This window comes from Marinococcus sp. LNHM3E3-2.2 (assembly GCF_056034385.1).
In genome coordinates, this window is record NZ_JBQLIC010000008.1 from 1 (window position 1) to 112093 (window position 112093).

Here is a 112093-nt window from a genome sequence, read left to right on the forward strand (position 1 = left end):
CCAGCCAAAAAAGAACGTGGATCGAACGATCCACGAACAAACATGACGCTTTTATTTTGTTTCTCAACAATCTGAGAAGCCGGCTGGTTTATCCAGCCGGCTTCCCTTTTATCAATCCGGAATACCTAAGGCGATTTTTGCGTAACGGGACATTTTGTCTTTACTCCAAGGTGGATTCCAAACGATGTCCACGTCCACTTCACTGATTTCTCCGTATTCCTTCAAATCATTCATGGCGAAATTAATATCGTTAACGATTGTGCCTGCAAGTGGACAGCCCATTGCGGTCAGAGTCATTTCGATATTCGCCTGTCTGTCGTCATCGACTGTTACTGTATACACAAGTCCCAGGTTTACGATATCAATACCGAGCTCCGGATCAATTACATTTTCCAGTTCCGCCCAAACTCGTTCTTCCAATTCTCTTTTTTCTTCTGTTTCTGGCATGGAAGCTTCACCTCCTACTTTCTGTATTAACCTTATCAAAAATTGCGTTCCCCTGAAACCAATATGCTTGAATTTCATAGGAAGAATTAATAGCATGAAGCTGTTATAGGCAATCATTAATAGGGTAAGTGTAAAAAGCGTAAGCAAAGTTCTTGAATCTGTTCGTAAAAAAATATAGAATATGAATCGCTATAAGAAAGGAATGAGGAGTGCGTTGATGCTTTTTTGGCTTATTATTACTATAGTTGTTATTGTTCTCGTTATGATACCGGCATTTAAACGCTGGATGCCTGTTTTACGCGTTCCTTGTTCTTCCCTTCCTCAAAGTCAGGAGACCACGGCCCACATTCTGGACGTCCGTGAATACCAGGAATCAGACCGTAACCCGATAAACGGTGCATTCGCCCTTCCGTATCCGTATTTAAAAAGACATTTACAGACCGTACCGAAAAAAGAAGTATTTCTCGTAGCTCCTGATAAGGTTTCACGAAATCTCAGCACCCGGCTGCTGTTGAAAAACGGCTTTACCGTGACCGGCTACGCTGTAGTGCGAAGAGGCGAACAGGGCTATCCGCCAGTGAAACTCCCATGCAGCGGTTCATAATATTTACATAAAGCAGGCAGCCGGATTAGCGGCTGCCTGCTTTATGCTTCAGTCTTTTAAACCTTTTTTTCTTATAATTAAAAAACAGTCCAGGCTGTAGAGCCTGGACCGTTATTTACTGATATTTATCATTCTGTCTTACGAAAAACCGTTTAACGGACCGGTTCCAACAAGCGTTACTACGTCTTCATTAGCCACACCTGCATTGTCAAGTGCTTCCACCGATACGAGGCCGTACATGCTTCCTTTATCGGTTTCGAATGTTAAATGCTTCTTTTCGTTATTTTTTAAAGCATCTGTGAAGAAACGCTGATTATCGACTCCGTAGAGCTTCACTTCCCAATCCTCTCCGTTATCATCACGAACCTCTAATTCACCGTCCGTATAATGGAGCTGTTCCTTGTCATCTGTAAAAACTTCGTCTACTTTTAATTTTTTCATTGTCTAGTCCTCCTTCATCCGATTACGTCTACCTATACGAATGCCCGAATCTTTTCTCCCTAAAACATCATATTTTAAATCTTTTATAGAAATTGATGATCTTCTTCTCCGGAATTTTTCATAATTTTTACAAAACATGTACCCAATTTATTATTTTTATAGTAAACTTTTCTAACAAACTGTTCACGTCTTTATAACATCTTATGTACAGTTACATTATGGAAAGGAGTTGTTACATATGTCAGGTTTTATGAACAGCGTTGAAGAATTACTAACCACCATCAGCGGTATTGTGTGGGGCCCGCCATTTTTAATTCTTATTTTGGGAACAGGTATCTTTTTAACAGTTCGTTTAGGATTTTTGCAATTTTCTACTCTTCCTTATGCCTTAAAGCTTGCCTTTTCCAAGCAGGACAAAAAATCAGAGGGGGATATTTCCCATTTCCAATCGCTCATGACCGCTCTGGCAGCCACGGTTGGAACCGGTAACATCGCCGGTGTTGCTACAGCAGTAGTAATTGGCGGCCCTGGCGCAGTCTTCTGGATGTGGATCAGTGCGCTCTTCGGGATGGCTACAAAATACGGAGAAGCTATTCTGGCTGTTAAGTACCGGGTTCAGGATGAACGGGGCCGCATGGCCGGAGGGCCGATGTATTACATAGAAAAAGGGCTCGGATGGAAATGGTTGGCCGTCCTGTTTGCCGTATTTGCTGCGATTGCTGCATTTGGGATCGGCAACACCGTTCAATCCAACTCCGTTGCCGATGTGCTGGACTCCAACTGGAACGTGCCTACCTGGATCACTGGTGTTGTGCTCAGTATTTTAACCGGGGTTGTTATACTTGGCGGCATCAAATCCATTGGCCGGGTAGTTTCATTTATTGTACCAATTATGGCTGTCTTCTATGTCGTCGGTGGCCTGATTGTTATTTTTGGCAACCTGGATCTCGTTCCAGCCGCGGTCGGTTCAATCGTTTCCGATGCATTTACCGGTCAGGCTGCAGCCGGCGGGGCTGTAGGGGTTGTAATTCAGTACGGGGTGGCCCGCGGGGTTTTCTCCAACGAAGCAGGCCTTGGGTCTGCACCAATTGCAGCCGCCGCAGCCCGTACCGACTATCCGGGCCGGCAGGCTCTTGTCTCCATGACCCAGGTTTTTATTGATACAATCATTATCTGTTCCATTACCGGTATTTCTCTTGTGATGGGCCAAAGCTTTGTAAGTGGTGACTTAGACGGGGCACCGCTGACTGCCGCCACATTTGAACACTTTTTAGGACCGGCTGGAAGCATTATTGTTTCTGTAGGGCTGATTTTCTTCGCCTATTCTACTATTTTGGGCTGGTCCTACTACGGAGAACGCTGTATTTATTACCTTTTCAAAACGTATAAAGCTGTTTTTGCCTACCGCGTCATTTTCGTTATCGCTGTATTCTTTGGTGCTGTAGTCCAGTTCGGAATTGTCTGGTCGCTTGCAGACACGATGAACGGCTTGATGGCAGCTCCAAACCTAATCGCTCTTCTGGGGCTTTCCGGAGTCATCACCGCGGAAACGGTTCGCTTCCGCAAACGAATGAAGGAAGAAAAAAATGGCACAGCAACCTGGAACAAGTCATAATACAACTAAAGCATCTCGCGCGCCCGTTTCAGGCTCGCGAGATGCTTTTTATTTTCCAGGCACTTCATGCGTTAACGGCAGTCCATGGAGGCCCTGTAAAATATGGTCTGCAGTCATATCCGCCATACGCCGGCGTGTTTTTTCACTGGCACTGCCGATATGTGGGAGTGCCACAACGTTGGACAGGCTGAGAAGCGGATGGTCTGCACTAATAGGTTCGTTCTCAAAGACATCCAGACCGGCGCTGAAAATTTCTCCCTCCCGAAGCGCATTCACCAGTGCCTCCTCATCCACAGTTGTCCCTCTCGAGGTGTTAATAAATACAGCTGTTTTTTTCATTTTACGAAAAGCTTCCGCGTTGATCAGCTTTTCTGTTTCGGGTGTGGCTGGAGCGAGCACGCACATAAAGTCAGCCTCTCCCAAAAGTTCATCCAGCTCAGCGTATAAAGCACCAGTTCGCTCTTCTGCTTCCCGCTTCCGCGAGCGATTATGATAAAGTATGTTCATATCAAAACCACCAGCCCGCTTAGCCACAGCTTCTCCAATACGTCCCATGCCGATAATCCCAAGGGTGGCACCGTAAATATCCTGTCCCGTAAATGCAAACGGCGCCCAGGACCCCCATTCATTTTTCCGGATAGTATCCATGGCTTCCGGCAGCCTCCGAGCTGCGGCCATCAATAAAGCAAAGGTGAGATCCGCGGTTGTTTCTGTCAGTACACCCGGAGTGTGGGCCACTTTAACTTTCTGTTCTTCTGCCGCTTCCAGATCAATGTTATTATATCCCACTGCCATCGTCGCTATTACTTTCAACCGCGGTGCCTGTTCAATAACGTTTCTTGTCACAGGCTCCGATACGGTACAGAATAAACCGTCTGCTTCCGCTGTTCTCCGGACTAATTCCTCTTCCGGCACCGATTCGTTTTTATTCCATACATCCAGCGTAGCTTCCTTTTCAAGCTTTTCCAACAGCCAGTTGGGCATTGGCCTCGTAATAAAAACATGTGGTTTTGTCATTCTGAGCCTCTCCTTTGAAATAATATAGTGTGCCATTCATTCGTCTGTTTGTACCAGGCATCCGTATAATTTTTAACCCAAAATGCTTTTTTCACCCGCTCCACTGACCAGTCCACCAGTCCGGATACTACAACCTGCTGAGGAAGAACCTCTATGGAACCAGCCCGTTCGAGCCAGTGCACCGCAATATCCGCCCCAATATTGATGATGGCTATATCGTATGCTTCGTATGGAAAGACTGGGCCAACTACGTCCTGTTCGTATACCTTAATTCGATTTTCTACTCTGTTTAACGCTGCCTGCTGTTCTATCTCCCGCGTTACCGGCTCCATATCATAGGCATCCACCTGCATGCCTTTTTTTGCAAGAGCAATCGACAGCACCCCGCTTCCCGCGCCAATGTCTGCAGCCCTCAACCCTTCCGTACAGGTGACAATACATTCGAGAGCGTCCCTTGTGGTTTCATGGATGCCTGTCCCAAACGCTCCCTGCGGATCAAGACGTAATTCCCGTTCTCCCTGCTTTTCCTGAAACGGGGGATACACAAGTTCCCATCCGTCTGCCAGTCTGACGTTTTCGTAGGAAGACTCTTTCCACTCCGGTGGCTCCCAATCGTGCAAATCATGTGTGTGTACTTCAAGCATCCGGCTTAACTCTTTTTTAGAAACATTTTCCGTGTAAACATATAATCTGCTTTTTTCCCCACTGCTGAATTCGTATGTATATCCGTCTTCATCCTTCCTTGTCTCTATGGCTTCATCAATATAAAATGTATAAATATCATGCTCATAGAGCCTCAGGCTCCATGCTTCGTTATTCCCCGACGGGACTTCCAGTGAGTACCACATACCAGCTGCCTCCTTTTCGTAAAAATTATAGCAAAACTACTGTTTATACAACATCTATTTTTCCTGTCTCGTTTCTGTTTGTCTCCCGAGACGATGAAATTGGTATTTCTCCTTTGAAAAGCCTTTCTTTTTTTAAAAATGTTCTTTAATCTAGAGGAAGAGTGCTTACTCTATTACCTTATTGATACTAGTAGGAGGTCGACCTATCGATGGACTATCGCGTAGAAAAAGATACACTTGGAGACATGCACGTACCGAAAGACAAGCATTGGGGCGCGCAGACCCAGCGCAGCCTGGAAAACTTTAAAATCGGCCAGGAAACTATGCCGATCGACGTCGTATATGCGTTCGCCATTTTAAAACGTTCTGCGGCTCTTGCAAACAAACGCCTGGACAAGCTTGAAGCGGAAAAGGCCGACGCTATCGTCGAAGCGTGCGACGAGGTTCTTTCCGGGAAACTCGACGACCATTTTCCGCTCGTAGTCTGGCAGACCGGAAGCGGTACCCAGTCCAATATGAATATGAACGAAGTAGTGGCCCGCCGCGCTTCCCAGCTGCTTGAAGACAAAGGGTCTTCTCTGAGCGTGCATCCAAACGACGATGTCAACCGTTCCCAGAGCTCAAACGATACCTTTCCTACGGCGATGCACGTAGCTGCCGTGCAAAAGGTGGAAGATCAGCTTCTTCCTGCCGTGGAAGCGCTTCGTGCGACCCTGGAGAACAAAATGAATGCATTTGAAAATGTAATTAAAATTGGCCGCACGCATCTTCAGGATGCCACTCCGCTTACGCTCGGCCAGGAGGTCAGTGGCTGGCACCGGATGCTTGAGCGTTCAGCTGAAATGATTACAGAAAGCATTGATCACGTGAAAGACCTTGCAATCGGCGGAACAGCTGTCGGTACAGGCATTAATGCCCACCCAAAATTCGGTGAATATGTAGCCGAAGAAATTAGTGCCTATACCGGCAAATCCTTCCGCTCTGCCCCAAACAAGTTTCACGCCCTTACCAGCCACGATGAAATTTCATATGCGCACGGAGCATTAAAAGCCCTCGCAGCAGACGCCATGAAAATTGCAAACGACGTCCGCTGGCTTGCAAGCGGTCCCCGCTGTGGTATTGGCGAAATTTCCATACCTGCGAATGAACCGGGAAGCTCTATTATGCCTGGAAAGGTAAACCCAACCCAGAGTGAAGCATTGACTATGGTTTCAGCACAGGTAATGGGCAACGATGCTACGATCGGTTTTGCTGCCAGCCAGGGTAATTTTGAACTCAACGTGTTTAAGCCGGTTATTGTTTATAATTTCCTGCAGTCAAGCTACCTGCTCGCTGATGCGCTCGTTTCCTTTAATGATAAATGTGCAGTCGGCATTGAAGAAAATCAGGAACGCATTGATGCGCATCTCCGTAATTCTCTGATGCTCGTCACAGCGCTGAACCCTCACATTGGGTACGAAAACGCGGCTAAAATTGCCAAGTCCGCCCATGCTAACGGACAGACACTGAAGGAAGCCGTGCTTGAAAGCGGCATGTTAAATGAAGAAGAGTTTGAATTGATCGTCGATCCAGCGAAAATGGTTTCCCCAAGTGAATAAACAATGATAAACCAATAGCCTCCCAGGCCAATCACAGCCTGGGAGGCTATTATTATTTATCCGTGCGTTTTCCTTCTTCGTAATGATACAACGGCAGCCGGTGACTGATATAGTAGGCAGTGTACACACCAAGCACGGCCATGACTAGCCATATCCACGCATGGAGGCTGAATGAGGCGATACCGCTAAAATATGCCCCAATGTTGGCACCGAACGAGATACTTGCCCCGTATCCCATCAGCCCTCCCCCAATCAGGGCGATTAAAGCAACCCGAAGAGGGATCCTCGAAAACCGGATTTGTCGGTTCATGGCCAGAGTTACTACAGTGCCCAGGATGACACCGAAATTAATAATGCTCATGGAATCCATCAGCACCGATTGATGAAGGGCAACAAACTGATCCTGTTCAAACCAGTATGTCCATTCGCTCACGTTCATTCCAAGAGCCTGCACTATCTTCGATCCCCATAAGGAAAAAGAAGCTGTCAGCTTCCAGGGCTCCCCCTGCACGAGAAAGATGAGAGCATTTAATACTGCAAGAATAACAGCACCCACCCACAGCGGCCAGGAGCCGAAAATAATCCGGCTCCAGCTTGCGGCGGAAGGCAGCGGCGGGAGTGCCGGAGGCCTAGTTCGTTTTTTGTGCACATACGAGCCAAAAGCAATCATTCCGAGAAAAACAATTTGAATCGCCCACGCCCATATGTAACCGATTCCCGTATCCACCGCCAACGAGACTGGATCAAACGAAGGAAGAGAGGTGTTCCAAAAACCAAAATGGGCTGCCCCTGCCACTGCCCCCGTCATAAAGCCGGCCAACGTGCAAATTAAAGCAGTCCTGCCGCCCTCTGCTTCGTAAAATGAAGATGGGGCAAGGCCGCTGCCTATTTCCATGCCAAAGCCAAAAATGAACGCTCCTGCTATCAATCCAACACTCACAGCGGAAAGCGCCGGTATTGGGACTGTCCCAAACAAAGCCGGACTGATAATAAAAATAGCAGCTGAAAAAGTTGATACGAGAATAAGCATCAGCATGTGAGCCCGCAGCATTTCTGTATTGCCTTTTTCGATAATCTGCCGGTAGACTGCCGAAAAACCGAAGCGGGCGTGGAAAAGGGAAAATCCAAGAAAAAAACCAATCCAGAGCAGAATGACATACTGCCAGCCTGATATCTGGTAAGACACGAGGGAAAGCGCAAGAATGACCAATAAGCATACTATCGAAACAATATTTTGTGGATTATTTAAAACAGACGTTTCTGCCGCAGTGTTCATTTTTTTCATTAATTTCTCCTGACTGGACCTGTATTAGAACCCTATTCTTCTTTTCCCTTACCTTAATGATTCACACATCTTATAGAAAAAAACTCCCCGGCAGTGGCCGGAGAGTCCATGATTTACTTATAATAGAATTTAATACAGCTCGCTTAATGCGTCTTTGGTGAACGGCACCAGGTCATCCGTTCGGCCCTCCTGCATCTTTTTGGCCCATGCCGGATCCGTTAACAGCGGACGCCCAACTGCGACCAGGTCAAATTCATCGTTTTCGAGCCGGTTGACTAATTCCTGAATATCATCGTTTTCTGCTTTATCAAAGCTTGTGAAAACACCATTCAGCCCTACAGACCCTACCGTTACAGAAGGCTTACCGGTTAAATATTTCGTCCAGCCGGCAAGATTTAATGAAGAACCGTCAAATTCCGGCTCCCAGAAGCGGCGGGTTGAGCAGTGAAAGACGTCTACGCCTGCTTTAGACAGCGGCTCCAGGAACTGGGCCAGTTCGTCTGCCGTGTCTGCAAGCTTTGCTTCAAAGTCAGACATTTTCCACTGCGAAAACCGGAAGAAGATAGGGAAATCTTCACCTACAGCCCGGCGGCATGCTTCGATTACTTCAACGGCAAACCTTGTCCGTTCGACAAAATTTCCGCCGTACTGATCCGTACGCTTATTGGTCTGCTCCCAGAAAAACTGGTCAATCAGATATCCATGGGCGCCGTGGATTTCAATGCCATCAAAGCCAATACGCTTCGCCGCTGCTGCAGCGTCTGCATAAGCCTGCACCAGCTCATCAATTTCTTCCACTGTCAGCGGCTTTGATACAGCTTCCCCGCTTAAAGCTAAACCCGAAGGTCCAATCGGCATAGTCTCAGAGTTCGGCTCTGCTCCTACCGGTCGTGTTATGCCTACGTGCCAGAGCTGGGGAATGATTTTTCCTCCTGCTTCATGCACTGCCTCTACCACCCTTTCCCATCCTTCGAGGGCTTTTTCACCGTAAAAGGCCGGTACACCCGGGTCTTCCACACTCGCAGGGTGATTAATACCGGTTCCTTCTGTCACAATCAGTCCTACATTATTTTCAGCCCGGCGCCGGTAATAGGCTACCACGTCTTCGTTTGGTACGCCTCCCGGCGAAAATCCTCTTGTCATCGGCGCCATTACTGTTCTGTTTTCAAGATGCAGATCTTTTATTTGAAAGGGTTCAAATAAAGGAGCTGCCGCTTGCTGGTTAGATATTTCCTCTGTCATTATTACGACTTCCTTTCTCCTGCCACAAATTATAAGTAGTATCCAAAAATCAGTATGCACGCATCATTTTCCCAAACGCAACTTATCCGCTCAAGGACGATACTTTTTTGGTGTTAATTTCCACGAATCCGTTTGCAGTCTCCTGAAAAGTGGTATTCTGTACTAGAATACTTACATAGGCCCAAATACCTTAAGGAGGACATATCATGTCAGATAAAGCGACAAAAATCATTCAGGAATCGCTCGATGCACTGATGCAGGATGAGAGCTTTCTGCCCGATTACGAAGGCCAGGCTCGTGAAACGGCCTTTTCCTCTCTTATTTCCATCCTTTCTACCCCCAACCATGTACACAAATCGTTTCTTCGTGTTCCTCTTCAAAACGGCGAAGTAGTACGTTTGGAGGCGTACCGTGTCCAGCACAACGACACTATGGGGCCTTACAAAGGCGGTATCCGTTTTCACGAAAGCGTCGATGAAGACGAAGTATCCTCCCTTGCTTCTCTTATGACTATTAAAAATGCCCTCCATGACGTACCATTTGGCGGTGGCAAGGGCGGCATCAGTATTAATCCAAAGGAGTTCAGCAAAAAGGAATTAAACCTCGTTTGCAAAAAATACGTGCAGTACTTCAACGATGTAATTGGGCCGGATAAAGATATCCCCGCTCCCGACGCCGGCTCAGGCGCCAGGGAGATGGACTGGATGATGGCTGAATACAAAAATATTAACCCGGGCATTCCTTACCGTGGAAGCTTCACAGGAAAAAGTGTTAAAAACAGCGGTTCCCTTGGCAGAAGAGAAGCCACCGGGAAAGGAGTTTATTTCACTTTACGATACCTGCTGCATGACTTTCTGAAAAACCGGCGCGACGAATTCCAGACTTCGGAAAATAAATTTTTCAAAACTGCGCTTGAATTTTACGGGCGGTCGCTTTCCATCGCTGTACAGGGCTTCGGAAATGTAGGCTCGGTCACCGCGATGCAGGCATATAACTGCGACTACCTTGATACGAAAGTCGTATCTGTAAGTGACCAGAACGTCACTCTTTACAATGAAGACGGACTCGACGTACCTGCTCTGCTCGATTTTTCCAACGATCATGATGGCGATCTTCCCACCACTGATGAGGAAATCCATGAACTTGGCATTAGCGCTGATGTGCGGGACCGTGACGATGTTCTTTATCTCGAAGTAGATGCTTTATTTTTCGCCGCTCTCGGTGGTGTCATTCATAAAGACAATGTGCAGGATGTTAAAGCCTCTATTCTTATAGAAGGCGCCAACTCTCCTATTACCACCGAAGCCGATGCCATTTTAGCTGAACAGGGTGTCGTCATCATCCCTGACATCCTTGCCAACGCCGGCGGTGTTATCGTATCTTATTCCGAATGGCTGCAGGGACGGGAAACGCTGTATTATTCTGAAGAACAGGTTACAAAGATTTTATACGACAAAATGAAAGAAACGATGGACCGCGTTCTGCCGGAATTTTTCGGCGACCCATTTGCTCTTCGCCAGAACTGCTATATTCATTCCATCATGTCACTCTGTACGATGCTTCATATTCGCGGAAAATTATATTAACACCAGTCTTATATAAACAAAAAGCCCCGGCCTCCAACGCAGTTGGAAAGGCCGGGGCTCTTTTTTCAGTCAGCATTAGCTGCCCAGTTTTTGCACGAATTCTTTAGCTACGGCTTCTGTCGATTGCGGATTTTGGCCGGTAATCAGGAAGCCATCGGCTTCCACGTGTTCGGTCCAGTTTGGTGCCGTAACGAATTCGGCTCCAAGCTCACGCAGACGGCTCTCAAGCAGGAACGGCATGTGAGCCGTGAGTCCTGTATCTTCTTCCTCCGCGTCTGTGAAAGCATTTACCCTTTTGCCGGAAACAAGCGGTTCTCCGTTTGAAAGAGTAACGTTAACCAGCGCCGCCGGTCCGTGGCAGACCGAAGCCACGTATTTGTCCGCTTCATAAAATTCACGGATCAGATCCTGGACTTTTTGGCTTTCCGGCAGGTCAAACATCGCTCCGTGCCCTCCAGGAATAAAAATGGCATCAAAATCCGAAGCAGAAACAGTATCCACCTTCACTGTTTCTTCAAGATATTTTTCTGCATCAAGAATTTCCTGGCGCGTTTCCTGCTGCACGCTTCCTTCATCAATTGGCGGCTTACCGCCGTCTACACTTGCGATAGTAACGTTGTAGCCTTTGTTTTGAAATTCAATATATGCTTCCGCAAATTCGGAAAGCCATATGCCTGTTTTTGCTTCATTGTTCACTTTGGAATGACTTGTTACAACCATTAAAACGTTTTTTGCCATGACGATGGTCACCCTTTCCACAATTACTTTCTGATTTAGCACAAAGGAATGTAAAGACGCTTTTCCTCTCTCATCTTTTCAAACATCCTTTAAGCTGTTGCAGAACCTATTCTAACTATATCCGGCAGCCATGCAAAGTAAACTGCTCACGCTCAACCATTCCACTGTAGCAGCTGGGTTCCTGTTAAAAAGATAACCGCGATCCCCATCCAGATGAGAAGTAAAGGAAAATTTTCCTTCAAACAAAAAAAAGCGCACTGCCGAAGCAGCACGCTTTTGGTTTATTCCGAAGGGCGTTCGCGGAGTTCTTCCCCGTTCTTTCCTTCATAGCGGCGCCCCCACCCGGTAATCGCTGCAAGCAGCATGATTAAGACGAGAAACCACCCCTGAAAGACGAAAGGAAATACTGCAGTAGGCTCGACCACCGGCAGCCAGTTGTACTGCTCCTGCATCGTCTGGATCGTAGACCAGCCAAGAAGCACCGGAGCTCCCCACGGGAAAATGTAGCCGAGTGCCGATGTTACCGCATCAAGCAGGTTCGCCCGGCGGTAACGGTGAATCCCGTACTTTTCCCCGATATCCCGGACAAACGGAGCCGCTGCAATTTCTGCAGCCGTGTTAATGGTAATGGAACTGTTCAACAGAGCTACAATTCCCCACATCGACAGCTCTGCCCGGCGTACAGAATTTTTAATCCAGCGAACCAGGCCGTTGGTAATCGCCTGCATAGTTCCGCCGAGTCTCATCAAATAAGCTGCAGCCACAATTAATAATATCAAAATAGCCATATTCACATACCCGGTGATACCATCGATTAACGCCCCTTCGACTACCGCATCTGCTTCAGGGTTAAAACGAATAATATCCGAAAATGCACCCAGACCGGAAATGACGATTAATGGAATGGCAGATACAATTCCCCATGTTAATGAAGTAATTAAATGCTGGCCGGATAATGCCAATATAAGCACGAGCAGAAACGGAAGAAGCATGATCAGACCACCCGGCGAAACGTCTTCCACTACGTTTGCAGAAGAAACGCCGGAGACTGCACCGCCGTCTCCTCCGCCGAAGACTGCAAACAATACTGCACTTGGAATGGCTGCAGCGATCGCGTACTTGAACCGGCTTCTTACTACACCCGGCACATCTGCATTCTGCGTCGTTGCGGAAACGATTGTCGTATCAGAAACCGGCGCAAGATTGTCGCCAAATACTGCACCGGCAAGTATCGCAGCAAACAGCAGTACCGGATCTGCCCCTGTAGCTACGCCGGCTGGAAACATCAGTGTACAAAACGCCACGGTCGTACCGTAGCCGGTGCCGACTGCTGTAGAAAAGACTGCAGCAAGCAGAAATGTTACTGCGGTGAACAGGCCGCCTGTTACACCTGTTGCTATCCCTGTCCAGACAAGCCCTTCTACCAAACCGCCTACCTGGAGCACCTGTGCAAACATCCCCGCATAAAACCAGGCCACCATGGCGATGACGCCAATCGGCTGCGCCAGACCGTCAAACAGGCCCTGTGCGTAGTCCGCCCACCGGCTTTTACAAAACAGCATGCCAAGGGTCAGTCCGATGACTGCCCCCAGTACCAGCCCAATCTCAGAGGAAAGCTGAAGAACACTGGTAGTAATCGCCCAGACTACGAAAAACAATAACGGCACTGCAGCTCCAAAAGCCCCAAGCCTGAAATCCAAATTTTCGATAGATTTTGCCCCTACGGCTCTCTCTAACTTTTCTTCTTGTTCTGCCATGTGGAAAACTCCTATGTATAATATTTATTCAGCACGAAAACCATTCTACCATTCCTGTGCCTGTTTGTAATGGACAAACGTACGCCTTGAAAAGAATTTTGCAAATAATAATAAAGCTGCCCGCAAAAATGGCAGCTTTTTAACAGTATTTTATTAAGGCACGTTTATTTTACGACAAGCACAGGGTGCCGGATCTGCTCCACAATTTTTCTGCTGACGCTGCCAATAACCATTTTCTGCAACGGATTCAGTCCTCTGCTTCCCACAACAACACAATCAAATTCGTATTCGTTGGCATATTCACTAATAGCCGCTGCCGGATCCCCGTGGAGCACTACTTTTTCTGCTCTTATTCCTTCTGCGATGAGTCGTTCGACCGCCGGCTGCAGAATTACTTCTTCATTCTGCTGCTGAATGTATAATTCATGCTCACTCAGCCTGCTCGATTTCGGCTGCGAAGAGGTAGTCGCGTAGACGACCTCCACATAGACTTCGGAAAGCTCCGGCGCAATGCTTTCAATTGCTTTTTCCACCGCACGGGCAGAGTGATCGGAACCGTCTACTGCAATTAACAGTCGTTTAAACATACAAGCATCCCCCTGTTACTTTGCTCTCAATTTCATGCTTTTAAATTACTGTTCCCGATTTTCAGCCAGTTTATACGGCATTTGTCCTGTAATACTGGCTAAATTTATTCACATCCATGCTTTATTTATTCTTTCACTTTAACATACCATATTTTTACGTATGAATATTGATACTGCTTTTCTCCTGCCCATATTTTCATGATATGGTAGAGAAAACACTACAGAGAGGGAGTTTCATGTGGGGTATGTAGAAAACCTAAGGCGGCTCGTTGGAAAAGAAACAGTGATTCTCGTGGGAGCTGTTGTTATTGCAGAAAACGATGAAGGCGGTATTTTACTGCAGGAAAGAACCAATCCCCCGGGCAGCTGGAGCTTTCCCGGAGGCTTAATGGAGCTCGGGGAGGCTGCCGAAGAAACAGCAGTCCGTGAGACCCTGGAAGAAACAGGTCTTCACGCCCACGGCCTCCGACTGTTTAATGTTTACTCCGGTGAGGGTACGTTTGTGATTGCACCGAACGGTGACCCTTTTTACTGTGTGATTATTGCCTACACCGCTGATCATTTGGAAGGTACTATTCAACCCGATCCCAACGAGTCAGCCTCGGTGGCTTTTTTGGATCCTGCAGCTCTCCCTGAAACAATCGTAGACGGCCAGCAAACGGTTATGAAGGAGTATCTGCGCAGCAGGCATTCAATTGATATGTAAAGAAGCACGCCTTTTCCGGCTGGAAGAGACGTGCTTTTAAATACTGTTGTACAGGGCTTCTGCAGTATTTATCCCGTTTTGAATGCAGGCGCCGATACCAACTCCGTAATACGAAGCACCAGCCACGTAAACGCCTGGAAACTTTTCTTTCAGCAGCCTCTCAAGCTCTCCGACAGCTGACTGGTGCCCGATGTGATAATTTGGCATCAGCTGTTCCCAGTCTGTTACTTCCAGCCTTACCGGCTCCTGTTCAATATGAAGGCTTTCCTTAAGGTCATTTAGCGCTGTCTGCTTTATCTGCTCTTCTCCTCCTTCCTGCATTCGTTGATACGCAGGCTTGGAGCTTTTGTAAAATAAACGCACCAGCACATTTTCGCCTTTCGAGGTATGAATCCATTTCCGGTTGCTCCATGTGCATGCATTACATTCAAGATCGCTGTTCTCAGAAACGATAAATCCCGTCCCGTCCCGCGGCAGACTGTCCGGCAGCAGGGAAAAACCAGCATACACACTTAAAAGAGACGAACTCTGGAACTCGTTAAATATTTTTGTCATCTCTTCATCCTGCAGTATACGTGCTGCAGTCCGATGCGGTGCAGCTATAACTACGGCATCTGTCTCTAGGCTTCCTCCGTTGTCGAGCTTCACCTGATACGCTTCATCTTTCTTTTTAATGTGCTCCACCTGCCGTCCAAACAACACCTCTGTTTCGGTTAATTTCGAAAGCAGCGCCTCCGGCAGCGAAGACAAACCATTCCGGAAGGAAATGAATTTTTTCCCTCCCCCCGCTCCGAACGTTTTTTTGTTTTTTGCAATCCCCCGCATAATACTTCCAAAATCGTTTTTATAATCCACGAGGTACGGAAGGGTCGATGCCATGGTAAGTGAGTAAATATCCCCCGAGTACACGCCGGACAAAACCGGTGCAATTTGATTTTTCACCAGTTCACGACCCAGGAAGGATTCGAGGAACTCCCCCACTGAGCTTTCTTTCGTGAAGTTCTTATTCTTTTTTACGTAATCTCCAAGTGCCTGAACCTTTCCTTTCCAGGAAATAAGCGGACTTTTTAAAAGCGACCCTGGTCCCGATGGAATACCAAAGACTGCATCCTTCGGGAGCGGATAAAGCTGATCTTTTACATACAGGTAAGACACCCCGGTGCTGTTATACACCATTTCTTTTTCGAGTCCCACTTCTTTGACTAACGGAAGCACTGCGCTGTGCCTTGCTACAACAGAATCAGCCCCGGTTTCCATAATAAAATCTTCATGATGGACGGTTCGTATTTTACCGCCTGCTTTTTCTTCTTTTTCCACAAGCGTCAATTCAATATTGCTGCCGCTTTCCAATTTCCATTTCTGCAGGTAATACAGAATGGTAAGCCCTGTAATTCCCCCGCCTACTACGGTAATACGTTTCATTCGTCTTCCTCTTTTCTGCATTCTAACAATTTTTTGCTATATCTAAAATTATGCCGCCGTTCTTTATTTGATGCAAATATATATAATAATTTCATGCATTCGTTTACAAATGTTTACAAAGAGACAGGAACAGGTAATGGTATCAAGCCGAGACCTGCTATTTTTGAAAGGAGAAATGACTATGGGAAAATTAAACGGAAAAACAGCTGTTATAACTGGAGCGGCAAACGGAATTGGAAAGGCTACAGCTGCGGTGTTTGCAGAAGAAGGAGCAGAAGTTATTTGCGCTGATGTGAATGAAAATGATTTGCTTGAGACTGTCTCCTCCATCAGCAATAATAACGGCAGAGCTGCTTCTGTTAAGCTTGACGTTTCAAGCGAATCAAGTGTTCAGGAGTTTGCCAAACATATGAAAAGAAGCTATGGTACTATCGATATTTTGTTCAATAATGCCGGTATGGATCAGGAGGGCGGCAAACTTCATGAGTACCCGGTCGAATTATTCGACCAGATTATGAGTGTTGACCTCCGTGGAACCTTTTTAGTAAGCAAATATTTAATCCCATTAATGCTTGAAGACGGCGGATCTATTATTAATGTCTCTTCCATGTCCGGACTTGCTGCCGACCTGGACCGTTCAGGCTATAACGCTGCCAAAGGCGGTATCACAAACATGACAAAGGCAATGGCAATTGATTACGGCCGGAATAAAATCAGGGTAAACGCCCTCGCCCCCGGGACTATTGAAACTCCGTTGATTGATGATCTTGCCGGAAGCCAGGAGGAAGAAAGCGGGCGGCAATTCCGTGAGGCACAAAAATGGGTGACGCCGATGGGACGACTTGGTGATCCCCGGGAAATGGCTACGGTAGCTCTTTTTCTTGCCTCCGATGACAGCTCTTTTGTTACCGGTGAAACTATTTTGGCTGATGGCGGGTTAATGGCTTACACCTGGCCGGGAAAAATGCTGTTTGAACAAGGGTGGAAAGAAAGCACCGAATAACTCCTCATAACTAAGAGCCGTTTTACGTCCCGGGACATAAAACGGCTCTTACCTTTTTTTATTTAATCTATTTTTTATAAAGCTGTATGTTTTAGCTTTAAGCTTCATCGTACGTATATCGCACCACATATTTATTGGAGCGCAGCTTTCTTATTTCTACGAGCGGTCCTAGTTCGTATCCGTTGTGCCAGTTTTCTTCAAGCTTTGCTTTGAGGCAGCCGGCCTGAAATTTTGAATGAAAGGTTTTTTTCCAGTATATCCAACGCGGTTTGGTTTCCTGCACTAGAATTTCTACTCCTTTATCATATATTTAAGTTTGCTTTTTCTCTACATATTGTACTCCCAATTGTTTTATTTGTTAAGTACAATGAGTTATCCACACAAAAACCCCGCAGCAAAAAACTGCGGGGTTACTTATGATTTCTTTCAGCCAATCAACTCTTCATCTTCGCGGTGTTTAATCTGCCTGCTCGTACGCTCTTCTTCCTTATCACGCATACGGTGAGCAAGACGTGCGGAAGCGCTCGATGCGATGCTTGCGACCAGGTCATCTAAAAACGTGTGCACTTTGTCTTCACTTGTGTCCAATTCGTTAATAATACCATCTTTGGCTTTATCCAAATATCCAAATGTCGTAACGGCTATACTTCCGAACCCAAATACCGAACCAAGCGCCACCGTCTCGTCAATACCAAACAAGCCTTCATCCGTATCAACCAGTGACTGCAGAGGCTCAGACAACTGGTTATTTTCAGCCAGCTTGTCGATTTCCACGCCCACTAAGATAGCATGCTGAATTTCCCTTTTATACAATACAGCATCCACGCTTTCCAGGCAGTCATCCATCGTCAGATTTGGTGCGTATTTTGCCTGCATATTATATACGATATCTGCAATGTCCTGAAGGGAAACTCCGCGCTCCTCGAGCATATCCCTTGCTGCTTTTTCTACTTTTTCACTTGATACTTTTTCTTTAGTCATATTGCTGCCTCCTTTGTCGAGTGCAATCCGGAATACATAAAAGCCCTTAAAATTATGTTACAATAGCTATTGCAACAATAAGGGACTTCACTAATACTATTTCCCTATGAAAGGATTGTGAAACGTCATGGACGGTACCCAGCAGGATGTCACATTTCACAGCGAAATATTGGATCACTCATTTGATTTACGTATCTACACCCCGGATGGATTCACTCCTATGTCTACATATCATTTAATCATCGCCCAGGACGGTAAGGATTACTTCCGGCTCGGCCATTTAGTCCGCTACGCCGAGCAGGCCATGGATGAAGGAGCCCCCGACACGGTAATCGTAGGAGTTCCTTATCCTTCTGTACGTCAGCGCAGAAACTGGTACCATCCCGATGAAGAGGGCCATAATGATTATCTTCAATTTATGGCCTCAGAACTCCTTCCGTTTATGGAAAAAGAGTATCACACTGAGCCTTCACCTGAAGCGAGGACGCTGCTTGGCGATTCCCTCGGAGGTACAGTTTCTTTAATGGCTTCTCTTCGCTATCCTAACATTTTTCAGCGGGTTGTGATGCATTCACCGCTTGTTAACGAAACGGTATTCAATGCTCTGAAAAACTCAGAGGACTGGCCTTCCTTTACGTTGTACCATACCATTGGAACTGAAGAACAGGAAGTAGACACGACAGCTGGTACGGTCGAAGATTTTCTGAAACCGAACCGTGATTTGTATGAATATCTTTCTGTTAAAGCATCCCATTATTATTACAAAGAGCTCGAAGGCGGTCATTTATGGAAGGTATGGGAGCAGGACGTGCTTCATTCGCTTGCTTACATGTTTGATATCGAACTGGATTGAGAAAGGACTGCGTTTTATGATTGAAGTATATGAAGTAAGTAACAGACAGCAGCTCGAAGATGCCTTCCGGGTCCGTTTTGACGTTTTCGTCGAGGAACAGAATGTGCCCGAGGAAGAAGAAATTGATGAATTTGAAGAAGAAGCTGTCCATTTCGTCGTATATGACGGCGAACGGGCAATTGGAGCATCCCGGCTCCGGTTTGAAGAAGACTATGCTAAAGCGGAACGTGTATGTATTTATTCTTCCTTCCGCGGGACCGGAAGCGGCCGGCTGCTGATGCAGGCCATGGAATATAAAGCACTGGAAATGGAAAAGCCTGTCATGAAGCTCAATGCACAAAAATATGCTTCCGGGTTTTATCAATCCCTCGGGTACGAAGTCACGTCCGGTGAGTTTATGGATGCTGGCATCCCTCATGTAGAAATGAAAAAGTCGCTTAGCTGGTGAGCATCCCTGCTCACCTTTTTTTCGTTTTCGATCGTCGTACTTTCACCCTTTTTTCTCCCCGCTGCTTTCGTATCCATTTAATAAACCGCCAAATTTTTTCATCAGCCCGCAGCTGTTCAATAGTGTTCAGCCTTACGGCCAGCTCTTTGTTACTGTATAAAGCATGTATCTGCCGATGACAGGCTTTACACAGCCAGGCAGTTGCCCCGTGTGTCCCTCCTTCATCCTTTGGCACCAGATGGTGCACTGTGCGTTCGACTTCCTCCCGTCCACAAAGCTCGCACGTCCCCACCGATTTTCTCTGTTTCAATCACTTCTCCTCCTAGTCCGTAATAAAAAGAGAACTGCCGGAAGGCAGCTCTCTCAGGCAAGCGTATGAATGCGCCGCCCTTTTTTATTTTCTTCTTCTAAAATACGCTCATACCTTTTTTCGAGTGACCGATAGACGTCCTGCTGCTCACTCGAATATCTTTTCGGCTCTACGGGCTGCACCCGCTGAATACGGCGTACTCCCGGCTTCACCGGCGGCTGTTGGCGGTTGGCATAATTAACAGCCGATGCATTAATATATGGAACTACCAGTGCCATGCTCAGCCCCTCCTCCACTGTTTACAATGATGGATTGAAGAAAAAATGATCACTAGTATTCTTTACCCTTTTTTCCATATATTAAGCACCGGAAACGGTTATTTAATCATAATAATACCGTCTTCCTCTGCCCGAACCATTTTCCCACTTTCTACACTGACAGTATATTCTTTATCCAGATTGGTGAACACTACGGGTGTAGTTGTAGAAGCTGCTTCCTGACGGATTTTCTCAAGGTCAGCTTTAACTAGTACATCTCCCTGCTTCACCTTATCGTTTTCTGTCACAAAGACTTCGAAGCCTTCACCTTTCATATTAACCGTATCCAGACCGATATGAATGAGAATCTCTGTACCTTCATCGGTCTGCATCCCTACAGCGTGTTTCGTCGGGAACACTGTAGTAATAGTGCCGTCGGCAGGCGCATGAAAGATGCCTTCTTCCGGCACAATTGCAAATCCGTCTCCCATCATTTTTCCGGAAAACACTTCATCCTCCACTTCATCGATACGGATCAGCCGTCCGGAGGCTGGACTTGTAATGGACATGGCCTGGATATCTTCAGCAGAAGCAGTGTTCATTGCAGTAGCAGCCGTTTCTTTTTCTGCTATTGGTTCAGGCGTTTTTCCAGCAATAACGTCCTGCATCTGGGACTTAATCGCATCTGATTTAGGACCAAAAATCGCCTGAACGTTATTGCCGACTTCCATTACGCCGGAAGCACCCAGTGCTTTAAGCTGATCTTTATTCACTTTATCTTTTTCATTGACTGTGATCCGAAGTCTTGTAATGCAGGCGTCCAGGTGCTTTAAGTTTTCCTGGCCGCCAAACGCAGCAATGATTTCTCTTGGCAGTTCATCGTCAGAAGCTGCACCAGACATTCCAGCGGCTCCTTCTGTGGCTGCTTCACGCCCCGGAGTCATCAGGTTGAATTTTTGAATAGCAAACCGGAATCCGAAGTAATAAATTAACGCAAAGCATAGGCCCACCGGAATAACGAGCCACCATTCCGTCCGGTTTGGCACGATGCCGAAGAGCATAAAGTCGATAACGCCTCCGGAGAAGGTCATGCCAATTTTGACATCAAGCAGCTGCATAATCATAAAAGAAAATCCGGCAAAAATCGCGTGAATCGCAAACAAAAGCGGTGCTACAAACAAGAAGCTGAACTCAAGCGGCTCGGTAATACCTGTCAGAAATGAAGTTAATGCCGCTGAACCCATAATACCTGCGACCATCTTTTTATTTTCCGGACGGGCGCAATGGTAAATTGCGAGAGCCGCAGCCGGTAGACCGAACATCATGAATGGGAATTTCCCTGTCATGAACGTTCCGGCAGTAAAAGGCACTCCGTCTTTCATCTGTTCAAAGAAAATCCGCTGATCTCCATTGATCGTTTCTCCTGCATCGTTCACATAGCTTCCAAATTCGAACCAGAACGGGGAATAGAAAATGTGATGCAGGCCGAATGGTACGAGTGAACGTTCCATTACGCCGAAAATAAATGCGGAAAGCGTTTGGTTTGATTCTGTCACATAGAGCGACAGGGAATTCAATCCGCTCTGAATCGGGGGCCATGCCAGGGTCAAAGCAGCACCGATAACCAGACCGCCCACAGCGGTAGCAATCGGTACAAATCTTTTCCCTGCGAAAAATCCTAAGTAGGTTGGCAGATTAATATTATAAAAGCGCTGGTACATCACTGCTCCTAATATACCGGCAATTATTCCCCCAAACACCCCTGTCTGAAGTGTGGGAATACCAAGCACTGACGCGTAGCCCGGCTCTTCAAGCATATCTGTATTAACACTTAATAGCACGCTCATCGTAACGTTTATAATCATAAACCCGATCAGTGCTGCAAGAGCTGCTACTCCGTCTCCTGCCAGACCGAGTGCTACACCGACTGCAAATAATACCGCTAAATTATCAAATACTACCCCACCGGCTTCCGACATCAGCTCGGCAATTAATTCTGCTGGAGCAGAAGTCAGAAATGGCAGCAATTCGATCATTTGCTCTTCCTGCATGGCGGTACCGATAGCAAGAAGCAGACCGGCCGCTGGAAGAAGGGCAACCGGAAGCATCAGGGCGCGCCCGATACGTTGAAGTACTCCAAATGACTGTTTCCACATATGTATCTCTCCTAATTATTTTTTGGAAGACTCATCACTGACCACAGGTCTCAGTGCATAAAAAAAGGCATGAGAGATACACTAATCGCGAGGTCACAAAGAGAAAAGAAGCTGGGTCTTCTCCCTTTGGTTCAAACGCGATCAGCATTCTCTCATGCCTGCTTTACCAGTAACACGGAACACTAGATCAATTATTTCGTTTCGATGAAAGCCTTTGCAGATGAATGGTTAAATAAACGGCTTCGCCTTCTGGTATCGTCGTCTGCAAAGCACGCTGCATCGTTCGTATGAGCTTCCAGGACAAATTATAGCAGAAGGGGTACTCTGCCTGCAACATTTTTTTTAATGGCTCAGACGCCTCTTCGAACTCACCGTTTCTTACCCTTGCGACAGCCTGCTGCAGATGACGGAACAGCCGGCGGTGATCTAAATCTTCCGGTGACAGCTGAATATCGAGAGCCCGCTCCACCATTACTGTCATATCTTTTACAAGGCGCGTATAAGCGTTCACCTGGTCAAGCGGTGTTCTCGTTACTGCCCCGTGCAGGTGCAGGGCAATAAACCCTTTTTCCTCTTCTGGAAGCCGCACCCCTGTCCATTGTTCAATTTCATCAATGATCCATCCGGCCGCACGGTATTCTTTTTCATAAGCAAGCTGGGTTTCTTTTAAAAACGGGTTGCTGATTGTGAGACCTTTTTTTGTTCTCTCAAGTGCAAAGCTGAGGTGATCCGTTAACGCCACATGAATGTGTTCTTCGAACGTTTCCGCCCACTCTGCTTCAAGCACCTGCAGAATTTCTGTAATACAGGCGATAAACGTCTCATCGATGTGCTCGATTAACTGTCGGTACTGCGTCTGTTCATTTTCATTTTTCAATATGAAAAACTTTTCCGGTGTTCCAGCATCAATGAGGTCTCCCGGGCGCTTGGAAAAACCGATGCCCCGCCCGGTAAGAATAACTTCCCCGTAGTCCTCGTGTTCTGCAATCACAACGTTATTGTTTAACCCTTTAATTACTTTCATCTTTCACCACCATGTTCCTGCAGATCTGATTTACATGCCGTATGCGTGATAGCCTCCGTCGACATGGATAACTTCCCCTGTAATTCCACTCGACATTCCGCTCATCAGAAAGGCAGTGGTGTCCCCGACCTCTTTTTGGGTAACTGTACGCCGCAGAGGGGCATGCTCCTCCATCGCCTTGATAGTGTCGTTAAAACCGGAAACACCTTTAGCTGCCAACGTACGAATCGGACCGGCCGAGATTGCATTGACTCTAATGTCGTCTGCACCCAAATCGTTTGCCAAATAACGCGTACTTGCCTCCAGAGAAGCTTTCGCTACGCCCATGACGTTATAATTTTTCACGATCCGCTCTGCCCCAAGGTAGCTCATCGTAACAAAAGAGCCTCCTTCTGTCATTAAATCAAACTCTTTTACAGCCTTTGCAACTGCAGTGAAGGAATATGCACTGATTTCCTGGGCCAGTAAAAATCCTTCACGCGTAGCATTTAGGTATTCGCCCTCGAGCTCTTCTCTTTTCGCATAAGCCAGGGAATGAACGACGCCGTGAATGGTTCCCGCTTCTTCTTTAATTTTTGCAAAGCATTCGCGGATCTGCTCATCGTTGGTGACATCACACTGAACGACGAGTGGTTCTTTCTGATCCAGCGAATCCGCCAATTTTCTGACACTTTTTTCAGTGCGCTGCTGTCCGTATGTAAATACTAAATCAGCTCCTGCCTCTGCCAGGCTTTCCGCTGCTCCCCAGGCTATGCTTCTTTTATTGGCAACACCCATCACGACAAATGTTTTTCCTTCAAGTGATAATTGCATCGTTGTCTCTCCTTTAGATATGATTGTATCAATATCAAATAATTTCTTTACCTTTATATCATTGAACCGCCGGGCTGTCCAACAGCCGTTATATTTTTTCAGAAGGGAGAGGTCTGAGTGAACAGACACTTTGACTTTATCAGCGACATTCACGGCTGTGCGTACGAAATGACCGAAATGCTTTCAGTACTCGGCTATGATCATAATCAAAATTACATGCATCCCGGCGGCCGTCAGCTTGTAATCGTTGGCGACATCACAGACCGCGGGCCAAATTCTATAGATGTCATCCGTATAACAGAGCAAATGGTTAAAAGCGGAAACGCCCTGTATCTTCCTGGAAACCATTGTGACAAACTGTACCGCTGGTTTTTGGGGCGCCCGGTCCAGGTAGGTCACGGGCTTGAAAAAACCATCCAGGAGTGGGAAGCACTTCTCCCGGGTGAGCGGCAGGAGATAAAGCAGAAGTTTATGGACTTGTTTGAGCAGGCACCGCTGTACCAGCTGTTCGACAACGGAAACGCTCTTGCTTCCCATGGCGGCATGCAGGAAAGTCTGATCGGCCGAACGGACCGCAGAACCCGGAATGTAGTTTTGTACGGCCCGACAAAGCTAAACGCCAGGCGCGAACCTGAGCGTATAGACTGGGCTCCCGCTTACCGCGGCAGGCCTTTCATCATTTACGGCCACACCCCTGTATGGAAAGCCCGGCTCGTCGGCCGGACTTTAAATATTGATACAGGCTGTTCATTTGGAAACAAGCTTACCGCCTACCGTTACCCGGAACATGAATTCGTTGAGGTCCCTTCCACTCTGCCGCTGCAGCCGGATCACTTAAATACCTTCAGCCGATGAGCAGCCAGAAAATCATTAATATCTTCAGGGTGCGGAGCCGTAACGTTGATCATTGTTTCCTGTACCGGATGAAAGAAAGTCAGACGGCAGGCGTGCAGTGCCTGCCTGTTCAAGTATTCATTTCTATTTCCATACAGCGTATCACCGGCAAGTGGAAAACCGGACGCAGAAGCATGCACCCGGATCTGATGCGTCCGGCCGGTTTCCAGCCCAAACTTTAAGACTGTGTGTTCAGGCAGTATTTCAATCACCTCTGCGGTTGTCACAGCTCTTTTTCCGTCCGGTGCTGCCACCTGTTCCACCAGACTGGTTTTACTCGGGCGGATCGGAACATCTATACGCGTGAATACCCTCGGCCATCTGCCTTCAACGATCCCGATATACTCTTTCGCTCCGGCATTCATATGTTTTTCCATGCGGGAGTGGGCATATGCATGACGGGCAAAAGGAACGATACCGCTTGTTCCGCGGTCGAGCCTTGAAACAGGATGAATGGCAGACTGTATGCCCTTGTTTCGCAGATAACCAGCCAGTCTCCCTGCCAGTGATTCCTCTCCTGCTGCTCTTCCGGGAATGGTTGGCAGGCCCGCAGGCTTGTTGATTACTATAACGTCTTTGTCTTCATAGAGCACTTCCAGCTGCTCCTGGGACTCTTTAAAATGAGGAGGAACGGTTCCTGACGGGATGCTTATCTGCAGCTCATCCCCGGCGCTTAACTGGTCATTTCCCCGGCTTGCTTTCCCATTTATATACACGGGGAGTGTATCTACTTTTTTCCATACTCGCCGTGAGACATCTTTGTACTGGCTCAAAAATCTTTTTACTTCCAGGTTTTCTGCCCCGGCAGGCACGCTCCATGTAATTGTCCTCATCCTTTTATTCTCCGATAAACGATTCTTTCACGCGCTTCCAGAAAGGAAATGGACGGAAGCGGGCGAATCGCACTTTTTCTTCTGCCACCCGGTACTGAATGGACTCAATCCCCTGGTCGACAAGAGTGATATGGTCAATAGTAATCTGCATGTCCACATCGTTCACCGGGCGCAGAAGACAGGTATGGTGCTGCGGCAGAATTAAAGGCGAGCCGATCGTCCGGTAAACCCGGTTATTAATGCTTGCCATTTCGGATATTTGAATACTTGATAAGGAAGGGTGCAGAATCGCCCCGCCCAGAGATTTGTTATACGCCGTGCTTCCGGAAGGCGTGGAAATACATAGGCCGTCTCCGCGAAACGTCTCAAAATGGTCGCCTTTAATATCTACATTGCATACGAGAGACCCTTCGAGCGTTTTTACCATACATTCATTTAAGGCTAAGTACCGTTCGAACCTCGTATGTTCATTATAGCGGACAATTACTTCAAGCAACGGGTACTCCACTACCTGGAAGGGCGTTTTTGCAAGATGAATCACCAGCTTTTCTACTTCTTCCGGCTGCCAGTCTGCATAAAAACCGAGGTGGCCGGTATGTATACCTACAAAGCATACATCTTCAAGTGATTCATAATAATGATGGAACGCCTGCAGCAGCGTGCCGTCGCCCCCCACAGTGATCACAATATCAGGATGGACTTCGTCATGGATCAGGCCGAATTCATTCAGATAGGAAAGCAGTTTGTCCCTGATTTCGTTGGAGGTGTCGTCTCCGCGGGACGTAACGTTGTATCGCATGTTTTCATCGGTGGACGGGATACTCATGTATTTGGACCCTCACTTTCCCTATTTTGCATATAGATACGCTGCGCTTCCCGTACCTCGCCTTTTATTTTAGACATTTCTTCATCGAGCTGAAATGCAGCTTCTGCAGCGCGCTGCAGCCGGTGCTTAATATCCTCCGGAATTTCACCGCTGTACTTGTAGTTTAAAGAATGTTCAATAGTCGCCCAGAAATTCATCGCCATTGTCCGCACCTGAATTTCTGTAAGCACGTCTTTGCGGCCGTCAATCGTATGCACAGGATAGGAAACGACCATGTGAAAAGATCGGTAGCCACTCTCTTTTTTTTCCTTAATGTAATCCCGCTCCTCCAAAACCTCAAAATCCTGTCTTGTCCGCATCAAATCCACAATGGTATCAATGTCACCGACAAATTGGCAGACGATACGAATACCGGCAATGTCCTGCATTTTCGTGTCGATTTCATCGAGCGGAATATCTTTGCGCTGGGCTTTATCAAGAATGCTCGTTACCGGCTTGACCCTCCCGGTAACAAACTCAATCGGAGTGTGCTGTGAAGACATCTGGTACTGTTCTCTTAATCCTTTTAATTTCACCTTTATTTCCTCTACCGCCTGCATGTATGGCGAAAGAAATGTCTGCCAGTTACTCATGGTTTACCACCACTCATTTACATTATTATGAGGTTATACGTTGAATGCTTCTTCAAATGCAGATACCATTTCAGTACCGTAATTCCCGTTTCCAGGCACATTATCCATTAAATATTCAATTTCTTCATGAAAGTTTTCTAAATGCAGGGCACTTCCGCTTTTTACATAGACATGCTTTCCATTATCGTAAGCCTTTTTCAAAAGGGGCCATACTCTTTTTGGAATACGGAGCTGCACAAATTCGTCCTCCATATCCAGTACATAAACAAGCGTGAGAGCATCGGAATCTGCGAGCATCTGTCCGCCGTCGCTTAATTTCTGCCATTCTTTTTCCGGCCACTCTTCCACCGGATACATCATTAATGAGTCATTGTCTTCTTCGTAATGATTCACAGTCAATATATGCTGCATGTCATAATTCCTCCAAAACAGGGCAAGTATGCGTTTCTTATCTGTATCTAATTTTATCATAACTTATGTAAACAGACAGAGCGCAAACCATATGATAAGATAATGCATAGCGTTTTTCCAGTAATTCGGTATTAGAAAGGATGATTCTCCGTGGCGAAAGAACAGGAAATTGAAGCGAAGAACCTTTTGACGGAGCAGGAGTTTGCCTCTCTTACAGCTGACTTCGCGATTCAGGAAAATGATTTTTCTTCGCAAAAAAATACATATTTTGATACTGAAAGCTTCGACCTTCGTTCCCGCAAATCCGCTTTGCGTATACGCGAGCGGGGCGACTCATACACCCTGACATTGAAAGAGCCGGCTCCGGAAGGGCTCACTGAATGGAATCAGACTGTCACAGCACAGGAGGCTCAGGAGGCTATCACATCCGGGACACTGCCTGCCGGTGACGTCTCCGGACGTCTTCAGGCACTGATTGGTTCCGTGCGCGTTGAAAGTATAGGCACACTGACCACCTACCGGGCCTCCCAGACCTTTCGTACAGGAGAAATCTTTTTTGACCGGAGTCATTATTTAGGGATCACAGATTATGAGCTCGAAATAGAAGGACCGAGTGAAAAAGAGGTTTATGCCTGGATGAATGAACTGGCAGACAAACATCAATTTCCTCTCCGCAGCACACCGAACAAAATTGAACGACTTTTCCAACGCAGCCGGCAGCAGGATTAAAAACAGTAACATACGCACATTGTTCTTCATTTGAAATACTGGTATATTTTTCTTATCTGAATTTTATTAGTGGGGTGAATTTTTTTGACGATTTCTTCCTCTCTTTTCCCATCTTCAACCAATGCAGCTGCCGGAAGCAGCCAGCCGTCCGTTCCTTCGCAGACAGCTTCTGCTGCCGGCCGTTTCGGTTCTTTTTTATACGATTCTTTGAAATCAACCCAGGCTATCATGGCCGAACAGAACAGCAGCGGCTTCAGTCCGGTCTCTTCTTCGTTGTTCTTAAACCCGGTGAGCGCAAGCAGCTATTTCAGTCATTTGGGTGACGAAGCATCCAGGAATCCGGCTGAGCCTGCTGCAAAAGAAGTAAAAAAGGAAACCGCTGCTGCCTCTGAAAACCCCTCTTCATCTAAACAGGCTTCAGGCTCGGGCGTTGTGCAGACGATTGAGCGTTTATCGGAAAAATACGGGGTAGACAGTAAACTTGTCCGCGCACTGGTAAAGCAGGAATCCGGCTTTAATCCAAACGCTAAAAGCCATGCGGGCGCCATGGGGCTGATGCAGCTGATGCCGGGCACTGCTTCTATGCTGAAAGTAAAAGACCCGATGGACCCTGAACAAAACCTTGACGGAGGTATTCGCTATTTAAGAGACATGCTCGATAAATACAATGGCAATAAAACGCTGGCCCTTGCCGCTTATAACGCCGGCCCGGGTAATGTTGATAAATATGATGGTATTCCACCGTTTAAAGAAACCCAAAAATACGTACCAAATGTGCTTGCCAACTATCAGGATCTTGTATAGCCTGAAAAAACAATCCCGTCTTCGGGGTTGTTTTTTTGCCCCGGCAGCCATTTGCATTCAAAATATTTGCGGTTGCCGAGTCTCATTGCTAGAATAAAAACTGAAATATAATAATTGCGTTTGGCGCTATTGCTCTGTCTTTGTAAGCATAAACGTTAAAACGTTGTTCCGGAGGTTTACAATGACAGGTTTTAAATCCAGCTTTGATAAGCTTGGCGAAGAAAAACTTTCTGAACTTATCGATACGTTTTACAAGAAGGTTGGCGATCATCCGGATCTGGCTCCTATTTTTCCGGAGGACCTTACAGAAACTGCCCGTAAACAAAAGCAGTTTATGACACAATTTTTAGGTGGTCCGCCTTTATATACAGAAGAGCATGGCCATCCACGTCTGCGGGCCCGCCATCTCCCGTTTCCAATTACGGAAACACGAGCGAAAGCCTGGCTGTTATGCATGGATGAAGCAATGGAAGAAATCAAAATGGACAACGACGTTAGACAGGAAATGTTTCAGCGGCTTGTGGTGACAGCACAGCACATGATAAATACTACCGAAGAAAATTCATAACGAAAGGAGCGTGAACTGGTCATGGGCAACGAGCATTTTTCTTTTTGTGATGACAGTTCCGGTTCCTGCAGTCTGCCGCAGTCTACCGACACACATTTATCGAAAAAGCCGCTTGAATTATATATTTTTATGGATCCATTATGCCCGGAGTGCTGGGCATTTGAACCTGTATTAAAGAAGCTGCTCATTGAATACGGCCACTATTTCACGCCAAAGCTTCTGCTCACTTCAAACATTGAATGCTGGAGTGAAGAGACACAAAAGCCAGTGAAAGAAGAAATGAAAAAAGAAATGGCCCTGTTTTATGAGGAAGTGGCCACCCGGACCGGAATGCCGGCAGATGGAAGCGTGTGGCTGAAGCACTCTGCTCCTTCTGCCTACATTCCTGCACTAGCCATGAAAGCAGCGGAAATGCAGGGAAAGCAGCTGGCTTCGGTTTTTTTTCGGAATATCAGAGAGAATTTATTTCTGCATGGCCGGGACATCTCCACGGAACAAACGCTTGTCCAGATCGCGGAAGCGACCGGACTGGACATTGAAGAATTTCAGCGCGATATACATTCTGCCTGTACCCGGAAAGCCCTGAATTGTGATATCAGGACCTCCCGTGAAATGGAGGTCGATCAGGCGCCAACATTCGTTTTCTTTAACGATCATGTTGAGGATGGAGGACTGAAGGTTTCCGGGCTGTACCCCTACCAGGTTTACGAAGAAATCCTCTCCGACATGCTAGGACATGTGCCGGAGCCTTCTCACTCATTAACGCTTGAAAAGTTTCTCTCCCGCTATCCGCGAATTACGACGAAAGAAGTTTCTGTTGTATTCGACTGGAGTGAAAAAGAGGCTGAAAAGCAGCTGAAGCAGCTTCTGCTGATGAGAAAGATGAAGCATGTCCCACTAAAGAATGGGGCCTACTGGGAGTATGTACCTTCCTTTACCTGAAAAATAAAAATCCGCGGAGATGTAAAGCATCTCCGCGGATTTTTTTATTGAAGCAGCAGTTCTTCCAGTTCATTCAAGGTATCCTCAAACGACTTCATGGCCAGTTCAATCGGCTTGGAGGTAGTCATATCGACCCCTGCTTTTTTCAGAACCTCGATCGGATAATCCGAACTGCCGGATTTCAGAAACTGCAGGTAGCGCTCCACTGCAGGCTCCCCTTCCTCTGTGATCTGTTGGGACAAAGCAGCAGCAGCGCTGTAGCCGGTGGCATACTGATATACATAAAAGTTCATATAAAAATGAGGGATTCTTGCCCATTCCAGCGCAATATCATCATCGAGTGTCATATGAGGCCCGAAATACTGTTCATTCAACTCATAATAAAGAGCATTCAGCAGATCCGGAGTCAGTGCTTCCCCTGCTTCTGCCTTTTCATGAATTAACTGCTCAAACTCAGCAAACATTGTCTGACGGAAAACCGTGCCCCGGAAGCCTTCGAGGTACTGATTCAATAAATACGCTTTTTCTGTTTTGCTTGTCGTTTTTGCCAGTAAGTGACGGGTAAGCAGTGCTTCATTGACAGTAGAAGCTACCTCCGCCACGAAGATGGTGTAATCAGCATAAGGGTACGGCTGATTTTGATGAGTCAGATAGCTGTGCATTGAATGCCCGAGTTCATGGGCCAGCGTATACACATTGTTTATACTGTCCTGCCAGTTCATCAAAATGTATGGCATTGTTCCATATGCCCCGGAGGAATAGGCTCCACTCCGTTTCCCAACGTTTTCATAAACGTCCACCCAGCCTTTTTCAAATCCGCCGGCAATCGTTTCTGTATATTCTTTTCCCAGCGGCTGCAGTGCTTCGAGAACGGTTTCTTTTGCTTCCTCGTACGTCATTTTCATATCAATATCTTTAACAAGCGGGGTATACAGGTCATAGTTATGAATCTCATCAAGTTCAAGCACCTGCTTACGCAGCTTTACGTAACGGTGGAGCAGCGGCAGGTAATCATGAACGGTCGAAACAAGCTGGTCATAAACCTTTTCCGGAATATGATTATTGCTTAGCGCAGCTTCTCTGGCTGAACGGTACTTACGAATACTTGCATTAAACGTATTCTTTTTCACCTGTCCGCCAAGAGTGCTTGAAATGGTATTTTTAAACCTGCTGTATGTGCTATAGACAGCCTTAAAAGCTTCTTCCCGCACACGACGGTTGTCGCTTTCCAAAAAGTTAAGCAGACGCCCGTGGGTCACCTGGGCATCATTTCCGTTCTCATCCTTTATGGACGGAAACTCCAGATCAGCATTATTGAGCATGCCAAAAGTGTTGCCCGGCACAGCCATCACTTCAGAAGCCTGGGCGAGCAGTGCTTCTTCTGATTCTGTCAAAACATGCGGGCGTTCTTTGTTGATGGCGTCGAGTGCGTGTTCGTATAACCGGAGCTCCGGCTCTTCCTCATAAAATGCTTTAATTGTTTTTTCAGGAATGGTCAGGATTTCAGGAACGAGAAAAGCCGTTGCCTGTCCGAGCTGGCTGGCCAGTCTTCTTGCACGGTCCTCCATTCCCTGATACAGCGATTCGTTTGTATTCTGATCATAACGCATATGCGCATAAACAAATAAACGGCTGAACCGCTCTGTAATTTTATCCTGCTGCTGCAGGGCTTCATACAGCATATGCCCCGAATCTCCGAGGCGTCCTTTATATGACTCGATTGCCGGAATCATGCTTTGGATGTGTTTGAATTCTTCTTCCCATTCTTCATTGCTAGAAAAAATATCCTCTAAATTCCATTTATACTGTTCACTGATTTCTTCGCGTTTTGGTAGTTGTTCTACAGCAGATGAACTCAATGGAACGCACCTCCCTTTATCTTTCTCTCCTATTGTATCGAACTATTTCCAGTTGTTCCAATGAATCGTTTTTCTGCTTCAAGCTTTTTTGATATAAGCCGTAAATATTCCAGCGATGCTTTGATCCTGCGACCATCCCGTTTCCGCCGACGCTTCAGGCAGCAGATCTTTCTTCAAATACCAGTGCCCGTGATGAAAATAAACCGTCTTCAGGACCTTCAGCCACTGCAAAAAATGCCAGACTGCCTGACGCAGGTAAACCTCTGCACGCAGACCAGAACGTATTAACGGAGCAATCAGTGGATCTTTTTGCACTAAAATTAAAATATTGTTTAATGTATCACTTTTTTGGCGAATAATCCGGTAAAACAGCAGGGTCTGCCACAAGAGCGGCGGTCCGCGGAAAACGTAACAATACGGCGTCGGCCAGCCCAGGTCCGCAGGATGCCTACTAATATGAGAGAGGTGCCGGGTATATATCTCCAGGCTGTCCCAATACTTTTCGCACCCGGAAAATTGATAAGACGAAAAGCGCCAACTATTTTTATGCGCCAGTATTTTATCAATAAAACTGAATGACAGCTGTGCAGGGGCGAAAAAATAATCCAGCTTTATGTCGGCTACCGGCAATCTTAAGGCATGGGCTACGATACGCTTGGGCGAAGCTTCAAATAATGGCTGCAAGATTAAAAGCTCCCGGGAGGATGGCATCAGCACAGGTACTGCATTAAAATATCCGGAGAATATGGAAGACCACACCGCTTCATTCCAAAACCAGCGCCCGGCATTTTTTCGTTGCACTAATTTCGGAGCAAAAAACCAAAGTGGAAGGATTCCTTTTTCTGTATATGTTCGGCTTCTCGTCAAAAGCTGCGGGGAATCAATCGCACTCCTCTGTATCTCTAGAGCTACGTTTCGCCCTCTCCACTGAACGAATACGTCTGCCCTTCTTCCTTCCTCAGGTAACTGCTTCTCAATAACGGGAGAAAGATTCTGTTTTTTAAGCCAACTGGCGAGCAGAGCTTTCCCTTCAGTATGCTCTTCGGATTCTCCACCAAGCAGGCGGCAGTCTGCACGCCGGGAGTGAACAAAATGAGGACGGGTATTTGATTTGTTACGCAGATGCACTTCGTACCCGCAGTCCGGGCAATAGTAAGGGGGATAAATAGTGGGATCCAGGCTTGAAACCGCCCGGCCGTTCGCAATGAGGGCATTAAACATGAGTATCAGCCTTTCCAGGAGGGGGTGTAATACGGGGATTTTTTATAAAATAAAAAGGCTAGCGTCACACGCCAGCCTTTTAGAGATACACACACTTATGAGAAGTTTTCATTGAAGGTTTGAAGACCATATTCAGATGCAATTGTCGTACCGTACTCACGTATACGGAAAATGGACAGGTCAGATTCATTTCCGTACTCCAGCACATGACTTACCATGTTGTCCTGTTCATCCTCTGTATAACGCTGATCAAATACTAAATAAAGATAATACCGATTTTCAAAGAAGTATACTTCGTTGTGGACATCCGATACATGGAAGGCCTTACTCAAACTGATTAAGTCTTCCATATCCTGGAAGGAAATAACAATTTCCAGGTCTTCCGACTCAAGTGAGCCATTTCTGTCTGATTTGGACGAACGGTATTGTTCATCAAGCATATCCACAATGTTATCGTCCACCGGAGGTTCCTCTTTGTTTTCTGATACCGGAATTTCCAGTTTCACATTTCCATCGGTAACCTGTCCTCTGGTAACTACGATTTCCATGCCCTGATCGAGTGCCTGTACCTGAATCCATAAAGGTCCTTCTATTTCAAAGTTTTCTAAGTCGTGAGCTTCGTTGATCATATCAAAGAATAATTCTTCTCCACGTTCACGGTTATACCAAATCTCATCCCGGTCGAAACCACGGTCTTCGATATCCGTGTACGTAATGTAAAACTTCACTGTCGACTCGTTGATTCTTTCGATTTCCACTATTTTTCTCCCTCCTCAAGCTAGGGTCGGTCTTCTACTTACTATGAAATACTATACCCTAACAATAACATATAGTAATCCTTTTAATCATAGCACCGTACAGGACCCTTTGTGAGTTGTGCTCATCCCAGGATGCAACGTTCGTTGAGGGAGCGGAGCATCAATAATTTAACACTGGTTTGGTTTTATATTTTCAGATAAAATCACACTCATGTCAAGGAAAGAAACTCATTTTAGCAAAACAAAGCATAATTATAAAAAGAAGAAAAATCCCGACCGGCGCCGAAATTTTTCTTTCTTTTTAGTTTACCATTTTTTGCGCTTCCATCAAGTTAAAAGTACGAACTTTTCTTGGGAGAAAACGACGAATTTCAGCTTCATTATAGCCTACCTGTAAACGTTTATCATCATAAATGATCGGCCGTCTTAATAGACCGGGATGTTCGCTGATTAATTGGAACAGACGCTGCAGTGGAAGGTTCTCCATTTCCACGTCTAATTCCTGAAACACCTTCGAACGACGGGAAACGATTTCATCAGTGCCGTCCTCCGTCAGACGGACGATTTCTTTTACTTCATCCACTGTTAATGGTTCCGCAAAAATATTTCTTTCATTATAAGCAATCTCATGTTCGTCCAACCATGCTTTCGCTTTCCGACAGGATGTACAACTTGGAGATGTAAGCAATGTCACCATGTTAACAAATCTCTCCTTCCCCGACTATGGGAGTAAAATGGGCGAAAACAACGTATAATATTCTCTACTTTTAGTCACAAGATTATTATACAATAATTATTCTAATTTGAAAAGAGGTTTTAACTGGTTTGTGAATGGTTATACTTTTAAACTTTAATTCAACAATACTTTATTTATTCCTCTTCATCATGGTTTTGAAACTTTCTGAGCGCACAATTTGTTAACGTTTTGTGACAATTCATTTAAACTGTTCACTTTTTACATTAAATGAACGATTCTCAATTACCTGCTTTGTTTTTCAACAACTCATATAATTGTTTCCGCCCTTATTATGTATACGTTAGAAAATGGCTGGAGGTTCACCCTCCAGCCAAATTTCTTTAATTTTTTTCGTTATTGTACTGCATATAAACAACGTGAGTGGCTAAAAAGTCTTCCACTCCGTGCTTGCCATCGGCGCCGCCAAGTCCGGATTTCCGGAAACCGGCGTGATAGCCCTGCACAGCTTCGAAATTCTCCCGATTAACGTACGTTTCGCCAAAGCGCAGTTCGTTTACCACTCTCATAATTTCGTTCATATCTTCACTGTAAACGGAGGAAGAAAGACCGAATACGGTATCGTTGCCTTTCTCTATTGCTTCATCAAGCGTTTGGAACGTATCGATAGGAATAACCGGACCAAATATTTCTTCCTGCATAATTTCCATCTCATGCCGGGCGTTGCTGATTACTGTTGGTTTGTAAAAATAACCATTATTCTGATCGCCTGGTTCACCGCCAGCTACTACCTTCGCTCCGTCTTTTTTAGCATTTTCCACCATCGCATGCACTTCATCGAGGCGGTCTTTGCTTACAAGAGGGCCAACGTCAGCATTTTTGGATGCGCGCGGATCGCCCATTGTTTTTTGTTCAAATGCTTCCTGCAGTCGTTTGGTGAATTCTTCAGCAATACTTTCATGCACATACACCCGCTCTGCGTTCGTACAGGCCTGGCCATTATTGGCAAGTCTGGAGGTTGTAATATGCTTCACCGCAGTATCAATATCTGCGTTCGCTGTTACAATAGCCGGTGCTTTTCCGCCGAGTTCGAGATTAACTTTTGTAATGTTCTGCGCCGCAGCTTCCATAACTTTTGTTCCCGCAGTTACGCTGCCAGTCATTGTTACCATATCTACATCTTCATGCGAAGCCAGAGCGTTTCCTATTTCTGAACCTGTACCTGTAATCAGGTTATAAACCCCTTTTGGTACTTCATCCATTTCATCGATGAGCTTTGTGAATTCAACAGCTGTATTTGGTGTCTGCTGGCTTGGCTTCAGCACAATCGTACAGCCGGTGACAAGAGCTGTTGCTACTTTTCTGGCCAGGATAAACACGGGAAAATTCCATGGCACAATACCGCCTACAACGCCAATAGGTTTTTTGTAAATGAAAATATTCTCATTTTCCCGGTCACTTGGCAGAATTTCTCCTTCTATTCTTCTTGCCCATTCGGACATGTAGCGGAAATAGTCAATGGCAAGATCCACTTCACCGCTCGCCAATCCGTAATCTTTTCCCTGCTCTTCCTGAAGAAGGTCAATAAACCGGTCTTTGTTTTCTTCAATTTTATCTCCGAGGGCACGGACGATTTTTCCGCGTTCGATATTTGGTGTCAGCTCCCACCCTTTTTGAGCAGCAGAGGCGGCAGCAACAGCTTTATCCACGTCCTCTTTTGTCGCTTTTACCGTTCGTGAAATAGTTTCTTCCGTTGCCGGATTTTCAATTTCAATATATTCATCACTAGAAGCGTTTACGTATTCTCCGTTAATGTACAATTGATGTGTCTGCATCAGGAACCCTCCAATTTTTCTTCACAGGTTAGAGTGTTCCACCTTAATTTAACTTTTAAACCTTCCAGCATAAAAAAGCGCAGCCCGTCTGAACTGCGCATGGAATGTATTAAGCGGAGTGTCTTGAAGGAGTCGGAACGCCCTTTTCGGGCGATTTTTCTTTATTCAGGCCCTTGAGGTTCTTTTTAAGCATGTCCCGGAGTACTTCTCTTTTCATTTTCCTGCGTTTTTTTGCAACTGCGTTTTTCATAACCTCTTCGCCCTCCTTTCTAAGCGTTCTTCAATTCGTCTTTGTCATCATACGTAAGAACTTCCGTAACGTCCTGATAGGCTTTTCCGTAGATCTCTTCATCTTTATACGTATGAATGTTTTTGTACGTATGCTTCATTTTTTCATAGATAACTTCTTCCGACGCATCGTCCGGCGACCAATATAAAATTTCGAGCGTATTCACTTCATTGGTTGCCAGAGAGATTCTGCTGTAGCCAATGGATTTCGCCTGACGAAAGCCGGCTCTTTCATAAAAACGGAACCGTTTTGTCGTATCACTCTCTTCATAATCGAGAGGCTCCACTTCCAGAATAATCGGTTTATTCTTACTTTTCAGGCTATCAAGTAATTTCTGACCGAGTCCTTCCCCTCTTGCTTCTTTCGATACCAACAAATAATCGATAAAAACAAATTCCTCTGTCTCCACATACATCATAACATGAAGAGGTCCTTCATCTTTATGGTAAATATCACCTTTTTCATCCAGCAGCACTTCCATGTGTTTTTTCGATTTCATTTCTTCAACTGGAAAGTATTGGTTCAATTTTTCGTACCAGTTTAGTTTAGACATAATGACCCCCAAATTTGTGTTACATATATTATAACGCGAAATTCTGTATATAGTAAGTGCCTTCAGTACTTATTTAAGACGCTTAAGCGCGCTCTTTACGGGATATTGACTTCCCGGAGGGTTGTGGTTGCATTTGCTCTTTCTAAGCTTTGCATACAGCAAAAAGGAGCGGTTTTTGACTCCCGCTCCTTTGGTTTTGTTTTTTTACGGCGTATAATCTGTACCTTTGGAATAAGAGTTCTGGGCGTCCCACAGCAGATACTCTTCAATACCATTATCCTGCAGCGCCTGAATCTGCGCCTCCACTTCGGTGCTTCCGTACTGCAGATAATTACCGCTTCCTAAATAGCTTGCTGTAAAGTCCTGAATCCAGGGCCGGGTTATCGGTTGTTCATCAAGATCCGATAAAATCTTCGTCTCTGCCTTCGCATAAGCATCGATAACCTCGTACGGCTTTGTATCCGGCTTATCGATATTAAAATAACCGCTTCCCCAATGGCTTGGGTAAATCATGGAGCTGATGACATCTACATTTTCAGAGATTAACCGAAAGTCCTGTCCGATGCCCGGGGCCCGTTCCTGAGTCGCAGAATAGCCGAAGATATCCGCCGATACATTTACATTGTATTTTGTTTGAAGCGTCTCTTCAGAATAGGCGACAAAATCCGTAACAGCATCTACTCTTTCCTGCACGTTGTCGTCACCGCTGTCATAGTCCCCTGTGGAATAAGTGAGCTGGTCATCTCTCGTTTCAAATCCTTCAGGGAACCGGATATAATCGAACTGGATGTCCTGGAAGCCGAGCCTGGCTGCTTCTTCCGCTATTTGAAGATTGTAATCCCATACTTCTTTCATAAACGGGTTTGTAAACATATGGCCGCTTCCATTCGACCATGTATCCCCGTTACTTGTCTGGTAGGAGTATTCCGGATGCTTTTTGGCAAGTACATTATCTTTAAAAGCTGTAATGCGTGCGATTGGGTATATATCGTGTTCTTCCAATTTTTTCATTAGCGCTTCGGGATCCTTGATCATATTTTTTCCTATATCAGGCAGATTTGATCCTTCCGGTACATTGAATGTTAAGTTGCCGTGATCATCTTTAATATCTATTACCATAGCGTTCAATTCCGTCGAATCAATGAGGTCAATTAATTTATCCATTCTGTCGCCTCCGGCCGAGTGACCAGTAACATATATCCCTTTGACTCCTTCCTCTGGATAGCTGAAATTAAGACCGGAATCATATGTAAATCGCGGCATGCTGCCTTCAAGCGTTAATGTATGTCCACCAGTCGTCATTGATGCCAGATCGTTCCCGTTTCCTTCTTCCGCGTTCGCCTCCGCTGCAGTTAATCCCGATGTAGCAGTCAATGCAGCAGTTAAGGCCCAAATACCCAACTTTTTTTTCATATTGTCCCTGCCTTCATTGTTTTTTGTAAAAAATACACTCTAATAGTCACTATTTAATGGAATATTTTTCTTAGTTTAATTATACGTTTAAATACACATATTACCAACCATATTTTTTATTTTCCGCTATTTTTTTATTAATTAATATTTATATTCAAAATGATAATTGAATGTTAGTTAATCTTTCATTTCCCTTGCATTCCAGTCGCATAGTTATTATAATGTTAAAAATATCTTTAAAAATTGCGAGACTTTCACAGGGTCCTCAGCCTTTATTGGCCGGGGCCCCTTTTGCAAAATAATCTATAAAGGAGGAGCACCAATGAGCAGAGTGACGATGATTGATATTTACAAACACCCTATTACTCAAAAATATGTCCGCCGTTCCGGACTTGCCCATGCCATCCGCGTGGCTGATATAGCATTAGAGCTTGCCAGAGAACGAAATGTGGATGTTGATTTAGCAGTAAAAGCCGGTTTTCTGCACGATATGGGCCATTATCTTTTTTACAAAAACGGAAAATGGGACTTCGAAGAATATCAGACGAACGATATTCACGCTATCAAAGGAGCAGAACGGGCGCACAAGCTCTTAATCCGGCTCGGCGAAGAACCTTCGCGGGCAAAGGAAGTCAGTATGGCTGTTTTACTTCATACTGATTCGTATCTCCCGGCTGCCAATATTCAGCGAACGCCGCTGCAGCAGGTAGTTGCCGATGCAGATGAACTCGATGAAGAGCCATCCGGAGGCCATCACTACCGGACTATTACTGATGAAGATGCATTCACCCGACTGCATTCCCTCGACGAACGCGTTGAGCAGGCCGTTGCTGAAACTATGCATTCGTAAAACGTAAAGAACCCGCCTTCATGAAGGAAGGCAGGTTCCGTGTCTACATATTTTTTATTTTTTATTGTTTTTCACGTAGTAAAAAAGGCTGCTCATGTCTTTTTCTCCAAACCCTTCGCGATCCGCCTCTTCGAATAAGGATAAAACTTCCTTTCCTGCCTTTGGAATTACTCCTACACGATTACTCATTTCATTAGCCAGGCCAAGATCCTTTAAAAGCAGTTCCAGAGCAAATCCGGGTTCCTCTTTGTTTTCCTGAATGAATTCCGTATAGTGCCGGTCGTAGATTTTGCTCTGCCCCATACTATTTGTGATAACGGAATGAAGCATTTCCAGATCAACTCCTGCTTTTTCCGCCATCGTTAATCCTTCGCTTACCGCTGCAGTATGCATGCCCACCATATACTGATTAATCAACTTCACCTTCGTACCTTTGCCAATACTGCCGGCATACGTAATATTTTTTCCTACCGCTTCAAAAATCGGTCTGGCTTTTTCAAAGGCCTCTTTGCTTCCGCCAACCATCACAGCAAGTGTTCCAGCTTCTGCTCCTGTCGTTCCCCCGCTAACCGGAGCATCCAGATAGTCTACACCCTTTTGCGCTGCCTCTGCTTCAATCTTTTCATGAAGCTCTGCAGACACGGTACTGAAATCAATTACAAGAAGTCCTGGTGAGGCATTTGTAATAACGCCGTTTTCACCGAGCATCATTTCTTCTACATGCTCTGGCTTCGGCAGGCAGGTCATAACGATATCCATCTGTCCAGCTGCCTCTCCCGGTGTAATACCGACAGTACCTCCTGCTTCCTGAAAGCGGTCTTCCTTTTCATTTCCTTTATTAATCCCGTAGACGTCAAATCCTTTATTCAAAATATTCACAGCCATTGGCATGCCCATGTTTCCAAGTCCGATGAAAGCAGCTTTTTTCATAAGTATTATTCTCCCTTCGTCCAGACATGTGATTTCATATCCCACTCATGCATATGATAATCCCGGGCACCAAGCTGTATGTAAGGATCCTGTTCTACAATTTCCCGGACAGCTTCCTCTTCTTCTCCGCGGTACATGATTAAGCCGCCGGCACCATCGACAAACCGTCCATAAGCAATCACATTTCCGTTCAGTTCTTCATCCTCGAGAAATTTCAAGTGCTGCGAGCGGAACTTTTGTGATTTTTCTTCATCCTTCATTGTAAGAAATACGGCAAATATCTTCATTATAGCCCTCCTTTGAATTCTTTCTACTTTATTATAGTCGTTGTTATCCAATATTTACATAGATAAAGGGGTTTTCACACGGCTTCCTTTTGACCTTCGGGGTAAGTTACGATACACTAACCCTGTTCTAAAGCGTTTTATGCTGAAATTATCGTTTGTGAGAGGGGACACCATCGTTGGTCTTTTTATTCTTTCTTTTGGCAGCTGTCGTTACAGTTATCGCAGCCACCAAGCTGTCTTTATACTCTGACATCATTAGTGAAAAATCTTCGCTTGGCGGTATGATGGTCGGCACCCTTTTGTTGGCCGGGGCCACTTCCCTGCCCGAAGTTACCACCAGCTTAACGGCTGTGTTTTTGGATAACCCGGACATTGCAGTGGGCAACGTGCTTGGGAGTAATTTATTTAACATTCTTATCATTGCTGTATTCGATATTTTTTATCGACGCAAGCAGCTGTTCAACCGCGTCTCCCCTGGTCATACATATACTGCCGGGCTGGGAGCCGTGCTTGCTTTTGTCACGGGGGCGGCTTTTCTCCTCCAGCTTTCCTGGAGCGTTTTTGGCGTCGGTGTTGATGCGCTTATCCTTCTGGTATTCTATGCGGTAGGAATTGTCTGGGCAAACCGCCAGAACGAAGGCGTGATTCCTGACGAAGAAGAACAGGACGTGCCAAAGCCCGATCTCTCACTGCGCCAGGCCGGTACGGGATTTATAATCGCTGCTTTATTTACGCTCGCTGCCGGTACTGTTCTAACTACCACCGGTGACAGGATCGCTGTTATCACCGGACTCGGCTCGAGCTTTATCGGAAGTTTTTTAATCGCTGCTTCGACGTCCCTCCCCGAAGCCGTTTCTGTTTTTGTAGCAATGAAGCTGAGAAACTATAATCTGGCCCTGGGGTCCATTTTGGGCAGCAACCTCTTCAATTTGACTCTGCTTGCCCTGAGCGATATTTTCTATAGAGGCGAACCGATCATTTCCGCAGCAAGCCGGACGAATCTGGTGACTTCTCTCGGCATTACGCTGCTCGCAGCCATAGTATTTTACGCTGTTCTCCGGGGCAGTAAACGAAAAACACCGGCCATTTATCTTTGGCCCTCCATCACTCTTGTCGTCGTTTATTTTATTGCTTCCTATTTAACTTTTATTGGTCTCGGGTCAGAGTGGTGATGAAGCTATGACAGATCAGATACGTTTTTGGATGGCCGTTACAGCTTTCTTGTGGGCAGCAGCACTTGTCCTTCAGGTGAGATTGTCAGACTTCCCCTCCTGGCCGGGACTTCTGCTTTTTATCTTACTCGTGCTTGAATGGGCCGCCGTGCTTGTCCTTAAGTATAAAAGCCGGCAGAAATAAGTTTTTGACAACGAAAGGATGTATACTTATGAAAACCGTTTTTTCCGGTGTTCAGCCGAGCGGCACGCCCACCATCGGTAACTATTTAGGGGCGATAAAACACTTTGTGGATTTACAGAAAGACTACCGAAGCTTTTTTTGTATCGTGAACCAGCACGCTATTACAGTGCCTCAAAATAAGCAGGAGCTTCAGCACAACACCCGGAGTCTCGCGGCTTTATACATCGCTGCCGGACTTAATCCGGAAAAAGCAACTATTTTTGTTCAATCGGAGGTTCCTGCTCACGCCCAGCTTGGCTGGATGCTGCAATGCATTGCCTATATTGGGGAGCTTGAGCGCATGACCCAGTTTAAAGACAAGGCAGAGGGCCGCTCCGGTGTTCCCGGTGCTCTTTTGACTTACCCGCCGCTGATGGCTGCGGACATCCTTTTATATGGCACAGATATTGTTCCTGTCGGAGAAGACCAGAAGCAGCACCTTGAACTGACGCGGACGCTCGCGGAGCGGTTTAATCAACAGTACAACGATATATTCAACGTCCCGGAAACAAAAATAGCGGGCAGCGGAGCACGGATTATGTCTCTTCAAAATCCAGAGAAAAAAATGAGCAAATCCGACTCCAATCAAAAGGCTTTTATTTCCATGCTTGATGATGAAAAGACGATCATGAAGAAGATGAAGAGCGCTGTGACTGATTCCGGACGCGAGATCCGCTACGATCCTGAAAGCAAACCTGGAGTAAGCAACCTCCTCACAATTTACGCCATTTCTAAAAACATCAGTATCGAAGAGGCAGAACAAAAGCTCAGCCAAGAAAGCTACGGCTCTCTTAAAGAAGAAACCGGTGCCGCCGTTGCTGATATTCTCGTACCACTTCAGGAGCGCCATTCGGAGCTGATGAACTCTTCAGAACTCGATGACATCCTGGACAAAGGCGCAGAAACAGCCCGTCAGGCTTCCTCAAAAATGCTCGCAAAAGCAGAGCGTGCCATGGGGCTTGAACGAAAAAAACGGTAGGAGCTCCCAAGTCGGGAGCTTTTATTTTTTTCTTCCCGGGTATTAGTATAGGGAAAACACATCCAGCACATGGAGGGTCGCAAGTGACTGTACGAGAAGAAAAGCAAAAACAGCTGCGTGAACTGCTGAAGGAGTCTGAACAGCTGCAGCATTCAATCAATCAGCTTGCCCGGGAGCTTGCGAACGAAACCCGGGTTCTGCAGGTGCACTTATACAAAGAACAGAAAGACCAGCTTGAAGATATCACCCGGTATTTTGATGAAGTGAACATGGAGGCCGATCAGACGCGCCCCGAAGCCATTCTCACTATGGCCCTCAATCACTTCCACAACCATTTAATGCATGTGAAAAATAATGACTAAGGAGGCAGCTGCCATGGATGTAATTTTAACGCACCGCCATATGGACTTTGACGCCCTCGCTTCTGCTGTAGCTGCTTCCAGACTTTATCCTGAGGCCCGCCTCGTTTTGCAGGACGACCAGTCCGAGGAAGTCAACGAGTACCTCGCTCTTTTCAAGGATGAATTTCCGTTTGTTTCTTCCCGGCATATCGATTGGGATAATTTGCATACGGTGATTTTAACCGACGTCTCCGAGCCGGATCGGGCCAGGGACGGCCTTACCTTTTCCGCGGCTCCGTACTGGATCATTTATGATCACCATACAAATAAGGTAGCGCCTGATTCCACAGAAGCGGCCATTGATGCCCGAATTGAACCAACAGGCGCCGCTGTCACTATCCTCATTGAAGAATTGATGCAGCGCCAGCTTTCCCTTACTCCGGTCGAAGCTACCCTTTTTGCTCTCGGGCTTTACACTGATACCGGGTCGCTCGTTTATCCGAGTACAACGCTTCGGGATCTGCAGGCTGCTGTATTTTTAATGGAGCAGGGCATGAATTTAGATACCGTCGGCCAATACATGGAGGAGTCGCTTTCTCCGGATCAGCAGTATGCTCTGCGAGCCTACCTTGGGGCAGCAGAGGTCATTGAGCGCGAAGGGCTTCAGCTGTTGATTACAAAATTTGATTCCGGCGACAAGCATATCGGTGGCTTGAACACCGTTACCTCCAATTTAATAGAAACGACCGGTGCGAGCGCTGTCATTACTTTAACCAGAGCACAGGGCAAAATATTTGTTATCGGGCGCTCGGCCACCGACCGCATTCACCTCCCGGACATTTTAGCCCCGTTCGGCGGAGGCGGGCATTCCCGGGCCGGGTCGGCCACTATCAAGGATCAACTGCTCGACGACGTTTACGACCAGATCAAATCACAGCTTCAATCTGCAGTCGGCCGCTCCATTACGGCTGAAGAGCTGATGAGCCGGCCGGTAAAAACACTGAAGCCGGAAACGACAATCAGGGAAGCGGAAGATATGGTTCTCCGTTACGGCCACAGCGGCTTTCCGGTAGTAAACGACCAGTATGAATTAGTCGGCATTATTTCCCGGCGCGACATTGATAAAGCCATGCACCATCAGCTCGGGCACGCCCCTGTCAAAGGCTACATGAGCTCCAACCTTCATACCGCCTCCCCCTATCACCGGTTTGAAGAACTGCAGCAGCAGATGGTCCACCATAACGTTGGCCGGCTTCCCATTATTGATCACCGCGGTGCATTAATCGGTCTCGTCTCGCGCAGCGATATCATTGCCCGGCTTCGTGAAGATTCCACTGCATCAGAAACCGTCAATATGGAAGAAAGCATGCGCACGACTTTGCCGGATTCCATCCAGCAGTGGCTTCGGGCTGTCGGAGAAGAAGGCGCCCGCCAGCATTTGCGCACATATCTGATTGGTGGAGTCGTTCGCGATATTATTTTGCAAAAGGAAAATGAGGATATCGACATTGCCGTTGAAGGTGACGGCATAGCCTTTGCTTCAGACATTGCCTCCAAATGGAACGGAGAACTCCACAAGCACGAAGCATTTGGCACTGCTACGATCATCTGGCCGGACGGATTAAAAATGGATATCGCAAGCTCCCGGACCGAATTTTATGAAAAACCCGGATCCCTGCCAGACGTGGAGAGCTCTACATTGAAAGAAGACCTGTTCCGAAGGGATTTTACGATCAATGCCATGGCCCTTGCCCTTCATCCCGAAGAGTTTGGGGATCTCATCGACCACTTTTCAGGACTTGAGGATTTAAAACGGGGAGCCATCCGGGTGCTGCACAATTTGAGCTTTGTGGAGGACCCGACCCGCATTCTCCGTGCCGTCCGCTTTGAATACCGTTTTGGATTTGCGATGGATCATGAAACAGAAGCGTTTATTGCGCAGGCGGTTAACGCGATTCATGCCCTGTCTACAGATAGAATACTCGCTGAATTTCAGCGTCTGACTGCAGAAATGCCTCCTGCCCAGTTGTTTTATCGTCTCCAGAAGCTTGACGTTTTATCGGCATTTCTCCCTGGTGCTGTATGGGACGATACAGCCGAGCGACTGCTGCCTTATATTACCGGGCTCCAATCATCTTTGTTTATGACCCTGCTGCCATTATTTCTGCAGGAAAGCGGCCGGGTGCTTTCTGCCGAGCGGGTCGCCGTGCGGAAGCAGGATAAACAGCTCGTGCGGCACGTGCACCACCTGCTCGATGAAAGCTGGGACGTCTCTATCGAAAGACCCGGTGATTTTCACCGCACTGCTGCCCATGTGTCTCCTCTTTCTGTTGAAATTGCTGCTTACTGCCTTGAGTACAGCGCCGGGCAGCCGGGAAAAGCGGCTTTGCTCAGACAATACCAGGACAAATGGCAGGACCTGCCACCGTGGGTTTCCGGCGCTGAACTTCAACGTCTCGGCCTCCGCCCCGGGCCGCTCTATAAATTCATTATAAGCGAAACCGAAAAAGGCATTATTAACGAAGAAATCACTTCATCCCGAGAAGCACTGGATTATGCTGAATCCCTTATTCACAGCTATCAGTCCTAAATGCAAAAAAGTCTGGGCGCGTTGGCCCAGACTTTTTTTATGACTGCCATTTTTTAAATGCCAGGGTAGCGTTATGTCCGCCAAATCCAAAGGTATTGCTTAAAACGGCCTGAATATCACCTTTCCGGGCTTCGTTTGGAACATAATCGAGATCACATTCCGGATCCGGCTCGTGCAGGTTAATAGTCGGCGGCACTACATTATCCTTTAAAGAAAGAATACTGAATATAGCTTCAATACCTCCGGTTGCCCCGAGCAGGTGACCAGTCATCGATTTTGTTGAACTCATCCATACACTGTCCGCATGATCCTGAAATACCTTTCGTACAGCTGTCGTTTCAAATTTATCATTGTATTGCGTGCTGGTACCGTGAGCGTTAATGTACTGAATGTCTTCTGCTGTAAGCCCTGCGTCGTCCATAGCCATCTGCATGGAGCGCTGAGCGCCTTCGCCGTCCGGTGCCGGAGCTGTCAGATGATACGCATCTCCGGTAGAACCGTATCCGACGATTTCAGCATAAATTTCCGCGCCCCTCGCTTCGGCGGACTCCAGGCTTTCAAGCATCAGTATGCCCGCTCCCTCGCCCATTACAAATCCGTCCCGGTTTTTATCAAACGGACGGGACGCCGTATTTGGGTCTTCATTCATCGTAATTGCCTTGGCCGAGCTAAAGCCTGCAATCGCCATTTTTGTAATCGGAGCTTCTGTGCCGCCTGTAATCATGGCATCGGCATCGCCGCGCTGAATCACTTTATATGCGTCTCCAATCGAGTTAGAGCCTGTGGCACAGGCCGTAACCGTACAGGAATTCACTCCTTTGGCCCCTGTATAAATGGACACCTGGCCGGAAGCCATGTCCGGGATCATCATCGGTACAAAGAACGGGCTCACACGTTTATAGCCGCGCTCCATGAAGTTTTGAAACTGGTTTTCATACGTTTCCATACCGCCAATGCCAGAGCCTATCCAAACGCCGGTCCGTGCTGCATTTTCCTCTGTAATTGTATACCCTGCGTCCTCAAGCGCCTGCATGGAAGCTACAATAGCAAACTGGGTGAAACGGTCCATTTTCCGCAGTTCTTTTTTTTCCAAATAGGCCGACGGATCGAAATCCGTTACTTCTCCCCCGATTTTCATCGGAAGCTCGGAGACATCCACCCTTTCGATAGCACTAATGCCGGAGACGCCGTCCACAGCATTTTTCCACGAGGATTCCACTGTCTGGCCCAGCGGGTTGACTGTCCCCATTCCTGTTACAACCACTCGCCTGTTTTCATTCATGCTACTCTCTCCTTTGTTATCTTCCGCATTCTCATGTATATACTCCCTGCCTATGTACAAACCAGGCTGGACGTTTTCATTAGTCTGGGAATAATTTTATACGAGTCACGCACGGTTGTCTACTTTCTGCACGCTGTTTTATTCATATAATCTTTATTCCTCTACGAACGAACGGTGGTATGTCCATTCGGCGATCAGCGCTCCCGTGATAGCTGTAAGAATGGCCGTCGTTTGGCTTCCCTGAAAAAAATAAACGATACCTAAATACACAGCGATCAATACGCAAATAAAAATAATCACCCCTGCTGCAGCACGTTTCACTGTCATGTCATCCCTCCCGCTGCTTACCGGCTTCCCGGCAATTATACAAGCAGAAACACGCTAATCCAAGTGATTATCCTCCTTTCTTCACATAAAAGAAACCGTCCCTGTATTATTAGGAACGGTTTCACAGTCTAGCTGATGACCGAAGCAAGTATAGCCTTTTGTACGTGCAGTCTGTTTTCCGCTTCATCATAAACAGCTGAATGGGGACCATCAATGACTGAAGCCGCTACCTCTTCTTCCCGGTGGGCCGGGAGGCAGTGCAAAAAGATGTAGTCTTTCGCAGCTTTCGCCGTAAGCTCTTCAGAAATCATAAAGCCTTTAAAAGCCGCGAGGCGTTTCGCCTGCTCCTCTTCATAGCCCATGCTCGTCCACACGTCCGTATAAATAACGTCCGCCCCTTTTGCCGCTTCTTCAGGGTCTGTCGTGCGGGTAACGGATGCTCCAGACTCCTCCGCTGCCTGCTCAATCTGCTTCCAGACGCCCGGCTCCGGACCGTACCCTTCCGGCGCTGCGAGCACCGCGTCCATTCCCATTTTGATGCTTGCTATGATCCAGGAATGGGCGACATTGTTTCCGTCTCCGATAAAAACACTTTTCAGGCCCTCGAAGCTCCCTTTCCGCTCCTGCACAGTCAGCAAATCAGCAAGTGCCTGGCACGGGTGATACAGATCCGTAAGGGCATTAATTACCGGCACATCTGCATGCTCTGCGAGTGCTTCGACTTTCCCGTGATCGTTTGTGCGGATCATCAACGCATCAACGTACCTCGAAAGCACTTTGGCTGTGTCTTTGATCGGCTCCCCGCGGCCGATCTGCATATCGCGGGGGCTCAGAAACAAAGAATGGCCTCCCATCTGAGTCATAGCTACCTCAAAGGACACTCGGGTTCTCGTCGATGCATTTTCAAAAATCATCCCGAGGGAGCGATGCGCCAGATGATTATAATACGCAGCAGGATTTTTCTTCATGTCTGCTGCCAGCTCCAGCAGTTGTTTGATTTCCTCCGCGGAAAAATCAAGCAGCGTTAAAACGCTCTGCTGATTCAGAGTTGAGGCGGAATTATTCAGATTTGTTGCCATTTGCTACACTCCTTTTTCGGACAAAGCGTAATTTTGCAGCCACGACTCAATTGGTGCAGGCAGCTCCGGCGCCCCTTGAATGGCCTGAACCATCACACTCAGCGTGCGTGCATTCGTTACGATCGTTTTACGTTCAATTAATGCTTTCTGACGACTCTCTTTTCCTGTTTTATGCCCGATCTCCGGAATACTGATTAATGCTGAAGCATCCTCTGAGTAAATCCATTCATCAAACGGCGTCTGCTGTGGAAACACTAATGTGTAACCCAGGCCTTCAAGCTTGTCCAGGGATGGTTTTGCTTTTTCATATTCCCCGTCAGCAATTTCGCAGTAGACACTTCCGGTTTTTTTGAATAGAAGAGGTATTTGCGTTTCCGACCAGGCAAATGCTTTCTGAAAGGCTCCGGAAAGATCTTTTGATATGCCAATCAGCTCCCCGGTGGATTTCATCTCTGCTTCGAGCACCGGGTCAAGTCCGCTTAATTTATCGTTGGAAAAGACCGGGGCCTTCACTGTGTAATAGCCCGGCTCTTCGTGGAGCCCTTTCTCATTTGTCCATGTTTTAAGTGAATGGCCGAGCAGCAGGTGCACCGCTCCTTCAATCACTTTTTCGCCGGTGATTTTGGCAAAGACCGGTACCGTGCGCGATGCTCTTGGATTTATTTCAATCACATACAATTCGCCGGCGTCGTAGACGAATTGGATATTAAAGATACCGTGAAAATCCATGCCTTCCGCAATTTTCTGCGTATAGTCCACCAGAAGCTGTTTAATCTCTGCACTGATACTGAATGGTGGAGTTACAGCCATGGAGTCGCCTGAATGAACACCTGCTTCCTCTACGTGTTCAAATATACCGGGTATCCATATGTCTTTGCCGTCTGTTAATACATCCACCTCAAGCTCTGTGCCCGGCTTATAGGAGTCGATTAATATTGGATATTCAATATCATTGGCTGGATCTTCGATATATTCCACCAGCTCTTCTTCTTTGGTCGCAATCGCCATCCCGCGGCCGCCGATGACGTAGGAAGGTCTGAGAAGCACCGGATAGCCGATTTCTTCCGCCTGCTTCAGCGTTTCCTCTCTGCTGTGGCCGGAGACGCCCGGAATATGAGGAACGTTCACATGCTGCATAAACTGGTAGAAGCGGTCCCGGTCCTCGAGCTGATCAATAATATCGGACGTTGTGCCGAGCACTTCCATTCCTGCTTGTTCAAGTGATTCAGTCAGCGCGATCCCCGTCTGGCCGCCAAGCTGTACGATTACTTTCGTTACGTGCTCTTCTCTGGCTACGTGAAGCACATCCTCAGGTGTGAGCGGCTCAAAGTACAAATGATCCGCCATTTCAAAGTCAGTGCTCACCGTTTCAGGATTGTTATTTACAATTACCGCTTCGTAGCCGGCTTCTTTCAACGCGCGCGCTCCGTGCACCGAGCAGTAATCAAATTCAATGCCCTGTCCGATCCGGATCGGGCCGGAACCGACGACCAGCACTTTATTTTCGACCGGTTCGACCTCGCGGTCGCTTTCCTTGTACCAGCTGGAATAGTAGTACGGTGTTTCTGCGGTAAATTCCGCTGCGCACGTATCCACCATATGATATGAAGGGAACATATTTAACTGCTCACGCAGCTCAAGTATTTCTCCGATTTTTATTCCGGACAGGGCGTGCAGCTGTTCATCCGTAAAACCAGCCTTTTTCCATATCAGCAGCTGCTCTTCGCTCCACTCTTCCCAGGAAAGCTCTGCAATATCTTTTTCTTTTTGAATAAGGGCAGAAAAGGTCCGAAGGAAAAAATACTGAATACCGGTTTTTTCATGAATTGTTTCCATATCCCCGCCGCGGCGAAGCCATTCCATAATGTAAAAGAATCGCTTATCGTTCTGCTGCAGGATTTCGTCTAAAATATCTTCATCAGCCGTTTCTTTGCATTCCGGCAAAGCAAGCCCGTCAAGTTTGATTTCAAGCGACCTTACCGCTTTCTGCAGAGCCGCCTCCAGATTTCTTTCAATGGCCATGACTTCCCCTGTCGCCTTCATCTGCGTGCCAAGGGTGCGGTCTGCGTAGGAAAACTTGTCAAACGGCCAGCGTGGAAACTTCACTACAACATAGTCAAGTGCCGGTTCAAAGCTTGCATACGTATGCCCGGTAACCGGATTCAACAGTTCATGCAGGTGATACCCGATGCTGATTTTGGCTGCCATGCGGGCAATCGGATATCCGGTTGCTTTAGAAGCAAGCGCGGAAGAACGGCTCACTCTCGGGTTTACTTCGATCAAATAGTACTGCTTGCTGACCGGGTCGAGCGCAAACTGGATATTGCATCCGCCCACAATCCCAAGTGCCCGGATAACCTTTAACGAGGAGCTCCGAAGCATCTGGTACTCTACGTCCGTCAGGGTCTGGGATGGGGCCACCACGATGGAGTCTCCGGTATGAACGCCTACAGGGTCGATGTTTTCCATGTTGCACACGGTGATGCACGTGTCATTGGCATCCCGCATCACTTCGTACTCAATTTCTTTAAACCCGGCTATGCTCTTTTCTACCAGGCACTGATGAATCGGGCTTGCCTCCAGCCCGCCTTCGATAATATAACGAAGCTCTTTTTCATTCTGGGCAATGCCGCCCCCGCCTCCACCGAGTGTGTACGCCGGGCGAACGATAATCGGATATCCGGTTTTCTCCGCAAACGCGAGTGCTTCTTCTTTTTTTTCAACTACCTCACTTTCAGGCACCGGTTCGTTTAGTTCGTGCATGAGCGCACGGAATGCTTCTCTGTCTTCTCCCTGCCGGATGGATTCGATCGGCGTACCGAGAAGCTTCACCCCATGCTTTTCGAGCGTCTGCTGTTCGGAAAATGCAAGCGCGAGGTTTAAGCCAGTCTGTCCGCCAAGGGTGGCAAGCACTCCGTCCGGATGCTCCTGTTCAATGATCCGCTCCACTGTTTCTACGGTAAGCGGCTCAAAATATACTTTATCGGCACAGGTATTATCTGTCATTACAGTTGCCGGGTTGTTATTCAGCAGGATTACTTCAATATTTTCTTCTCTAAGCGCCAGGCATGCCTGGGTGCCTGAATAATCAAATTCCGCAGCCTGCCCAATGATGATAGGGCCGGAGCCGATCACCAATACTTTATTTATTTCTTTATCTCTAGGCATAGGTGGCTTCTCTCCCTTTATTCTCTATCGTTTCGAGAAATTCATCAAAAATTTCTTCGCTGTCTGCCGGACCCGGATGGGCTTCCGGGTGAAACTGAGCTGTCATGATTGGAAACTTCGTATGCATCATGCCCTCTACCGAACCGTCATTGACATTTTTGTACTTTATCCGGAACGACTCTTTTGAAAGAGACGCATCCGTGACAACATAGCTGTGGTTTTGAGAGCTCATAAATACTTTGTTCGTTTCCAGGTCCTGTACCGGCTGATTGGCACCGCGGTGACCGAAACGAAGTTTTTCTGTGTTTCCGCCAAACGCAAGCGCGAGGAGCTGGTGCCCCAGGCAGATGCCCAAAGTCGGGTAGGTTTCGGCAAGCTCCTTATAAGTGCTCAAGTACTGTTCAAGCTGCTTCGGGTTGCCGGGACCGTTGGAAAACAGCAGGCCATCAGGCGCCAGAGCTTTAATGGCTTCCTGCGTCGTATCGTAAGGCACAATCGTAACCTTGCATCCTTTTTTGTTCAGCTGATCCACCATCGACTGTTTGTAACCAAAGTCCATTAATACTACGTGCCGGTCTCCGCTGCCGATCGTTATCTGTTTATCCACCGTTACAGTATCAATCACATCGCGCTCTCCGAGCGGCTCGTATTCTCCGACATTCACAGACTCTGGATCCCCGGTCATTACTGCTCCCATATCGCCTTTTTCCCGGATATTTTTGACCAGTGCCCGCGTGTCCACGTTTTCCATAACGGGAATTCCGGCTGCAAGCGCTGCCTCTGCCAGCGTCTGGTCTCCTTCATAGTGACCCGATGTAGCGCAGGTTTCGCTGACAATGATACCTGCCGGCTGCGGCTGTGTACTTTCATTATCTGTTGGATTCACACCGTAATTTCCGATTAGCGGATAAGTAAAAACAACTATCTGTCCGTGAAAGGAAGGGTCTGTCATCACTTCCTGGTAGCCGGTCATTCCTGTGAAAAATACAATTTCTCCATACGTATCCGGAAAGGCTTGCTGCCAGCTGCCTTCAAATATTTCGCCTGTTTCCAATTTTATATAACTTTTCATCTACAAACCCTCCTGGTACGTTTTTTATTTTTCAAGCACTTCTGTTAGTGCTGCTGCGGCTTTTTCCAAGTCATTGTGCGAAATTGTCAGCGGCGGCAGAAGTCTCAGCGTGTTAGGTCCTGCAGCAATCAGCAGAAATCCTTTTTTCTGCATGGCGAGCACGTAAGGTGCCGCGCTGTCGGTAAGCTCTATGCCGATCATAAGTCCTGGGCCGCGTATTTCTTTCACCACGGGCAGGGAGAAGATTTTTTCTTCAAGAAGCTTCGTGAAAAAGTTTCCCTTTTCTGCTGCCATCTTCGGGGCGTTGATACTCATAAGCTTCTGGAGCGTCCCTTCTACAGCAGCCATAGCCAGCGGATTTCCGCCAAATGTGGAGCCGTGCGAACCGGGTCCGAAGGCTTCCTGTAAATATCCTTTGCCGATCATCGCTCCTACCGGAAATCCGTTACCAAGAGCCTTTGCCGTTGTTACAATATCAGGATCCACGCCTGCCTGCTCATAGGCAAACATCGTGCCGGTTCGTCCCAGGCCAGTCTGTACTTCGTCTACTATCAGCAGCGCTCCGTGCTGCCTGGCAACCTCCGCGGCTTTTTGAATAAATGCCGGGTCTCCCGGAATGACACCGCCCTCTCCCTGCACCGGCTCAAGCATAATTGCCGCGGTGTTTTCATCCACAGCCTTCTCCAGTGCATTCACATCGTTATACGGTAAATATTCAAAGTCTTCGAGCATGCGGCCGAAGCCTTGATGAATGGCATCCTGGCCGGTTGCTGCCATGCTTCCGTATGTCCGCCCGTGAAAAGACTGGACAAAGCTTTGGATTTTCGTACGCCCGGTATATTTTCTCGCGCACTTTATAGCTGCTTCATTTGCCTCCGTCCCGCTGTTTGCAAAAAATACAAGATCTAAGCCTGTAAGCTTCGTCAAAAGCTCTGCAGCACGCTCCTGCTGTTCATATTGAAAAAAATTGGAACCGTGCCATCCAGCGTGCAGCTGTTTCTCTACATGCTTTATCACATCGGGATCACCGTGGCCAAGGTTGACAACGCTAATGCCAGCCATTAAGTCCGTGTATTCTTCACCCTCCTTATCCGTTACGGTACAGCCTTCCGCATGCGAAAAAGTGAGTTCCCATCTTTTATACGTTTCGAATAGATGTGATTTCTGTTCTGTCTGCTGCATGGTTCTCCTCCTTTCAAGTCAGGGACGGAGCCTGGACCTGTTCTCTTATGATTGCTGTTCCCTTCAGCTTTCCTTCTGCTTCGTCTGTATGTCCGTCCGCACCAGCAATAACGACCTTTTCTAAATCCCCGGTCAGGCTTGCTGCTGCCGCCTGGACTTTCGGTATCATTCCGCCGTAAATTTCTCCATCGTGAATGTGCTGCTCGAGCTTTTCTACATGAATATAGTCAGCTTTGCTTCCGTCAATAAGCACACCTTCAACATCTGTAATAAACAGAAGCTCTTTTGCGCCTACTGCCTGTGCGACAGCCGAGGCAGCCGCATCAGCATTCACATTTAATTTTTTTCCGTTTTTATCCGCTGCAATAGGAGCGATCACCGGAACGAATCCGCTTTCCAGCATAGAGTGTATGCAGGAGGTATTAACGTTTACGACGTTGCCGACGAGCCCGAGATTCTGATCCTCCACCTGTTCTGCTTCCAGAAGCCCTCCGTCAATACCGGACATGCCAAAAGCCGGAGCACCGGCGGACTGAAGGGAGGAAACGAGGCATTTATTCACTTTTCCGGAGAGAATCATTTCTGCTACTTCAAGCACCTCGGGCGTTGTTTTTCGCAGCCCGTTTACGAACTCACACTCAATCTGCATCTGTTCAAGCATACGGTTGATTTCAGGGCCTCCCCCATGCACAAGCACCGGATTCATGCCTTTTTCTTTCATCGCAGCTATACTTTTGAAAAACTCAGCTGTTAGTTTGTTCACCGTGGAACCGCCGCATTTGACTACAGTGATGCTGTTCATGCTCTTCTCCTCCTTCTTTCCCTACGTCCGGTATCCGGCGTTAATTCTTACATAATCATACGTCAGGTCGCATCCCCATGCTTTGCCGCTTCCATTGCCCACGTGGAGGTTCACCGTTATCTCCACCGTGTCATTTTCCAGATACGCTTTTGCATCCTCTTCGGAAAAATGCACTGGAGTGCTTGCTTTCAAGGTATCTACCGGCCCTACGGATATATCCACCGTATCCGGATCAAGCTCTACTTCACTGTAACCGAGAGCGACAATCACCCGTCCCCAGTTGGCGTCTGTGCCGTATACAGCGGTTTTCACCAGGTCTGATCCGACAATCTGCTTGGCTGCCTGGCCGGCTTCTTCATCTGTAGCAGCACCTTCGACCTTCACTTCGATCAGCTTGGTGGCCCCTTCCCCGTCTCTCGCGATCTTTTTCGAAAGGGATTCACATGTCTCCTTCAATCCCGTAACGAACGCGTTCCAATCAGGATGACCGGGGTGCAGCGGGCTGTTTTCCGCCTTGCCGCTCGCCATGACGACTACCATGTCATTCGTTGAGGTATCGCCGTCAATCGTAATCCGGTTAAACGTTTTGTTCGTTATTTCTGAAAGCGCCGTCTGCAGATGAGCGGGCTCAATGGCAGCGTCCGTCGTTACAAATCCTAGCATTGTAGCCATTTTTGGATGTATCATTCCGGAGCCTTTCGCTACGCCTCCGATAAACACTGCTTTATTGTCCACCCATGTCTGAAAGCATGCGTGCTTTCCAGCAACATCTGTCGTCATGATTGCTTCATTAAAATCCTGCGCCCGTTCGAATCCGGTTTCCGGCTCGAGGTGGGCAATGCCTTCATTTATTTTCTCCATCGGCATCGCTTCGCCGATCACACCGGTAGAAGTGACCGCTACCTGATGTTCCGGCAGACCGAATTTTTCGGCACTGTTTTTTCTCATGGTATAGGCATCCTCGAGCCCCTGTCTTCCTGTACATGAATTGGCGTTCCCGCTATTGACGACGATTGCCCGAAGCTTTCCCTCTTTGGCAATGCTTTCTTTCGTCACCTGCAGCGGTGCTGCCTGGATTTTATTCAACGTATATACAGCGGCACTCGACGCTGGCACGTCACAAATAATAGCTCCGAGATCTTTTCTTTTTCTTTTGACCTTTGTATGAATACCCGCTGCGGAGAAACCGGCAGGACTTAAAATGCTTCCTCCCGATACTTCTATTACCTGCTCTGCTGTCGATGCCTCTACCATGATTTTTCTTCCTTTCTTATGGATAAACCGGAAGCTGAGAAATTCCTTCCTTCTCATCTGCTCCCAGCATCACATTCATATTTTGTATCGCCTGCCCCGAGGCGCCTTTAACTAAGTTATCAATTACTGAAACCACCGTCAGCCGGTTGGTACGCTCGTCCACTGTCCAGCCGATATCGCAAAAATTACTTCCATATACTTCTTTAGTTGCTGGAAATGCTTTTTCTCCCCGTATTCTAACGAAAGGCTCCTTGTCATATGCCTGATGAAGCAGTTCTTCAATATGACCGCTTTTCGTCCCTTCGGTAAGCGGCAGATACATAGTAGCTAAAATCCCCCTCGTCATCGGCACCAGGTGAGGGCTGAACGTAACGGGGTGATTTCCACCTGTATGCATGTCCAGTGCCTGTTCGATCTCTGGTGTGTGCTTATGCTCATTCACTTTATAAATTTTAAAATTTCCATCCATTTCACTGAAATGAGTGACCGCTGATGGCGTCCGACCCGCTCCTGTAGTGCCTGTTTTTGCATCAATGATGATATTCGAAGGATCAATCACGTCCTTATCCACCAACGGCAGAAGGCCAAGAAGCACTGCTGTCGGATAGCATCCCGGATTTGACAATAGAGAAGCTTCTGCCACTTCATTTCTGTTCCATTCCGTCAAACCATAGACGGCTTCCTGAAGCAGGGATTCCGGTGCGCTTTGACGCTGGTACCACTGTTCGTAAGTTCCTGCGTTCTTCAGCCGGAGATCCCCGGACAAATCAATCACCCTCGTGTGTGCTGCAATAGCTTCGCTCCATTCCGCTGATATACCGGGCGGCGTGGAAAGAAATACAACATCATATGCTGACCAGTCAGCTGCCTCAAGCGGCTTCAGAATTTCATTATATAAATCTTTCATATGCGGATACATATCAGAAAGCTTCGTATTTTGCTTCGAGGAGGAGTAAACATCTATTTGTTCAACGCCGCGATGCTGGGCCAGCATGCGTATTAACTCCACTCCTCCGTAGCCAGTTGCTCCAATAATAGCTGTATTCATAAAGTTGCACCTCTATTTATCTTTATACAATATGTTCTGGTGATTATTATAAGTCTGAATATATATTAATGCAACTGTATTTTTATTTTTTCTTCATATTTTTTTCATTTCCGTCATAAGCTGAGTTTATTAAGCTTTTTCTAATTGTTCAGCCTTTTTCCGGGGAATATAGTTTATGTATGAAAATGTACAATTGATGTATAAATGAGTAGAATGCTTTCATCTTTTTTATCACGTGGCAGGTATTCCTTTTCTTTTCTTTTTGCTTTTGTTCCAGTAAAATAAAGAGCGGATCGTGAAAGACGCTGTTTCTATACAGTCGTACAGACGCATTTATATTTCCACCAGGAAAGAAGAGGTTTTTATGAAAAAACATTTGATAGCTCTTGATCTAGACGGGACGCTTTTAAAAGATGATAAAACAATTTCCACAAAGACCTGGAAAGTAATACAGCAGGCTAAACAAGCCGGGCATACAATAGCTATCGCTACCGGCAGACCATACCGCGCCAGTAAAATGTACTACCAGCAGCTCGGCCTTTGCACGCCTATCGTTAATTTCAACGGAGCCTATGTTCATCATCCGGCCGATCGCTCTTTCCGCTCCTTCCATGAACCGCTTGACCTGGATCTTGCCAGGACAGTGATTGAGACCTGCCGCAAGCTAAATGTCCAAAACATGCTTGCTGAAGTTCTCGATGATGTGTACATGGATGAGCATGATGAATCCTTTATTGATCTTCTGGCTTTCCAGGGACCGGTAACCGGAGCCGGAAGACTTGAAAGAGTGCTTCCGAACCCTCCTACTTCCCTGCTCGTGTATCCACAGGAAGGGACAGCAGAACGCCTGCAGGATCTGCTCTCATCCAGTGAAGCCAAGGGCATGCATCAGCGCTCGTGGGGAGAGCCTCACCATATGATTGAAATAATAAAAAAGGGAAATCACAAAGCAAACGGCCTCGAAAAAGTTGCTGCCTATGCGGGGCTCTCAATGGAGGATGTAATTGCTTTCGGTGATGAGGATAATGATCTGGAAATGCTTGAAGCCGCCGGGACCGGGCTTGCCATGGGAAATGCGAGTACAGCCACAAAATCAGCGGCCAATGAAGTCATTGGTTCAAATGAAGAAGACGGCATCGCCCATTATTTAGAAGAGCGGTTAAAGCTTTCCGCGGACGACACAGTGCTTTTTAAAAATTAAACGCGTGATTTTAAATAAGGATGTGTTCAACGATGCAGGTGTATAAAGTACCTACAGATACCGAACAGTATGTGAGAAATCAAATAGCAGATCTGCTTATGGGGCAGATGGATTCCATCGGCATGAAGGATGCTTACCGGTTTCTGCAGCGGGCTATCGATCTTTCTCTTGATTCCGACTCCACCGCCCATATTTTTGTAGCTGAAACGGAGGAACAGATTGTCGGAGCTGCTTTTTTAAATATTGGCATCAGTCTTGAAAAGGGAGGGTATTATGTCTGGCTGAATGATCTCTACGTGGATCAGCAGTACCGGAACCGGGGTATTGCCAAGAAGCTTCTGTTAAAAATTATTTACTGGGCAGAGCATAATGACATCAAAGGCATTGAATTGGAAACCGGAGTGAACAACGCAGCCACAAAAGCATTGTATAATTCCCTCGGCTTTTACGACGTTATTTCCAAGCGTTACGGCTTCCGTTTTTAAGTTCTGTCTTCCCTTTAAGGGGGAAGGCTTTTTTTATTGCCGGTAAGCGGTATAAAAAAGCATAAGAACGCCTTTGACTTTTTCCGAAGCGGTATTAATATAGGCGTGAGAGTGATCCGCCCGGAAACGCAGCGCGTCCCCCGGTTTCATTAATTGTTTACTTTCCTCTTTCGTCTGTACCTCCATCTGCCCTTCGTGCACAAAAATGTATTCCTCTACTCCGAATGGGTGGGCAGAAGAATAATGGCTTCCCCCAGGAGCCAGCACAAATTCATACCATTCGACTGGAGCCTGTTCGTGTTTGGAAAAAATATTCCGGACTGCATAGCCGTTCTCCCCTTCGAGCCAGGCAGCTTTATCAGCGGAAACAAATTCAATGTCCGGCCGCTGCTGCTTCAGAAATGCGGAAAACCCTACACCCATCCCTTCTGCAATCTTCCACATCGTCGTAATCGTCGGATTCGATGCCCCGCGCTCAATCTGTCCAAGCATCGGTTTGCTTACTCCTGTTGCTTCAGACAGTCTATCCAGACTCCACCCACGCTCATGGCGAAGCTGCCGTAATGTTTTGCCGATTTCTTTCCCGATTGATTCTTTCATTTTTTCACCTCTGTTGTATAATATAACATACAAATGTAAAATATGATTAAATAGAGAGGAGGTCCTTATGAGTAATACAGCTGCATTAGAACACTCCTGGGCCAACGGCCTTACGCAGGGTCTTCCTATCGCCGCCGGTTATGTACCTGCTGCTTTGGGGTTTGGTCTGCTTGGTGCCAACAGCGGTCTGTCCATATTTGAAACAGCACTTATGAGTATTATCATTTTTTCCGGTGCCGCCCAGTATATGGCTATTGGGCTGATTACTGCCGGGGCTGGTTTATACAGTATTTGGATTTCCACGTTTCTCATAAATATCCGGCATTTATTAATGAGCGCTTCTGCCAAACAATCTCTTTTCTCAGACTCTAAATGGAAACAGGCGGTTTTAGCATTTGGATTAACAGACGAAGTCTTTGCGTTGATCTCTTCCAGAAGGAATAAAACGACCGTATTTTTCGGGATTGGGGTCTTTTTGGCAGCATATATCAGCTGGGTTGCTTTTTCATGTGCCGGATATTATTTTGGCGCCTTCTTTCCCGGTTATCTGCAGATCAGCATGGATTTTGCTTTATATGCCCTGTTTGCCGCACTATTGTTTCCCGCAATTTTAAAATACCGGATGGCCCTTTACACCGCTGGCTTAAGCGCAGCTATCAACACGTTTCTTGGGATCTGGCTTTCTTCAGGATGGGCTATTCCAGCTGCAATGACAGCCTCAGTCATTATTGTCGTATATGTCAGTTCCTTTGAGCAGAAAAAGAGGGATCGGCCATGAACATGCTTCTTTTAATCATTGGAATGGGCGTTATTACATATGTAACGAGAGTGGTCCCTTTCTTTTCATTAAATATTAACCGGCTGCCCGTTTCCGTGCAGCAGGCACTCCAGCTCATTCCGTATGCAGCGCTCGGAGCTCTTCTGCTTCCGGGAGCCCTGCGTTCCCCTCCTGATGCTTGGTTCGGCATGCTCGGTCTCTGCATTGCCTTTTTGATCGCTTTTATAGGCGGAAGGTTCACTGCTATCATTTGCGGTACTATCGGTCTGCTTTCTCTTGCTGCTTTTTTTATTTATTGATACTAAAAAGCAGGAGCTTTGCCAGCTCCTGCTCTTACGGGGTGTCGGACGTTTCCAGAGCCGGGGTATCCAGATTTTCAGCAAGGATCCGGAATTCTGCCTGATACGACTTTTCAGGATCGAGAAGGTCTGCATCAAGCTCTCCGTCCCACCTTCGTATGTTTCCGGCATTGATCTCCACAGATTTCTCCGCCTGCGTGAACACCTTTCCCTCCGAATAAATATAAACTGGTTCGGATACGCCCTCTTCTTTAATAATAACTTCTATTTCCTGGCCATCCGGGAAATCCAGCTTCATTTCTCCGCTGCCCGTATTTTCAAATTCCAAATGCCAGGCGTTGCTTTCAGTGTCCAGAGTGCCGGCAAGCTCCCAATCATTTTTTGTCATTGAAGCTTCCTGACTTCCGGCGGAAGGCTCTTGAGCAGTCTGTTCGCTGCCGCACGCAGCGGCAGGGAGCATACAGAAACATACCAGTACTGCAGCTAACCACTTTTTTACGGCCATCTCTCTCACTTCCCGACTTTTATTTTGATTAGTCGTCTTTACGGAACAGCCCGAACACCGTTGTCGTATTAATAATGTTTGTGAATGCCTCTGGATCTGCTTCCTGCACCACCTGCTGAAGCGTGTACATTTCGTACCGTGTAATCACTGTCATTAATATTTCTTTTTCGCTTGCATCAAATCCTCCCCGGGCAGGAATCCGTGTGATCCCCCTTGTCAGATTTTGATGAATGGCATCCCGCATCTCGTCTGGGTTTTTCGTTACGATTAAAGCTGTAAGCTTTACGTGTCGTGTGTGAATAGTATCTATGACCCTTGATCCGACATACAGTGTTACCAGAGTGTATAAAGAGCTTTCCCAGTTGTACAGAAAGCCGGCTGCTATAACGATGACCCCGTTCAGCAGCATGAAATACGTACCGACCGGACGATCTCCCATACGTGCCAGCACCAGGGCCACAATATCCAGGCCGCCCGCAGAAGCCCCCCACTTCAAGGCTACGGCAGCTCCTGCAGCTGTAATTGCCCCGCCAAAGACACTGTTTAATAAAATGTCTCCCGAAAGTTCCGTAATAGGTATAAGATCAAGAAAAAACGTTGTCAGCGCTACGTGCAAAAAGCTGTAGAACGTAAACAGCCGTCCTACTTTAAACCAGCCGAGCATAGCAATCGGTATATTGATCAGAAACAAAAGTACGCCGGTGGAAAGCGGAAGAAAGCCTGCAATAATCTGCGCAATCCCCGTAGCTCCACTCGCAAATACATTTGCCGGCTCCAAAAACAAGTTCAGGCCGACTGCCATAATCAAAGCCCCGAATACGATAACCAGGACACGTATGACTTCCGATACGATAGATGAATGGCTTGTAAGCATAGTTGTCCTCCTTTCTACTGCACGTTTACTTTAAATACGGGAGGCGGCCCATTCTGAGGCTGCGATCATCCCTTCTCTCGTTACTTTATGACCCGCTTCCTGCTGCAGATAATAGGCCTGCCCCGCTGAAGTTCTATCCGGAAGACGTTCATAAAAGCGATACGATAATTCATAAGGGACAACGTCATCTTCTTTTCCATGCCAAAAAAAGATAGGTTTTGCTTCCACTTTAGCGGGATCAAGGGAAAGATCATACGTGGCCAGTTTGTCTAACAAATCCTGCTCCTCACGTGCCGAGAGCTCCCAGTCAGACGTTTTCTTTAATGAACGTATCTGTTCTTCAGCCATTGCTTTCCAGGATGGCGACCCCATCATGATCATGCCTCCCTGAATCCACTCGAAGGACTTGAGCGCTCCGCATGAAATGATTCCTCCCATAGAAGTACCGGAAACATACACCCGGCCGCTGTCAATCCATTCATATGTAGTCATTTCATTCAGCAGAGCTTCAGTTTCCTCCACCGCCTGCATGACAATATCCCAAAAGGCATAGGTTCTACTGCCGGCGTCCATATCGCCTTCACGTTCTCCGTGATGAAGAGCATCCGGAAGCACTACCCGCAGCCCTCTTTCTGCCAAATAATAGGCGAAGGAAAGATTCTGCTCTTTACTGCTGCCAAGGCCATGCCAGAATAAAACCGTCGGCTGCGGATGATGTTTATCTGCCTGTTTAGAAATATGCAGGCTGGGAATATCTGCGATCGTTTGCTTTTCGATAGTAATCATGCCAGTCCATCCTTTACAGCCGTTATAGTAGTACACTCTGAATATTGTACCCCAGTAAAGCAATTATTGAAAAGACCGAAGCCTTCCATTTCCTTCAATCATCTTTAGTAACATAAAAAGACAGCTGCGTGCATTAAGCACTTCGACAGCTGTCTTTCCGTTGCCTATTTTTCATCTTTTTCCTTTGCTGTCCGGAGGGGTTCTTCCTCTTTTTCCTCTGCTTCTTCGTAATGAAGGACAGAGTATTGAGCACCTTCAGAAACCATTTTGTTGTCTTCAAAATCCTGAGGGTTCGGGTTACCTACAGTTTCATTCAATTCTTTATCTTCTTCTTCTTTCGTTTTGCCGCCTACTTTAGCCGCTGTTCGTTTTGATACATCTTTCACCTGCGCTCTTGTTTCTCCGTCTTTAAGGAAATAAACGGCTGCGCCAACAATCAGTGTTGTCAATACGGTCCATAAAATACTATTTTTCTGCATACATACGCCTCCTGTCTCAATCAACTGTATTCAATACTCTTTTTTGCTATTTCCCAAATCAATTAATACTAAACCCTTCATCTTTATAGAAAAGAAGACGCATTCAGCTTTTTCAGTGAGAATTATGATAGCTGTTATATTAAAAAAGCTGCAGAAATTACTCTGCAGCTTTCTTCGCGATTATTTTTTATATAAATCGTTTACGTCCTTTAACGGATTTTCCATGCCGGAATTCGTTTCTTCATCCCAGGCGAGCATCCCACCGGCAAAATTATAAACATTTTCAATGCCATTGTCCTGAAAATACTGGGCCGTATGCTGGCTTCTTGAACCGCTTCGGCAGATAAACACGTATGATTCATCTTTTTTAAACTGATCGATCACTTCAGGGACCTGATTCATCGGAAGAAGAGGCACACCCGGTATATGACGTTCTTCATATTCGCCCGGCTCTCTTATATCAATCATGATCGGTGTTTTTTTACCGTTATTATATTGTTCTTTCAGTTCGTCTACATCCAACTGGCGGATTCCTTCTAAATCGTAAGCCAATGTCGTTCATCCTTTCTATTTTAGCTTTCTGGTTCATTCTATCACCCTGGCGCCAATTCGTTAAAAGTCTTATACCTTAGAATAATGCGTGTCTGATACAATAATGTAAGAATAGGAGGCGGTCAGCTTGCAAAATGATATTATTTCGCTATTTCCAGAAGCAGTGCCCCAGGAGCAATGGAAGGAAATCATCCAGCCGGAACAACACCTTTATTACAGGCTTCCGGATGGTGCACAATTGGCTATTCCCATTCATTCACTCTCGATCCGGGAAAAGCAGCTGCTCGAAACTGTGCTCACGCCCGTATCCCCCGGGAGCCGGGAAGACTCTCCCTGGGCGGCCTATCTTCAGGCAAAAAGTGATACGCTTCCTGAGCATATCCCCAGTCCGTTTCGTTTTTTATTTCTTGAAGGCTCCAGCCTTTACCGCTGGAAAAATGATATCTACGATACTCTTCTTGAATATTACCAGCGCTCTGTCATTCTTACCGTCCTCGGGGATGAAAAGCTTCTTGCTGTTATCCCGGATGATGACTCAGACGAGGAGGAAGTATTCGAGGCTCAGGAATTATCAACCCTGCTGATGGGAGACACGATGGTTGATGCTTCTGTTTATTGCGGAAGAAAGGTCTACCGCAGTGAAAATATTCGTTTAATTTATCAGCAGGAACAGGAGATGTTTTCATTTCTTCAGGAGCAGCAGCCTTCCAGACGCTCTTTTGCCCCATTTGAAGCGCTGCCCTGCATTCATATGGTTGAAAGTACCCGGTTCTCTAAAAAAGAACTTTTCCATTATGCTCTAAGCGGTCTCGAACAGGATGAAGAATTAATGCACACTCTTTATACTTTCTTCCTCGAAAACTTAAACAGCAGCGCCACCGCCAAAAGGCTCCACCTGCACAGGAATACGCTGAAATACCGCCTCGACAAAGTGACAGACCGGCTTGGCATCGACGTCAAACAGTTTCTGCACGCTGCCCCGCTCTTTTTACTTCTTCAGGCGCAGTATGGTTCGGGTATTGCATAGGCTATAATTTTTTTACTTTATTGGAGAGCGTACCAATCGCCTTCACATGAACGTCTACAGCATCCCCGTCCTTTAAATACTTAGGAGGATTGAACCCCGAGCCGACACCAGCCGGTGTACCCGTGGCAATAACATCACCCGGGCGGAGCGTCATACCCCTGGATAACTGTTCGATCAGCTCTTCAATATTAAAGATAAGATCCGACATACTGCCCGACTGTCTTTTTTCTCCATTTACGTAAGTTTCGAGCTTCCAGTCTGACGGCTGTCCGGAGGGGCCGACGGTAACATACGGGCCGATTGGACCATACGTGTCCCCGCTTTTTCCAAGGAAGAACTGCTGGTGCCGCTTTTGTACGTCCCGGGCAGTGATATCGTTGAACAAGGTGTACCCAAATACATAATCCATTGCATTTTCTTTTGAAATCTGCCGTCCCGCTTTTCCAATGACGACAGCTATTTCCCCTTCATAATCCAGAGCTTCTGTGAAAGATTCGTCCAACTCTATCATTTCGCCGTGTGCGATTAATGACGAAGAAGATTTTGTAAACACCAGCGGTGCCTCCGGAGCATTTTGTGCCCCCATTTCAGCAGCGTGATCAGCGTAATTTTTTCCGATGCAGATAATGTTCTGCCCTTCCCGGTTAACCGGCGGGAGCACGTTTACACTTTCGGCAGCATGTGTCTTGAATTGGTGACGGCTTTCTGTATAGTCCTTCCACCGCTCTACAAGCAGTGCTTTTCCGTTAACGGTTTCTTCGAGCCATTTTCTCAAATCCCCGTCTTCGCCAATTTCTAAATCAACATACACATCAAATTCTTCATCGTACCCGGCAAGAAAAGAATGGCCGTTTTGTTCTACTGCTGCGATCCGCATGATTATTTTCCTCCTTGAACACTATTCTGTATGCTCAGCTTCAATCGTTACTCCGTCAAGCTCAAGGCTCTCCCCGTTCAGCAGACGGCTTTCGGCCTCCTGGGCGGGTGCCCGCCATTCCTGCTCGTATGCTTCTTCAAACTCTACGCGGGAATGGTTAAAAAACAGGCCATTTCCAGCTATATAAGGCTCGTACGATTCCAGAAATGCCTCTTCATCAGTTACCTGGACACGGACGAGAACATCACTGCCCTCCCACTGGTCGTTTTTATAATATCCAAAAGCATACACGTTATCGAGTACCGCGTAAGAACCCAGGGGAATAATTGCTTTTGTTTCCTGAGCTTCTTCAAGGCTGTCTGAGGTTATTAATTGTTCCCCCGGCTGCAGGCGGTCGGCAAAGCTGAAGCTCAAATAAAAAAATAATCCCACCATAAAAACAGCCAGTAACGGGGAGAGCAGCCGCTCTATCCGCTTTGACCGGTTAGCGCCAGCCCGGTGCAGCGCATACGCTGTCACTCCTCCTATTACTAGTGTAACAATGGCGCAGATGACATAAAAAACCCAGGGAGTTATTGTCCAAATCATTGTCTAATCCTTTCTTTGTACCTTCGTTAAAAATTCCTTTCCTATCGTACCATATCCTCCCTTCCCATCAGAAACAGAAGCTTTTCCCTTCAATCATATATACGGGTTTAGTTCTATATGAAAGCGGTAATACAAACTTAAATACCTCAGGGGGGATCGTTGATGAATAAACTGCATACCTCACTGGCTGTCTGGGCGCTCTTTTTGTTTGTTATGGCTTTTGTCCTCCCCTTTACGACAAACGGCGGCAGTACTCTGGCTGATTTAATGCACAGCTATACGATCTATGGCTTTTTTTCCCTCGTACCAATTATTGTTTACGGCACTATTCTTTCGATCTGTTCAGACTGGATCACCAACCTTTTCTTCAGGCGCATCCCCGAAGTCTCCCTCGTTCTGCACATGATTGGCGGAGCTTTTGTTTATGTTTTTTCCCAGCACTGGAACATCGCACTCATGGGCATTTTCGCTGCTGTTCTGTTTTTTACGCTCGACCAGCTGTTCGTCCTCTGGCACCAACGGTTTTCCTTTATGGCAAACGTTCCTTTTGTTCTCAGCTTCAGCAGTGTCCTTCTGATGTTTATCGGTGCTTCTTTTTCCTGAACAGATACAAATATGCTCCGGGGCTTCTCAGTCCCGGAGCATATTATTTATGAAGGGTTCACCCGGAAAAGAGGCTGCCCGTATTCTACTAACTCTCCGTCTTCTACTAAGATCTCTGCTATTTCTCCAGTGACCTCTGCTTCAAGCTCGTTCATTAACTTCATTGCCTCTACGATGCAGACGATGGTGTTCGGCTTAATCGCCGCTCCTTTTTCCACATAAGCTCCTGCTTCCGGTGAAGGTGAGCGGTAAAACGTGCCTACCATCGGTGATGTAATTTCATAATAATTGGACTCCGCTTCCTTTTCCCTGTTGTCTTCCGGCGTTTCTTCCTTTTTCATTTCAGACTGCTGCGGCGCGGGCTGGGCTGCTGGCTGCGGCGCCGGCTGGACGCTCTGCTGTGCCACAGGACGCATCGCTGCTTCTTTACGTATAGTAACCTTTTCTTTCATATCGTTGCGGATCTCGAGCTCTCCAACGGAGGACTCGTCCACTGCCTGAATGAGCTCTTTGATTTCTTCAATGGAATACATTAGGGTTCTCTCCTCTCAAAAATAAACACTTACACATGCGTTGAATTCAAGAAAAAACGCTGGTACTTTTGCTGTTTTCTGGCTTCTTCGGTAAGGACCGCATTCATCACGAGATCGCCAAATATGTTCGCGATATCCTGAAGTGAGTACAGGCCGCTTGATTTGTACCACTTGTATGTCCAGTTCATCATTCCAAATATCGCCATCGACGTAATTGGTACTGGGAGCTCCTTTCGGAACTCTCCTTCTTCAATACCGTTTTCGACCAATTGAAACATCGTGTTCTTGTATTCATCCCGTTTGGCTTCGAGCCGCTTGAAATAATCTGAAGACAAGTGCTTTCCTTCCTGATAAAACACTGTTACATGCGGACGGTACACTTCAAACATACGGACAAACGAGCGTATTACCTCATATAACCGCTCGGCCGGTGTGTCATATCTGGACTGCACTTCGTCTGCCTTTGTAAGCACATAGGTAATGAATGATTCATGAATAGTGTACAAAAGTTCTTCTTTGGACGTGAAATTGTGATAAAAACCGCCTTTGGATGTATGGCTTTGTTTCACAATGCGATCGACGGTGACCGCATGGAAGCCAAATTCTTCAAACAGCTCCAACGCTGCATCCGTAATCCGCTTTTTTGTCGATCTGGTCGCCATCGATCCTTCCGCCTTCCTATATGCTAGACACTGCTTTCTTCTTCCATAATAGAATGGGTGTCCAAAAAGTTTGTAGTAAAGTTTCCGGAAATAAAATCTTCATGGTTTAAAAGCTTCAAGTGAAACGGGATCGTCGTATCCACTCCGTCTACGACGAATTCAAGCAGCGCCCGCTTCATCCGGGCGATCACTTCTTCCCTGTTTTTCCCGCGGACGATCAGCTTGGCTACCATTGAATCGTAGTAGGGAGAAATTTTGAACCCTGTATACATCGCACTGTCCACCCGTACACCCAATCCGCCTGGAGGCAGATAAAGTTCAAGTTTCCCAGGAGAAGGCCTGAAATTTTTTGCCGGACTTTCTGCATTGATTCTGCATTCCATCGCCCATCCCTCAATTTCAATTTCATCCTGCTTCACCTGCAGTTCATGGCCGGCTGCTGCATAAATTTGTTCTTTGATTAAATCAACACCGGTCACTTCCTCTGTCACGGGGTGCTCCACTTGAATTCTCGTATTCATCTCCATAAAATAAAACTTTTTATGGGCATCCAAAAGGAATTCCACTGTGCCCGCTCCGCAGTAATCAACTGCTTTTGCAGCCTGAACGGCGGCTTCCCCCATTGCTTTTCTCGTTTCTTCATCGAGAGCAGGTGAAGGCGCTTCTTCTACAAGCTTTTGGTGGCGTCTTTGGATCGAACAGTCTCTTTCTCCTAAATGGATAACGTTTCCATGACTGTCTGCCATAACCTGAATTTCAATATGCCTTGGCTCCACAACCAGCTTCTCCATGTAAACTCCGGCGTCACCAAAGGAGCTCTCTGCTTCCTGACGAGCCATCTGGATGCATTTGTCCAGGTCTTCAGCGGCATGAGCTGCCCGCATTCCTTTTCCGCCGCCGCCGGCAGTAGCCTTGATCATCACTGGATAACCGATCTCTTCTGCAAGTGCATGAACATCCGTATTTTCATCGAGCAATCCATTGCTTCCTGGTACAACCGGTACTCCTGCATCCCTCATTGTTTCTCTTGCCACGTCCTTCGTTCCCATCCGGCGGATAGCTTCCGGAGAAGGGCCGATAAACGTAATATCGTGGTCTGCACAGATTTCGGCAAATTCAGCGTTCTCTGCTAAAAAACCGTATCCCGGGTGGATCGCTTCAGCTCCTGTTTTTAAAGCAGTGGAAATTAAATTAGTCATTTTTAAGTAGCTTTCTGAGGAAGCATACGGTCCCACACAGTAAGCTTCGTCTGCCATGTGGACATGGAGGGCATCCTTATCCGCTTCAGAATATACGGCTACAGTTTCAATCCCAAGCTCCCGGCAGGCTCTTATAATGCGAACTGCGATCTCGCCGCGGTTGGCTATTAATATTCGTTTAAACATACTTCGTGCCTCTCTTTCTGTAAACAACCAGCGGCTGATTTCCGGCCCCGCTGACGATCTATCTCGAAAACCCTTGATATGTAAGGATTTTTCATAATTATACTACCCTTCATTTTATTCCTTTTGTCAATTCTTCTCAACAATTTTTTTAAAACTTTTCTTTTCTTTCCTTTAAGCATACATAATTCCCGTCGTTTTGTCTGGTATAATGTATGCTTAAAGAGAAAAGGAGCGGGTTCTTTTGACCAACACTATTACTGCGTATGTTGAAGATGAATATTCTGTTTTAGCCGATGTTATCATGTGCGAGCCCAGGCATATGGCTATTAAAGAAGTAATAAATGAAATGCAGAAGCAGCACGCTTCCGCCAATATCGATATAGAAAAAGCAGTGTTTCAGCATAAACAGCTTACAGCTGTCATTCAGGAATTCGGCGCTTCTGTACATTTTCTGCCTGCCTCCGCTTCTCTCCCCGAACAGGTCTTCACCCGGGACATTGGGTTTGTGATTGATGATCAATTGTTTTTATCAAATATGGGTACTTCTATTCGTTCGGCAGAAACCACGGCTTTAGCGGACTGGTATGAACAGCGTTACGGCCCGTGTACACATTTAAAAAGCGGCACCATCGAAGGCGGGGACGTTATGCTTTCAGAGAAGCTTCTTTTTGTCGGGCAAAGCTCCCGGACATCTAAAGAAGGCCTGGACGAACTTCAGAAAGCGTGTCCTGATAAGCAGATTATACCGGTACATTTCGATAACCGCCATCTGCATCTGGACTGTATATTTAATATTTTGGACAGTGCTACTGCTATTGCCTATGAAGCAGCCTTTGACACGGAGAGTCTGGAAGCAGTCAAGCAGTATTTTAATATTATTTCTGTACCTGAGGAGGAACAGAGCCGGCTGGGGACTAATGTATTCTCTCTCGGGCGCCGCCATGTCATCTCACTGCCGGAAAATATGCATGTTAACAAACAATTACGGGAATACGGTTTTATAGTTCATGAAGTGTCCTACGATGAAATTATAAAATCCGGGGGCTCTTTCAGGTGTACTACTCTCCCTTTGAGGCGGGAGAGAAAAAATCATCAATAAGGAAAGGAACGTGGAACAATGATCATGTCTGCAGAAGAAATTCAAAACGAGCTTAGCAATCTGCCAAAATGGAATAATGACGGGGACAAGGCCATTGTACGGGAGTATAAATTCTCTAATTATCTGGATGGTATTGAGTTTGTTAAAGAGGTGGCAGCGCATGCAGAAAATGTGCAGCACCATCCCAAAATTACCATTGATCATACCCAGATTACTATTTCTTTTACCACTGTAGACCAGGGCGGCGTCACCGAAAAAGATTTCAACGCTGCGAAGGAAGTAGAACGACTAGCCGAAGACGTCCAGTAACTCGCGGATTTTCTTTTCAATAATTTGTATATAGACAGCTGCCGGGTGAAATTCCGGCAGCTGTCTTTTTGTAAGACTAAAGTCACAAATAATACATATCTTTATACAGCCTTTTGTGTCATTATATATGTAACAGAGATACTTATATAATAATGAGCAGTCAATCAGCTGCGGAGGAGTTGATAAGAAATGAGAATAGGATCTTACGGCAAGGCTCATGCTCTTATCAGCATCGCCGTTTTTCTCGCAGTCATGGCTTTTATTTTTTACCCGATGCTGATGGCGGACGCCGATAGCTTTGACCGGCACAACGCCCTTGAGGATGTTGGACAGGTCCAGGCAGCTGTTGAACAGGATATTACTTCCATGCACGCTTTAAATGAAGACTGGGCCACCTGGGACGATTCTTTTCAGTTTATGACAGACCAGCATGAAGAGTACATACATACAAATCTGCAGAATGATACATTTATTAACAACGGCGTAAACATCATTCTGTTCGTTAATAAAGAGCTTGAAGCCGTCTACGAAAAAAAAGTGGATCTGCACAGCCAGGAAGAAGGAGATATAAGCCGTTCGCTCCTCTCTGGAGTACAGAAAGAATTGCAGAAGTCCGGGGAAGAGCGGACTTTTCTGACTGGAAGCGGCTCTGGCGCCCATTATTTTTCTATTCAGCATATTCTGCCGAGCGACGGGACTGGAGACTTTAATGGTTATTTAGTTATGGGAAAAACAGTTGACGACAGATATATAGATACTGTGGGTGACTTGTTCTCCTTCCCGATCACTCTGCGGCCAGGAAATGGACCGTCCGGTACGGCCATTACTTCTGAAGATGCGGACACTATCGAAGGCACCTGGACAGCTGAAAACGCAGATGGCCGTTCTGCTTTCCAGCTGGGGGTAATGAAAGACCGGATATACTCCTCCGAACTTTCCGATACCGTGAATACAATGGTTTTTTTCATGCTTGCTCTGCTGCTCGCCTATTTCGCACTGACATACTCGCAGTTTAAATTCCTTGTAGAAAGACCGATTACTTCTTTATCAGAGCAGTTGAAGCATATTCGTCTCCATCATCTGCTTTCCCACAGGGTTTCTTTAAAACACCGGCCGGCCAGGGAATTAAAAGAGCTGGAGGAATCTATGAACAATATGCTTGAGCGTTCGGAATACGCTCACCTTGAAGTTACACATATGGCATATACAGACCACCTCACCTCTCTGCATAACCGTCATTATGTGCAGGAAGCTTTTCCAGGGTTTCTTGAAAACCATAAAAATAACACATTCGTTCTATTTTTTGACCTTGATGGGTTTAAACGAGTTAACGACAGCTGGGGGCACAGGGCAGGTGATGAATTAATCCGACAGGCTGCCGCCAGGTTAAACAGCATGTTTACCGGTCCTGATTCAATCACCGCCCGCCTCGGGGGAGACGAATTTGTTGTAGTTACAGCAGCCGAAAGCAGAGAACACCTCGCTGGCTTACTCGAAGAGGCCGTGACTTTTCTTAATAAACAATACTATTTTGACGATAAAGCTACGTTTATTTCAGCCAGTGCCGGGGTGAGCTCTTTTCCTGACGATGGGGAAAACTTTGACATTCTTTTAAAGCATGCCGACACCGCTATGTACGAGGCTAAAAAGAATAAAGACAGCAGAATTGTCTTTTATGATGAGTTGTCTCTTAATGATGATTATCAATTTTCTCTGGCAATAAGAAACGACATTATGTTTGCTCTCGAAAAAGAAGAATTCTATCTGGAATTCCAACCGATTATGGAGCCGGAATGCGAGAATGTGGACGGGGCTGAAGCTCTTCTTCGCTGGAAACATCCGGTTTACGGAAGCATTTCCCCCGCCACGTTCATACCGCTTTTAGAAGAAACAGGAGATATTCACAAAGTCGGCTCGTGGGTGATTCATTCTTCGCTTAAGGAAGCCCAAAAGTGGAGAGACTCCGGCTTCCCTTCCATCAAATTGTCTTTTAATGTGTCTAAAATACAGATTCAATCGCTTGATTATCTTATGGACTCCCTTGATAGCGCGCTGGCAGAAACAGGCTTTCCGCCTCATCTTCTGCGGGCGGAAATTACAGAGGACAATATCGATTATGATCCTCAAATGACTATTGATTTTATTACACAGCTGCAGCAGCGCGGAGTGAAAGTTGCGCTCGATGATTTTGGGGTGGGAAGCTCTTCACTGCATTCCCTCCGCGACCTTCCTATCAATCTGGTAAAGCTCGACCGCAGCTTTGTACGCCATATTCCTTCCACGACCTTTGATACAACGCTTTTAACTGGCATTTACCGCCTCATTGAAGAGCTTGATCTCGATGTCGTTACGGAAGGAGTGGAAAATGCCGCGCAGTTGGAATTTGTGCAGCAGTACAGCACCTCTTACGTCCAGGGATATTATTTCAGCCGGCCGGTGCCTTCAGTAGAGCTGATTGCTTTCATGAAAGAAAAAAATAAAAAGGATCCCTCCTTTATACATTGAAAAGAGCAGCTGCCTAATATACAGCTGCTCCCTCTTTTATTTAATAGGAATGCCTTTTTTCTACTGTCCCATCTTTTTTGTAAATAATGGCTTCTGTTCCTTTCTTTTCTGCCACTTCTTTTGCACGTTCGATAGCTTCTGATTTGCTGTCATAGACAATATCCGGTTTTTTCGCACTTTTTGCCCGCACAGCCCATCCGTCTTCATGTGCTTCTACCAGCTCTGCTTTTTCCATCAGTTCCGGATCCGAACCACTTTCTTTATCATCACGGGACTTAGGATCTTCCTCCTCCATGAATTCCGTCACTTCTTCTTTAGAAGCATTGCTGTACCATTCTTTTGCCTGTTCGGTTGCAATTGGAATTGCACGGCCTTCATCGTATCCATCGTCGAGCATCGAATTGGCTATATCAATTGCTTTTTTCTTTACCGGCTTGTGCAGGTTTTTTAGGGATGAAGGGTAGTCATTCATCGTCCATGGCATGTTTTTTCCTCCTCATCATTTTTGTTACGTTTCTTTTCCCATATTATGTGCATACAAAAACAGGATTTTCTCCAGAAGTCCTCTCTTTAATTTCTCCAAACCCCGGTTTCTTTCCGGAAATTTATAATAGAATCTGTTTAGGGCTCTGAAAAGCAGGGTACGAGAGAGTTAGACACTATTATATGGTCCGCACGCCCTGGTGCTCTGCCATGAATCATGGTACCATTTATTAGGCTGTAGGATTAATCGCATTTATTGTAAGGAGGAATGGTGAATCATGGGTATGATTGGCGGCATAGCTCTACTAATCATCGCGGTAGCTTTTGCAGTATTAGTTATTTTCTTAGCACGTGTCTTAAGCAACCTCACTAAAACATTAAATGGGGTGAACGAAACAGTAGACAAACTGCCTGAGCAACTCGACCAGGTAATGAATCAATCGGAGCTGATTTTACATAACAGCAACGAGACGATTCTGGATGTAAATGAAAAGCTCCACTCGTTGAGTCCGCTGTTTTACATTGTTGGCGACGCCGGGGAAGCTTCCAGAAAGCTCACTTCAAGCCTTGTTGATATGACAGCAGGCATGAAAAAGAGTTCCACCGAAGGCAAAGGCAAAGTGAATGAGCAGGCTCTTGGCGGTCTTTACGGCAGCCTTGCTTTAGGATACTATATGTACCAGAAGCGCCAGGCCATTAAGGACTGGAAAGAGGAGAATACAGGAAATGCATAAAAAAAGCCTCTGGTCGGGAGTTGCTGCTGGCTATGCTGTGTCAGTGCTTACCAGTCTGCTCACCGCTCCGAAAAGCGGGAAAGAATACCGCCGCAAAGTATCTTCCGGAGCAGGAGCTGTCCAGCAGACGCCTGCACGGGTGAAAGGGAAAGCAAAAGCCCGGTCCGACAAGCTGTATGAATCCGGAAAAATCCGGTATGAACTGCTTCACGGCAAACTCGATAATATCCGTCTGGAAGCCCGGATCAAAGGTGCATCAAGTATGCAGTATCAATCAATGCAAAAACCAGCTGATGAATAAAATCAGCTGGTTTTTCTTTTATTTTTTTATTCGTTTCCATCCTTTTTTCAAAGGCGGCAGCGAAATTTCTCCACGCTCAAAAACATTTTTAATAATAAATTCGCTGTAATGTACCGCCTGCTGGTAAGAAATCCGGCCGGGAAGAGGCGGCTGCATATCCACGACGCAGTCAATAACTACGGGTCTGGTGGCAAGCACTGCTTTTTGCAGCGCCTCATGCAGTTCGGTTTTTGTTCTGACCCTGTATCCTTCACCGCCGCAAGCTTTCGCGAATCCCGCAAAATCAATACCGCTGATGTCTGTTTCCGTATCCAGATGGCCCATCTGCTGCTGCTCGTATTCAATCATTCCAATTTTTTCGTTATTAAATACGACACAAATCATTGGAAGCTGATACTTTACGGCAGTGGCAAAATCCTGCATCCCCATGGCAAAACCACCATCCCCGGCAAGCATGACTGTCTGCTTTTCAGGCCAGGCCGCTTTGGCGGCAATCGCACCGGGAAGGGCGCACCCCATCGTAGCCATCCACCCTGATATTACAAACTCCTGTCTTTTCAGCTTTAAATAACGAGCAGCCCATACGGTGACATTTCCAACATCGACAGAGACTACAGCGTCTTCCTCCAAAAACTGCTGTACTTCATGAATCACCTGCGGCGGCTGCAGCCTGTCTGTTTCTTCTGTCATATCTTTTTCGAGCTCGTTCCACCACTCTTTTCTTTTTTCTTTATATTTCTGCATAAAGGCAGAAGGCTCCCGGCGTTCGAGATTTTCCGTATACCACTGAAGCACAGGTCCGAGTTCAGAGACTAAACCTACAGTTACAGGATAGTATTTTCCGATCACTCTTGGATCGATATCGATTTGTATTGCTTTAGTGTTTTTCGGCATAAAATCACGATAAGGAAAGGAAGTGCCGGCCAGTATTAACAAATCGGCCTCCTGCACCGCTTCGTATGACGGCGTTGTGCCAATCTGGCCATTCTGTCCAAGACTGTGCTCATGCTCATCCGGAACAACGCTCTTTGCAAGAAGCGTAGATGCTACTGGTGCCTGAATATGTTCAGCAAACGCCAGCAGCTCATCAGTGCTGTGCCTGGCCCCTTTCCCCGCCAGAATCACTGGCTTCTGCGCCCCGTGCAGCAGCCTCGCGGCCTCCACCATATCTTCCTTCTCCGGGCGGATCTTCGGCCTCGCAAACACGCCGGAAGATATCGGGGCTTCACGTTTTATTTCTTCAGCCGAAACATCATCCGGGATCACGAGCACAGCTACTCCTTTTTCTGTGTAGGCAGCACGTATCGCCTGATGCAGCATGTCCGGGAGCTGCGCGGCACTCTGGACACTTTCATTAAATACACTGACATCAGCAAACATCTGGTTCAGCTGGATTTCCTGAAAATTGTCTGTGCCGATGATGGACGTATCAACCTGTCCGACCAAAGCAAGTACTGGCACTTTATCTCTTTTCGCATCATACAGGCCGTTTAATAAGTGAACTCCTCCAGGTCCGGCAATCGAAGAACAAACGCCCAGCCTCCCCGTCAGCTTCGCATAGGCGGCAGCAGCAAGGGCTCCCGTCTCTTCATGACGAATCTGGATATACTTCAGACCGTCTTCATCCTTCCGTAATTCTTCCATCAATTCATTGATGGAATCTCCCGGCATGCCATACAGATGGCTAACGCCCCATTCCTTAAGTATTTCCACCACTTTATTTCCCGCTGTTTGATTACCCATCGTCCCTGCTCCTCCTGTTTTCACAAATTTTCACAATTACTTATTTCTCTACCCCTCTTCTTATTTACTTCAAACCTTTACCGCTCTTGTCCTTTTCCCTATAGAAAAAGCCTCTCCCATGTCGGGAAAGGCTTAGCGGTTGTCTACCGGCTCAGGATACAAATCATGCTGAAACAGCCGGTTTTCTGCAAGCTGCTCGTATTTAGTTCCGGCTCTGCCGTAGTTTACAAATGGATCAATCGAAATACCGCCGCGCGGAGTAAATTTACCCCATATCTCCAGATAACGGGGGTCCATCAGCTCTACCAGGTCGTTTACGATTGTATTAATCGAATCTTCATGAAAGCCACCGTGATTTCGGAAGCTGAACAAATACAATTTCAGCGATTTGCTTTCCACCATTTTTTCGTCCGGAATGTAGCTGATATACAGCGTGCCAAAATCCGGCTGCCCCGTTTTCGGGCAGAGGGTGGTAAATTCCGGACAATTAAATTTCACAAAATAATCCCGGTACGGGTGGGTGTTTTCAAATGCTTCAAGCAGAGAAGGGTCATATTCAAATGTATACGCCGTTTTTTCACTTCCCAGCTGATCTAACTGCTCAATATCGTCTCTTTCCGGCATGTTCTTTTCCTCCTTATACTCCCTGTTTGTTTCCCCAAAGAAGCGTATGCAGCTGCGGCAGCACCCGCACTCCGTTCAAACGCTCCTCCTGTAGAACTTTTTCTGTAAGCCATTCGTATTTAGCAAGCAGATGATCTCTCAGTTTCTCTACCTCCGGCGTTACAGTATCGTCATTTCCCACCTGCAGATACATTGTTACAGCGGGATAACGCTCATGTACTTCCATCGCGTAATTCAGATCGCTTTCATCAAAAACAACTACCTTCAGACTGACTTCTTTTTCTCTGCGCGAACACAGTTCTTTCATATAATAATCCAGCCTGGTCCAATCCGTTTTCATCAGCGAACTCGGCGGCTTCGGGGAAACTGTTACCTCATCGATTTCCTTCACCCAGTCATTCCAGATCGAGCCCTGTGTTTCAATCGCTGTCTCGATACCGTGTTCCTGCAAAAGCGCTACAAGTTCCCCGAGACCGGGGTGCATAGCCGGATTGCCTCCGGAAATAGTGACATGGTTAAAGCTTCTGCCGCCGGCTTCTTTTAATTTTTCATAAATGGCTTCCGCACTCATCGCTACAGCCTTTTGTGATCCATCCCATGTAAAGGCGGAATCACACCAGGAGCACCGGTAGTCACAGCCGCCGGTGCGTACAAACATCGTTTTTCGCCCGATAACCATGCCTTCGCCCTGGATCGTCGGACCGAATATTTCCAGTACAGGTGTTGGTTTCATTTAGGCAAAGTCCTCCTCTTTGGGCCGGAACACCGCATAGCTTGTCGGAGTCTCCCTAACGAGCACCTGCAGGCATTTAGGTTTATTCGACGTTTCATCGAGCTTCTGCTGTACTGTTTTCCAGATCACCTGCGCGACTACTTCCGTTGTCGGATAAGCAGCCTCGGTTTCTTCACTGGCAAACTCCGGGTGATCATTCAACAGAGTATGGTCATATCGTTTATGGATCCATTTTTTTAAAACGGTAAAATCAATTAAAAACCCGTTCCGGTTCAATTCATCACCGGCAACTGTCACGTTAATTGTATAGGTGTGTCCATGCACCCGGCGGCACTTTCCCGCTTCTTCAGAAGGAATATAGTGTGCCGCACTTAAATGCATATCCTTGTTTAATTCGTACCGGTAGTTGTGCGGCCACTGTGGATAATACGAATAAATCATAATTCTTTCCTTTCTTTTTGTTCCATATATTGCTCGTAGCCTGCACGGCGCAGTTGACAGGCCGGGCATTCCCCGCAGCCGTCCCCCGGTATGCCATGATAGCAGGTGAGCGTTTCATTCTTTACGTATTCAAGCCTCCCGAGCTGGTCGGCAAGCCCCCAGGTTTCTTTTTTATCGAGCCACATCAAAGGTGTATGCAGCACAAACTCTTTTCCAATAGCCAGATTTAGCGACACATTCAATGATTTCACAAATACATCCCGGCAGTCCGGGTATCCGCTGTAATCTGTCTCACATACGCCTGTCACAATGTGTTTTGCCTTTTTCTGCGAAGCAAGAATCGTCGCAAAAGAAAAGAACAACAGATTCCTGCCCTCTACAAACGTAGAAGGAAGCTCCCCGTCTTCTCCCGCCTCTACTTCAATATCGTCGCGAGTCAGCGCGTTCGGTGCCAGCTGACTTAAAAGCCCCATATCCAGTACATGGTGCTCAACATTTATATCCTCAGCAATTCGCTTTGCTACTTCTATTTCCTGATCGTGCCGTTGTCCGTAAGAAAAAGTTACGGCAATGACCTCTTCAAATTGTTCCAGTGCCCAGAACAAACAAGTAGTACTGTCCTGTCCCCCACTAAAAACAACGACCGCTTTGTCATTTTGAAAACCCAATTGTTATTCCTTCTTTCCACCAAAACATTTCACAGCGCTCCCATTATAACATCTTTTTTCGCCTGTGCCTCTGCTTACGCTTACCTCGAAAAAACCCGTGAACAGTAAAGGTCACGAGTCTTTTAAATCATTATTTCTCATTTCAGCTATGTATTAGCCCCGCGCAGTTTTATTCGTTTTCCTGATCCAAAAAGGCGTGACTTCCCATCGCATTCCGCTGTCCCTGGTATTTGCCCGCATAAGGAGAACCGGCTTTTTGATCCATCTCAGCGAAAACGAGCTGTGCGAGCCGCCTGCCGGACGTTAAACGAATAGGCAGACGATTGGCGTTATAAAGCTCAAGCGTGATTTCCCCTTCAAACCCCGGGTCCACCCAGCCTGCATTTTGAATAAAGAGTCCCATCCGTCCGATAGAGCTTCTTCCTTCCACAAAGGCTGTAATATGCTGGGGAAGCCTGATGTATTCTTTTGTGGTCGCAAGCAGAAACGAATGCGGGGGAATAATTACCTGATCACTTTCAAATTCCACATATTTAGCGGGCCGGTCCAGTTGAATGGACTCGATAGCGTTCTCGTCGATTTTCAGAAAGTGAGTACCCAGACGAATGTCCACCGATGCCGGCTGGATCTGATGGTCCTCTAATGGATCAATACTAAGATCGCCCTGTTCCATCATTGAACGGATTGTTTGGTCGGAAAGTATCACCAGCTCTGCCTCCTTCGCTTTTCTTTTCTTTCCCAGTATAAAGAACAATACAAAAAAACGCCAACACCGTAAAGACCGGCAGTGACTTTTTCTGATTTGTTATGACATGAAAAAAACACCCTTCAGGGAAGCCCAAAGGGTGCTGATATAAATCTTCATTCAAATTCAAGCTCTAATTTATAGCCTTGTTCGAATAATACTTTGCCATCTTTATATTCGCTCATCAATTCTTTATAAGCCTCTGTCCATTCCTGAAAAGCTTTTTCGTCATGCATATCCAGGGAGTCATCAATTTTTTGCAGAAGCCGCTCTCTGTTAAATTCAAACACAGCATACTCCATCATCATTTGAGCATATAGAGACTGAAGAATCTGCCTTGAAGGTCTTCTACCATTTTGAATTGGTTTCACTTTTTTCATAAAATGCTGCTCATGAGTTGGATGTAACATATTCGCCGAACCCCCTGTTCTTATTGCAGCACCCGCCGGGCGCTGATCTTTTTTAAAGCGGGCGACGCGCGCATGGCCTCCCAATGCCTATCTATTGATTGCCAATAAATTTTGTGTGTACTGCACTATACCCACCTTTGACGCCAGTAAAACTAATTGTCCGACAACTCCAAGAAGAATAAAAGCTTAATGTATCCGCTTACATAACTTCATTATAGACCATTTCCTGCAAAAATTCGAGCTATACAATTCAAAAAATTCGGAGCAAATGAAAAATCTTATTGAAAAACGGGAACATGTATTCGTATAATGAATTTAATCATGCAACGCAAGGGGGAGAACAGAATGGTTATAACAGAAAAAGAACATATCGTTATCCATTATGCTGTCCTCCTTCCGATTGTAAAAAAAGTACTGACGCTCGATACACAGGCGCTTAAATCTTCTGACGTCCGCCTGCAGGAACCCTACGAACGGTTGTTTCAACAGGCTTTCGATACTCTTGGGCACGACCTCGATCAGCTGCGTCTCTACATGAAAAAAAAGAATATAAGGGTCGTTTTTGAAGAAAATGACGGTGTTTTCACACACTACGTGTACTATCTTAACAGCGGCTCAGGCCGGACCTCTCATTTAAACGCTAATTTAAAAAAACAGACAGAGCGCTGCCTTCATCTTTATTTCTCCGGCCGTTCCGCTTTATCAGACGATCAAGTCCTTCATCCGGCTCCCGTTTGACAAATCACGACTGCGGCGGTACATTAACGATACAATTACAGGAAAACGACCCCAAGCTTCAGACAAAGGAGAACGCCGTGTGAAAAAACAATTTGCCATTATCGGTCTCGGGCGATTCGGTGTCAGCGTCAGTACAGAATTGTACAAGCTCGGTCATGACGTGCTGGCCATTGACAATAATGAAGAAAAACTCGACGACATTACCAATCATTCTACGTACAGCGCCGTCGCCGACGGCACAGATGAAAAAGAACTAAGGAACCTGGGGATTACAAATTTTGATCACGTGATTGTCGCTATTGGTGATGATCTTCAGGCAAGCATTTTATGCACTCTCTTATTAAAGGAGATGGACATCCCTTCGGTCTGGGTAAAAGCGCAAAACTTTCACCACCACAAGGTTCTCGATAAAATCGGGGCAGATAAGATTATCCACCCGGAGCATGACATGGGCAACCGTATCGCCCAGCACCTCGTTTCTGACCGTGTCATTGACTATATTGAACTCTCCGCAGAGTATTCCATTATAGAGATTACTGCACCAGCATCCATGCATAAAAAGACCCTCGCCCAGCTCGATATCCGGGCCAAATTCGGCGTTACCGTTCTCGGCATCCGCCGCGGCAAAGAGGTTAATATATCACCCACAGCCCAGGACCGCCTTTTCAAAGAAGACGTGCTTATTGCTATCGGTCACAATAATGACCTGCGGCGCTTTGAAGAGACAAACTAACCTTCAGAGTATGAAAAGAAGCAGCAGTCCCGTTTCAACAGGGCTGCTGCTTTATTATGTATAATTGGTTTCCTGGATGATTAACGAATGTCACCGTGACCGGGGCAAGCACGATGATATCTTTTCTTAAGAAAAAGAAATCGGCGGCTGATTTTTTGCCGTTGAAGCTGCAAACAGAGCATGAAGCATTTCCTTGTTTACTGTGATGTCTTTGACCGTATACTTATCGAGCACCGACAAATACGCTTTCAAAGCCTCTCCCAAAACACCCTGGAGCCGGCATCTGCCTGCTAAAATACACTGGTTCGATTCTGGATCAAAGCATTCCACCAGCGTCAGATTATCTTCTGTCTGCCTTACAAGCCAGCCAATATTAATTTCTTCCGGTTCTTTGGCCAAACGAATTCCTCCGTTCCGGCCTTTCACCGTGTGAATGACGCCAAGCTTCGACAGCTCATGCCCAACCTTAGTCAGATGGTTGTACGAAATGGAGTATGCAGTCGATATTTGTTTAATACTATGCAGGGACTCGTCTTCATCATGAGCGGCCAGGTACATTACCATCCGTAATGCATAATCCGTATAGGTTGTTAACTGCAAAGCCCTCGCTCCTTTTCATCCAGGATAGTGATAGTTTATCACACCGCGCAATTGTTAATCTAATTAACTGCCCACAAAAAAAGAAGAGACAGCGTCTCCCCTTTTTTCATTATTCTTTTTAAGAAAATCTGTTCTTAAATGCTCTGGATGAGCGACGAAGCTACTGTGAAATAAATCAGCAGGCTGATAATATCAGTGAGCGTTGTGATGAACGGTCCTGAAGCAATGGCAGGGTCGAGCTTCAGCTTGTTGATTAAAAGCGGCACCAGCGTGCCGATAACACTAGCCACTCCAAGTGAAATCATGATGGAAAAACCAACAATTACTCCTATCAGGGGTTCCCCGTAAAAAAGATACAATAAGATCGTAATCACAATTCCTGAGGCCACCCCAATCATAATTCCCGTGGAAAATTCCCGGCTGATCGTACGCCACAGCCCTTTTCGTTCAATGTTTCCCGTTGCAAGCGCACGCACAGACACAGCAAGCGACTGCGTGCCCGTGTTTCCGGCTGACCCCATAATCATCGGAATAAACGCGGCAAGCAGAACGACACTTTCGAGGGTGCTTTCAAACCAGCCGATTACCTGGGCTGTAAACAGGCCTAAAAACATCAGCAGGATAATCCAGGGAGCACGGAGTCTGGCTGCTTTAAATGCATTAACACTCACATCTGTGGAACCACGGGACCCGGAGATTTCTCCAATGTCTTCCGAAGCTTCTTCTGCGAGCACATCGAGTGCATCATCCACGGTTACAATTCCCGCAAGCCTCCCTTCACTGTCTATAACAGGAGTTGCCAGAAAATCATACTTCTGTATCAGCTGGGCGACCTCTTCCTGGTCATCATCTACGTGGACAGACACGACACGACTGCTCATTACCTCAGAAACCGTGCGGTCTGAGTCCGCTACAATCAAGTCACGGATCGAAGCGACACCTGCCAGCTTCTCCTCTTCATCCACTACATACAGATAATAGATCGTTTCTGCATCCGGACCCTCCCGCCGCAGATGGTCAATCACTTCATCAATTGTATCCGTTGCTTTGATGGACACAAATTCTTTTGTCATGATGGCACCGGCCGTTTTATCTTCGTAGGCGAGCAGCTCCCGGACGTCATTGGCGTCCTCCTGATCCATCGCCTGCAGAATATGTGTCATCTGCCTCGGCTCAAGCTCCCCCAGAAAGTCGGCAACATCATCTGCATACATATTATTGTATACTTCGGCAGCATACTGATCGTTCAGCTGCAGAGCTACTTCCTTTTGCACTTCGGGTTCAAAGCTGTCGAATACTTCAGCGAATTCTTCCGGGGACAAAAACTTATACACTACTGCCCGTTCTTCATCAAGCTCAAGAAAAACTTCTGCCTGGTCCGCAGGGTGCAAATCCAAAAATAATTCACGAAACGCTTCTATGCGCTCCTGCTGCAAAGACTCCGCTATTAATTCCACGAATTCCTCCCGTGCCTGTTCGTTTAATTTCTCCATCCTTTTTCCTCCTCTCTAGGCCAGACACGCAGCTGTACTTCTTCCGTCTGACACTTATTTCAAACAAAAAACGCCTTCCACCGTTGGGAAGACGTGCATAATCAGCCAGTCATCGTATATGCCCGTTCTGTTCCCCTTCGTCGAGCTTTAGCACTGCATAGCGTAGGAATATATTATCCAGCTTCATTAGAAAACACCTTAATTCGATGGATTCTGTTGACCCATTGGCGTCTTTAGACATTTTTGGGCATAAGCTTGTATCTACACAGGAGCCTCACCTAACGAGATTATAAATAGCAGTAACGTTGAATATAACGTTACGCTCTTTTTTTGTCAACGCAGGGAGCACCCTTGCCTACTGGATATATTCCCTTTTCTGCCGATATAAAAATAGAGATTTTGACTTTTACAGACAGGACGTCCAACTATGCGAAACGTATACTTGTTTTTTATGATTACTTTCCTGCTTACATGCTTCCTATCTCTCGGCGGACTCTTTTACTATTATTACACTATAACTGCTGGACAAAAAGAGAAAATCACCACGGAAACAGCGCCGGAGGATTCTTCTACTGTTTCAGGACCCCAGATTATTCTAATAGCGGGGACAGATAAAGAAGAGACAGTTTCCCGCGCTGATGTGATTATGATTATCTCTATCCATTCCGGGAACGAATCCACGCTGCTTTTTAATATTCCAAGAGACACTAAGGTTTCTATTCCAGGAAGAGACAGTATGGATAAAATAAATCATGCCTACAGCTATGGAGGCATGCCCTTACTGAAGAAAACAGCGGAAGAATTTCTGGACACCTCCATCGATTTTACCGTCGAAGCTGATATGGAGGGGTTCCGGGAGGTGGTTGATGCTTACGGCGGAGTTACAGTGCAAAACGATTTGGAATTCGTCAAGGACGAAGGAGAGCCTTTCACCTACACCAAGGGAAACCTCCATTTAAATGGCGAACAGGCCTTATATTACGTCCGCATGCGCAAGCAGGACCCACGGGGCGATCTGGGTCGGAACCTCCGCCAGCAGCAGGTGCTCGAAGCACTTCTTGAAAAAGCAAAAAGTCCGGCTACTCTCCGTAAAGCGGAAGAACTGCTTTATGCCCTCGGTGACCACATACAGACCGATATGACGTTTCAGGATATCCGCAGCTTTTCTTACCACTATACTCCTGCCCTCACCCAGATCCAGACGACTGAAATTCATGGAGCTTCTGCTGAAGAGAACGGGGTAAGCTATTATCTCGTTTCTTCGGAAGAGCAGGAGAAAGCACAGCTCCGCCTGGAGCGTCACCAGACTGGCAAAAGCTACTGACATTTCCGCCCCGCCGGTTCAGAGTGATTATTCCTGAAGTGCTTCACTTCGTTTCCAAATCAGAAAGGAGACCGCATTGTATCCGGCATGAGCAGCCGCAGCCCCCCACAGCGTTCCCTGCCATAAAAGCAGGCCGCCGAGCAGAAGGCCCAGGACAAAAATCCATGCATGAATCAGCTGCTGACCGGCGTATTGAGGCACATGCACCAGCATGAAAATAAATGAAGCAACGCATAAAGCAAAGAGGTCCGGCAGTACAAGCACCAGTGTTCCAAGCACTGCTGCCCGAAACAATATTTCCTCTGATACTGCCGCTCCAGCCGTTACAGCCCAAAAGCTCCCCCGCCGGCGGATCAGTTCTTTTAAGAGATCGGTATATGTGTTGTCCGGCACGGCAAACCACTGCTTTTTATACGCCCCCCAGGCGAAAAATCCTGCCGCTATCCCCGTGCAGGCTCCGGTAAGACTATCGGCAGCAGCTGTATTAAAGGAAAATAAGCTGTTTATGTATGTTAAAGTTTCCCCCTGAAACACAGCAGCAATGATAACAATACCAACTGCAAACAGCAGGAAAAAGTTTAACCATAGGGCACGCCCGGAAATCCGGGGGCCTGAACTGTTCGTCATGGCGCTTTTGCCTCCCATGCGGTTATTATGTAAAAACAGCCGGCTGCGTTCGGCCCCGGCTGTTTGCTTTCCTTCCTATAATTCGTTGAGCGCTGCAATAATTTCCTGGTCGCCGCTGATCAGATCAAACTTTTTGCGGATAGTACCAGGTGTATCCAAAGATGCGGCGATCACTTTAGCCACATCAGCACGTGGAATTTCGCCTTTTTCATTCAGTTTTTGTTTTAACTGTACAGTGCCGCTCGGATCATCGTTTGTGAGCACTCCCGGCCGTACAATGGTATAATCAAGGCCGCTTTCTTCAAGGTAATCATCGGCTACGCGCTTAGCAATAAAGTAATGGCGCATTTTTTCCGGGCCGTTTTCCGGTTCATCCGTATTCATCGAACTTACCTGAATGAAGCGTTTTACCCCGTGGGCTTTGGAGGCTTCCACTGATTTTCTCGACCCCCACAAGTCAATAATGGTGGTTTTATCCGGTCCTGTATGGCCGCCTGACCCAGCAGCAAAGACCGCTGCGTCTTTACCGGCAAACGCATCGGAAATGTCTCCTTCCAAATCACGGACTACCGTTTCGTCCGCCCCAAGGCTCTTCAATTCTTCTGACTGTTCTTCTTTTCTAATTAACGCCGTTACGTGGTGATCCGTGTCCTTCAATTCTTCCACCAGGTGACGTGCAATTTTTCCGTTCGCTCCAATTACCAGTACGTTCATTGTAAATCCTCCTTCGTTTAACATTCCATGGTGATATTCCCATAACCTTCGTAAAATAAACACAGCTCCCTCCCCCCTTTTGCTTCGGCACATCAATATATACGGTGAAAGGAGGTGAGACACAATGGCTCAATTAACAAAAACTGATCTTTCTTTTGAATTTTATTTAGGACCTGGCGAAGACGGCAGCGGCGACTACAAACGAAAAACATTCCGCAGCATAAACCCTGAAATTTCAGACGATGACCTGCAGGAAATTGCGGATGGCCTTGCCGCACTTCAGCCGTACGTTGTACAAAGCGTGCAGCGCAACAACGAGTACACCATGCAGGCTCCGGCCCCGTTGTAAAACGGCAGTAGCTTTAAATACAGGAGGTGAAGATGATGAGCAAGCAACTACAGCTGCGTTTTGAAAGTGATTTCGGCAAAGCTACTACTCTTTCTATCGAAAACCCGGCAGAACCGGTGGATGAAACAGCAGTAGAGACATTAATGGACACCATTATTGCTAAGGAAGCCTTTTTCACAAGCGATGGCATTGTTACTAAAAAAGTGTATGCAAGAGTCGTAGAACGAAACGTAGACACTATCTGGGAAACCAATTAATCCGATTCCCTCAGCCCCCTCGGCTGGGGGATTCTTTATAAAGGAGGATTTTTCATGGAGGAATGGATACAGCTGGCCGGAGACCAGGGAGCGGCTGTTGCACTTGCCTTTTTTCTTGTTTACCGGATGGAGCGTAAACTCGATACGCTCATCTCGGCCGTGCAAAGGCAGAGTGAACAGCTTTTCTCATCTTCGGGAAGAGCCAGAGCACCAAAGAATTCCATGCATATCAAAAAACCATAAACAAAAGCCAGCCGGATTTCGGCTGGCTTTACTGATTTTTGTGGTGGGCAAAGAAGTAATTTTTTGAATGATAGCGTACACTCATTACGATACCTAAAATAAACATGGTGCCGACAAGCGAGCTTCCTCCGTAGCTGAGCAGTGGAAGCGTAAAGCCGGTGACCGGCAGAAGGCCAAGGCTTTGTCCGATATTTTGAAATATCTGGAAAGCAAACAATCCAATAACACCTGCACAGATGTATTTGCCGTAAGCGTTATGCGACCGCATGCTGATCAGAAGAATTTGATACAGGAGCACAAAATAAAGGGTGATGACCATCGCACCGCCCAGAAAGCCGTGAACAGAGCTGATCACAGCAAAAATGAAATCCGTGTGGGCTTCCGGGATATACACCTGGTCCCCGTCGTTGCCAAACAGCCTCCCGGAGCCGATGGCAGTCAATGCTCTTGCTGTCTGAAAACCTGCGTCCTGATTTTCAAACGGATTCAGCCATCCCTGGATTCTGCTTACCTGATAAGGGTCCATATTGGAAAATACAAATCGCTCCATCAAATTAGGAAACTGAAAAAAAGAAATGACAAATCCAAGTATCGCTAAAAGTGGAGCGCCGATAGCTACTGTCAATATTTTGTAGGAGATCCCCGAAACCACCAGAAGAGAAACAAAAATAGCTCCCACGAGCATCACACTCCCCATGTCCGGCTGTGTTGCCAGAAGAAGAATGACCGGGAGGGTGGGCAGAAACATTTTCCCTATAAGTATAAAATCAGAGCGCATGTTTTTGCTCCCGCTGTACTCTGTATGGTGATTATAAATGATAGCACTCAGCGTCAAGATCAGAAAAATTCTCATAAATTCTGCCGGCTGAAACTGGCCGAGACCGGGGACTACATACCATGACTGTGCCCCGTTAATCACTGGGGCAATGCTTGACGGGGCAACTAGCAGCCCTGCTAAAAGAGCCAGCCCAAAAGCATATAAAAACCAGTGCAGTATCAGATAATACTCAAAATCAAAATGTATAACTACCATCATAATAGCGAATGCCAGCACGAAAAAGATAATCTGCTGGATCATAAAATTGCCTTCGTATTGTTCGAGCTGCTGAGCCTGAAAAATATAGAAACAGCTGACTACTGCGAACAAAAACAATACAAACATCATATTGATATCATACTGCTTTTCTTCGGTTGATTGATGTAAACTCATGGAAGCATGTCCCCATTATATAAAATTTCGAACGCACGCTGCCTGGCGCCGCTGTTAACATCATACCTTGTTCTATCTGCGGCGTACAGTCCTGTGAAAATATTTCCACTATCCGCCCTATTCCCTAATTTATTTTTCACACATATGAAAAAGGGCTCCTTCTCCTATATTAAAGGAGAACAGCCCTGGGAATCAAACAGACGCCGTTTCCAAGGATTCGGCTACTGCATGCACATTTAAAAGAGTAAATACGCGGCTTTCTTTTTTGATTACGTTTTTTAAATACATTTGTTCTTCTTTCGACACTGCTTGAGGAGGCGCGTCAATTTCACTTTCAAACACGTCCATCACATCGTTTGCCGCATCAACGATCAAGCCGATATGATTGCCTTCAAGAGCTAAAATTAAAATCCGTGTTTCTTCTGTATACGGGACTTCTTCATAGGAAAGTCTTTTTCGAAGATCAATAATTGGAATAATGACACCCCGCAAATTAATGACGCCGCGTATACTTTTTTCAGCATTTGGTATACGGGTGAAATTCTGCATTCGTTCAATCGACTGGACATGATTTACTTCAACGCCGTATTCTTCGGCCTCCAATCGAAATATAATGACTTTTTTTACAACATTTTCTTCCGTCATAATACTTCCTCCTTACAATAGAGCGTTTGTGTCTACAATTAATGCTACATTACCGTCTCCGAGAATCGTGGCTCCTGATATGGCGCGTACGTCCCGAAGGTAATGGCCGAGTGATTTCAATACAACATCCTGCTGGCCGATAAAACTGTCGACAACCAGAGCGGCCATCTTTTCTCCTTTATGCACGACTACGACCGAATAATTTTCACGGTCCCACTCCCGTTCCACCGGAATTTCAAATACATCCTCCAAAAACATTACCGGAATAATATTTCCGCGAAAATCGATCATTTTCCGTTTGTGCACATAAAAAATGCTACTGCTCTTAATACTTGCTGTCTCTACGATAGAAGTAAGCGGCAGTCCGTAATGCTCTTCACCCACATCAACAAGCATCACATCAATAATCGACAGTGTCAGGGGAAGCTGAATACTGAATTTGGTTCCTCGTCCTTTTTCAGAATGCACACTGATGACGCCGCCGAGTGATTCAAACGTATTTTTTACTACGTCCAAACCGACCCCGCGCCCTGACAGGTCAGTCACTTCATCAACAGTGCTGAATCCTGCTGAAAAAATGAATTGATGCACGTCGTAATCCGTCAGCGTATCGGCATCCTCGGCAGCTATTACGTCATTTTCCACGGCCTTTTTGAGTACACGTTCACGGTCAATTCCGCCCCCGTCATCCTCAATTTCAATATACACATGATTGCCGCTGTGATAAGCACGAAGCTCGACATGACCCTCTTCCGGCTTGCCGTTCTGCTTTCTCTTTTCGGGCATTTCAATTCCATGATCGATTGAATTTCTTATAAGATGAACAAGCGGGTCCCCAATTTCATCAATAATCGAACGATCCAGTTCCGTCTCTGCACCAATGACTTCGAGCTCTATCTTTTTGCCAAGGTCTCTTGACAGGCTGCGCACCATCTTCGGGAAACGACTGAACACCTGATCCACCGGTACCATCCGCATATGTAAAATAATTTCCTGCAGGCTCCCGGTCGTCCGTGACATTCTTTCGACTGTTTCTGTCAGTTCGCTGCTTCGTATTTCCTCCGATATACGCTCAAGGCGCCCCCGATCAATAACCAGCTCTTCAAAAAGGTTCATTAATTTATCCAGCCGGTCAATATTAACCCGGATGGTTTTGTTCGTCTCTGTACGTTTACGTTCCAGTGAACTGGTTTCTTTTACTTCCGGAGCCGGTTTTTCGACCAAACCTTCCTGATAGTCTGTGCTGCCCGTTATTTCAATTTCCTCTGCCACCACTGTTTCAATTTCCGAAATTGAGGCCACCTGGTTGATCAGGTCTTCCTTTGCAGCGGTCGTTACTACTGCTGTGGTAAATGCGTTATCGAATCGCTCCGCTTCAATATCTGAAGCCTCCGGCACTGATTTAATAACGTGACCGTCTGCTTCAAGAGCTTCAAATACCATGTAGGCACGTGCTGCTTTTAGCATGGCATTCTCCTCAAGGGTCACATGCACTGTATATGCCTGCATACCACTTTCCACGGACTGGGCGATCACTGCCCGGTCGTATTCATTCCAATCCATGTCAATGCCATTCTTTTCTTTTGTCCCCTGCTCTGCCCCGGGCCGGGTGCTTTGACCAAGCAGCTTTTCCGTAATAGCCTGTATATCCTTTTTCCCCTCACCGCCGGAAGCGATATCCTCTACGATTTCTTCAGCAACATCTGCTGCTTCAAGAAGTACATCCATCGTTTCTGCATCTGCAAGCCTCGTTTTTTCACGCATTTGGTCGAGAACATTTTCCAGAGCATGTGTAACATTCGTCAAATCCTCATATCCCATCGTGCCGGCCATGCCTTTCATCGTATGGGCCGAACGAAAAATTTCCCCTATGATCGTTTCATCCTGCGGCTGCTTTTCCAGCTCCAGCAGGTGAACGTTAATCGCCTGAATGTGCTCCTGGCTTTCTTCAATAAACATATCCAAATATTCTGTATGGCTCATGCCCGTACCTCCGCCTTTTGAACTCAATACTAGTTGATAGTGTGCTGCAGCTTCTTCTCTTTTTATATCGACAGACTGGAGCAGGTATTTGAGATAACAGCCGGTTAAAATTTTTTCTTTCAGCCCCTTCTCTGCCTTCAAGTTTGCAAAAGAGCTCCATACAGTACAAAAAAAGCCTCCGCTATCAGGCGGAGACTGCATTGTATGCATTTCTAGTTTAAATCAAAATGGTGCCCGTTCACTTCATAAACGACCCATTCTGCCAAGTTCGTCGTATGATCTGCAAAACGCTCAATATAACGCCCGATAAAAGACAGCTGAGTAATGTCTTCCAGCAGCACTTCATCCGCACTTTGCCGAAGCTGCTTCTGTATAAACAATTTATACTTACTGTCCACGTGATCATCCAAAGAAGCGACTCGCTGGGCATGCATCAGTTCCTGATTGTCATATGCCTCCATCGCCTGGTCAAACATCTGCCTGGAAATTTCCGCCATATCAATTAACTGGTCAATATCCTCCCGGCTTCTATTTTCGCTCAGCCTGGCTGAAGCTTTTGCAATATCCACCGCGATATCGGCCATGCGCTCGAGATCGCTGGCCATTTTTAAAGCAACAATACACCTGCGCAGATCTGTAGCCACCGGCTGCTGCTTGGCAATTGTTAATGTCGCCGCATCCATGATTTTCAATTCCATGGAATTGATATTTTTATCATCTGTAACAATTTCCCGGACAAGTGACTGATTATCATTGGTTTTCAACGCGAGCAGCGACTGCTCGAAAGCATACTTCACATATTTGCCCATGTCTAGTATTTCCTGCTTTAAATACGTTAAGTCCTGCTCATACGCCTTTCGAACGCCCATTATTCAACCTCTTTCTTCCGGATCAGCCGAATCTGCCGGAAATATAATCTTCTGTCTCTTTTTTCGCCGGCGATGAAAAGATTTTATCTGTTTGATCATGCTCTACAATAACGCCGTTTAAGAAGAAAGCAGTATTGTCTGAAATGCGGGCTGCCTGCTGCATATTGTGGGTAACAATGACAATCGTATAGTCTTTTTTCAGCTCCTGGACCAGCTCTTCAATCTTCAGCGTAGAAATTGGATCCAATGCAGAAGTAGGCTCGTCCATTAAAATGATGTCAGGTTCAATTGCCAGACAGCGCGCAATGCAAAGACGCTGCTGCTGACCACCGGAGAGCCCGAAAGCATTTTCTTTCAGCCGGTCCTTCGTTTCATCCCAGATAGCCGCTTTTTTCAAGCTTTTTTCCACGATCTCATCAAGCGTTTTTTTATCCTTGATGCCATGAATTTTCGGACCGTATATTACATTTTCATAAATCGATTTGGGAAACGGGTTCGGGTTTTGAAACACCATTCCTACTTTAGTACGAAGATACTCGACACTGAAATTCTTTGAAAAAATCTCATTTTCCCGGTACTTAATGGAGCCGTTCGTTTTTACAATCGGATTCATTTCAGTCATCCGGTTTAAGGTTTTAATAAATGTCGATTTCCCGCAGCCCGAAGGTCCGATAATGGCTGTCACGGACTTTTCCGGAATCTCCATCGAAATATTCTGCAGCGCGTGGTTGTCAGCGTACCAGAGATTCAGCTGGTCTACGTTGTATGCAAGCGGCGCTTTTTCCTCTGTATTGAAATTGTCGTTTCCCTCTACTGAACGGTTTTCATGCTTAGTCTGCATAGTGCTTCCCCTTTCTTTGATCCTTATATTAAAAGCGTTTTTGGAATTTAGTCCGGATAAATACAGCAATGGAGTTCATGAAAAAGAGCATGAGCAGTATGATAATAATGCCTGCCGCTGCAATGTTTTGAAATTCCTCCTGCGGACGTCCGGTCCAGTCATAAATCTGAACTGGCATGGCAGTAAAGTTGGAGAACAGATCTGATGGCGTGGAAGCAACATATGTCAGTGCACCAATTACCAGAATTGGGGCTGTCTCCCCGATTGCCCGCGAGAGTGCCAGAATAGTTCCTGTCAGTATTCCTGGAAGAGATGTAGGAATAACAATCCGGAAGATTGTCTGCCATTTAGTTGCCCCCATAGCATAGGAGGCCTGCTTGACGTCTGTCGGAACCGCGTTAATAGCCTCCCTGGAGGCAACAACGATAATAGGAAGAACAAGCAGAGACAGGGTCAGGCCCCCTGCAAGAACACTTGCTCCAAGCCCCAGAAGACGATTGAATATCGTAAGTCCCAATAGCCCGAAGACCACAGAAGGAACGCCCGCAAGATTGGAAATATTCGTTTGAAGAAGATTGGTGAATCTGTTTACCGGAGCGTATTCCTCCATATAAACAGCTGTGCCGACTCCTAAAACAAAAGAAAGCGGTGCTGCTACCATCATCAACCAAATCGTCCCTGCCAGCGCAGCAAGCATTCCTGCATCCTCTGCGTTTCTTGAAGCAAAGTTTACGACAAGGCCCCAGTCTAAAAAACCAATTCCTTGAGTGAGTATTCGTATCAGCAATACGAGAAGCATCGCTATGCTAAAAGCCATAGCGGCAAAACAAAGCCCTTTAAACGCCTTATTCCAAATATGCCTTTTGCCCAGCCGCTGAGTATTTTCTTCGTATGCTTCCTTAGGTGCTGTTGTATCTGCAAATTTCATTTAGTAATCCTCCCGGAATCGTCGAGAAATGTAATGAGCCAACAGGTTCATCGCCAGGGTGAACACAAATAATGTCATACCTACAGCATAAATACTGTAATAAATCGGTGTTCCAAAACCAGCGTCTCCTTTGACCACCTGTACAATGTACGCTGTCATTGTCTGCACCGCTCCTGTCGGGTCAATTCCCATACTCGGGCTTGCACCGCCTGCCACTGACACAATCATTGTTTCACCGACAGCACGTGAAACGCCGAGGACGAAGGAGGCAATGATTCCCGATAAGGCGGCCGGCATAACTACCTTCACCGTGACCTCCATGCGTGTGGCCCCTAAAGCGAAAGCCCCTTCCCGGATCGAATTCGGCACCGAGCTCATTGCATCCTCTGAAAGGCTTGCAATCATTGGAATAATCATAACGCCTACTATAATCCCTGGACTTAATGCGTTAAAGACATCCACGCCGGGGATAACGGCCCTTAGAATCGGCGTCACAAAAGTAAGAGCAAAAAAACCATAAACAATAGTTGGAATACCAGCCAATACTTCTAAAACTGGTTTAACTGTTTTACGGACTTTTTCTGAGGCATACTCACTCAAATAAATGGCAGCTCCCAGCCCAAAAGGAATAGATACCATCATGGCAATACCTGCAATCATTAACGTACCGTTCACTAATGGCCAAATGCCGTACTGCGGCTCTGAAAAGAATGGATACCATTCAGTGGAAGCAAAAAAATCAGCAAATGGCACCCCCCGGAAAAAGGTTACTGTTTCAAACAGTAGAGTGAACACGATACCTACAGTAGTTAATATCGAAATAATTGCACACGATAAAAAGATAGCCGGCATCAATTTTTCCATAAAGCTTGAAGAGCCGGAGCCTTTTGTTTTCTGTTCGATTCTTTCGCTGATCGAGAGCTTTGAACGATCTTCCATTTTGCTGTCCATCCCCTTACAGATGATTTCTTTCAGGCAAGTACAAAAGCAAGGAAGTCAAAGCTTCCTCGCTTTTTGCCCTTTACTGCCTTTTATTTACTCTCCGGCTACTTCATCAATTTTTTCTTCGTTTTCTTCATAAGCACTGTCAGGAGCTGCTGCATAGCCTACTTCCTCTGCCAGATCACCGGCGTTTTCATTGGCAAAGCGCACATATGCTTCTACATCTTCATCATCTTCCACAGAAGAGTTTTTGAAGTAAGTAAACAGTGGACGTGCCAGTGGATAAGATTCATCAGTGATCGTTTCAGGCGAAGGCTCTACAGCTTCTTCATCGTCATCTGTAACTGGTACAGCTTTTAAATCATCTTCGTTTTCACTGTAGTAGGAATATCCAAAGAACCCAATAGCTCCCTGGCTGCCTGATACCCCGTTAACAAGAACGTTGTCGTCTTCGGACGTTGAAGCGTTACGGGAAAGATCATCGCCGCCAAGCACGTTCTCTACGAAGTAATCATGAGTGCCGGAATCCGTACCCGGAGCATAAAGGTCCAACTCTTCGTCCGGCCATTCTTCGTTAATATCGGACCACGTTTCTGCATCGCTGTCGTCGGAGTAGATCTGGTCGAGCTGATCATAGGTCAATTCATCCACAAAATCATTTTCCGGATTTACAGCAACAGTGATACCATCGTAAGCCATCGTAAGTTCAGTGTATTCAATTCCTTCATCCTCAAGGGCCTGCTGCTCCTCTTCAGAAATTTCACGGGAGGCGTTGTTAAGGTCCGTTTCACCAGCAATGAAACGCTCAAAACCGCCACCGGAGCCAGAAACACCCACCGGTGCGTCTATATCTTCATTTTCTTTACCGAATTCCTCCGATACGGCTTCCATAATTGGAAAAACCGTGGAGGAACCATCAATAGCAATATCTCCGGAACCGCCGCCTTCCTGGCCTGCGCTTTCTTCTCCGCTTCCTTCACTGCCGGAGCTTTCTTCCGAGCCGCCGGGTTCTTCTCCCCCACCGCCACATGCGGATGCAAATACTGCCATTGAGGCTAATGTTGGAACCATCCATACTGTTTTGAGTTTCAAAGCAACTTCCTCCTCTTTGTTTATGTACTAATGGCAAAGCAACTCTTTTTGCTCCCAATGCTTAGTATAGGATTTAATTGTTAAGAGAAAATAGTTTGATTGTTAAGAATATGTAAAGGTGCATGCGGTACCGCTTTCATTTAAACGCAAAAAAATCATTTCCCGGAAGAAATGATTAACTGCCTCAGCTGATATTTATTTTAAGTCCGCCTGCTGCGAGCTCCACCGGTCCTGTGAAAATCCTTTCCGCTTCTCTTTTCAGCTGTGTATGGTCTCCGAAATGAGGCAGGTGGGTTAATATTAATTTACCTGCTTGAGCCCTTTTGGCGAGCTCCGCTGCTTCCTCTGAATTCATATGGCCGGCGAATGACCCGTCCTGCCCGGCATAAAAGCTGGATTCGGCGATAAGTACATCCACCTGCGCAGCTGCCTGCTCGAGCTCTGGTATATATGAAGTATCTGCAGTGAAAAATAGGCTGCCGGCTGCGCTTTCAATCCGAAACCCAAAGCAGGGGACGGCGTGTTTTACAGCTGTAGGAGTAATGGTGAACGGCCCGGCGGTAAAAGGCTCCTCTGCCCGGTATTCTGTCGGCTGTACGGCTTCTTTATAAAACAGGCGCTGAAAGCCTTCTTCATCCTCCCGGTGCGCGTAAACCGCGGTCTCATGCTGCTTTTCCGGCCAGAGGACGGGTTCGAGCAGACGATAGTACTGGAAAGCTCCGAAATCACCCACATGATCCTGATGATAATGGGACAGCAGCACAGCGTCGATGCCGCTAAGCTCAGTGTAATGCTGAAGCTGGGAAATCACTCCGCTTCCACAGTCGAGCAGCAGCTGAAAACCATCTTCTTCAATCAGATAACCGGAAGCCGCTTCCCCGGCTTCCGGAAACGCATGCCAAAAGCCAATAATTGTTACCTGCATCTTTCGCTCCCCTTTCAATAAAAAAATCCGTTCAAACAGAAAATATCTGTTTGAACGGATGCGAGTCTTATGCTTCTTTTGCATAAACGCTCACGCGTTTACGTTTTTTTCCGACACGCTCAAATTTCACAACACCGTCGATTTTGGAGAAAAGAGTATCGTCTCCACCTTTACCGACATTGTTGCCGGGGAAAATTTTCGAACCGCGCTGGCGGACGAGGATAGAACCACCGGTTACGTGCTGGCCATCAGCGCGCTTGGTACCCAAACGCTTGGAAATGGAGTCACGACCGTTTTTTGTACTACCTACCCCTTTTTTCTGAGCAAAGAACTGCAGGTCTAATTTCAACATCAACATTCACCTCCTATGCTCTTCAATTGATATAAATTCACCGTACTGATCAGCAATGGTCTCCAAAGAGATAATCATTCCCTCTGCCAAAAGCTGCATTTGACGCTTATCCTCTTCAGTGCTTTCTTCCGGAAGCACGCACTGAAAATAACCGCCTTCTTGGCCTAAATCCACTACGGGATCAGTATGGCAGAGAGATGCCATCGCGTTTACAGCCCCAAAAGATACTGCCGAAGCGCCGGCACATACCAAATCGTAGCCGTACGGCCCTGACTCAGCATGGCCGGTCATGGTAACAGAACGAATACGCTCTGCCCCGTCACGGCTAACAGTGACCCGTATCATAACTACGCGTCAATGCTGTTGATTGTAACTTTTGTGTAAGGCTGACGATGGCCCTGCTTACGGCGGTAGTTTTTACGTTTCTTGAATTTGAAAACGATGATTTTTTTGTTACGGCCCTGTCTTTCTACTTTGCCTGTAACTTTAGCTCCCTCAACAAAAGGAGAACCAACTTTTACATCGTCGCCTCCGACAAATACTACATTGCCGAACGTCACGTTCTCTCCAGCTTCTGCGTCTAATTTTTCAACGAAGATAGTCTGGCCTTCTTCTACTTTTAACTGTTTTCCACCAGTTTCAATAATTGCGTACATCTCTGCACCTCCTAATCACTTAGACTCGCCAATACAGGTGCCTTTCCAGGGCTTAAACCTGTTCTTGTGCGGTTGTAGTTTGGGTGCTTCCAAACAACTAACGTTACAAATAATAGCATATATTAAAAACGAAAGTCAATTCCCCGCTGCTTCATTTGAGCCTTCAATGCCTGATTTCTTTGTTCCGCCACTTCAAGGCTTCCCGCGTAGCGGACAACGACCTCCTGCTCCTTTGGTTCAGAAACGATAAACAAGCGGCCCGGGGCTATTTGCTGAAGATCATCATACAGTGCCCTTCCTTCCCTGAGGAGCAGTCGGTCCGGGACTTCCAGTACGATCGCATCCACGTCTTCTTCCATCCACGCACCAAGCATTCGTTTTGATCTTTCCAACAGTTCTTTTTCCGACAGCCTCCACCCTTTGCCGTACTCTGTGCCGTAAGGTTCGAGCAGGTGTTCTTCGAGACTCTGACGGGAACGCTGGCGGGTCACCTCCACAACGCCAAGACGGGAGAAGCCGGCAATCCGGATTTTTTGTGGGTCTTCAGCAGCTTTTTCTTCCAATACCTGCATTAAATGATGCCGGTCTTTTTCTTCATTCATCCGTATAAAGTCAATCATTATCATCCCGGAGAGATTTCTGACACGCAATTGATGCATCACTTCTGTGGCAGCTTCGAGGTTTGTTTTTACAATTGTGTGCCCGAGATCATGTTTTCCGGTAAACCTTCCCGTATTCACATCAATGGTAATACACATTTCTGTTTTTTCGATCTGTAAAAATCCTCCGCTTTTCAGCCACGCTATAGGCTTTAAGGCGCGCTCGAGATCAACTTCCACATTTTCTTTCGAAAAAATATTTTCCTGGTTCTCAAAAAGCACAAATTCTGGACGCTTTTCGGGCTCCCATCCGCTGAATTGTGTTTTTGCCGTCTCAATCGCTTCTCTTGTGTCCACAGCGACTCTTTTCACATATTCCAGAGGAGCATATGTCAGACATTTTTTTAAAAAGTGCTCCTCCTGCGATACCTTTCCCGGAGAGGACATCTCTTCCCCCCGAAGCACCATCTCCTGCCAAAGGCTCTGCAGCTGGGAGACTTCCTTCTTTATTACATCCAGAGACTGGTCCGTGCCCTCCGTACGCACAATCAGGCCGTCTCCGTTCAACGGCAGCGCTTTTTCCTGTTCGAGCCATTCTTCCTTTACTGCCCCTTCCACTTTTTGTGAAATAAACAGTCCCGGCTCATCCGGAAGATACACGCAGTATTTTCCCGGCAGTGACAAATTTTCCTTAAGCTTGGCTCCCTTGCTGGCCGTTTCTTCCTTCACGACCTGAACAAATAAATATTCGTCCTTTTTGATAAAATCTTTGATGCCCCGCTGCTTTTTTTCAGCAAGCGGCTCTTTCAGCAGCCGGTACGCCATAATATTGTCCCGGTGCAGGTATCCTTTTTTCCCTTTGCCGATATCTATGAATGCAGCATCCATGCCCGGCAGCACGTCCACTACTCTTCCTTTATAGATATCTCCGGCCGCCGTGTCATCCATTGCCGACTCAAAAAAGAACTCTTTCACTCTTCCATTATGTTTCAGGGCCGCTCTTGCTTCCCCGGCTTTCATATTTGTAATTAATTCCATTGAACGTTCCTCCAGTGGCGCATTTCTTTCCAAAAGGAAAAAGACTGCCACATGATGGTGGCAGTCATTCAGTTAGACTTGTTTTCTTCTCTGACCTTCGCTTTTTCATGAAGCAGGGCGATCTGCGTTGTAAGCCGCTTCAATTCCTGTTCGGAAGCCGCTTCCTGCATTTGTTTATTTAAAAGTGCCAGTTTTTGGCGTTCTTCATCGGAAAGATAAGGGTGCTTTTCTATAACAGTCATCAGTGATTCCTCCTCCGCGCATTCGGATAGATAATCGAAGCCTTTCATTCTGTAAAAACCTTTATAAGAAAGACAGGCGATTCGGGAATCAACTCCAAAACAGCATGCCCTTTCGTTATTATTATACCACGCAGCTCTTAAAGAAAACAAAATTGACTCCTCTGCACAAACAAAAAGGACAGGAAGCATACTCCCCGTCCTTAACCTTTTATGATTTTATTCCGAATAAACTTTTCACTTTGGAGAAAAAGCTTTTCTTTTCTTCCACTGCCATAAGCGGTACCGATTCCCCGAGCAGCCGGCGGGCAATATTACGATACCCAAGCGAAGCCCTGCTGTTTGGATTCATCGCAATCGGCTCCCCTTTATGTGCTGCTTTTAATACATGCTCTTCGTCTACAATCATGCCGAGCAGATCCACTGCGAGTGTAGCTACGACGTCTTCCACATCCAGTACGTTGCCTTCCCTTGAAAGATCACTCCGCACCCGGTTCACTACCAGCTTTGGCGGTTCAATATCTTCGTTTTCAAGCAAACCGATGATCCGGTCAGCATCTCTCACGGCTGCCGTATCCGGAGTGGTAACAACGATCGCTTTGTCCGCGCCGGACACAGCGTTTTTAAATCCCTGCTCAATACCGGCCGGGCAATCGATAAGAATAAAATCGTATTCCGGGCGGAGCGTTTCCACGATTTCCTCCATTTGTTCGGGATTCACCGCAGATTTATCCTTTGTCTGTGCTGCCGGCAGCAAATGCAGGCAGTCGAACCTTTTATCCCGGATCAATGCCTGCTGCACCTTGCAGCGTCCTTCCGCAGCATCCACCAGATCGTAAATGATCCGGTTTTCCAGACCCATAACGACATCCAAATTCCGAAGTCCGATATCTGTATCAATCAAACATACTTTTTGTCCCTGCAGTGCAAGTGCTGTACCGATGTTGGCAGAAGTCGTGGTTTTCCCGACTCCGCCTTTTCCGGATGTAATTACTATTGCCTCTCCCACCAACGGTTCCTCCTTTCAGACCTTACATGCTTCTCATTCCGGCTAACGGTGTCCGGAAGTTGTTTTTCGGCCTGACATGCTTATGTATATGAGACCGAGCGTAAATAATGCCCGAGCATTTTTGTTTCCTCAAATGCAATTGCCTTATATTCTTCTCCGGTAACATACGCATACCCCGGGCCTTCAATCGCAGGCTTCTGCTCCTGCTTTTCATGCTTTTCCGGCGCGTAGAAATACGTATCCGAGATAGAAATTTGTTTAGGAATCATCACAGAGGCACACACCACAGCATGACTTTCTCCCTCTGTGCCGGCTCTCGCTATTCCTTTTAATGCACCGATAACATAGATATTACCCGTTGCTTCAACCACTCCGCCGGGATTAACATCGCCAATAATAAGGATGTCGCCTGTTTTGCGGAGTACCTGCCCCGAACGGACAATCTGTGTGACAGACGTTACTGTTGCTTTTTCAATTACCTCTTGTGCTTCATCCTTTGTTATCACGTTCGAATGAACCTCATGCACCCGCACTGAACCCGTTTTGTTCAGAACTTCCGTAATTTCTTCTTCGTGACTTTTACTCAAATAACGGTTCCCGGCGTCCACACGGACTTCTACTTGCGGCCCGTTTTCAAACAAACGCTGCTCCCGTTCAATCTTCTTCTTCAATTCCTCAAGAAGTTCATGATAAGAGCACTGATCATTTAATACAATGGTTAGTCCTTCTTTAGTACCTTTGATCGTTACATAATTTCCATTGTTATTCGTCATATTTTCACCCCTGAACCCTTAAGCGCTCTCCATTCTTAGTAAATGTCGTTCTTTCCATTATACGGTTTCATTTCACAGGAATAAACAGCAAACCACTTCTTTTTTAAAAAATTATCGCTGCCTGATTTTTTCTTCGTCTTCAATCCATTCAAAAATACGGCGGAAAGGAACGAGCAGCAGTAAAGCAGCAGCCCCGTTAATAAGCCACGAAGCAATCATCCGCTTCACTAAAAACTCTCCGAAGGAAAGTTCGGCAATGCCCAGCAAAAAATAAATAAAGTAAATCAGCAGTTCAAATACAAAAAGCGCACAGAATATGATAAGCCACTGCCATCCATAGCTGTTCCGGACCACCGGCAGAGAGTAGGAGCTCATGTACGCAATGAAGCCGAAGCAGAACGTATAAACACCGAGAATCTGCGTGTACGTGAAATCATAGAGAAAGCCAACGAAAACACCTGCCCATACTCCTGCAACCGGGCCGCGGTATATGCTGGTCAAAATCACTCCAATAAGCGCAAATCTCGGCATCCACACCCATCCACTTTCATTTTCCTGTGGAAAGAGGATTTCAAACCATGTTCCTTCAATAAGAAATAAACAAAAGATCGCTACGGGGATAAGAAAGCGTGTCATGAGCCCCCGCCGCCTTCTTCACCGACTGGGTCCACGGCTTCTTCCTCTTCGTCCTCCTGCTCCTGGTCTTCTTCGAGCGAAGGAAATTCTTCACTCAGATCTTCAATATTCCGGTCCAGAACATTTACATACGTCAAATCACTGAAGTCTGCCGCTGGTTCAATAAGGGCGTTATACGTTAAACCGTATTCATCGGGCTCCACGCTCTCTACTTCCCCGATTGGAATACCGCTTGGAAACGCTCCGCCCATTCCTGAAGTAACTACCTGCTGGCCTTCTTCGATTTCTGCATCACTGCGGATTTTCCGGAGCATGAGGCCGTCCCGGTCTTCATCCCATCCTTCAATGAAAGCATTAACCGTTTCATCACCGGCGGTCACACTGGCGCTGATACGGTTTGTCCGTTCCCCGTCCGATAGTAATTGGACAGTGGAGGAAAATTCAGAAGCCTCAGCCACACGTCCGATAAGGCCTTCATTTGTAACTACGGCCATATCCTGTTCAATACCGTTCTGGGTGCCCTGATTAATACCGATGGTCTGTGTCCAGCGGTCTGGGTTCCGGTAGACGACAAGCGCCTGGCGGCTTTCATAGTCGCTCAGCATTTCCTGTGTATCTGCCGATTCACGGAGCGTTTCATTTTCCTGCCGGGTGTTTTCAAGCTCTGCCGAAGTGGCAGCATACTTTTCCAGCTGTTGTTTCAGGGTTTTATTTTCCTCGTATGTATCCAGTAAATTTTCCACAGCTTCAAAGCGATTAGCTGCAAAATGAGCCGGGCGGCTGATGGTCGATTGAAAAACGCCTACAGAGTCTCTCACGAACTCTTCCGGCCACGGCACCGATTCCCGTTCCCTCATGGAAAACCCTACGAGTATAACAAGAAGAATAATGCTTACCATCAAGATGATCAATCGCTTGTTGTTAAAAAAGTGCGGCATGGTTCCCCACCTACTCTAAAGATAGATTAAGCATTCCGGCCTGAGCGGGATGTAATTCCTGCTTTCGAGCGGAACAAATGAATATTTTCCAAAGCGCGTCCTGTACCAAGTGCCACACAATCCAGCGGCTCCTCCGATACTAACACCGGCATGTTCGTTTCTTCGCTGAGAACCCGGTCAATTTGCTGCAGAAGAGCCCCTCCTCCTGTTAACAGGATACCACGGTCCATAATATCCGCTGCTAATTCCGGCGGCGTCTGTTCAAGTGTACTCTTCACCGTATCAATTATAGTCGAAACCGTGTCTTTCAGACATCCTGCGATCTCTTCAGAGGTAATTGTAACTGTTTTTGGAAGTCCGGTCACTACATCTCTTCCGCGGATTTCCATTGTATCATTGTCTTCATTTTCTGCGGAAGGTGCAGCAGCACCAACTTCAAGCTTAATGGCTTCCGCGGTACGCTCTCCCACCATGACGTTGTACGTTTTTCGGATATAATGGATGATCGCTTCATCCATTTCATCTCCGGCAATGCGGATCGATTGACTCGTGACAATTCCCCCAAGGGAAATAATAGCCACCTCTGTCGTTCCACCCCCGATATCAACGACCATGCTTCCTGTAGGCTCCCACACAGGCAGATCGGCTCCAATCGCTGCTGCAAACGGTTCTTCGATCGTGTAAGCCTCTCTTGCCCCTGCCTGTTTCGTGGCATCCTCCACGGCTCTCTTTTCAACTGCCGTAATACCTGACGGCACACATACCATTACGTTTGGCTTTCTGGAGAATATTGAACGTTTTTTGACCGACTGCCCAATAAAATATTCCATCATGGTTGCCGTTGTATCAAAATCAGCAATGACGCCGTCTTTCATTGGGCGTATTGCCGTAATGTTTCCCGGCGTGCGCCCAATCATATTTTTCGCACTGCGGCCTACAGCTTCAATATTCCCCGTATATGTCCGCATAGCCACTACCGAGGGCTCACGAAGAATGACTCCTTCTCCTTTGGCGTAAACGAGCGTATTTGCCGTACCTAAATCGATCCCCAGGTCTCTCGTTCCAAACATCTATGTATATCTCCTCTCGTCTTGCAAAATACACGGTCATTCTTTTCAGCAGGTATTGTTCATTAGGTCATCTAACGATTTATTATGTTGGATTATGCCTTTTCCGGCATGTCCTGTATTTCCATATGTAGCGGGCACGTTCAGCGGTCCCTGGATGAATGATCTCATCTCCGGGGTTTCCATCCCTCTGACGCTCTCCCGTTATTATGCATTAAAGCACAGCTGCTCCTGCATGCACTATTTTTTATTATACTGAAAAATATTTGAAAAACATAGGGTCAATGCACCTGTTTTTTTAGGATAGGCTTATTTTCACAACTTCCAGTTTTACATAAACCCCTGTTCTTTCATACTCTTGAAGCACTGATCGCCGACAATTACATGATCGAGCAGTTCGATGCCGAGCAGCCTTCCGCATTCTGCCACCCGTTTAGTCACCTGGATATCCTCACTGCTTGGTGCCGGATCGCCGGAGGGGTGATTATGAAGGCAGATAATTGACGCTGCCGATCGCCGCAGCGCTTCTTTGAACAGCTCTCTCGGGTGGACGATACTTGAATTCAGGCTGCCGATAAATAATGTCTGCTTATGGATAATTTGATTTTTAGTATTCAGGCACAGTACGACAAAATGCTCCTGCTGTAAAAACCTCAAGTCTTCCATCATATATTCCGCTGCGTCTTCAGGTGAACGCACAACGTATCTGTCGGGATATGAATAGCGAAAGATACGTTTTCCCAATTCCAGTGCTGCCTGCAGCTCCAGGGCTTTTGCTTTTCCAATCCCCGGAATTTCCATCAGTTCCTCCCTGGTGGCTTCTTTCAGTAACGGCAGAGCATCGAAACGCTCCATTACCTCAGCAGCCAGTTCCAGAACCGGTGCCTGCTTTGTACCTGTGCGCAGGAGCACCGCCAGCAATTCCTGTTCCGTCAGTGCCTCTGCTCCTTTTTGTTCCATTTTCTCACGGGGTCTGAACAGTTCTGTCCCATCGGGGATTGCAGTCGTTTTCATCAGTGATCGTCTCCTTTATATGTGGGGGGTTAAAACGGGGGTTATAAAAAAGCCAGGTACCATTTCAGGCATGCTTCTCCGGCAAATAAAGTAAATAAACTGCCGGCTGCAATGGCAGGCGCAAACGGGAATGGCGTTCCTTTTTTGAAAATGCTCAATGGATATAAAAGAAAAATAACGATAGAAGCGATGAACACAGCAGCTATAAAATTAACAGCAAGAAGGTAAGGGCCAAAGAAAAACCCGAGAACAGTAAATATTTTCAGGTCACCTCCACCCATTCCTCCCCTCGTAGACAGGATAATGACTGATAAAAGAAATAAGCCGGTGAATGCACCTATGAAGCTCCCGCTCCAGGCAGGCTCCTCCAGCCAGAAAAATTTTAACAGCACCGCTCCGAGAAAAAACAAAAACGATACCCGGTCCGGAATGATCATAGCTGTAATATCACTGATGGTAATAATAAAAAGGTAGGAAATAAGAAGTAAAGCTGCAGCGAATTCTGCAGTTAGTCCGAAGCGGACATAAGCGAGGAAAAACAAGACGCCGCCGGCGCCTTCCATAAGAGGATAAATTGCGGAAATACGGTTTTTGCAGAAGCGGCATTTACCGCCCAGATACAAATACGAACAGCAGGGGACTAAATCTCTTTTTTTAATCGGCTGGATACATACCGGGCAGCGCGATGGGGGCGACCACACGGATCCGCCGACAGCCAGGCGCATGCCTGCGGCGTTACAGAAAGAACTCACTACCATCCCTGCCGCTGTAAAATATACAGCGAGCAATACGTTCATCACAACACCTCTTCCATTTTTTTCTTATTATAGCATGGTTTCCCTTTAATTAGCTCAAAAATATAATAAAAAGCAGAAGCCGCATGCTTCTGCCTTCGCTTTCTTATTGACTCCACTCCTGCGTCAGCTGGGAGATGAAATACAGGGAGCCGGCAAACACAATTACGTCCTCCTGGTCCCGGGCTGTATTTGCTTTTTCCCATGCTTCCTGCCAGCTTGATGCTTTTTGAACATCTGCTGTATTCGCTTCCGCAATATCCTCCGGTGCTGCTGCCTGCGGAAAATCAAACGGAACTGCCGTGATGGATTCTATCTCCAGGCCGCCCAGCTGATCGAGCACCGGCGCTTGTAATTTGTCCGTTTTCATTCCGACAATAAAATGAAACCGGCTGTTTGGATAATGCTTAGCCAACGCTTCTTTAAGACTTTTCATTCCTTCTTCATTATGAGCACCATCGAAAAGAACATGCTCTTCGCCAGGCGCTTTTTCAAGTCTCCCCGGCCAGGCAGCTTTTTTCAGGCCGGCACGAATGTGCTCATCCTCTGCGGGCAGCGCGTAATACATTTTCAGGTAACGCGTTGTAATTACTGCTGCTGCCGCATTCTCCACCTGGTGCTCCCCGAGCATGGAGACTTCGAGGTCTTCCATATCTCCAAGAAGGGAGTAAAAGGAAAACCGGGTTCCTGACTCTAACGGTTCGAGGCGGCGGACGTGAAACTGACGGCCAAGCTGATAAAATTTCGAACGCTGGTAATCGGCAGCTTCCTCAAAAATGCCGGCAAGCTCTTCATTCTGCTCACACGTCACTACAGGCACTCCGCCTTTAATAATGCCGGCTTTTTCCCGGGCTACTTCTTCGAGCGTATCTCCGAGTATTCCCTGATGGTCGTGTCCAATATTTGTGATAACGCTCACCATCGGGTGGATGGCGTTTGTGGCGTCCAGGCGACCGCCAAGTCCAACCTCCCATATGACTACGTCCGGAAACGTTTTTCTGGCAAAATACATTGCCGCAATGACGGTAATCACTTCAAACTCCGTCGGTGATCCAAATGGCGTTCGGGCAATGCTTTCCACTACCGGACGAAGAACGGCAGCCAGCTCCAGAAAATCCTCCTCGCTGATCGGTTCTCCATCTGTCGCAATACGCTCACGAAAATGATGGATATACGGTGATGTGAACGACCCGCAGACAATGCCTGCTTCTGTCATAATATTTCTCGTAAATGCTGCGGTGGATCCTTTTCCATTCGTTCCGCCGATATGAATGCCTTTTAGCCGGCGTTCCGGGTTACCGACGGCTTCAAGCATCATATTCATACGGTCAAGCCCCGGGCGGATGCCGAACGTTTCGAGTGAGTGCACCCATGCTTCTGCTTCCTTGTATGTGTGCAAAGTAGACCTCCCTTTAAACAGCCATGCTGCACGCCCCCAGTCCGGGGGCGTCTGCTGCTTAGCTTTTTTGCAGTTCTTCCATTCTGGCTGTTACTTTTTCTCTTTTTTGTTCGTAATCCTTCTGCTTTTCTTTTTCTTCCTCGACGACGTGCGCGGGAGCTTTGCTGACAAATCCTTCGTTGTTCAGCTTTTTCGTGACCCGCTCCACTTCTTTATCGAGCTTGTCTTTTTCCCGCTGCAGCCGCTCTATTTCTTCATCTACATTAATCAAACCTTCGAGCGGCAGAAAGATTTCCGCTCCGCTCAATACGTGGGAGATGGATTTTTCCGGAGCTTCCAGCGCTGCATCGATAGTCAGCGTTTCCGGGTTTCCAAACCGTACAATATAGTCACGACCACGTTCGAGTCGTTCCGAAGCCTGGCTGTTGGACGGCTTCAGGCTCATCGGTACTGCTTTGGACGGCGGAACGTTCATTTCCGCCCGCGTATTCCGGACCGAACGAATAACCTCCTGAATTAATTCCATATCACGTACCGCTTCCTCGTCAAACAACTGCGAATCCGCTACCGGCCAGGAAGCACTCATAATCGACGTTCCTTCGTGAGGAAGATGCTGCCAGATTTCCTCCGTGATAAACGGCATCATCGGATGAAGCATGCGCATCGTCTGGTCAAACACATGAACAAGCACAGACTGAGCCATACGTTTTGGCTGTTCGTCTTCGCCGTACAGCGGAAGCTTGGCCATTTCAATGTACCAGTCGCAGAGGTCATCCCAAATAAAGTTATAGAGCGTCCTTCCGGCTTCCCCAAACTCGTATTTCTCCATCAGTTCGGTGGCGTTCTGCTTTGTTTCCTGCAGACGGTGTAAAATCCAACGGTCCGCAATCGTTTTTGTGCCTTCGAGCTCGATGTCTTCCGCCGTTACACCTTCCACATTCATCAACGTAAAACGGGCGGCGTTCCATATTTTATTGCCAAAATTCCAGTTGGCCTCTACTTTTTCCCACTGGAAACGAATATCGTTACCCGGGGTTGTACCCGTAGCGAGCAGAAAGCGCAGAGCATCCGCCCCGTACTGATCGATAACATCCATCGGATCTACTCCGTTGCCGAGGGATTTACTCATTTTCCGTCCCTCACTGTCACGTACCAGCCCGTGAATAAGCACATCCTCAAACGGGCGTTCGCCGGTAAACTCCAGCCCCTGAAAAATCATTCGCGACACCCAGAAGAAAATGATGTCGTAGCCGGTCACAAGAGCACTGGTCGGGTAGTAGCGCGCATAGTCCGAGCTTTCTTCCGGCCATCCCATCGTGGAAAATGGCCATAAAGCCGAGCTGAACCACGTATCAAGCACGTCCTCATCCTGTTTCCATTCATCCGAATTTTCCGGTGCCGTGCGTCCGACATAAATTTCGCCTGTTTCTTTATGGTACCAGGCGGGGATGCGGTGTCCCCACCAGAGCTGGCGGGAAATACACCAGTCCCGGATGTTTTCCATCCACTGCAGATACGTCTTTTCAAAGCGTTCCGGCACAAAGGTTACTTTTTCTTCCTTCTGCTGAAGTTCTACTGCCTGTTCCGCAAGCGGACCCATGTTTACAAACCACTGTGTGGAAAGGTATGGCTCAACCACTGCACCGCTCCGTTCAGAATGACCAACAGAGTGCATGTGCTCTTCGATGTCAAACAGAATATCCTCGGCCTGCAGATCCTTCGTCAGCTGCCGGCGGCAGTCAAAGCGGTCCATGCCTTCGTAGATGCCGGCATTCTCATTCATGCTGCCGTCTTCATTCATCACAAGTACACGCAAAAGATCATGACGATTGCCCATTTCAAAGTCATTTGGATCATGCGCTGGCGTGATTTTCACTGCCCCCGAACCAAAATCCATGTCCACATAGTCGTCTGCGATGATCGGAATTTCTCTTCCGATGATCGGCAGTACAGCCGTTTTCCCGATGAGATGCTTATAGCGATCGTCCTCCGGATGTACCGCGACTGCCGTGTCCCCGAGCATCGTTTCCGGACGGGTCGTTGCTACTTCGATCGAGGTATTTTCACCTTTAACCGGGTAGCGCATATGGTAAAAGTGACCCTGCACTTCTTTGTATTCCACCTCGATATCTGAAAGCGCCGTCTGCGTTTCTGGATCCCAGTTGATAATGTATTCGCCCCGGTAGATAAGCTCTCTTTCGTACAACGAAACAAAGACTTCACGTACCGCTTCCGACAGGCCTTCATCAAGCGTGAAACGCTCCCTCGAATAATCGAGTGAAAGCCCGAGCTTGGCCCACTGGCTGCGGATGAAATCTGCATATTCCTCTTTCCATCCCCACGTTTTTTCCAGGAATGCTTCCCGTCCAAGCTCGTAGCGGCTCGTGCCTTCTTCCTTCAGCTGAGCCTCGACCTTGGACTGGGTGGCAATGCCGGCATGGTCCATGCCTGGCAGCCATAAGGCGTCATAGCCCTGCATGCGTTTCATGCGGATTAAAATATCCTGAAGCGTCGTGTCCCAGGCATGCCCCAGGTGAAGCCGGCCGGTCACATTCGGCGGCGGGATAACAATGGTATACGGCGTACCGTCTGTCTGTCCTGCTTCAAACTGTCCTGTTTCTTTCCAGAAGTCGTACCAGCGGTTCTCTGTTTCTTTCGGATCGTACTTTTTCGCCATTTCTGTTTCTTGTTTTCCCATATAAATCCCCTTTCTTCTCATAAAAAAACTCTTCATCCCGAGTAAGGACGAAGAGTTTTCGCGGTACCACCTTAATACCTGCGGCAGCGCAGGCACTTTCCCATAACGGCGGTTACCGTCTTTTCTTACTGTATTCGTTCAGAAAAGAAGCTCGAGGGCGACTTTCCGCACGGGTCGTTAAAGAATCTCTCAGCCCAGGATTCTTTTTTCTGTACAACGAACCTGCGTGCGTACTCCTCCCTGTTTCTGCATTTATTATTAATATTGATTTAGTGCCTTTATTTTACGAAACCAGGACGCATGCGTCAACTATCTTCCCCGTGTTCTTTATTCGCAGCAAGGCTTGCAAAGACGCGGTCAGCCGCCTCAATGGTCTTATCGATATCCTCTTCACTGTGTTCTGTTGATAAAAACAATCCTTCGAACTGCGAAGGCGGAAGTGAAATGCCTTCTGCCATCATTCCGCGGAAATAACGCGCGAACATTCCCAGATCAGATTTCTTCGCAGAAGCAAAATCCACTACAGGTTCATCGGTAAAGAACAGGCCGATCATCGCTCCAGCACGGTTGATCTGATGAGGGATTCCATGCTTGGAGGCTGCGCGGTTCAGTCCTCCTTCAAGCTGGGCTGCCCGGGCGCGGAACGTTTCATAGCTGCTTTCATCCACCTGCCTGAGTGTTTCAAGTCCGGCTGTCATCGCCAGTGGATTGCCGGAAAGAGTGCCTGCCTGATAGATAGGCCCGTCCGGGGCAATATGCTGCATGATATCGGCACGGCCTCCGTAGGCGCCTACTGGAAGCCCACCGCCGATGACCTTTCCAAGACATGTGAGGTCGGGAGTCACACCGTAGTGGCCCTGGGCACTGTTATAGTCCACCCGGAAGCCGCTCATAACTTCATCAAAAATCAGTAGACTGCCGTACTGCTCCGTTATATCACGAACGCCTTCGAGAAATCCTTCACCCGGGGTGACAACACCCATATTCCCGGTAACAGGCTCGAGGATGACACCGGCGATTTCATCACCGTATTCATCAAATGCCTTCTGCAGACTGTCGAGATCGTTGTACGGAACGGTAAGCGTGTTCTGGGCGATCGAGCCGGGAACACCTGGACTGTCCGGCAGACCGAGAGTCGCCACTCCCGAGCCGGCACGAATGAGTAGAGAGTCTCCGTGGCCGTGATAGCAGCCTTCCATTTTCACGATTTTGTCCCTGCCCGTAAATCCTCGGGCCAGACGAAGCGCACTCATTGTCGCTTCCGTACCGGAATTCACCATCCGGACGACCTCAATGGAAGGTACACGGTCCACGACAAGCTCTGCAAGCCCCGCTTCTGTTACGTGCGAAGCGCCAAAGCTCGTGCCTTTTTCAGCCACAATTTTTAAACTGTCCACAACGTGCTCATTTGCGTGGCCGAGAAGAAGCGGCCCCCAGGACATTACGTAATCAATGTATTCATTGCCGTCGATATCTTTAATGCGGGATCCTTTGCCTTCGTCCATATAAACGGCCGGATGACCGACAGATTCATATGTCCGCACGGGGCTGCTGACTCCGCCCGGCATTACTTTTTTTGCGCGTTCATGTGCATGTATTGAATTATGATACGATTTCATGTCATACCTCCTGGATACTTAAAAGTTATCTTTTTTGCTATTCCCGTACTTAGTATAACGAAAACAAGCCCTGGACTGAATACCTTCCAGAGCTTGTTTCTATTATTTATTGTCTTCCTGCATATAGCGGACAGC

The 112093-nt window shown here is 46.8% G+C and carries 123 protein-coding genes, 1 riboswitch and 2 other annotated features (1 of these 126 cut by a window edge); of the genes, 36 read left to right on the forward strand and 87 right to left on the reverse strand.

All coding sequences use genetic code 11. From position 1 onward, the window contains the following. Positions 1-111 precede the first annotated feature (111 nt). Positions 112-447, reverse strand: a complete 336-nt coding sequence (locus ACTRXF_RS11295; RefSeq protein ID WP_022794038.1) for a metal-sulfur cluster assembly factor — start codon at positions 445-447, stop codon at positions 112-114. Between the two features lie 217 nt (positions 448-664). Between ACTRXF_RS11295 and ACTRXF_RS11300 the strand changes: the two genes are divergently transcribed. Continuing rightward, positions 665-1051 (forward strand): sulfurtransferase, encoded by a 387-nt coding sequence (locus tag ACTRXF_RS11300; protein WP_474262071.1) that lies wholly within the window; start codon positions 665-667, stop codon positions 1049-1051. Between the two features lie 138 nt (positions 1052-1189). Here ACTRXF_RS11300 and ACTRXF_RS11305 read toward each other — a convergent pair whose 3' ends face one another. Next, positions 1190-1492 (reverse strand): hypothetical protein, encoded by a 303-nt coding sequence (locus ACTRXF_RS11305; RefSeq protein WP_322527282.1) that lies wholly within the window; start codon positions 1490-1492, stop codon positions 1190-1192. A gap of 250 nt (positions 1493-1742) precedes the next feature. Here ACTRXF_RS11305 and ACTRXF_RS11310 point away from each other — a divergent pair, with 250 nt between their 5' ends. Next, complete coding sequence (locus ACTRXF_RS11310) at positions 1743-3107, forward strand: alanine/glycine:cation symporter family protein (protein ID WP_474262077.1); 1365 nt, start codon at positions 1743-1745, stop codon at positions 3105-3107. A 48-nt stretch (positions 3108-3155) separates the two neighbouring features. Here ACTRXF_RS11310 and ACTRXF_RS11315 read toward each other — a convergent pair whose 3' ends face one another. Together ACTRXF_RS11315 and ACTRXF_RS11320 are read right to left on the reverse strand one after the other, a co-directional pair. Then, positions 3156-4124 (reverse strand): 2-hydroxyacid dehydrogenase, encoded by a 969-nt coding sequence (locus ACTRXF_RS11315; RefSeq protein ID WP_474262070.1) that lies wholly within the window; start codon positions 4122-4124, stop codon positions 3156-3158. Continuing rightward, positions 4121-4972, reverse strand: coding sequence for a 50S ribosomal protein L11 methyltransferase (locus tag ACTRXF_RS11320; protein WP_474262069.1), 852 nt, complete (start codon positions 4970-4972; stop codon positions 4121-4123). The genes ACTRXF_RS11315 and ACTRXF_RS11320 overlap by 4 nt, the downstream gene beginning before the upstream one ends. Positions 4973-5181: 209 nt before the next feature. Between ACTRXF_RS11320 and fumC the strand changes: the two genes are divergently transcribed. Further along, complete coding sequence (gene fumC, locus ACTRXF_RS11325; protein ID WP_474262068.1) at positions 5182-6570, forward strand: class II fumarate hydratase; 1389 nt, start codon at positions 5182-5184, stop codon at positions 6568-6570. Positions 6571-6622: 52 nt separating this feature from the next. On the opposite strand, the gene ACTRXF_RS11330 is transcribed toward fumC, so the two are convergent. Then, positions 6623-7855, reverse strand: a complete 1233-nt coding sequence (locus ACTRXF_RS11330) for a YeeE/YedE family protein (protein ID WP_474262067.1) — start codon at positions 7853-7855, stop codon at positions 6623-6625. A gap of 129 nt (positions 7856-7984) precedes the next feature. Further along, on the reverse strand, positions 7985-9097 hold the full coding sequence (locus ACTRXF_RS11335) for an NADH:flavin oxidoreductase (RefSeq protein ID WP_474279146.1): 1113 nt from the start codon (positions 9095-9097) through the stop codon (positions 7985-7987). Between the two features lie 206 nt (positions 9098-9303). Here ACTRXF_RS11335 and ACTRXF_RS11340 point away from each other — a divergent pair, with 206 nt between their 5' ends. Continuing rightward, positions 9304-10683 (forward strand): Glu/Leu/Phe/Val family dehydrogenase, encoded by a 1380-nt coding sequence (locus ACTRXF_RS11340; protein WP_474279149.1) that lies wholly within the window; start codon positions 9304-9306, stop codon positions 10681-10683. 75 nt (positions 10684-10758) lie between these two features. Here ACTRXF_RS11340 and ACTRXF_RS11345 read toward each other — a convergent pair whose 3' ends face one another. The 3 genes from ACTRXF_RS11345 to ACTRXF_RS11355 form a co-directional block, all read right to left on the reverse strand. After that, positions 10759-11421 carry a type 1 glutamine amidotransferase domain-containing protein gene (locus ACTRXF_RS11345; RefSeq protein ID WP_474279151.1) on the reverse strand — a complete coding sequence of 221 codons (663 nt, stop codon included), beginning with the start codon at positions 11419-11421 and terminating at the stop codon, positions 10759-10761. A gap of 281 nt (positions 11422-11702) precedes the next feature. Beyond that, positions 11703-13178 carry a Na+/H+ antiporter NhaC family protein gene (locus ACTRXF_RS11350; protein ID WP_474279153.1) on the reverse strand — a complete coding sequence of 492 codons (1476 nt, stop codon included), beginning with the start codon at positions 13176-13178 and terminating at the stop codon, positions 11703-11705. A gap of 164 nt (positions 13179-13342) precedes the next feature. Beyond that, a complete protein-coding gene (locus ACTRXF_RS11355) occupies positions 13343-13765 on the reverse strand; it encodes a universal stress protein (RefSeq protein WP_474279155.1) in 423 nt (140 codons plus the stop codon). A 238-nt stretch (positions 13766-14003) separates the two neighbouring features. Here ACTRXF_RS11355 and ACTRXF_RS11360 point away from each other — a divergent pair, with 238 nt between their 5' ends. Continuing rightward, entirely contained in the window at positions 14004-14471 is a 468-nt protein-coding gene (locus tag ACTRXF_RS11360; protein WP_474279157.1) for an NUDIX hydrolase, read from the forward strand. Positions 14472-14507: 36 nt separating this feature from the next. On the opposite strand, the gene hemG is transcribed toward ACTRXF_RS11360, so the two are convergent. Next, entirely contained in the window at positions 14508-15893 is a 1386-nt protein-coding gene (gene hemG / locus ACTRXF_RS11365) for a protoporphyrinogen oxidase (protein ID WP_474279159.1), read from the reverse strand. A 181-nt stretch (positions 15894-16074) separates the two neighbouring features. Between hemG and ACTRXF_RS11370 the strand changes: the two genes are divergently transcribed. Next, positions 16075-16896, forward strand: a complete 822-nt coding sequence (locus ACTRXF_RS11370; RefSeq protein WP_474279161.1) for an SDR family oxidoreductase — start codon at positions 16075-16077, stop codon at positions 16894-16896. Between the two features lie 97 nt (positions 16897-16993). On the opposite strand, the gene ACTRXF_RS11375 is transcribed toward ACTRXF_RS11370, so the two are convergent. Then, positions 16994-17179, reverse strand: a complete 186-nt coding sequence (locus ACTRXF_RS11375) for a hypothetical protein (protein ID WP_022795241.1) — start codon at positions 17177-17179, stop codon at positions 16994-16996. A gap of 143 nt (positions 17180-17322) precedes the next feature. Further along, entirely contained in the window at positions 17323-17877 is a 555-nt protein-coding gene (locus tag ACTRXF_RS11380) for a phosphatidylglycerophosphatase A family protein (protein ID WP_022795240.1), read from the reverse strand. 127 nt (positions 17878-18004) lie between these two features. On the opposite strand from ACTRXF_RS11380, the gene ACTRXF_RS11385 reads away from it, so the two are divergent. Continuing rightward, positions 18005-18730, forward strand: coding sequence for an alpha/beta hydrolase (locus tag ACTRXF_RS11385; protein ID WP_474279163.1), 726 nt, complete (start codon positions 18005-18007; stop codon positions 18728-18730). 19 nt (positions 18731-18749) lie between these two features. Continuing rightward, on the forward strand, positions 18750-19178 hold the full coding sequence (locus ACTRXF_RS11390) for a GNAT family N-acetyltransferase (protein ID WP_474262076.1): 429 nt from the start codon (positions 18750-18752) through the stop codon (positions 19176-19178). 10 nt (positions 19179-19188) lie between these two features. Here the strand turns inward: ACTRXF_RS11390 and ACTRXF_RS11395 are convergent, their stop codons facing one another. From ACTRXF_RS11395 to fabI, 5 genes are all read right to left on the reverse strand, one after another. After that, the gene (locus tag ACTRXF_RS11395) at positions 19189-19488 is read right to left on the reverse strand and encodes an HNH endonuclease (RefSeq protein WP_474262058.1); all 300 of its coding nucleotides are present in this window, start codon (positions 19486-19488) and stop codon (positions 19189-19191) included. A 53-nt stretch (positions 19489-19541) separates the two neighbouring features. Further along, positions 19542-19766, reverse strand: coding sequence for a hypothetical protein (locus tag ACTRXF_RS11400; protein ID WP_474262057.1), 225 nt, complete (start codon positions 19764-19766; stop codon positions 19542-19544). 98 nt (positions 19767-19864) lie between these two features. After that, entirely contained in the window at positions 19865-21901 is a 2037-nt protein-coding gene (gene ptsG, locus ACTRXF_RS11405; RefSeq protein WP_474279165.1) for a glucose-specific PTS transporter subunit IIBC, read from the reverse strand. A gap of 187 nt (positions 21902-22088) precedes the next feature. Continuing rightward, positions 22089-22925: a glucose PTS transporter transcription antiterminator GlcT gene (gene glcT / locus ACTRXF_RS11410; RefSeq protein WP_474279167.1), complete on the reverse strand. Its 837-nt coding sequence runs from the start codon at positions 22923-22925 to the stop codon at positions 22089-22091. Positions 22926-22955: 30 nt separating this feature from the next. Then, a complete protein-coding gene (gene fabI, locus ACTRXF_RS11415; RefSeq protein ID WP_474279169.1) occupies positions 22956-23738 on the reverse strand; it encodes an enoyl-ACP reductase FabI in 783 nt (260 codons plus the stop codon). A 117-nt stretch (positions 23739-23855) separates the two neighbouring features. Here fabI and prpE point away from each other — a divergent pair, with 117 nt between their 5' ends. After that, entirely contained in the window at positions 23856-24593 is a 738-nt protein-coding gene (gene prpE, locus ACTRXF_RS11420) for a bis(5'-nucleosyl)-tetraphosphatase PrpE (RefSeq protein ID WP_474262052.1), read from the forward strand. Here prpE and ACTRXF_RS11425 read toward each other — a convergent pair. The 4 genes from ACTRXF_RS11425 to ACTRXF_RS11440 are packed head-to-tail and all read right to left on the reverse strand — an operon-like array spanning position 24569 to position 27334. Continuing rightward, positions 24569-25465 carry an RluA family pseudouridine synthase gene (locus tag ACTRXF_RS11425; protein ID WP_474279171.1) on the reverse strand — a complete coding sequence of 299 codons (897 nt, stop codon included), beginning with the start codon at positions 25463-25465 and terminating at the stop codon, positions 24569-24571. The two genes, prpE and ACTRXF_RS11425, sit on opposite strands and share 25 nt — an antisense overlap. Positions 25466-25469: 4 nt before the next feature. Then, positions 25470-26264, reverse strand: coding sequence for an NAD kinase (locus ACTRXF_RS11430; protein ID WP_474279246.1), 795 nt, complete (start codon positions 26262-26264; stop codon positions 25470-25472). Positions 26265-26287: 23 nt separating this feature from the next. After that, positions 26288-26923: a GTP diphosphokinase gene (yjbM, locus tag ACTRXF_RS11435; RefSeq protein WP_474262050.1), complete on the reverse strand. Its 636-nt coding sequence runs from the start codon at positions 26921-26923 to the stop codon at positions 26288-26290. A 33-nt stretch (positions 26924-26956) separates the two neighbouring features. After that, positions 26957-27334: a UPF0738 family protein gene (locus ACTRXF_RS11440; RefSeq protein WP_474262049.1), complete on the reverse strand. Its 378-nt coding sequence runs from the start codon at positions 27332-27334 to the stop codon at positions 26957-26959. A gap of 150 nt (positions 27335-27484) precedes the next feature. On the opposite strand from ACTRXF_RS11440, the gene ACTRXF_RS11445 reads away from it, so the two are divergent. The 4 genes from ACTRXF_RS11445 (at position 27485) to ACTRXF_RS11460 (ending at position 30377) form a co-directional block, all read left to right on the forward strand. Continuing rightward, positions 27485-28063: a CYTH domain-containing protein gene (locus tag ACTRXF_RS11445; RefSeq protein WP_474279173.1), complete on the forward strand. Its 579-nt coding sequence runs from the start codon at positions 27485-27487 to the stop codon at positions 28061-28063. 84 nt (positions 28064-28147) lie between these two features. Next, entirely contained in the window at positions 28148-28867 is a 720-nt protein-coding gene (locus tag ACTRXF_RS11450) for a lytic transglycosylase domain-containing protein (RefSeq protein ID WP_474279175.1), read from the forward strand. Positions 28868-29048: 181 nt separating this feature from the next. Further along, a complete protein-coding gene (locus tag ACTRXF_RS11455) occupies positions 29049-29435 on the forward strand; it encodes a globin domain-containing protein (protein WP_474279177.1) in 387 nt (128 codons plus the stop codon). Positions 29436-29456: 21 nt separating this feature from the next. After that, a complete protein-coding gene (locus tag ACTRXF_RS11460) occupies positions 29457-30377 on the forward strand; it encodes a ClpXP adapter SpxH family protein (protein ID WP_474262045.1) in 921 nt (306 codons plus the stop codon). A gap of 44 nt (positions 30378-30421) precedes the next feature. Here the strand turns inward: ACTRXF_RS11460 and pepF are convergent, their stop codons facing one another. The 7 genes from pepF to ACTRXF_RS11495 form a co-directional block, all read right to left on the reverse strand. After that, positions 30422-32236: an oligoendopeptidase F gene (pepF, locus tag ACTRXF_RS11465; protein ID WP_474279179.1), complete on the reverse strand. Its 1815-nt coding sequence runs from the start codon at positions 32234-32236 to the stop codon at positions 30422-30424. A 78-nt stretch (positions 32237-32314) separates the two neighbouring features. Next, complete coding sequence (locus ACTRXF_RS11470) at positions 32315-33457, reverse strand: competence protein CoiA (protein ID WP_474279181.1); 1143 nt, start codon at positions 33455-33457, stop codon at positions 32315-32317. A 95-nt stretch (positions 33458-33552) separates the two neighbouring features. Further along, positions 33553-34215: an adaptor protein MecA gene (gene mecA / locus ACTRXF_RS11475; RefSeq protein WP_322526415.1), complete on the reverse strand. Its 663-nt coding sequence runs from the start codon at positions 34213-34215 to the stop codon at positions 33553-33555. 301 nt (positions 34216-34516) lie between these two features. Next, positions 34517-34912, reverse strand: a complete 396-nt coding sequence (gene spxA / locus ACTRXF_RS11480; protein ID WP_022795164.1) for a transcriptional regulator SpxA — start codon at positions 34910-34912, stop codon at positions 34517-34519. Positions 34913-35292: 380 nt separating this feature from the next. After that, positions 35293-36744 carry an aldehyde dehydrogenase gene (aldA, locus tag ACTRXF_RS11485; RefSeq protein ID WP_474279183.1) on the reverse strand — a complete coding sequence of 484 codons (1452 nt, stop codon included), beginning with the start codon at positions 36742-36744 and terminating at the stop codon, positions 35293-35295. 269 nt (positions 36745-37013) lie between these two features. Then, positions 37014-37586: a GNAT family N-acetyltransferase gene (locus ACTRXF_RS11490; RefSeq protein ID WP_091614512.1), complete on the reverse strand. Its 573-nt coding sequence runs from the start codon at positions 37584-37586 to the stop codon at positions 37014-37016. 204 nt (positions 37587-37790) lie between these two features. Next, positions 37791-38999 (reverse strand): putative glycoside hydrolase, encoded by a 1209-nt coding sequence (locus ACTRXF_RS11495; RefSeq protein ID WP_474279184.1) that lies wholly within the window; start codon positions 38997-38999, stop codon positions 37791-37793. 322 nt (positions 39000-39321) lie between these two features. Between ACTRXF_RS11495 and ACTRXF_RS11500 the strand changes: the two genes are divergently transcribed. Further along, the gene (locus ACTRXF_RS11500) at positions 39322-39849 is read left to right on the forward strand and encodes an HD domain-containing protein (protein WP_474279186.1); all 528 of its coding nucleotides are present in this window, start codon (positions 39322-39324) and stop codon (positions 39847-39849) included. A gap of 54 nt (positions 39850-39903) precedes the next feature. On the opposite strand, the gene ACTRXF_RS11505 is transcribed toward ACTRXF_RS11500, so the two are convergent. Next, the gene (locus ACTRXF_RS11505) at positions 39904-40779 is read right to left on the reverse strand and encodes an NAD(P)-dependent oxidoreductase (protein WP_474279188.1); all 876 of its coding nucleotides are present in this window, start codon (positions 40777-40779) and stop codon (positions 39904-39906) included. Positions 40780-40784: 5 nt separating this feature from the next. Next, positions 40785-41066: a YciI family protein gene (locus ACTRXF_RS11510; protein WP_462865425.1), complete on the reverse strand. Its 282-nt coding sequence runs from the start codon at positions 41064-41066 to the stop codon at positions 40785-40787. A gap of 176 nt (positions 41067-41242) precedes the next feature. Here ACTRXF_RS11510 and ACTRXF_RS11515 point away from each other — a divergent pair, with 176 nt between their 5' ends. From ACTRXF_RS11515 to ACTRXF_RS11535, 5 genes are all read left to right on the forward strand, one after another. Continuing rightward, entirely contained in the window at positions 41243-42238 is a 996-nt protein-coding gene (locus ACTRXF_RS11515; RefSeq protein ID WP_474279190.1) for a sodium:calcium antiporter, read from the forward strand. A 7-nt stretch (positions 42239-42245) separates the two neighbouring features. Beyond that, positions 42246-42422, forward strand: coding sequence for a hypothetical protein (locus ACTRXF_RS11520; protein ID WP_474262036.1), 177 nt, complete (start codon positions 42246-42248; stop codon positions 42420-42422). A 28-nt stretch (positions 42423-42450) separates the two neighbouring features. Beyond that, positions 42451-43440: a tryptophan--tRNA ligase gene (gene trpS / locus ACTRXF_RS11525; protein WP_474279192.1), complete on the forward strand. Its 990-nt coding sequence runs from the start codon at positions 42451-42453 to the stop codon at positions 43438-43440. An 83-nt stretch (positions 43441-43523) separates the two neighbouring features. Further along, on the forward strand, positions 43524-43802 hold the full coding sequence (locus tag ACTRXF_RS11530) for a hypothetical protein (protein WP_474262034.1): 279 nt from the start codon (positions 43524-43526) through the stop codon (positions 43800-43802). 13 nt (positions 43803-43815) lie between these two features. Further along, on the forward strand, positions 43816-46371 hold the full coding sequence (locus ACTRXF_RS11535; RefSeq protein WP_474279194.1) for a CBS domain-containing protein: 2556 nt from the start codon (positions 43816-43818) through the stop codon (positions 46369-46371). Between the two features lie 37 nt (positions 46372-46408). Here the strand turns inward: ACTRXF_RS11535 and fabF are convergent, their stop codons facing one another. From fabF to argC, 9 genes are all read right to left on the reverse strand, one after another. Continuing rightward, positions 46409-47653 (reverse strand): beta-ketoacyl-ACP synthase II, encoded by a 1245-nt coding sequence (fabF, locus tag ACTRXF_RS11540; protein WP_474262032.1) that lies wholly within the window; start codon positions 47651-47653, stop codon positions 46409-46411. A gap of 153 nt (positions 47654-47806) precedes the next feature. After that, complete coding sequence (locus tag ACTRXF_RS11545) at positions 47807-47980, reverse strand: hypothetical protein (protein WP_474262031.1); 174 nt, start codon at positions 47978-47980, stop codon at positions 47807-47809. Positions 47981-48108: 128 nt separating this feature from the next. Continuing rightward, on the reverse strand, positions 48109-49059 hold the full coding sequence (gene argF, locus ACTRXF_RS11550) for an ornithine carbamoyltransferase (RefSeq protein ID WP_474262030.1): 951 nt from the start codon (positions 49057-49059) through the stop codon (positions 48109-48111). Between the two features lie 3 nt (positions 49060-49062). After that, positions 49063-52227, reverse strand: a complete 3165-nt coding sequence (locus ACTRXF_RS11555; protein WP_474279196.1) for a carbamoyl phosphate synthase large subunit — start codon at positions 52225-52227, stop codon at positions 49063-49065. Further along, entirely contained in the window at positions 52220-53299 is a 1080-nt protein-coding gene (locus ACTRXF_RS11560; protein ID WP_474279198.1) for a carbamoyl phosphate synthase small subunit, read from the reverse strand. Before ACTRXF_RS11560 ends, ACTRXF_RS11555 begins: the two co-directional genes overlap by 8 nt. Before the next feature lie 24 nt (positions 53300-53323). Beyond that, entirely contained in the window at positions 53324-54481 is a 1158-nt protein-coding gene (locus ACTRXF_RS11565) for an acetylornithine transaminase (RefSeq protein ID WP_474279200.1), read from the reverse strand. A gap of 13 nt (positions 54482-54494) precedes the next feature. After that, complete coding sequence (gene argB / locus ACTRXF_RS11570) at positions 54495-55283, reverse strand: acetylglutamate kinase (RefSeq protein WP_474262026.1); 789 nt, start codon at positions 55281-55283, stop codon at positions 54495-54497. 21 nt (positions 55284-55304) lie between these two features. Beyond that, the gene (gene argJ, locus ACTRXF_RS11575; protein ID WP_474279202.1) at positions 55305-56537 is read right to left on the reverse strand and encodes a bifunctional glutamate N-acetyltransferase/amino-acid acetyltransferase ArgJ; all 1233 of its coding nucleotides are present in this window, start codon (positions 56535-56537) and stop codon (positions 55305-55307) included. Between the two features lie 16 nt (positions 56538-56553). Next, positions 56554-57585, reverse strand: a complete 1032-nt coding sequence (argC, locus tag ACTRXF_RS11580; RefSeq protein WP_474279204.1) for an N-acetyl-gamma-glutamyl-phosphate reductase — start codon at positions 57583-57585, stop codon at positions 56554-56556. 364 nt (positions 57586-57949) lie between these two features. Between argC and ACTRXF_RS11585 the strand changes: the two genes are divergently transcribed. Together ACTRXF_RS11585 and ACTRXF_RS11590 are read left to right on the forward strand one after the other, a co-directional pair. Further along, positions 57950-58786, forward strand: a complete 837-nt coding sequence (locus tag ACTRXF_RS11585) for a Cof-type HAD-IIB family hydrolase (protein ID WP_474279206.1) — start codon at positions 57950-57952, stop codon at positions 58784-58786. A gap of 32 nt (positions 58787-58818) precedes the next feature. After that, positions 58819-59271 carry a GNAT family N-acetyltransferase gene (locus tag ACTRXF_RS11590; protein ID WP_022793227.1) on the forward strand — a complete coding sequence of 151 codons (453 nt, stop codon included), beginning with the start codon at positions 58819-58821 and terminating at the stop codon, positions 59269-59271. A 33-nt stretch (positions 59272-59304) separates the two neighbouring features. On the opposite strand, the gene ACTRXF_RS11595 is transcribed toward ACTRXF_RS11590, so the two are convergent. Then, the gene (locus tag ACTRXF_RS11595; protein ID WP_474279208.1) at positions 59305-59871 is read right to left on the reverse strand and encodes a helix-turn-helix domain-containing protein; all 567 of its coding nucleotides are present in this window, start codon (positions 59869-59871) and stop codon (positions 59305-59307) included. Between the two features lie 67 nt (positions 59872-59938). Between ACTRXF_RS11595 and ACTRXF_RS11600 the strand changes: the two genes are divergently transcribed. Together ACTRXF_RS11600 and ACTRXF_RS11605 are read left to right on the forward strand one after the other, a co-directional pair. Further along, entirely contained in the window at positions 59939-60649 is a 711-nt protein-coding gene (locus ACTRXF_RS11600; protein WP_474279210.1) for an AzlC family ABC transporter permease, read from the forward strand. Further along, complete coding sequence (locus tag ACTRXF_RS11605) at positions 60646-60948, forward strand: AzlD domain-containing protein (protein ID WP_462865454.1); 303 nt, start codon at positions 60646-60648, stop codon at positions 60946-60948. The genes ACTRXF_RS11600 and ACTRXF_RS11605 overlap by 4 nt, the downstream gene beginning before the upstream one ends. Positions 60949-60982: 34 nt before the next feature. Here ACTRXF_RS11605 and ACTRXF_RS11610 read toward each other — a convergent pair whose 3' ends face one another. The 5 genes from ACTRXF_RS11610 to ACTRXF_RS11630 form a co-directional block, all read right to left on the reverse strand. Continuing rightward, positions 60983-61453 (reverse strand): BsuPI-related putative proteinase inhibitor, encoded by a 471-nt coding sequence (locus ACTRXF_RS11610; protein ID WP_474279212.1) that lies wholly within the window; start codon positions 61451-61453, stop codon positions 60983-60985. Positions 61454-61481: 28 nt separating this feature from the next. After that, positions 61482-62327 carry a YitT family protein gene (locus ACTRXF_RS11615; RefSeq protein WP_322526440.1) on the reverse strand — a complete coding sequence of 282 codons (846 nt, stop codon included), beginning with the start codon at positions 62325-62327 and terminating at the stop codon, positions 61482-61484. Positions 62328-62357: 30 nt separating this feature from the next. Continuing rightward, the gene (locus tag ACTRXF_RS11620) at positions 62358-63113 is read right to left on the reverse strand and encodes an alpha/beta fold hydrolase (RefSeq protein WP_474279214.1); all 756 of its coding nucleotides are present in this window, start codon (positions 63111-63113) and stop codon (positions 62358-62360) included. Between the two features lie 164 nt (positions 63114-63277). Beyond that, positions 63278-63592 carry a hypothetical protein gene (locus ACTRXF_RS11625; protein WP_474279216.1) on the reverse strand — a complete coding sequence of 105 codons (315 nt, stop codon included), beginning with the start codon at positions 63590-63592 and terminating at the stop codon, positions 63278-63280. 180 nt (positions 63593-63772) lie between these two features. Next, positions 63773-64144 carry a rhodanese-like domain-containing protein gene (locus ACTRXF_RS11630; protein ID WP_474262017.1) on the reverse strand — a complete coding sequence of 124 codons (372 nt, stop codon included), beginning with the start codon at positions 64142-64144 and terminating at the stop codon, positions 63773-63775. 127 nt (positions 64145-64271) lie between these two features. Between ACTRXF_RS11630 and ACTRXF_RS11635 the strand changes: the two genes are divergently transcribed. After that, a complete protein-coding gene (locus ACTRXF_RS11635) occupies positions 64272-65171 on the forward strand; it encodes a PucR family transcriptional regulator (protein ID WP_474262016.1) in 900 nt (299 codons plus the stop codon). A gap of 1 nt (position 65172) precedes the next feature. Here the strand turns inward: ACTRXF_RS11635 and ACTRXF_RS11640 are convergent, their stop codons facing one another. Both ACTRXF_RS11640 and ACTRXF_RS11645 read right to left on the reverse strand, forming a co-directional pair. Beyond that, positions 65173-66048, reverse strand: coding sequence for a fumarylacetoacetate hydrolase family protein (locus tag ACTRXF_RS11640; RefSeq protein WP_474279218.1), 876 nt, complete (start codon positions 66046-66048; stop codon positions 65173-65175). 21 nt (positions 66049-66069) lie between these two features. After that, positions 66070-66636, reverse strand: a complete 567-nt coding sequence (locus ACTRXF_RS11645; RefSeq protein ID WP_474262014.1) for a hypothetical protein — start codon at positions 66634-66636, stop codon at positions 66070-66072. A 162-nt stretch (positions 66637-66798) separates the two neighbouring features. Between ACTRXF_RS11645 and ACTRXF_RS11650 the strand changes: the two genes are divergently transcribed. After that, positions 66799-67239, forward strand: a complete 441-nt coding sequence (locus ACTRXF_RS11650; protein WP_474262013.1) for a hypothetical protein — start codon at positions 66799-66801, stop codon at positions 67237-67239. A gap of 47 nt (positions 67240-67286) precedes the next feature. Here ACTRXF_RS11650 and accB read toward each other — a convergent pair whose 3' ends face one another. From accB to accC, 3 genes are read right to left on the reverse strand one after another with little or no spacing between them, the layout of a single operon-like run. Further along, on the reverse strand, positions 67287-67772 hold the full coding sequence (gene accB, locus ACTRXF_RS11655) for an acetyl-CoA carboxylase biotin carboxyl carrier protein (RefSeq protein WP_474262012.1): 486 nt from the start codon (positions 67770-67772) through the stop codon (positions 67287-67289). A 29-nt stretch (positions 67773-67801) separates the two neighbouring features. Next, entirely contained in the window at positions 67802-68434 is a 633-nt protein-coding gene (locus ACTRXF_RS11660; protein ID WP_474262011.1) for a TetR/AcrR family transcriptional regulator, read from the reverse strand. A 23-nt stretch (positions 68435-68457) separates the two neighbouring features. Beyond that, positions 68458-69819, reverse strand: a complete 1362-nt coding sequence (gene accC, locus ACTRXF_RS11665; protein ID WP_474262010.1) for an acetyl-CoA carboxylase biotin carboxylase subunit — start codon at positions 69817-69819, stop codon at positions 68458-68460. A 241-nt stretch (positions 69820-70060) separates the two neighbouring features. Between accC and ACTRXF_RS11670 the strand changes: the two genes are divergently transcribed. From ACTRXF_RS11670 to ACTRXF_RS11680, 3 genes are all read left to right on the forward strand, one after another. After that, complete coding sequence (locus ACTRXF_RS11670) at positions 70061-70918, forward strand: dimethylarginine dimethylaminohydrolase family protein (protein ID WP_474279220.1); 858 nt, start codon at positions 70061-70063, stop codon at positions 70916-70918. 18 nt (positions 70919-70936) lie between these two features. Beyond that, positions 70937-71227, forward strand: a complete 291-nt coding sequence (locus tag ACTRXF_RS11675; RefSeq protein WP_474262008.1) for a 4a-hydroxytetrahydrobiopterin dehydratase — start codon at positions 70937-70939, stop codon at positions 71225-71227. Positions 71228-71416: 189 nt separating this feature from the next. Continuing rightward, positions 71417-73732, forward strand: a complete 2316-nt coding sequence (locus ACTRXF_RS11680; protein ID WP_474279222.1) for a bifunctional diguanylate cyclase/phosphodiesterase — start codon at positions 71417-71419, stop codon at positions 73730-73732. 40 nt (positions 73733-73772) lie between these two features. Here the strand turns inward: ACTRXF_RS11680 and ACTRXF_RS11685 are convergent, their stop codons facing one another. Continuing rightward, positions 73773-74216, reverse strand: a complete 444-nt coding sequence (locus ACTRXF_RS11685) for a DUF2188 domain-containing protein (protein ID WP_474279224.1) — start codon at positions 74214-74216, stop codon at positions 73773-73775. Between the two features lie 277 nt (positions 74217-74493). Here ACTRXF_RS11685 and ACTRXF_RS11690 point away from each other — a divergent pair, with 277 nt between their 5' ends. After that, positions 74494-74949: a DUF948 domain-containing protein gene (locus tag ACTRXF_RS11690; RefSeq protein ID WP_474262005.1), complete on the forward strand. Its 456-nt coding sequence runs from the start codon at positions 74494-74496 to the stop codon at positions 74947-74949. After that, entirely contained in the window at positions 74942-75250 is a 309-nt protein-coding gene (locus ACTRXF_RS11695; RefSeq protein WP_322526456.1) for a YtxH domain-containing protein, read from the forward strand. The genes ACTRXF_RS11690 and ACTRXF_RS11695 overlap by 8 nt, the downstream gene beginning before the upstream one ends. 18 nt (positions 75251-75268) lie before the next feature. Here ACTRXF_RS11695 and ACTRXF_RS11700 read toward each other — a convergent pair whose 3' ends face one another. The 7 genes from ACTRXF_RS11700 to ACTRXF_RS11730 form a co-directional block, all read right to left on the reverse strand. Next, a complete protein-coding gene (locus tag ACTRXF_RS11700) occupies positions 75269-76993 on the reverse strand; it encodes a pyruvate oxidase (RefSeq protein ID WP_474279226.1) in 1725 nt (574 codons plus the stop codon). Between the two features lie 132 nt (positions 76994-77125). Continuing rightward, a complete protein-coding gene (gene queF, locus ACTRXF_RS11705; protein WP_474279228.1) occupies positions 77126-77617 on the reverse strand; it encodes a preQ(1) synthase in 492 nt (163 codons plus the stop codon). Positions 77618-77630: 13 nt separating this feature from the next. Continuing rightward, positions 77631-78350 carry a 7-carboxy-7-deazaguanine synthase QueE gene (gene queE, locus ACTRXF_RS11710; RefSeq protein ID WP_474279230.1) on the reverse strand — a complete coding sequence of 240 codons (720 nt, stop codon included), beginning with the start codon at positions 78348-78350 and terminating at the stop codon, positions 77631-77633. Next, positions 78351-78791 carry a 6-carboxytetrahydropterin synthase QueD gene (queD, locus tag ACTRXF_RS11715; RefSeq protein WP_462865486.1) on the reverse strand — a complete coding sequence of 147 codons (441 nt, stop codon included), beginning with the start codon at positions 78789-78791 and terminating at the stop codon, positions 78351-78353. Next, a complete protein-coding gene (queC, locus tag ACTRXF_RS11720; RefSeq protein WP_474262001.1) occupies positions 78788-79459 on the reverse strand; it encodes a 7-cyano-7-deazaguanine synthase QueC in 672 nt (223 codons plus the stop codon). Before queC ends, queD begins: the two co-directional genes overlap by 4 nt. 169 nt (positions 79460-79628) lie before the next feature. After that, positions 79629-80165, reverse strand: coding sequence for a dCTP deaminase (gene dcd / locus ACTRXF_RS11725; RefSeq protein ID WP_474261999.1), 537 nt, complete (start codon positions 80163-80165; stop codon positions 79629-79631). Between the two features lie 155 nt (positions 80166-80320). Then, positions 80321-80698 (reverse strand): IDEAL domain-containing protein, encoded by a 378-nt coding sequence (locus ACTRXF_RS11730; RefSeq protein ID WP_474279232.1) that lies wholly within the window; start codon positions 80696-80698, stop codon positions 80321-80323. 261 nt (positions 80699-80959) lie between these two features. Between ACTRXF_RS11730 and ACTRXF_RS11735 the strand changes: the two genes are divergently transcribed. Further along, positions 80960-81352 carry a YhjD family protein gene (locus tag ACTRXF_RS11735; RefSeq protein ID WP_474261998.1) on the forward strand — a complete coding sequence of 131 codons (393 nt, stop codon included), beginning with the start codon at positions 80960-80962 and terminating at the stop codon, positions 81350-81352. Between the two features lie 79 nt (positions 81353-81431). Further along, entirely contained in the window at positions 81432-82085 is a 654-nt protein-coding gene (locus ACTRXF_RS11740; RefSeq protein ID WP_322526465.1) for a potassium channel family protein, read from the forward strand. A gap of 126 nt (positions 82086-82211) precedes the next feature. On the opposite strand, the gene ACTRXF_RS11745 is transcribed toward ACTRXF_RS11740, so the two are convergent. Together ACTRXF_RS11745 and mgtE are read right to left on the reverse strand one after the other, a co-directional pair. After that, positions 82212-82685 (reverse strand): RrF2 family transcriptional regulator, encoded by a 474-nt coding sequence (locus ACTRXF_RS11745; RefSeq protein WP_474279234.1) that lies wholly within the window; start codon positions 82683-82685, stop codon positions 82212-82214. A gap of 134 nt (positions 82686-82819) precedes the next feature. Then, a complete protein-coding gene (mgtE, locus tag ACTRXF_RS11750; RefSeq protein ID WP_474279236.1) occupies positions 82820-84178 on the reverse strand; it encodes a magnesium transporter in 1359 nt (452 codons plus the stop codon). A 125-nt stretch (positions 84179-84303) separates the two neighbouring features. Continuing rightward, positions 84304-84471, reverse strand: a riboswitch (M-box (ykoK) riboswitch). 134 nt (positions 84472-84605) lie between these two features. Here mgtE and ACTRXF_RS11755 point away from each other — a divergent pair. Then, on the forward strand, positions 84606-85502 hold the full coding sequence (locus ACTRXF_RS11755) for an LCP family protein (RefSeq protein WP_474279238.1): 897 nt from the start codon (positions 84606-84608) through the stop codon (positions 85500-85502). 27 nt (positions 85503-85529) lie between these two features. Here the strand turns inward: ACTRXF_RS11755 and ACTRXF_RS11760 are convergent, their stop codons facing one another. Continuing rightward, complete coding sequence (locus tag ACTRXF_RS11760) at positions 85530-86129, reverse strand: CPBP family glutamic-type intramembrane protease (protein WP_474279240.1); 600 nt, start codon at positions 86127-86129, stop codon at positions 85530-85532. A 75-nt stretch (positions 86130-86204) separates the two neighbouring features. Further along, positions 86205-86843 (reverse strand): SDR family oxidoreductase, encoded by a 639-nt coding sequence (locus tag ACTRXF_RS11765; RefSeq protein ID WP_474279242.1) that lies wholly within the window; start codon positions 86841-86843, stop codon positions 86205-86207. Positions 86844-86967: 124 nt separating this feature from the next. On the opposite strand from ACTRXF_RS11765, the gene ACTRXF_RS11770 reads away from it, so the two are divergent. From ACTRXF_RS11770 to ACTRXF_RS11780, 3 genes are read left to right on the forward strand one after another with little or no spacing between them, the layout of a single operon-like run. Continuing rightward, positions 86968-87192 carry a DUF1659 domain-containing protein gene (locus tag ACTRXF_RS11770; protein ID WP_474261989.1) on the forward strand — a complete coding sequence of 75 codons (225 nt, stop codon included), beginning with the start codon at positions 86968-86970 and terminating at the stop codon, positions 87190-87192. Between the two features lie 35 nt (positions 87193-87227). Then, the gene (locus tag ACTRXF_RS11775; protein ID WP_474261987.1) at positions 87228-87449 is read left to right on the forward strand and encodes a DUF2922 domain-containing protein; all 222 of its coding nucleotides are present in this window, start codon (positions 87228-87230) and stop codon (positions 87447-87449) included. Between the two features lie 54 nt (positions 87450-87503). Next, a complete protein-coding gene (locus ACTRXF_RS11780) occupies positions 87504-87692 on the forward strand; it encodes a hypothetical protein (protein ID WP_474261984.1) in 189 nt (62 codons plus the stop codon). 28 nt (positions 87693-87720) lie between these two features. Here the strand turns inward: ACTRXF_RS11780 and ACTRXF_RS11785 are convergent, their stop codons facing one another. From ACTRXF_RS11785 to hemB, 25 genes are all read right to left on the reverse strand, one after another. Next, positions 87721-88902: an FtsW/RodA/SpoVE family cell cycle protein gene (locus ACTRXF_RS11785; RefSeq protein WP_474261982.1), complete on the reverse strand. Its 1182-nt coding sequence runs from the start codon at positions 88900-88902 to the stop codon at positions 87721-87723. Between the two features lie 192 nt (positions 88903-89094). Then, positions 89095-89547 (reverse strand): chemotaxis protein CheW, encoded by a 453-nt coding sequence (locus tag ACTRXF_RS11790; RefSeq protein WP_474261980.1) that lies wholly within the window; start codon positions 89545-89547, stop codon positions 89095-89097. A 12-nt stretch (positions 89548-89559) separates the two neighbouring features. Then, entirely contained in the window at positions 89560-91530 is a 1971-nt protein-coding gene (locus tag ACTRXF_RS11795; protein ID WP_474261978.1) for a chemotaxis protein CheW, read from the reverse strand. 212 nt (positions 91531-91742) lie between these two features. Then, complete coding sequence (gene phoU, locus ACTRXF_RS11800) at positions 91743-92399, reverse strand: phosphate signaling complex protein PhoU (RefSeq protein WP_474261976.1); 657 nt, start codon at positions 92397-92399, stop codon at positions 91743-91745. A gap of 22 nt (positions 92400-92421) precedes the next feature. Beyond that, positions 92422-93267, reverse strand: a complete 846-nt coding sequence (gene pstB, locus ACTRXF_RS11805) for a phosphate ABC transporter ATP-binding protein PstB (RefSeq protein ID WP_474262074.1) — start codon at positions 93265-93267, stop codon at positions 92422-92424. A gap of 1 nt (position 93268) precedes the next feature. Further along, complete coding sequence (gene pstA / locus ACTRXF_RS11810; RefSeq protein ID WP_474261974.1) at positions 93269-94168, reverse strand: phosphate ABC transporter permease PstA; 900 nt, start codon at positions 94166-94168, stop codon at positions 93269-93271. Further along, a complete protein-coding gene (gene pstC / locus ACTRXF_RS11815; RefSeq protein WP_462865526.1) occupies positions 94169-95119 on the reverse strand; it encodes a phosphate ABC transporter permease subunit PstC in 951 nt (316 codons plus the stop codon). 84 nt (positions 95120-95203) lie between these two features. Next, entirely contained in the window at positions 95204-96202 is a 999-nt protein-coding gene (locus ACTRXF_RS11820; protein WP_474261972.1) for a PstS family phosphate ABC transporter substrate-binding protein, read from the reverse strand. Positions 96203-96386: 184 nt separating this feature from the next. Further along, on the reverse strand, positions 96387-97127 hold the full coding sequence (locus ACTRXF_RS11825) for an MBL fold metallo-hydrolase (protein ID WP_474261971.1): 741 nt from the start codon (positions 97125-97127) through the stop codon (positions 96387-96389). A 67-nt stretch (positions 97128-97194) separates the two neighbouring features. Then, positions 97195-97479: a 50S ribosomal protein L27 gene (gene rpmA, locus ACTRXF_RS11830; protein WP_022793178.1), complete on the reverse strand. Its 285-nt coding sequence runs from the start codon at positions 97477-97479 to the stop codon at positions 97195-97197. A gap of 6 nt (positions 97480-97485) precedes the next feature. Continuing rightward, complete coding sequence (locus ACTRXF_RS11835; protein WP_474261969.1) at positions 97486-97824, reverse strand: ribosomal-processing cysteine protease Prp; 339 nt, start codon at positions 97822-97824, stop codon at positions 97486-97488. Between the two features lie 2 nt (positions 97825-97826). Continuing rightward, positions 97827-98135 carry a 50S ribosomal protein L21 gene (gene rplU, locus ACTRXF_RS11840; protein WP_322526483.1) on the reverse strand — a complete coding sequence of 103 codons (309 nt, stop codon included), beginning with the start codon at positions 98133-98135 and terminating at the stop codon, positions 97827-97829. 11 nt (positions 98136-98146) lie between these two features. Continuing rightward, positions 98147-98219, reverse strand: a sequence feature (ribosomal protein L21 leader region). A 38-nt stretch (positions 98220-98257) separates the two neighbouring features. Continuing rightward, positions 98258-99772, reverse strand: a complete 1515-nt coding sequence (locus ACTRXF_RS11845; RefSeq protein WP_474261967.1) for an Rne/Rng family ribonuclease — start codon at positions 99770-99772, stop codon at positions 98258-98260. Between the two features lie 68 nt (positions 99773-99840). After that, on the reverse strand, positions 99841-100014 hold the full coding sequence (locus tag ACTRXF_RS11850) for a hypothetical protein (protein ID WP_022793174.1): 174 nt from the start codon (positions 100012-100014) through the stop codon (positions 99841-99843). A 208-nt stretch (positions 100015-100222) separates the two neighbouring features. Further along, positions 100223-101020, reverse strand: a complete 798-nt coding sequence (minD, locus tag ACTRXF_RS11855; protein WP_319631120.1) for a septum site-determining protein MinD — start codon at positions 101018-101020, stop codon at positions 100223-100225. A gap of 80 nt (positions 101021-101100) precedes the next feature. Continuing rightward, on the reverse strand, positions 101101-101793 hold the full coding sequence (gene minC / locus ACTRXF_RS11860) for a septum site-determining protein MinC (RefSeq protein ID WP_474261965.1): 693 nt from the start codon (positions 101791-101793) through the stop codon (positions 101101-101103). Positions 101794-101904: 111 nt separating this feature from the next. Then, positions 101905-102429, reverse strand: a complete 525-nt coding sequence (gene mreD / locus ACTRXF_RS11865; RefSeq protein WP_474261964.1) for a rod shape-determining protein MreD — start codon at positions 102427-102429, stop codon at positions 101905-101907. Then, entirely contained in the window at positions 102426-103367 is a 942-nt protein-coding gene (mreC, locus tag ACTRXF_RS11870) for a rod shape-determining protein MreC (protein WP_322526487.1), read from the reverse strand. Before mreC ends, mreD begins: the two co-directional genes overlap by 4 nt. A gap of 26 nt (positions 103368-103393) precedes the next feature. Continuing rightward, a complete protein-coding gene (locus ACTRXF_RS11875; protein WP_474279244.1) occupies positions 103394-104437 on the reverse strand; it encodes a rod shape-determining protein in 1044 nt (347 codons plus the stop codon). A gap of 327 nt (positions 104438-104764) precedes the next feature. Then, entirely contained in the window at positions 104765-105448 is a 684-nt protein-coding gene (gene radC / locus ACTRXF_RS11880) for a RadC family protein (protein ID WP_474261959.1), read from the reverse strand. Positions 105449-105489: 41 nt separating this feature from the next. Beyond that, on the reverse strand, positions 105490-106245 hold the full coding sequence (locus tag ACTRXF_RS11885) for a prepilin peptidase (RefSeq protein WP_474261957.1): 756 nt from the start codon (positions 106243-106245) through the stop codon (positions 105490-105492). A gap of 103 nt (positions 106246-106348) precedes the next feature. Further along, positions 106349-107641 carry a bifunctional folylpolyglutamate synthase/dihydrofolate synthase gene (locus ACTRXF_RS11890; RefSeq protein ID WP_474261955.1) on the reverse strand — a complete coding sequence of 431 codons (1293 nt, stop codon included), beginning with the start codon at positions 107639-107641 and terminating at the stop codon, positions 106349-106351. 58 nt (positions 107642-107699) lie between these two features. Next, positions 107700-110339: a valine--tRNA ligase gene (locus ACTRXF_RS11895; RefSeq protein WP_474261953.1), complete on the reverse strand. Its 2640-nt coding sequence runs from the start codon at positions 110337-110339 to the stop codon at positions 107700-107702. A 40-nt stretch (positions 110340-110379) separates the two neighbouring features. Next, positions 110380-110595 (reverse strand) — a binding site (T-box leader). Between the two features lie 49 nt (positions 110596-110644). Further along, positions 110645-111958 (reverse strand): glutamate-1-semialdehyde 2,1-aminomutase, encoded by a 1314-nt coding sequence (hemL, locus tag ACTRXF_RS11900; RefSeq protein WP_474261951.1) that lies wholly within the window; start codon positions 111956-111958, stop codon positions 110645-110647. A 102-nt stretch (positions 111959-112060) separates the two neighbouring features. Further along, a protein-coding gene (hemB, locus tag ACTRXF_RS11905; RefSeq protein ID WP_474261949.1) for a porphobilinogen synthase crosses the window boundary here: on the reverse strand, positions 112061-112093 show its final stretch. 960 nt of this gene lie beyond the right edge of the window; only the last 33 of its 993 coding nucleotides appear in the window; the start codon falls outside the window, past its right edge; the stop codon is at positions 112061-112063.

What these genes read in the sequence shown, in the direction of transcription:
- mreD (WP_474261964.1), bottom strand. Translation starts at nt 102,429, where the DNA reads ATGACACGCTTTCTTATCCCCGTAGCGATCTTTTGTTTATTTCTTATT.
- hemG (WP_474279159.1), bottom strand. Translation starts at nt 15,893, where the DNA reads ATGAAACGTATTACCGTAGTAGGCGGGGGAATTACAGGGCTTACCATT.
- argF (WP_474262030.1), bottom strand. Translation starts at nt 49,059, where the DNA reads ATGGCAACAAATCTGAATAATTCCGCCTCAACTCTGAATCAGCAGAGC.
- ACTRXF_RS11885 (WP_474261957.1), bottom strand. Translation starts at nt 106,245, where the DNA reads ATGAACGTATTGCTCGCTGTATATTTTACAGCGGCAGGGATGGTAGTG.
- radC (WP_474261959.1), bottom strand. Translation starts at nt 105,448, where the DNA reads ATGAAAACGACTGCAATCCCCGATGGGACAGAACTGTTCAGACCCCGT.
- argJ (WP_474279202.1), bottom strand. Translation starts at nt 56,537, where the DNA reads ATGGTAGAGGCATCGACAGCAGAGCAGGTAATAGAAGTATCGGGAGGA.
- ACTRXF_RS11320 (WP_474262069.1), bottom strand. Translation starts at nt 4,972, where the DNA reads ATGTGGTACTCACTGGAAGTCCCGTCGGGGAATAACGAAGCATGGAGC.
- ACTRXF_RS11605 (WP_462865454.1), top strand. Translation starts at nt 60,646, where the DNA reads ATGAACATGCTTCTTTTAATCATTGGAATGGGCGTTATTACATATGTA.
- ACTRXF_RS11560 (WP_474279198.1), bottom strand. Translation starts at nt 53,299, where the DNA reads ATGAAAAGTTATATAAAATTGGAAACAGGCGAAATATTTGAAGGCAGC.
- ACTRXF_RS11790 (WP_474261980.1), bottom strand. Translation starts at nt 89,547, where the DNA reads ATGACGGAAGAAAATGTTGTAAAAAAAGTCATTATATTTCGATTGGAG.
- ACTRXF_RS11650 (WP_474262013.1), top strand. Translation starts at nt 66,799, where the DNA reads ATGAATAAACTGCATACCTCACTGGCTGTCTGGGCGCTCTTTTTGTTT.
- ACTRXF_RS11780 (WP_474261984.1), top strand. Translation starts at nt 87,504, where the DNA reads ATGGAGGAATGGATACAGCTGGCCGGAGACCAGGGAGCGGCTGTTGCA.
- rplU (WP_322526483.1), bottom strand. Translation starts at nt 98,135, where the DNA reads ATGTACGCAATTATTGAAACTGGTGGAAAACAGTTAAAAGTAGAAGAA.
- ACTRXF_RS11765 (WP_474279242.1), bottom strand. Translation starts at nt 86,843, where the DNA reads ATGAACGTACTGGTAATTGGAGCGAACGGAAAAATTGCACGTCACCTG.
- argC (WP_474279204.1), bottom strand. Translation starts at nt 57,585, where the DNA reads ATGAATACAGCTATTATTGGAGCAACTGGCTACGGAGGAGTGGAGTTA.
- ACTRXF_RS11620 (WP_474279214.1), bottom strand. Translation starts at nt 63,113, where the DNA reads ATGATTACTATCGAAAAGCAAACGATCGCAGATATTCCCAGCCTGCAT.
- ACTRXF_RS11340 (WP_474279149.1), top strand. Translation starts at nt 9,304, where the DNA reads ATGTCAGATAAAGCGACAAAAATCATTCAGGAATCGCTCGATGCACTG.
- ACTRXF_RS11565 (WP_474279200.1), bottom strand. Translation starts at nt 54,481, where the DNA reads ATGCAGCAGACAGAACAGAAATCACATCTATTCGAAACGTATAAAAGA.
- ACTRXF_RS11535 (WP_474279194.1), top strand. Translation starts at nt 43,816, where the DNA reads ATGGATGTAATTTTAACGCACCGCCATATGGACTTTGACGCCCTCGCT.
- ACTRXF_RS11585 (WP_474279206.1), top strand. Translation starts at nt 57,950, where the DNA reads ATGAAAAAACATTTGATAGCTCTTGATCTAGACGGGACGCTTTTAAAA.
- ACTRXF_RS11380 (WP_022795240.1), bottom strand. Translation starts at nt 17,877, where the DNA reads ATGACTAAAGAAAAAGTATCAAGTGAAAAAGTAGAAAAAGCAGCAAGG.
- ACTRXF_RS11645 (WP_474262014.1), bottom strand. Translation starts at nt 66,636, where the DNA reads ATGATTTGGACAATAACTCCCTGGGTTTTTTATGTCATCTGCGCCATT.
- phoU (WP_474261976.1), bottom strand. Translation starts at nt 92,399, where the DNA reads ATGGGCGTTCGAAAGGCGTATGAGCAGGACTTAACGTATTTAAAGCAG.
- ACTRXF_RS11600 (WP_474279210.1), top strand. Translation starts at nt 59,939, where the DNA reads ATGAGTAATACAGCTGCATTAGAACACTCCTGGGCCAACGGCCTTACG.
- ACTRXF_RS11685 (WP_474279224.1), bottom strand. Translation starts at nt 74,216, where the DNA reads ATGCCATGGACGATGAATGACTACCCTTCATCCCTAAAAAACCTGCAC.
- ACTRXF_RS11595 (WP_474279208.1), bottom strand. Translation starts at nt 59,871, where the DNA reads ATGAAAGAATCAATCGGGAAAGAAATCGGCAAAACATTACGGCAGCTT.
- ACTRXF_RS11310 (WP_474262077.1), top strand. Translation starts at nt 1,743, where the DNA reads ATGAACAGCGTTGAAGAATTACTAACCACCATCAGCGGTATTGTGTGG.
- ACTRXF_RS11640 (WP_474279218.1), bottom strand. Translation starts at nt 66,048, where the DNA reads ATGCGGATCGCAGCAGTAGAACAAAACGGCCATTCTTTTCTTGCCGGG.
- ACTRXF_RS11455 (WP_474279177.1), top strand. Translation starts at nt 29,049, where the DNA reads ATGACAGGTTTTAAATCCAGCTTTGATAAGCTTGGCGAAGAAAAACTT.
- spxA (WP_022795164.1), bottom strand. Translation starts at nt 34,912, where the DNA reads ATGGTGACATTGCTTACATCTCCAAGTTGTACATCCTGTCGGAAAGCG.
- argB (WP_474262026.1), bottom strand. Translation starts at nt 55,283, where the DNA reads ATGAACAGCATCACTGTAGTCAAATGCGGCGGTTCCACGGTGAACAAA.
- ACTRXF_RS11295 (WP_022794038.1), bottom strand. Translation starts at nt 447, where the DNA reads ATGCCAGAAACAGAAGAAAAAAGAGAATTGGAAGAACGAGTTTGGGCG.
- ACTRXF_RS11430 (WP_474279246.1), bottom strand. Translation starts at nt 26,264, where the DNA reads ATGCGATACAACGTTACGTCCCGCGGAGACGACACCTCCAACGAAATC.
- minC (WP_474261965.1), bottom strand. Translation starts at nt 101,793, where the DNA reads ATGACGAATAACAATGGAAATTATGTAACGATCAAAGGTACTAAAGAA.
- ACTRXF_RS11690 (WP_474262005.1), top strand. Translation starts at nt 74,494, where the DNA reads ATGGGTATGATTGGCGGCATAGCTCTACTAATCATCGCGGTAGCTTTT.
- ACTRXF_RS11845 (WP_474261967.1), bottom strand. Translation starts at nt 99,772, where the DNA reads ATGGAATTAATTACAAATATGAAAGCCGGGGAAGCAAGAGCGGCCCTG.
- ACTRXF_RS11490 (WP_091614512.1), bottom strand. Translation starts at nt 37,586, where the DNA reads ATGTCTAAACTAAACTGGTACGAAAAATTGAACCAATACTTTCCAGTT.
- ACTRXF_RS11795 (WP_474261978.1), bottom strand. Translation starts at nt 91,530, where the DNA reads ATGAGCCATACAGAATATTTGGATATGTTTATTGAAGAAAGCCAGGAG.
- ACTRXF_RS11590 (WP_022793227.1), top strand. Translation starts at nt 58,819, where the DNA reads ATGCAGGTGTATAAAGTACCTACAGATACCGAACAGTATGTGAGAAAT.
- mreC (WP_322526487.1), bottom strand. Translation starts at nt 103,367, where the DNA reads ATGCCGCACTTTTTTAACAACAAGCGATTGATCATCTTGATGGTAAGC.
- ACTRXF_RS11305 (WP_322527282.1), bottom strand. Translation starts at nt 1,492, where the DNA reads ATGAAAAAATTAAAAGTAGACGAAGTTTTTACAGATGACAAGGAACAG.
- ACTRXF_RS11625 (WP_474279216.1), bottom strand. Translation starts at nt 63,592, where the DNA reads ATGCAGAAAAATAGTATTTTATGGACCGTATTGACAACACTGATTGTT.
- ACTRXF_RS11835 (WP_474261969.1), bottom strand. Translation starts at nt 97,824, where the DNA reads ATGATACGGGTCACTGTTAGCCGTGACGGGGCAGAGCGTATTCGTTCT.
- ACTRXF_RS11660 (WP_474262011.1), bottom strand. Translation starts at nt 68,434, where the DNA reads ATGGCGACCAGATCGACAAAAAAGCGGATTACGGATGCAGCGTTGGAG.
- ACTRXF_RS11470 (WP_474279181.1), bottom strand. Translation starts at nt 33,457, where the DNA reads ATGTTTAATGCCCTCATTGCGAACGGCCGGGCGGTTTCAAGCCTGGAT.
- ACTRXF_RS11695 (WP_322526456.1), top strand. Translation starts at nt 74,942, where the DNA reads ATGCATAAAAAAAGCCTCTGGTCGGGAGTTGCTGCTGGCTATGCTGTG.
- ACTRXF_RS11675 (WP_474262008.1), top strand. Translation starts at nt 70,937, where the DNA reads ATGATCATGTCTGCAGAAGAAATTCAAAACGAGCTTAGCAATCTGCCA.
- pstC (WP_462865526.1), bottom strand. Translation starts at nt 95,119, where the DNA reads ATGGACAGCAAAATGGAAGATCGTTCAAAGCTCTCGATCAGCGAAAGA.
- ACTRXF_RS11610 (WP_474279212.1), bottom strand. Translation starts at nt 61,453, where the DNA reads ATGGCCGTAAAAAAGTGGTTAGCTGCAGTACTGGTATGTTTCTGTATG.
- ACTRXF_RS11345 (WP_474279151.1), bottom strand. Translation starts at nt 11,421, where the DNA reads ATGGCAAAAAACGTTTTAATGGTTGTAACAAGTCATTCCAAAGTGAAC.
- ACTRXF_RS11735 (WP_474261998.1), top strand. Translation starts at nt 80,960, where the DNA reads ATGGTTATAACAGAAAAAGAACATATCGTTATCCATTATGCTGTCCTC.
- ACTRXF_RS11700 (WP_474279226.1), bottom strand. Translation starts at nt 76,993, where the DNA reads ATGGGTAATCAAACAGCGGGAAATAAAGTGGTGGAAATACTTAAGGAA.
- hemL (WP_474261951.1), bottom strand. Translation starts at nt 111,958, where the DNA reads ATGAAATCGTATCATAATTCAATACATGCACATGAACGCGCAAAAAAA.
- ACTRXF_RS11385 (WP_474279163.1), top strand. Translation starts at nt 18,005, where the DNA reads ATGGACGGTACCCAGCAGGATGTCACATTTCACAGCGAAATATTGGAT.
- ACTRXF_RS11330 (WP_474262067.1), bottom strand. Translation starts at nt 7,855, where the DNA reads ATGAAAAAAATGAACACTGCGGCAGAAACGTCTGTTTTAAATAATCCA.
- ACTRXF_RS11505 (WP_474279188.1), bottom strand. Translation starts at nt 40,779, where the DNA reads ATGAAAAAAGCTGCTTTCATCGGACTTGGAAACATGGGCATGCCAATG.
- ACTRXF_RS11615 (WP_322526440.1), bottom strand. Translation starts at nt 62,327, where the DNA reads ATGCTTACAAGCCATTCATCTATCGTATCGGAAGTCATACGTGTCCTG.
- yjbM (WP_474262050.1), bottom strand. Translation starts at nt 26,923, where the DNA reads ATGAGTAACTGGCAGACATTTCTTTCGCCATACATGCAGGCGGTAGAG.
- ACTRXF_RS11315 (WP_474262070.1), bottom strand. Translation starts at nt 4,124, where the DNA reads ATGACAAAACCACATGTTTTTATTACGAGGCCAATGCCCAACTGGCTG.
- ACTRXF_RS11825 (WP_474261971.1), bottom strand. Translation starts at nt 97,127, where the DNA reads ATGCAGGTAACAATTATTGGCTTTTGGCATGCGTTTCCGGAAGCCGGG.
- ACTRXF_RS11755 (WP_474279238.1), top strand. Translation starts at nt 84,606, where the DNA reads ATGCGAAACGTATACTTGTTTTTTATGATTACTTTCCTGCTTACATGC.
- trpS (WP_474279192.1), top strand. Translation starts at nt 42,451, where the DNA reads ATGAAAACCGTTTTTTCCGGTGTTCAGCCGAGCGGCACGCCCACCATC.
- ACTRXF_RS11400 (WP_474262057.1), bottom strand. Translation starts at nt 19,766, where the DNA reads ATGGCACTGGTAGTTCCATATATTAATGCATCGGCTGTTAATTATGCC.
- ACTRXF_RS11770 (WP_474261989.1), top strand. Translation starts at nt 86,968, where the DNA reads ATGGCTCAATTAACAAAAACTGATCTTTCTTTTGAATTTTATTTAGGA.
- ACTRXF_RS11440 (WP_474262049.1), bottom strand. Translation starts at nt 27,334, where the DNA reads ATGCAGCATATATTGACTGTGAATCATTACGAAGAAGACAATGACTCA.
- ACTRXF_RS11555 (WP_474279196.1), bottom strand. Translation starts at nt 52,227, where the DNA reads ATGCCTAGAGATAAAGAAATAAATAAAGTATTGGTGATCGGCTCCGGC.
- ACTRXF_RS11785 (WP_474261982.1), bottom strand. Translation starts at nt 88,902, where the DNA reads ATGAGTTTACATCAATCAACCGAAGAAAAGCAGTATGATATCAATATG.
- ACTRXF_RS11875 (WP_474279244.1), bottom strand. Translation starts at nt 104,437, where the DNA reads ATGTTTGGAACGAGAGACCTGGGGATCGATTTAGGTACGGCAAATACG.
- glcT (WP_474279167.1), bottom strand. Translation starts at nt 22,925, where the DNA reads ATGAAAGTAATTAAAGGGTTAAACAATAACGTTGTGATTGCAGAACAC.
- ACTRXF_RS11335 (WP_474279146.1), bottom strand. Translation starts at nt 9,097, where the DNA reads ATGACAGAGGAAATATCTAACCAGCAAGCGGCAGCTCCTTTATTTGAA.
- ACTRXF_RS11510 (WP_462865425.1), bottom strand. Translation starts at nt 41,066, where the DNA reads ATGAAGATATTTGCCGTATTTCTTACAATGAAGGATGAAGAAAAATCA.
- aldA (WP_474279183.1), bottom strand. Translation starts at nt 36,744, where the DNA reads ATGCAGACACATCAATTGTACATTAACGGAGAATACGTAAACGCTTCT.
- ACTRXF_RS11775 (WP_474261987.1), top strand. Translation starts at nt 87,228, where the DNA reads ATGAGCAAGCAACTACAGCTGCGTTTTGAAAGTGATTTCGGCAAAGCT.
- ACTRXF_RS11895 (WP_474261953.1), bottom strand. Translation starts at nt 110,339, where the DNA reads ATGGGAAAACAAGAAACAGAAATGGCGAAAAAGTACGATCCGAAAGAA.
- accC (WP_474262010.1), bottom strand. Translation starts at nt 69,819, where the DNA reads ATGTTTAAACGAATATTAATAGCCAACCGCGGCGAGATCGCAGTTCGC.
- queD (WP_462865486.1), bottom strand. Translation starts at nt 78,791, where the DNA reads ATGATTTATTCGTATTATCCACAGTGGCCGCACAACTACCGGTACGAA.
- ACTRXF_RS11850 (WP_022793174.1), bottom strand. Translation starts at nt 100,014, where the DNA reads ATGACTGTTATAGAAAAGCACCCTTATCTTTCCGATGAAGAACGCCAA.
- ACTRXF_RS11355 (WP_474279155.1), bottom strand. Translation starts at nt 13,765, where the DNA reads ATGTTTAAACGACTGTTAATTGCAGTAGACGGTTCCGATCACTCTGCC.
- ACTRXF_RS11425 (WP_474279171.1), bottom strand. Translation starts at nt 25,465, where the DNA reads ATGAGGACAATTACATGGAGCGTGCCTGCCGGGGCAGAAAACCTGGAA.
- fabF (WP_474262032.1), bottom strand. Translation starts at nt 47,653, where the DNA reads ATGAATGAAAACAGGCGAGTGGTTGTAACAGGAATGGGGACAGTCAAC.
- ACTRXF_RS11520 (WP_474262036.1), top strand. Translation starts at nt 42,246, where the DNA reads ATGACAGATCAGATACGTTTTTGGATGGCCGTTACAGCTTTCTTGTGG.
- mgtE (WP_474279236.1), bottom strand. Translation starts at nt 84,178, where the DNA reads ATGGAGAAATTAAACGAACAGGCACGGGAGGAATTCGTGGAATTAATA.
- queE (WP_474279230.1), bottom strand. Translation starts at nt 78,350, where the DNA reads ATGAAACCAACACCTGTACTGGAAATATTCGGTCCGACGATCCAGGGC.
- ACTRXF_RS11300 (WP_474262071.1), top strand. Translation starts at nt 665, where the DNA reads ATGCTTTTTTGGCTTATTATTACTATAGTTGTTATTGTTCTCGTTATG.
- rpmA (WP_022793178.1), bottom strand. Translation starts at nt 97,479, where the DNA reads ATGTTGAAATTAGACCTGCAGTTCTTTGCTCAGAAAAAAGGGGTAGGT.
- pstA (WP_474261974.1), bottom strand. Translation starts at nt 94,168, where the DNA reads ATGAAATTTGCAGATACAACAGCACCTAAGGAAGCATACGAAGAAAAT.
- ACTRXF_RS11545 (WP_474262031.1), bottom strand. Translation starts at nt 47,980, where the DNA reads ATGACAGTGAAACGTGCTGCAGCAGGGGTGATTATTTTTATTTGCGTA.
- accB (WP_474262012.1), bottom strand. Translation starts at nt 67,772, where the DNA reads ATGTATTCCATTGAAGAAATCAAAGAGCTCATTCAGGCAGTGGACGAG.
- ACTRXF_RS11680 (WP_474279222.1), top strand. Translation starts at nt 71,417, where the DNA reads ATGAGAATAGGATCTTACGGCAAGGCTCATGCTCTTATCAGCATCGCC.
- ptsG (WP_474279165.1), bottom strand. Translation starts at nt 21,901, where the DNA reads ATGTGGAAACAGTCATTTGGAGTACTTCAACGTATCGGGCGCGCCCTG.
- ACTRXF_RS11495 (WP_474279184.1), bottom strand. Translation starts at nt 38,999, where the DNA reads ATGAAAAAAAAGTTGGGTATTTGGGCCTTAACTGCTGCATTGACTGCT.
- ACTRXF_RS11760 (WP_474279240.1), bottom strand. Translation starts at nt 86,129, where the DNA reads ATGACGAACAGTTCAGGCCCCCGGATTTCCGGGCGTGCCCTATGGTTA.
- fabI (WP_474279169.1), bottom strand. Translation starts at nt 23,738, where the DNA reads ATGCAATTATCACTTGAAGGAAAAACATTTGTCGTGATGGGTGTTGCC.
- ACTRXF_RS11370 (WP_474279161.1), top strand. Translation starts at nt 16,075, where the DNA reads ATGGGAAAATTAAACGGAAAAACAGCTGTTATAACTGGAGCGGCAAAC.
- ACTRXF_RS11460 (WP_474262045.1), top strand. Translation starts at nt 29,457, where the DNA reads ATGGGCAACGAGCATTTTTCTTTTTGTGATGACAGTTCCGGTTCCTGC.
- ACTRXF_RS11350 (WP_474279153.1), bottom strand. Translation starts at nt 13,178, where the DNA reads ATGGCAGAACAAGAAGAAAAGTTAGAGAGAGCCGTAGGGGCAAAATCT.
- ACTRXF_RS11500 (WP_474279186.1), top strand. Translation starts at nt 39,322, where the DNA reads ATGAGCAGAGTGACGATGATTGATATTTACAAACACCCTATTACTCAA.
- queF (WP_474279228.1), bottom strand. Translation starts at nt 77,617, where the DNA reads ATGCCGGAAAGAGACGATATTGAGCAGTTAGATCAGCTGGGAAGTGAA.
- fumC (WP_474262068.1), top strand. Translation starts at nt 5,182, where the DNA reads ATGGACTATCGCGTAGAAAAAGATACACTTGGAGACATGCACGTACCG.